Origin of the sequence: Pseudomonas wadenswilerensis, assembly GCF_024749185.1 — a bacterium.
GTDB lineage: Bacteria > Pseudomonadota > Gammaproteobacteria > Pseudomonadales > Pseudomonadaceae > Aquipseudomonas > Aquipseudomonas wadenswilerensis.
Map to the genome: position 1 here is coordinate 5,451,111 of NZ_CP087191.1, position 115,343 is coordinate 5,566,453.

General features: G+C 62.6%; 100 protein-coding genes (2 of these 100 cut by a window edge). 53 read left to right on the forward strand and 47 right to left on the reverse strand.

The genetic code is table 11. From position 1 onward, the window contains the following. Positions 1 to 156: the 5' end (the start) of a phosphoribosyltransferase-like protein gene (locus LOY45_RS25100; protein WP_258578522.1), read on the reverse strand. Its footprint begins 690 nt before the window's first position; 156 of the gene's 846 nt are visible here — the first part of the coding sequence; the start codon lies at positions 154 to 156; its stop codon lies beyond the left edge, outside the window. Positions 157 to 734: 578 nt separating this feature from the next. Here LOY45_RS25100 and LOY45_RS25105 point away from each other — a divergent pair. Next, positions 735 to 1,157, forward strand: a complete 423-nt coding sequence (locus LOY45_RS25105; RefSeq protein ID WP_244211874.1) for a hypothetical protein — start codon at positions 735 to 737, stop codon at positions 1,155 to 1,157. Positions 1,158 to 1,233: 76 nt separating this feature from the next. On the opposite strand, the gene LOY45_RS25110 is transcribed toward LOY45_RS25105, so the two are convergent. From LOY45_RS25110 to tagH, 17 genes are all read right to left on the reverse strand, one after another. Then, complete coding sequence (locus LOY45_RS25110; RefSeq protein ID WP_258578523.1) at positions 1,234 to 1,566, reverse strand: DUF3077 domain-containing protein; 333 nt, start codon at positions 1,564 to 1,566, stop codon at positions 1,234 to 1,236. A gap of 335 nt (positions 1,567 to 1,901) precedes the next feature. Further along, positions 1,902 to 2,894, reverse strand: a complete 993-nt coding sequence (gene rfaD, locus LOY45_RS25115; RefSeq protein ID WP_258578524.1) for an ADP-glyceromanno-heptose 6-epimerase — start codon at positions 2,892 to 2,894, stop codon at positions 1,902 to 1,904. 70 nt (positions 2,895 to 2,964) lie between these two features. Then, positions 2,965 to 3,423 carry a hypothetical protein gene (locus tag LOY45_RS25120; protein ID WP_258578525.1) on the reverse strand — a complete coding sequence of 153 codons (459 nt, stop codon included), beginning with the start codon at positions 3,421 to 3,423 and terminating at the stop codon, positions 2,965 to 2,967. Between the two features lie 16 nt (positions 3,424 to 3,439). Further along, the gene (locus LOY45_RS25125; protein ID WP_258578526.1) at positions 3,440 to 3,895 is read right to left on the reverse strand and encodes a hypothetical protein; all 456 of its coding nucleotides are present in this window, start codon (positions 3,893 to 3,895) and stop codon (positions 3,440 to 3,442) included. After that, positions 3,892 to 4,797 carry an Ssp4 family T6SS effector gene (locus tag LOY45_RS25130; RefSeq protein ID WP_134064791.1) on the reverse strand — a complete coding sequence of 302 codons (906 nt, stop codon included), beginning with the start codon at positions 4,795 to 4,797 and terminating at the stop codon, positions 3,892 to 3,894. Before LOY45_RS25130 ends, LOY45_RS25125 begins: the two co-directional genes overlap by 4 nt. Before the next feature lie 76 nt (positions 4,798 to 4,873). Next, a complete protein-coding gene (gene tagQ, locus LOY45_RS25135; RefSeq protein WP_115084894.1) occupies positions 4,874 to 5,827 on the reverse strand; it encodes a type VI secretion system-associated lipoprotein TagQ in 954 nt (317 codons plus the stop codon). Positions 5,828 to 5,908: 81 nt separating this feature from the next. Beyond that, positions 5,909 to 7,648 carry a formylglycine-generating enzyme family protein gene (locus tag LOY45_RS25140; protein WP_258578527.1) on the reverse strand — a complete coding sequence of 580 codons (1,740 nt, stop codon included), beginning with the start codon at positions 7,646 to 7,648 and terminating at the stop codon, positions 5,909 to 5,911. After that, positions 7,641 to 8,843, reverse strand: coding sequence for an FtsX-like permease family protein (locus tag LOY45_RS25145; RefSeq protein WP_115084892.1), 1,203 nt, complete (start codon positions 8,841 to 8,843; stop codon positions 7,641 to 7,643). Before LOY45_RS25145 ends, LOY45_RS25140 begins: the two co-directional genes overlap by 8 nt. Further along, the gene (locus tag LOY45_RS25150) at positions 8,843 to 9,559 is read right to left on the reverse strand and encodes an ABC transporter ATP-binding protein (protein ID WP_115084891.1); all 717 of its coding nucleotides are present in this window, start codon (positions 9,557 to 9,559) and stop codon (positions 8,843 to 8,845) included. The genes LOY45_RS25145 and LOY45_RS25150 overlap by 1 nt, the downstream gene beginning before the upstream one ends. Further along, complete coding sequence (locus LOY45_RS25155; RefSeq protein ID WP_258578528.1) at positions 9,559 to 12,507, reverse strand: serine/threonine-protein kinase; 2,949 nt, start codon at positions 12,505 to 12,507, stop codon at positions 9,559 to 9,561. The genes LOY45_RS25150 and LOY45_RS25155 overlap by 1 nt, the downstream gene beginning before the upstream one ends. A gap of 11 nt (positions 12,508 to 12,518) precedes the next feature. Next, the gene (locus LOY45_RS25160) at positions 12,519 to 13,238 is read right to left on the reverse strand and encodes a PP2C family protein-serine/threonine phosphatase (RefSeq protein ID WP_115084889.1); all 720 of its coding nucleotides are present in this window, start codon (positions 13,236 to 13,238) and stop codon (positions 12,519 to 12,521) included. Beyond that, positions 13,239 to 13,889, reverse strand: coding sequence for a type VI secretion system-associated protein TagF (gene tagF / locus LOY45_RS25165; protein WP_134064797.1), 651 nt, complete (start codon positions 13,887 to 13,889; stop codon positions 13,239 to 13,241). Further along, positions 13,889 to 17,392: a type VI secretion system membrane subunit TssM gene (tssM, locus tag LOY45_RS25170; protein WP_115084887.1), complete on the reverse strand. Its 3,504-nt coding sequence runs from the start codon at positions 17,390 to 17,392 to the stop codon at positions 13,889 to 13,891. The genes tagF and tssM overlap by 1 nt, the downstream gene beginning before the upstream one ends. Next, positions 17,389 to 18,699 carry a DotU family type VI secretion system protein gene (locus LOY45_RS25175; protein WP_115084886.1) on the reverse strand — a complete coding sequence of 437 codons (1,311 nt, stop codon included), beginning with the start codon at positions 18,697 to 18,699 and terminating at the stop codon, positions 17,389 to 17,391. The genes tssM and LOY45_RS25175 overlap by 4 nt, the downstream gene beginning before the upstream one ends. A 6-nt stretch (positions 18,700 to 18,705) precedes the next feature. Beyond that, entirely contained in the window at positions 18,706 to 20,040 is a 1,335-nt protein-coding gene (gene tssK, locus LOY45_RS25180; RefSeq protein WP_134064803.1) for a type VI secretion system baseplate subunit TssK, read from the reverse strand. A gap of 15 nt (positions 20,041 to 20,055) precedes the next feature. Further along, entirely contained in the window at positions 20,056 to 20,553 is a 498-nt protein-coding gene (gene tssJ / locus LOY45_RS25185; protein WP_258578529.1) for a type VI secretion system lipoprotein TssJ, read from the reverse strand. A 36-nt stretch (positions 20,554 to 20,589) separates the two neighbouring features. Then, entirely contained in the window at positions 20,590 to 21,951 is a 1,362-nt protein-coding gene (gene tagH, locus LOY45_RS25190; RefSeq protein ID WP_115084883.1) for a type VI secretion system-associated FHA domain protein TagH, read from the reverse strand. 391 nt (positions 21,952 to 22,342) lie between these two features. Here tagH and tssA point away from each other — a divergent pair, with 391 nt between their 5' ends. The 13 genes from tssA (at position 22,343) to LOY45_RS25255 (ending at position 40,957) form a co-directional block, all read left to right on the forward strand. Continuing rightward, a complete protein-coding gene (gene tssA / locus LOY45_RS25195) occupies positions 22,343 to 23,392 on the forward strand; it encodes a type VI secretion system protein TssA (protein ID WP_258578530.1) in 1,050 nt (349 codons plus the stop codon). 95 nt (positions 23,393 to 23,487) lie between these two features. Further along, positions 23,488 to 24,003 (forward strand): type VI secretion system contractile sheath small subunit, encoded by a 516-nt coding sequence (gene tssB / locus LOY45_RS25200; RefSeq protein ID WP_115084881.1) that lies wholly within the window; start codon positions 23,488 to 23,490, stop codon positions 24,001 to 24,003. 15 nt (positions 24,004 to 24,018) lie between these two features. After that, entirely contained in the window at positions 24,019 to 25,512 is a 1,494-nt protein-coding gene (tssC, locus tag LOY45_RS25205) for a type VI secretion system contractile sheath large subunit (RefSeq protein WP_115084880.1), read from the forward strand. A gap of 81 nt (positions 25,513 to 25,593) precedes the next feature. Next, the gene (locus LOY45_RS25210) at positions 25,594 to 26,082 is read left to right on the forward strand and encodes an Hcp family type VI secretion system effector (protein ID WP_115084879.1); all 489 of its coding nucleotides are present in this window, start codon (positions 25,594 to 25,596) and stop codon (positions 26,080 to 26,082) included. A 106-nt stretch (positions 26,083 to 26,188) separates the two neighbouring features. Continuing rightward, positions 26,189 to 26,704 carry a type VI secretion system baseplate subunit TssE gene (gene tssE / locus LOY45_RS25215; RefSeq protein ID WP_115084878.1) on the forward strand — a complete coding sequence of 172 codons (516 nt, stop codon included), beginning with the start codon at positions 26,189 to 26,191 and terminating at the stop codon, positions 26,702 to 26,704. After that, positions 26,701 to 28,560, forward strand: a complete 1,860-nt coding sequence (tssF, locus tag LOY45_RS25220) for a type VI secretion system baseplate subunit TssF (RefSeq protein ID WP_233674102.1) — start codon at positions 26,701 to 26,703, stop codon at positions 28,558 to 28,560. The genes tssE and tssF overlap by 4 nt, the downstream gene beginning before the upstream one ends. After that, complete coding sequence (gene tssG / locus LOY45_RS25225) at positions 28,524 to 29,576, forward strand: type VI secretion system baseplate subunit TssG (RefSeq protein ID WP_134064813.1); 1,053 nt, start codon at positions 28,524 to 28,526, stop codon at positions 29,574 to 29,576. Before tssF ends, tssG begins: the two co-directional genes overlap by 37 nt. After that, positions 29,569 to 32,247 carry a type VI secretion system ATPase TssH gene (gene tssH / locus LOY45_RS25230; RefSeq protein WP_258578532.1) on the forward strand — a complete coding sequence of 893 codons (2,679 nt, stop codon included), beginning with the start codon at positions 29,569 to 29,571 and terminating at the stop codon, positions 32,245 to 32,247. Before tssG ends, tssH begins: the two co-directional genes overlap by 8 nt. 23 nt (positions 32,248 to 32,270) lie before the next feature. Continuing rightward, the gene (locus tag LOY45_RS25235; RefSeq protein ID WP_115084874.1) at positions 32,271 to 34,214 is read left to right on the forward strand and encodes a type VI secretion system Vgr family protein; all 1,944 of its coding nucleotides are present in this window, start codon (positions 32,271 to 32,273) and stop codon (positions 34,212 to 34,214) included. Between the two features lie 15 nt (positions 34,215 to 34,229). Beyond that, positions 34,230 to 34,664 carry a DcrB-related protein gene (locus tag LOY45_RS25240; RefSeq protein ID WP_115084873.1) on the forward strand — a complete coding sequence of 145 codons (435 nt, stop codon included), beginning with the start codon at positions 34,230 to 34,232 and terminating at the stop codon, positions 34,662 to 34,664. Between the two features lie 12 nt (positions 34,665 to 34,676). Then, on the forward strand, positions 34,677 to 39,047 hold the full coding sequence (locus tag LOY45_RS25245; RefSeq protein ID WP_258578533.1) for an RHS repeat-associated core domain-containing protein: 4,371 nt from the start codon (positions 34,677 to 34,679) through the stop codon (positions 39,045 to 39,047). 2 nt (positions 39,048 to 39,049) lie between these two features. After that, positions 39,050 to 39,712: a hypothetical protein gene (locus tag LOY45_RS25250; protein WP_258578534.1), complete on the forward strand. Its 663-nt coding sequence runs from the start codon at positions 39,050 to 39,052 to the stop codon at positions 39,710 to 39,712. A gap of 90 nt (positions 39,713 to 39,802) precedes the next feature. Next, on the forward strand, positions 39,803 to 40,957 hold the full coding sequence (locus tag LOY45_RS25255) for a lysozyme inhibitor LprI family protein (RefSeq protein ID WP_258578535.1): 1,155 nt from the start codon (positions 39,803 to 39,805) through the stop codon (positions 40,955 to 40,957). Positions 40,958 to 41,068: 111 nt separating this feature from the next. Here LOY45_RS25255 and LOY45_RS25260 read toward each other — a convergent pair whose 3' ends face one another. Then, positions 41,069 to 41,893, reverse strand: coding sequence for a hypothetical protein (locus tag LOY45_RS25260; RefSeq protein ID WP_115084870.1), 825 nt, complete (start codon positions 41,891 to 41,893; stop codon positions 41,069 to 41,071). 19 nt (positions 41,894 to 41,912) lie between these two features. Continuing rightward, on the reverse strand, positions 41,913 to 43,103 hold the full coding sequence (locus tag LOY45_RS25265) for an MFS transporter (protein WP_258578536.1): 1,191 nt from the start codon (positions 43,101 to 43,103) through the stop codon (positions 41,913 to 41,915). Between the two features lie 97 nt (positions 43,104 to 43,200). On the opposite strand from LOY45_RS25265, the gene LOY45_RS25270 reads away from it, so the two are divergent. Beyond that, entirely contained in the window at positions 43,201 to 44,103 is a 903-nt protein-coding gene (locus tag LOY45_RS25270; RefSeq protein WP_258578537.1) for a LysR family transcriptional regulator, read from the forward strand. Positions 44,104 to 44,217: 114 nt separating this feature from the next. Continuing rightward, the gene (locus LOY45_RS25275; protein ID WP_258578538.1) at positions 44,218 to 45,882 is read left to right on the forward strand and encodes an FMN-binding glutamate synthase family protein; all 1,665 of its coding nucleotides are present in this window, start codon (positions 44,218 to 44,220) and stop codon (positions 45,880 to 45,882) included. Positions 45,883 to 45,912: 30 nt separating this feature from the next. Here LOY45_RS25275 and LOY45_RS25280 read toward each other — a convergent pair whose 3' ends face one another. Then, positions 45,913 to 47,214 (reverse strand): OprD family porin, encoded by a 1,302-nt coding sequence (locus tag LOY45_RS25280; RefSeq protein ID WP_010221262.1) that lies wholly within the window; start codon positions 47,212 to 47,214, stop codon positions 45,913 to 45,915. 228 nt (positions 47,215 to 47,442) lie between these two features. After that, positions 47,443 to 48,132 (reverse strand): DsbA family protein, encoded by a 690-nt coding sequence (locus tag LOY45_RS25285; protein WP_258578540.1) that lies wholly within the window; start codon positions 48,130 to 48,132, stop codon positions 47,443 to 47,445. Between the two features lie 252 nt (positions 48,133 to 48,384). On the opposite strand from LOY45_RS25285, the gene LOY45_RS25290 reads away from it, so the two are divergent. After that, positions 48,385 to 50,487, forward strand: coding sequence for a TonB-dependent receptor (locus LOY45_RS25290; protein ID WP_115084865.1), 2,103 nt, complete (start codon positions 48,385 to 48,387; stop codon positions 50,485 to 50,487). 70 nt (positions 50,488 to 50,557) lie between these two features. On the opposite strand, the gene LOY45_RS25295 is transcribed toward LOY45_RS25290, so the two are convergent. The 4 genes from LOY45_RS25295 to LOY45_RS25310 all read right to left on the reverse strand — a co-directional run bounded on the left by LOY45_RS25295 (position 50,558) and on the right by LOY45_RS25310 (position 56,027). After that, entirely contained in the window at positions 50,558 to 50,758 is a 201-nt protein-coding gene (locus LOY45_RS25295; protein WP_115084864.1) for a hypothetical protein, read from the reverse strand. 183 nt (positions 50,759 to 50,941) lie between these two features. Continuing rightward, positions 50,942 to 52,048 carry an agmatine deiminase gene (gene aguA, locus LOY45_RS25300; RefSeq protein ID WP_115084863.1) on the reverse strand — a complete coding sequence of 369 codons (1,107 nt, stop codon included), beginning with the start codon at positions 52,046 to 52,048 and terminating at the stop codon, positions 50,942 to 50,944. Between the two features lie 20 nt (positions 52,049 to 52,068). Beyond that, the gene (gene aguB / locus LOY45_RS25305) at positions 52,069 to 52,947 is read right to left on the reverse strand and encodes an N-carbamoylputrescine amidase (protein WP_115084862.1); all 879 of its coding nucleotides are present in this window, start codon (positions 52,945 to 52,947) and stop codon (positions 52,069 to 52,071) included. Between the two features lie 170 nt (positions 52,948 to 53,117). Further along, complete coding sequence (locus tag LOY45_RS25310; RefSeq protein ID WP_258578541.1) at positions 53,118 to 56,027, reverse strand: aminotransferase; 2,910 nt, start codon at positions 56,025 to 56,027, stop codon at positions 53,118 to 53,120. A gap of 198 nt (positions 56,028 to 56,225) precedes the next feature. Here LOY45_RS25310 and rfbB point away from each other — a divergent pair, with 198 nt between their 5' ends. The 7 genes from rfbB to LOY45_RS25345 are packed head-to-tail and all read left to right on the forward strand — an operon-like array spanning position 56,226 to position 63,305. Further along, positions 56,226 to 57,308: a dTDP-glucose 4,6-dehydratase gene (gene rfbB, locus LOY45_RS25315; RefSeq protein WP_258578542.1), complete on the forward strand. Its 1,083-nt coding sequence runs from the start codon at positions 56,226 to 56,228 to the stop codon at positions 57,306 to 57,308. Continuing rightward, a complete protein-coding gene (gene rfbA / locus LOY45_RS25320) occupies positions 57,305 to 58,180 on the forward strand; it encodes a glucose-1-phosphate thymidylyltransferase RfbA (protein WP_134064848.1) in 876 nt (291 codons plus the stop codon). Before rfbB ends, rfbA begins: the two co-directional genes overlap by 4 nt. Continuing rightward, a complete protein-coding gene (rfbC, locus tag LOY45_RS25325; protein ID WP_258578543.1) occupies positions 58,177 to 58,722 on the forward strand; it encodes a dTDP-4-dehydrorhamnose 3,5-epimerase in 546 nt (181 codons plus the stop codon). Before rfbA ends, rfbC begins: the two co-directional genes overlap by 4 nt. Then, on the forward strand, positions 58,719 to 59,594 hold the full coding sequence (rfbD, locus tag LOY45_RS25330; RefSeq protein WP_258578544.1) for a dTDP-4-dehydrorhamnose reductase: 876 nt from the start codon (positions 58,719 to 58,721) through the stop codon (positions 59,592 to 59,594). Before rfbC ends, rfbD begins: the two co-directional genes overlap by 4 nt. A 35-nt stretch (positions 59,595 to 59,629) precedes the next feature. Continuing rightward, positions 59,630 to 61,444, forward strand: a complete 1,815-nt coding sequence (locus tag LOY45_RS25335; RefSeq protein ID WP_115084857.1) for a sensor histidine kinase — start codon at positions 59,630 to 59,632, stop codon at positions 61,442 to 61,444. Next, complete coding sequence (locus tag LOY45_RS25340) at positions 61,441 to 62,853, forward strand: sigma-54-dependent transcriptional regulator (RefSeq protein ID WP_258578545.1); 1,413 nt, start codon at positions 61,441 to 61,443, stop codon at positions 62,851 to 62,853. The genes LOY45_RS25335 and LOY45_RS25340 overlap by 4 nt, the downstream gene beginning before the upstream one ends. Continuing rightward, the gene (locus LOY45_RS25345) at positions 62,850 to 63,305 is read left to right on the forward strand and encodes a YiiD C-terminal domain-containing protein (RefSeq protein WP_115084855.1); all 456 of its coding nucleotides are present in this window, start codon (positions 62,850 to 62,852) and stop codon (positions 63,303 to 63,305) included. The genes LOY45_RS25340 and LOY45_RS25345 overlap by 4 nt, the downstream gene beginning before the upstream one ends. Here the strand turns inward: LOY45_RS25345 and cysQ are convergent. Further along, positions 63,294 to 64,121: a 3'(2'),5'-bisphosphate nucleotidase CysQ gene (cysQ, locus tag LOY45_RS25350; RefSeq protein WP_134064856.1), complete on the reverse strand. Its 828-nt coding sequence runs from the start codon at positions 64,119 to 64,121 to the stop codon at positions 63,294 to 63,296. The genes LOY45_RS25345 and cysQ overlap by 12 nt on opposite strands. Beyond that, the gene (gene nudE / locus LOY45_RS25355) at positions 64,118 to 64,684 is read right to left on the reverse strand and encodes an ADP compounds hydrolase NudE (RefSeq protein ID WP_115084853.1); all 567 of its coding nucleotides are present in this window, start codon (positions 64,682 to 64,684) and stop codon (positions 64,118 to 64,120) included. Before nudE ends, cysQ begins: the two co-directional genes overlap by 4 nt. A gap of 79 nt (positions 64,685 to 64,763) precedes the next feature. Between nudE and yrfG the strand changes: the two genes are divergently transcribed. Then, positions 64,764 to 65,426, forward strand: coding sequence for a GMP/IMP nucleotidase (yrfG, locus tag LOY45_RS25360; protein ID WP_115084852.1), 663 nt, complete (start codon positions 64,764 to 64,766; stop codon positions 65,424 to 65,426). On the opposite strand, the gene lysM is transcribed toward yrfG, so the two are convergent. Beyond that, the gene (gene lysM, locus LOY45_RS25365; protein WP_115084851.1) at positions 65,427 to 65,867 is read right to left on the reverse strand and encodes a peptidoglycan-binding protein LysM; all 441 of its coding nucleotides are present in this window, start codon (positions 65,865 to 65,867) and stop codon (positions 65,427 to 65,429) included. A gap of 84 nt (positions 65,868 to 65,951) precedes the next feature. Here lysM and LOY45_RS25370 point away from each other — a divergent pair, with 84 nt between their 5' ends. The 6 genes from LOY45_RS25370 to LOY45_RS25395 all read left to right on the forward strand — a co-directional run bounded on the left by LOY45_RS25370 (position 65,952) and on the right by LOY45_RS25395 (position 72,675). Next, on the forward strand, positions 65,952 to 66,839 hold the full coding sequence (locus tag LOY45_RS25370) for a LysR family transcriptional regulator (protein ID WP_134064858.1): 888 nt from the start codon (positions 65,952 to 65,954) through the stop codon (positions 66,837 to 66,839). Positions 66,840 to 66,934: 95 nt separating this feature from the next. Continuing rightward, positions 66,935 to 67,774: a formate dehydrogenase accessory sulfurtransferase FdhD gene (fdhD, locus tag LOY45_RS25375; protein ID WP_115084849.1), complete on the forward strand. Its 840-nt coding sequence runs from the start codon at positions 66,935 to 66,937 to the stop codon at positions 67,772 to 67,774. After that, positions 67,771 to 70,107, forward strand: coding sequence for an FdhF/YdeP family oxidoreductase (locus LOY45_RS25380; protein ID WP_115084848.1), 2,337 nt, complete (start codon positions 67,771 to 67,773; stop codon positions 70,105 to 70,107). Before fdhD ends, LOY45_RS25380 begins: the two co-directional genes overlap by 4 nt. A 210-nt stretch (positions 70,108 to 70,317) precedes the next feature. Beyond that, complete coding sequence (locus LOY45_RS25385) at positions 70,318 to 70,797, forward strand: glycine zipper domain-containing protein (RefSeq protein ID WP_176470452.1); 480 nt, start codon at positions 70,318 to 70,320, stop codon at positions 70,795 to 70,797. A gap of 287 nt (positions 70,798 to 71,084) precedes the next feature. Beyond that, a complete protein-coding gene (locus LOY45_RS25390; RefSeq protein ID WP_115084847.1) occupies positions 71,085 to 71,897 on the forward strand; it encodes a CheR family methyltransferase in 813 nt (270 codons plus the stop codon). A 121-nt stretch (positions 71,898 to 72,018) separates the two neighbouring features. Then, positions 72,019 to 72,675: a response regulator gene (locus LOY45_RS25395; protein ID WP_026001197.1), complete on the forward strand. Its 657-nt coding sequence runs from the start codon at positions 72,019 to 72,021 to the stop codon at positions 72,673 to 72,675. A 6-nt stretch (positions 72,676 to 72,681) separates the two neighbouring features. On the opposite strand, the gene LOY45_RS25400 is transcribed toward LOY45_RS25395, so the two are convergent. From LOY45_RS25400 to hslO, 3 genes are all read right to left on the reverse strand, one after another. Then, positions 72,682 to 73,110 (reverse strand): acyl-CoA thioesterase, encoded by a 429-nt coding sequence (locus LOY45_RS25400; protein ID WP_115084846.1) that lies wholly within the window; start codon positions 73,108 to 73,110, stop codon positions 72,682 to 72,684. Positions 73,111 to 73,276: 166 nt separating this feature from the next. Then, positions 73,277 to 74,818, reverse strand: coding sequence for a phosphoenolpyruvate carboxykinase (locus tag LOY45_RS25405; protein ID WP_115084845.1), 1,542 nt, complete (start codon positions 74,816 to 74,818; stop codon positions 73,277 to 73,279). Positions 74,819 to 74,997: 179 nt separating this feature from the next. Then, positions 74,998 to 75,900, reverse strand: coding sequence for an Hsp33 family molecular chaperone HslO (hslO, locus tag LOY45_RS25410; protein ID WP_115084844.1), 903 nt, complete (start codon positions 75,898 to 75,900; stop codon positions 74,998 to 75,000). Between the two features lie 105 nt (positions 75,901 to 76,005). On the opposite strand from hslO, the gene LOY45_RS25415 reads away from it, so the two are divergent. Then, positions 76,006 to 76,809 carry a phosphatase PAP2 family protein gene (locus tag LOY45_RS25415; RefSeq protein ID WP_134064862.1) on the forward strand — a complete coding sequence of 268 codons (804 nt, stop codon included), beginning with the start codon at positions 76,006 to 76,008 and terminating at the stop codon, positions 76,807 to 76,809. Here LOY45_RS25415 and LOY45_RS25420 read toward each other — a convergent pair. Further along, positions 76,806 to 77,207 (reverse strand): RNA-binding S4 domain-containing protein, encoded by a 402-nt coding sequence (locus tag LOY45_RS25420; protein ID WP_115084842.1) that lies wholly within the window; start codon positions 77,205 to 77,207, stop codon positions 76,806 to 76,808. The two genes, LOY45_RS25415 and LOY45_RS25420, sit on opposite strands and share 4 nt — an antisense overlap. A 143-nt stretch (positions 77,208 to 77,350) precedes the next feature. Here LOY45_RS25420 and rimB point away from each other — a divergent pair, with 143 nt between their 5' ends. Beyond that, a complete protein-coding gene (gene rimB / locus LOY45_RS25425; protein WP_038998194.1) occupies positions 77,351 to 77,833 on the forward strand; it encodes a retropepsin-like aspartic endopeptidase RimB in 483 nt (160 codons plus the stop codon). Continuing rightward, positions 77,830 to 78,735 (forward strand): 30S ribosomal protein S6--L-glutamate ligase, encoded by a 906-nt coding sequence (gene rimK, locus LOY45_RS25430; RefSeq protein WP_010221234.1) that lies wholly within the window; start codon positions 77,830 to 77,832, stop codon positions 78,733 to 78,735. The genes rimB and rimK overlap by 4 nt, the downstream gene beginning before the upstream one ends. On the opposite strand, the gene LOY45_RS25435 is transcribed toward rimK, so the two are convergent. Beyond that, on the reverse strand, positions 78,732 to 80,045 hold the full coding sequence (locus LOY45_RS25435) for an ATP-binding protein (RefSeq protein WP_115084841.1): 1,314 nt from the start codon (positions 80,043 to 80,045) through the stop codon (positions 78,732 to 78,734). The two genes, rimK and LOY45_RS25435, sit on opposite strands and share 4 nt — an antisense overlap. Positions 80,046 to 80,173: 128 nt before the next feature. After that, positions 80,174 to 80,914 (reverse strand): osmolarity response regulator transcription factor OmpR, encoded by a 741-nt coding sequence (ompR, locus tag LOY45_RS25440; protein WP_115084840.1) that lies wholly within the window; start codon positions 80,912 to 80,914, stop codon positions 80,174 to 80,176. Between the two features lie 241 nt (positions 80,915 to 81,155). Here ompR and LOY45_RS25445 point away from each other — a divergent pair, with 241 nt between their 5' ends. From LOY45_RS25445 to LOY45_RS25460, 4 genes are all read left to right on the forward strand, one after another. Then, entirely contained in the window at positions 81,156 to 83,474 is a 2,319-nt protein-coding gene (locus LOY45_RS25445) for a Tex family protein (protein ID WP_258578547.1), read from the forward strand. Beyond that, a complete protein-coding gene (locus LOY45_RS25450; RefSeq protein ID WP_115084838.1) occupies positions 83,474 to 83,857 on the forward strand; it encodes a PaaI family thioesterase in 384 nt (127 codons plus the stop codon). Before LOY45_RS25445 ends, LOY45_RS25450 begins: the two co-directional genes overlap by 1 nt. A gap of 138 nt (positions 83,858 to 83,995) precedes the next feature. Beyond that, positions 83,996 to 85,597 (forward strand): glutamate--cysteine ligase, encoded by a 1,602-nt coding sequence (gshA, locus tag LOY45_RS25455; protein ID WP_134064866.1) that lies wholly within the window; start codon positions 83,996 to 83,998, stop codon positions 85,595 to 85,597. Between the two features lies 1 nt (position 85,598). Then, on the forward strand, positions 85,599 to 86,225 hold the full coding sequence (locus LOY45_RS25460) for a TetR/AcrR family transcriptional regulator (RefSeq protein WP_115084836.1): 627 nt from the start codon (positions 85,599 to 85,601) through the stop codon (positions 86,223 to 86,225). 101 nt (positions 86,226 to 86,326) lie between these two features. Here LOY45_RS25460 and LOY45_RS25465 read toward each other — a convergent pair whose 3' ends face one another. The 8 genes from LOY45_RS25465 to LOY45_RS25500 form a co-directional block, all read right to left on the reverse strand. Further along, on the reverse strand, positions 86,327 to 86,542 hold the full coding sequence (locus tag LOY45_RS25465) for a TOBE domain-containing protein (protein WP_010221227.1): 216 nt from the start codon (positions 86,540 to 86,542) through the stop codon (positions 86,327 to 86,329). Between the two features lie 19 nt (positions 86,543 to 86,561). After that, a complete protein-coding gene (ssuB, locus tag LOY45_RS25470) occupies positions 86,562 to 87,374 on the reverse strand; it encodes an aliphatic sulfonates ABC transporter ATP-binding protein (RefSeq protein ID WP_258578549.1) in 813 nt (270 codons plus the stop codon). Continuing rightward, positions 87,371 to 88,165, reverse strand: a complete 795-nt coding sequence (gene ssuC / locus LOY45_RS25475; protein ID WP_258578550.1) for an aliphatic sulfonate ABC transporter permease SsuC — start codon at positions 88,163 to 88,165, stop codon at positions 87,371 to 87,373. The genes ssuB and ssuC overlap by 4 nt, the downstream gene beginning before the upstream one ends. A gap of 10 nt (positions 88,166 to 88,175) precedes the next feature. After that, positions 88,176 to 89,324, reverse strand: coding sequence for an FMNH2-dependent alkanesulfonate monooxygenase (gene ssuD, locus LOY45_RS25480; protein ID WP_115084834.1), 1,149 nt, complete (start codon positions 89,322 to 89,324; stop codon positions 88,176 to 88,178). A gap of 58 nt (positions 89,325 to 89,382) precedes the next feature. Then, on the reverse strand, positions 89,383 to 90,348 hold the full coding sequence (locus LOY45_RS25485) for a sulfonate ABC transporter substrate-binding protein (RefSeq protein ID WP_115084833.1): 966 nt from the start codon (positions 90,346 to 90,348) through the stop codon (positions 89,383 to 89,385). Between the two features lie 92 nt (positions 90,349 to 90,440). Then, on the reverse strand, positions 90,441 to 91,034 hold the full coding sequence (ssuE, locus tag LOY45_RS25490; protein ID WP_115084832.1) for an NADPH-dependent FMN reductase: 594 nt from the start codon (positions 91,032 to 91,034) through the stop codon (positions 90,441 to 90,443). A gap of 224 nt (positions 91,035 to 91,258) precedes the next feature. Further along, on the reverse strand, positions 91,259 to 91,897 hold the full coding sequence (locus LOY45_RS25495; protein WP_045201153.1) for a peroxiredoxin: 639 nt from the start codon (positions 91,895 to 91,897) through the stop codon (positions 91,259 to 91,261). 162 nt (positions 91,898 to 92,059) lie between these two features. Continuing rightward, the gene (locus LOY45_RS25500; protein WP_134064872.1) at positions 92,060 to 93,379 is read right to left on the reverse strand and encodes an OprD family porin; all 1,320 of its coding nucleotides are present in this window, start codon (positions 93,377 to 93,379) and stop codon (positions 92,060 to 92,062) included. 348 nt (positions 93,380 to 93,727) lie between these two features. Between LOY45_RS25500 and tauA (LOY45_RS25505) the strand changes: the two genes are divergently transcribed. The 5 genes from tauA (LOY45_RS25505) (at position 93,728) to tauD (ending at position 98,373) form a co-directional block, all read left to right on the forward strand. Beyond that, positions 93,728 to 94,699 carry a taurine ABC transporter substrate-binding protein gene (tauA, locus tag LOY45_RS25505; RefSeq protein WP_134064874.1) on the forward strand — a complete coding sequence of 324 codons (972 nt, stop codon included), beginning with the start codon at positions 93,728 to 93,730 and terminating at the stop codon, positions 94,697 to 94,699. 197 nt (positions 94,700 to 94,896) lie between these two features. Next, complete coding sequence (gene tauA, locus LOY45_RS25510) at positions 94,897 to 95,874, forward strand: taurine ABC transporter substrate-binding protein (protein WP_115084829.1); 978 nt, start codon at positions 94,897 to 94,899, stop codon at positions 95,872 to 95,874. A 15-nt stretch (positions 95,875 to 95,889) separates the two neighbouring features. After that, positions 95,890 to 96,684 (forward strand): taurine ABC transporter ATP-binding subunit, encoded by a 795-nt coding sequence (tauB, locus tag LOY45_RS25515; protein ID WP_233674084.1) that lies wholly within the window; start codon positions 95,890 to 95,892, stop codon positions 96,682 to 96,684. Then, positions 96,681 to 97,520 carry a taurine ABC transporter permease TauC gene (gene tauC, locus LOY45_RS25520; protein WP_115084827.1) on the forward strand — a complete coding sequence of 280 codons (840 nt, stop codon included), beginning with the start codon at positions 96,681 to 96,683 and terminating at the stop codon, positions 97,518 to 97,520. Before tauB ends, tauC begins: the two co-directional genes overlap by 4 nt. A 19-nt stretch (positions 97,521 to 97,539) precedes the next feature. Then, a complete protein-coding gene (gene tauD / locus LOY45_RS25525; RefSeq protein WP_115084826.1) occupies positions 97,540 to 98,373 on the forward strand; it encodes a taurine dioxygenase in 834 nt (277 codons plus the stop codon). A gap of 87 nt (positions 98,374 to 98,460) precedes the next feature. Here the strand turns inward: tauD and betT are convergent, their stop codons facing one another. Continuing rightward, the gene (gene betT, locus LOY45_RS25530; protein ID WP_115084825.1) at positions 98,461 to 100,461 is read right to left on the reverse strand and encodes a choline transporter BetT; all 2,001 of its coding nucleotides are present in this window, start codon (positions 100,459 to 100,461) and stop codon (positions 98,461 to 98,463) included. A gap of 173 nt (positions 100,462 to 100,634) precedes the next feature. Further along, positions 100,635 to 101,567, reverse strand: a complete 933-nt coding sequence (epsC, locus tag LOY45_RS25535; RefSeq protein WP_115084824.1) for a serine O-acetyltransferase EpsC — start codon at positions 101,565 to 101,567, stop codon at positions 100,635 to 100,637. 193 nt (positions 101,568 to 101,760) lie between these two features. Here epsC and LOY45_RS25540 point away from each other — a divergent pair, with 193 nt between their 5' ends. From LOY45_RS25540 to LOY45_RS25585, 10 genes are all read left to right on the forward strand, one after another. Further along, the gene (locus LOY45_RS25540; protein WP_115084823.1) at positions 101,761 to 102,759 is read left to right on the forward strand and encodes a D-cysteine desulfhydrase; all 999 of its coding nucleotides are present in this window, start codon (positions 101,761 to 101,763) and stop codon (positions 102,757 to 102,759) included. A gap of 106 nt (positions 102,760 to 102,865) precedes the next feature. After that, positions 102,866 to 103,666, forward strand: a complete 801-nt coding sequence (tcyJ, locus tag LOY45_RS25545; RefSeq protein WP_115084822.1) for a cystine ABC transporter substrate-binding protein — start codon at positions 102,866 to 102,868, stop codon at positions 103,664 to 103,666. After that, positions 103,666 to 104,331, forward strand: a complete 666-nt coding sequence (tcyL, locus tag LOY45_RS25550) for a cystine ABC transporter permease (RefSeq protein ID WP_115084821.1) — start codon at positions 103,666 to 103,668, stop codon at positions 104,329 to 104,331. Before tcyJ ends, tcyL begins: the two co-directional genes overlap by 1 nt. Before the next feature lie 3 nt (positions 104,332 to 104,334). Beyond that, a complete protein-coding gene (tcyN, locus tag LOY45_RS25555) occupies positions 104,335 to 105,096 on the forward strand; it encodes an L-cystine ABC transporter ATP-binding protein TcyN (protein WP_115084820.1) in 762 nt (253 codons plus the stop codon). A 277-nt stretch (positions 105,097 to 105,373) separates the two neighbouring features. Then, positions 105,374 to 106,615, forward strand: coding sequence for an SfnB family sulfur acquisition oxidoreductase (locus LOY45_RS25560; RefSeq protein WP_258578551.1), 1,242 nt, complete (start codon positions 105,374 to 105,376; stop codon positions 106,613 to 106,615). 22 nt (positions 106,616 to 106,637) lie between these two features. Continuing rightward, positions 106,638 to 107,843 carry an SfnB family sulfur acquisition oxidoreductase gene (locus LOY45_RS25565; RefSeq protein ID WP_258578552.1) on the forward strand — a complete coding sequence of 402 codons (1,206 nt, stop codon included), beginning with the start codon at positions 106,638 to 106,640 and terminating at the stop codon, positions 107,841 to 107,843. Next, positions 107,843 to 109,234: an LLM class flavin-dependent oxidoreductase gene (locus LOY45_RS25570; RefSeq protein ID WP_134064882.1), complete on the forward strand. Its 1,392-nt coding sequence runs from the start codon at positions 107,843 to 107,845 to the stop codon at positions 109,232 to 109,234. Before LOY45_RS25565 ends, LOY45_RS25570 begins: the two co-directional genes overlap by 1 nt. Then, complete coding sequence (locus tag LOY45_RS25575; protein ID WP_115084815.1) at positions 109,227 to 110,030, forward strand: MetQ/NlpA family ABC transporter substrate-binding protein; 804 nt, start codon at positions 109,227 to 109,229, stop codon at positions 110,028 to 110,030. Before LOY45_RS25570 ends, LOY45_RS25575 begins: the two co-directional genes overlap by 8 nt. A gap of 1 nt (position 110,031) precedes the next feature. Next, entirely contained in the window at positions 110,032 to 111,162 is a 1,131-nt protein-coding gene (locus tag LOY45_RS25580) for a methionine ABC transporter ATP-binding protein (RefSeq protein WP_258578553.1), read from the forward strand. Next, positions 111,152 to 111,796 (forward strand): methionine ABC transporter permease, encoded by a 645-nt coding sequence (locus LOY45_RS25585; RefSeq protein WP_036994912.1) that lies wholly within the window; start codon positions 111,152 to 111,154, stop codon positions 111,794 to 111,796. The genes LOY45_RS25580 and LOY45_RS25585 overlap by 11 nt, the downstream gene beginning before the upstream one ends. A gap of 87 nt (positions 111,797 to 111,883) precedes the next feature. On the opposite strand, the gene LOY45_RS25590 is transcribed toward LOY45_RS25585, so the two are convergent. Beyond that, positions 111,884 to 112,339 (reverse strand): REP-associated tyrosine transposase, encoded by a 456-nt coding sequence (locus LOY45_RS25590; RefSeq protein WP_115084813.1) that lies wholly within the window; start codon positions 112,337 to 112,339, stop codon positions 111,884 to 111,886. A 166-nt stretch (positions 112,340 to 112,505) separates the two neighbouring features. Beyond that, on the reverse strand, positions 112,506 to 115,343 hold the 3' portion of the coding sequence (locus tag LOY45_RS25595) for an efflux RND transporter permease subunit (protein WP_258578554.1). Its footprint extends 210 nt past the window's final position; only the last 2,838 of its 3,048 coding nucleotides appear in the window; the start codon falls outside the window, past its right edge — the gene reads right to left on this strand; the stop codon is at positions 112,506 to 112,508.

Here is a 115,343-nt window from a genome sequence, read left to right on the forward strand (position 1 = left end):
GGAGAAGTTGTCAAGGATTTTTATTAGCATCTCGCGGGAATTGGCGCATTTGCATTCCTCGTATAGCACATGGCTGAGCTCAGAAGTTTTATCTCCAATCCAAGGCTGGCGAGCAATGAGATTTAATATGGTATTGAAGTTTTCTTTTGTGTCCATGGGGTCGTGTCTGTTGAGCTTCGAGCCTATAGGCCGAGATTTTGCACGTTTCCATGCCGGCTGCTGGAATATAGACGGGTGGCAGCGTGCTATCAAGGCCAATGACTTCAATGTCTATTTCGCTGCGATATGCAAGCGGAGCACGAACGCGTGCCGTGTAGCCTCTCTCAGCCCTGGGAGCCATTCGCGAATGGCAGCTTCTGGCCGTCTGCTGCCTGTCGCCACGGCAGCTTTTGGCGGATTCCTACCTATTCTCGACGGAGGGGATGATCAACAACGTTCGAATTCGGGAGGTTTACCATTCCGTATGCGGCTCTGAATTACTTGCAGACCGACAACGTGCTGACATCTAAAAAATCCCGAGTTCGATTCCACCGAACTCCATAACTAGCTGATTTGTTTATAGTTACTAGTTGGGGTACGCCGAATTTTCCAGCGAACTCCAGATGCCCGAAAAACCTACTCTCGCCGAAACATACCGTTCGTCTGGTGCCGCACCATACGCAGTAAAAAAGAGGCTCACCGCAAGGTGGGCCTTTTTTGTTTGCACAGCCTACACCGCCTCGGTAGGAGCGGGCTTGCCCCGCGATGAGACCGGTGAATTCGGCCTCCTCAGGTGGCGTCTGAATTGCGACCGCTGCGCGCTCGATCGCGGGCAAGTCCCGCTCCCACACATACCTTGCTGGATAATCCCGTCTATCGTCTCGGCCACCGGGCTTTCGAAAGACGCGCTGCATATCTACTTCGGTATGGTGGTGTTCGTCACCCTTGCAGCCATCAGCAAGCAACCAAGGCCCTATCTGGCCTGGTCTTGTGCATTAGCCCTGGCCTGCGTGGGCGAGATAGTCGACGGGTGGGATGACCTGCATAGCCTGGGCTACTGGCGTTGGCAGGCGAGCCTTCATGATGTGCTGAATACTTTGTTTTGGCCGAGCGTGCTGACACTGCTTGGGTACCTGAGATCTCGGGCAAAGCATGGCCCGAATTTCCCAGAAAAATGATCAACAACGCTCCTGGACGATGGGCTGCCGAGCAGCCCTGAAGCGAGAAGACAAACCTCTCGCATCGTCGACTAGATCAGACAGGCTTTCCCAAGCCTTTGCGCCTCAGCGCTTCACTCTCAAGCCCGTCCAGCACGGCATCCACCAACCCCTTGGCCATTTCAGCCGAATGCAGGGTTGACCAGAGCAGCCCCTTCTTGGGCAGGCCATCGATGTGCTCACATGCCTGCTGAGCGGTGTCATAGATGCCTTGCAGCAAGAGTGAAACGTGAACCAAAGCGTCTTCAGCCTCGATTCCATCACGCACAGCGAATAACGGTGGATGTCCGGCACCACAGGAGCCGAAGGGAGTTGCGGCAGTCTTGCCAAGGAGGGATTCGGGAGGATCCGGAACTATCTTTTTTGTCATTATGAAGCTCCTTTTGCAATGGAGCTGTCACCGTCTGCGACCAAACAAATTGGGTGACAGCTGTACGCAGGTTGGTCGACCGGGGCAAAAGGCAAACCCGGCAGGCACGAATGCCTCCCGCGCACAGCCGCCATAGCACGAATGTGCAGACGAAAATCCGTCAGCATTCGTGGATGGGAGCTTTTGCAATTTGCTGTACGGGCGACCAAACCCGATCGCTGATTTTGCAGCGACCGGGGAAGCCTAACGTTCACCATGCCGAAATGGCAAGGCGGGAAACGCACAAGTCCACAATGAAGTGGCGGTAACTCGCAGGCCATTGCGCCAGCAACAAGCTAATGCGCGCGCTGCAACCACTCGCAATAGCCCGCCACACCCTGCTCCACCGTCAGCGTTGGCTGCTGATAGCCAACGCTGCGCAAGCGCTCAAGGTCGGCGCAGGTGTAGCACTGGTACTTGCCGCGCAGGTGCTCGGGGAATTCGCTGTATTCAAGAATGTCTTCCAGCAGGGCCATCTCCAGCGACAGCGGCGGCTGGTCCTGCTGCTCGCGCAGGTGGTTGATCACTGCCAGTGCCACATCGTTGAAAGGCTGGGCACGACCGCTGCCGACGTTGAACAGGCCACTCAACTGTGGCCGGTCGAGGAAGAACAGGTTGACCTTGACCACATCCTCGACCGCCACGAAATCGCGCAGGTGGCCGCCGCTCGGGTAGTCGCCATAGCTGCCGAACAGGCTGACCTTGCCGTCGGTCTGGTACTGGTTGAAGCAGTGCAAGGCGACCGAGGCCATGGCGCCCTTGTGCTGTTCGTGGGGGCCGTAGACGTTGAAGTAGCGCAGGCCGACGATCTGGCTGCGCGCCTGTGGCAGTTGCCGGCGCACGCGCTGGTCGAAAAGGAATTTCGAGTAGCCGTAAACATTCAATGGCCGCTCGCATTCACGCTGTTCGCGAAAGTCGCGTCCGGCGCCATACACCGCTGCCGACGAGGCATACAGCAGCGGCACCTGCAGGGCCTGGGCGGCGTCGAGCAGGTCGCGGCTGAAGCGGTAGTTGTTGTCCATCATCAAGCGCCCGTCGCCTTCGACGGTGCTGGAGCAAGCGCCCTGGTGCAGCACGGCGCGTACCTTGCCGAACTGGCCGCGAGCGAAACGCTCGAGAAAATCGTTCTTGTCCAGGTAGTCGGCGATTTCGCAGTCAGCCAGGTTGCGAAACTTGTCGCCATCGCTCAAGTCATCGACCGCGATGATCTCGGTTTCGCCGCGCTGGTTGAGGGCCTGAACCAGATTACTACCGATAAAACCGGCGGCGCCGGTGACGATAATGGTCATGCCATGTCCCCCTTTGAGGGTGCAGAGGCCTCAGTTTAGGGAGTGGCGATTGTGCAAATATTAACCAGAGTCAATGGTTTTGCCGATTGCCGGCACGCATGGCCTTGAACAACTTGTTACGCGATTTGCGGATCGTCACCAGACGACTGCGCATTTCTCGCTGGCGTTGACTGTTGAGCACATAAAGCCCTGCCAGCGACAGAACCGTAATAACCAGGAACAGCAGATTGCTGGAGCGCGGCCCATAGCTAACGAACAACGCCAGCAGATTAGCAACCAACAACGCAACAACCACCCAGACACCCCAAGGACGCCCGCGGACAACAAGCATATTGCCTATACAAAGCACCAATGAAGCGATCATCACGAGTACTACGGTGTAGTTGGCCTGCTCTGTCACACTGGCAAAATGCCCATCGACCACGACTACCGCTGTCAACGCGCAGGAGAAGCAGGCCAACAAAAAAGCGCAGATAAAGGTCGGAAAGTAACGGCGAAGAAACCCTGGTACGTCATGGAGATGAACCATTTGGGACTTCCCCCCTTCAACGACGTGCCTTGATTGCACGAGCTTCGCCCCGTTGCTTAACACGCTCCTTTCGCATCGCTACCAGATAGGCACGCATTTCCCTATGCCGTTTGCTGTTCAGAATCAACAACCCGATGAGAGGGAATAGCAGACCGGTGCTGTAGACAAACATATGAGGCCGATATCCGTAGCTGGGCAACACTGTTAACAGGCAAGCCACGAACAAGCCGACAATGACCCAAACCGCCCAAGCGCGACCCCTTACCATCAGAAAATGGCTCAGAAACCCCACCACAGAAAGCGCCAGCAGAACCATGGAGGTTTTGAACACTCGATCTTCAATACCTTTGAAATAGGTATTGGAAGCAAGCGCCACGGTGCAGGAAGCCGAGAAGCACATCATAAAGAAGGCGACGATGAACGCTGGAAAGTACTGTGCCAGAAACACTTTCAAACTCAGCGACTGCGTCATTGCTCAAACTCCTCATACAAACCTACGGCGATCGTTTGCACTCTGCTGCTGCCCACAAACCCAGCACCAGCACCCAAGGAGTCTTTGATCAGGGTTTGGGTTGCATGCTTGAACTCGGTTGGCGTGTAGCGCTTGGTTAACTGACCGGTGCTCTGTTTGAGCCGTAGTTGCTTGGCTGTTAGCGACGGGTGCTTGAGCGAAAGCAGTTCATCGGTAAGTGCTTTACGCTGCTGACGGCTCAGGTTTCTGGAAAGCTCAGACCAACTGCTTCCGGTAGCCGCTTTGCGCACTTGAAGATACTTGAAAGTCGTAAGCCCAGAGGCCCCTACCCCCATCAACGACACAGCATCCAGCGCTGACGACATGTTCTGGTACCACTCGTAAGAGTCCAGCTCGTCGTTATCCGCAGGGTTCACCACTTCGTTGAAAGTTCTGTACCCGCCGAAAATGCACTGGGTGGTACTGGCCGCTGCAGCTGCGGCGCCCATTGTAGTGAGCACCAGGCTGGTGCCGGCAGTGAACGGCACCGCAACCGTGCCGCTAAACACTACGATCCATCCCAGAACTGCCCCGGTACAGGAAAGCGTTGCGTTCAGTGCTTCTTTAACCACTCGCGACTCACGCGGACTGGTCTTGAGCTCTTCGATGAACTGCGCAGGCGCCAGATACTTCTTCGCCTCACGCAAAATCACCCGCTTGGGCAACACACTGCAAATGGGTTGAAACTCACGCAGCGTCACCACGTTGTAGTCCGCATCGATATACACCACGCCGGCACCGACGATGCCTGGATCGGCGTCGATGGCGGCAAAGAGTTTCGGCAGGTTGATGCGGCTTTCGATGCGCTGCCTTGCGAAAAACTGCGATGGATTGCTATCCAGTCGGTTGAGTAACTCACTCATGTACGGTCTTCCTTGAAACGGCGCACAGGTCGCCCGGCCTTGTAGCACAAGGCCAGGCGACGCTGCTGTTCAGGCCTTACACGTTAGGGCAAGGCACCGGTGCCCAGTCACCCATGTCCGGGTTCTTGCACATGCTGTTGACCTGGCTCTGGCCGGCGCTGGCAACCTTCTGGCTTTCAGCCTTCTTGGCATTGGCGTCCTGCAGGGTCTTCTCGGTGGCGACGGCTTCTTTCGGTACCTCTGGCAGCTTTTTCTTCGCCGGTGGCGGAGTCTTGGTCTTGCCGGTGTTGGTCTTCTTGGCGTTGCCGGTGGCCAGCACCGGCGCCTGGGCCTCGGCGACGATCACCACGTCGTTACGCGGTACGCCGACCTGCTTGAGGTCTTGCTCGTAAGCCTGAGTGTAGTTGTTGAGGTTCTCACCCAGACGGCCGTTGACCGCAGTGATCAGGTTGTTCGACTCCTGCAGGCCGGCGATGATTTCCGCCAGGCGCTTGCGGCCTTCGCCATCGCTGATCTTGTTGCTCTTGCGGCCATCCATCAGGTTGGCGAACTCACGCTGGTAGCACGCCTGGGAGGCTTTGGCGTAAGCGGTGCTGCGGTCCATGTCGGCCGCGCTCTTGTTGATGTCGGTGGCGTAAGAGCCGATGCGCTGGTTGTCGTCGCTGATCTGCTTCTGGCGCTCGGTGTAGTAACCGGCCGCACCGCCGACCAGGGCACCACCGGCAGCACCGATGGCAGCGTTACGGCCACGGGTGTCGGAGTTGCCGGTCAGGGCGCCGGTCAGCGCGCCGCCGACGGCACCGATCAGGGCGCCGGTTGCGACCGACTTGGTCATGTCCGAATCGGTGGCGCGCAGGTGCTGGACCGGCTCGTAGCAGCTCGGGTAGTACTCGACCTTGGTCGTCGCACCGACCTTGGACGCCGGCGAGCTGGCGCAGCCAGTCAGCAGGACGGTGCTGAAACCGGCCGCCAGCAGCAGCGCGGCCCGGCCGTTGGAAGCAGTGAAGAAGGGCTTGCGAGTTGAAAGCATGGTCAGGTTCTCTCTCTATTTAAACACGCCCGGGACAACCTCATGTCGCCCCGGTCACTACGATGCTCGCTCGACAGCCGCTCAAGATTGCGGAGCAGCTGATGCGAGCAGTTCTTTCAAGATCGTCGCTGGGTCCGCACGCCGTTGCTGGCGATAGTCCCCGACATGACGGACGAACAAGGTCGCGCGGCTGAGCAGGCTCTTGCCCAGCACCGGCTTGCGATTGAGCTCTTCCTTGACCCGCTGGAACTGCGCCTGAATCACCGCATCGGTATAGCGCGTGCCAGTGGCAAGGTTGTCGATGTAAATCGCCACGGCGCCGTCGAGCGCGCTGCGGCCGTTGTTGATGGCGGCGGCGAACAGCTTGGCGCTGGTCTCGTCACCCGAGGCCTTGGCCTGCTGCTGGGTCTTCTGCAGGTTGGTCAGGCGGATGTTGTAGTTGTTGATGGTCTCGGCCACCAGCGCCGCCGACTGGATCAGGTTGCCGGCAGCTTCTTCGCGCTGTTGGGCGATCAACGAAACGTTGCGCTTGAGCTCTTCGTTGACCAGGCCAAGCTCCGCTTGCAGGCGCGGGTCGATGCTGGCGGCGATGATGCTGTCCAGGCGCTTGGTCGGGTCCTGGGCGTCGTCGATGGCGTCGGTCAGCGAGGCCATGCGGCCCTCTTTCTGCCACTGCTCGAACAGTTCCTCATAACGCGAACGCGGGGCCGACAGGGCGCCAATGGCTACACGGAAACCTGTAGTTTCATTGCTTTGCTCAGTGCCATCGGCGCCGAACAGCGGGTACTCGCGACGCATGCCGGTGAACAGCGTGCCCTCGCCTTCCAGGTAATTGCCGCCCTTGACCACGAAGCCGCCATAAGCACCCTGGCGGCGCCCGGCATGCACCAGCTGGAACGACTCCTGGACCATTTCCGCAGCGTTGCCGACAACGTCGAACAGCCCCAACGGGTTGGGCAGTTTGGTGCCGATCGGGGTCAGGCGCGCGGCCTGGCCGGTGCCGCCGGCAACCTGGTTGAACACCGCCCAATCGGCCAGCGGCCCGTCGCTTTCACTGCCCTCAAGGCGTCGCGGGAACAGCCGGCCTTCCAGCTCCTGGCGACTGACGGCAGAGCCACCACGGGCAGCAAACTCCCATTCCACTTCGGTCGGCAGGCGCACAAAGCCGATACCGCCATCCTCAGCCTTCTTGCCACGGCCACTGACCGGCAGCAGATCGCGGTGGTTCTTCATCAGCCAGGCGCTGTAGACCGCGGAAAAACGCTCAGCCTCAAAACGTGACAGTTTGACCTTGGGCAGGCGCCCGGCCATGCCAGTCGGTGCCTCGCAGGCCGGCGCCGGTTCGCCGCTGGCCAGCGACTGGGCCTGCGCCATCACCTGCGCGTACTGGCGGGCAGTGACTTCGTACTTGCCAATGAAGTACATCATCGGTTTCAGCGGGCTGCCGGCCTCGGTTTTCGGCAGGCTTGGGCTGATGCGTTTTTTCCAGTCAGTGGACAGGTCCTGCAGGCTGAACTGGCCGTTGATGAAGTCGCGGCGATAACCGGAAATAAACGACTGCTTGTAGCCCGCCTCGCCTTCGCTGAACGGATAGCCGAGGTTCACTTCACGGTCATCGAGGCTGCCCTGGGCCAGCACGTAGACGTGGCGGAAGACCATCTCGCCGTCGCACGGCAGCGGCAGGCTGATGTCGTCGGCCAGCGGCTTGGGGTTGTCCAGCTTGTTGCTGGCAGGCTTGGGGTCGTCCTCGGCCTGGGCGCAGGACACCAGGCTCAGGGCGGCGACGATCAGCGCCAGGGCGGGGAAGCGGCGGTCAAACATCTCGAATTCCTTCACAAGCGTCTATTCGTGCCACGCGCCAGCCCCCCAGGGCGGCAGCGGCCGCGCTGGCCAACAGCACAGCGAGCAAGGCAACGAGGTAATGCGACGGGAGCAGATGGCTGGCGTACTCGCCGGGCATCTGCATGAACAACTGGTTGAGGCCGCTTTCGGCCAGGGCATACAGCGTGGCGCCCAGCACCGCGGCGAACACACCGCTGTACAGCGCCTGGAGCACCACAAAAGCCAGCAAGGCTGTCGTGCTGAAACCGAGCAAGCGCATCACCGATAGCTCGCGGCGCTTGCGCTCGACCGCAGCCAGGGCGCCGGCGCAGATAGCCGCGAACGCGCCAGCCACTGCCAGCGCGGCGATGATCCAGAACACCAAGGTCAGGTTGCGGCTCAACGACTGCACCTGGGCAATGGCCGGGGCCTGGGTCGAGACCAGCAACTGGCGGTCGGCAAAGAAGCGGCGCAACGGCTCGACATCGGTGAGGTTGCGCGCATACAGGCGAAAGGCCGGATAGACCCGTTGCGCCTCGCCGGCCTTGGCCTCCCCTTCCCAGGCAAAGGCGGGTACGGCGCGGCCATCGCGGTAGTCTTCGGCAGCTTCCAGCAGCGCCAGAGGCGCGAACAAGGCGTCACGCTCGAAGGCTTCCAGCGGCAATACGGCCAAGACCTTCAAGGTGGTGCGTTGAGCCTGAATCTGCCCGGCCAGCTGGCGGCTGAACGACGCCTCAAGCGAGTCGCCTGCCTGAGCGCCAAGCTTCTCCGCCGCCGTGCGGCTGAGGACGATCTGGTCGATGCCGTTGGGGATTTGCAGCCCCTGCAGAAGCGGGTCGCGGAGCGCCGTCGGGATCATCTCGACATTGACCACCACCTTGCGCGCAGACAGCACCAGATCAGCGGTTGCGGCAATTTGTCGGGTCCGCGGCAAGGCGAATGCCACATCGTGACGCTCAGCCAGTTCGGCAACGAAATCAGCGCTGAAACGACCACCGCCCAACGGGATGATTTCACGCACCGCCGGGTCGCGCTCCAAGCGCTCGGTCAGGCTGCTGACCAGGCCGAACTTCAAACCGAACAACACCAGCAACGGCGCGATCACCGCCACCAGCGCCAGCACGCTGCAAGCGGACAGGCGCGCGTCGTTGCGGTAGTCCCGCCAGGCCAGGGCAGCGATCAGCATCGGGCGCATCAGGGCTGGCCCTCCAGCGTGGCGGTGACACCGCCGTCGGCATCGCGGCGGCAGATCATGCGCAACACCTGCAAGCCGGCATCGCGGGCCAGCGCCTCGTCGTGGGTAGCGATCAGGCAGGCCACCTGCCGCGCTTGCGCCTGACGCAGCAACAGCTGCATCACCCGCTCGGCATTGAGTGGATCAAGGGCCGCGGTCGGCTCATCGGCCAACAACAGGTCGGGGTTATGCGCCAGGGCACGGGCACAACTGACCCGCTGGCGCTGGCCGACCGACAGCGCGTTCGGCTGCTTGTCGAGCTGGTCGTCAATCTCCAGTTGCTCGGCCAGGCGCTGTACGCTGCCGTCATCGCCCAGGCCAAGCACCTGGCGCGGCAGGGCGATATTGCTGCGTACGTCGAGAAAGCCCAGCAAGCCCCCCGCCTGCAGCACATAGCCCAGATGCCGGCGGCGCAGGTGCGCCAGCCGGTCCTGGCGCTGCTCGCGCCACAGTTGCTGAATGTCGTAAGTGTGCGAGTCGGTGCTGAACACGAAGCGCTCGGCCTGATCCGGCTGCAGCACCAAGGCCAGCAGGTCGAGCAAGGTGCTCTTGCCGCAGCCGCTAGGGCCGACCAGGGCCAGCTGCTGACCGGCGCGCAGTTCCAGGCGCTCGATCTCCAGGCTGTAGCGCTGGCTGCCGAGGCCGCGGGTTTTGCGCAGCGCTTGCAGGCTGATCATCACGGCAGCGTCGACAACGGCACACGGTACAAGGCATCACCGGGCTCGGCATTGCCGAAGCGCACCCAGTTGGCCATGTCGTTGTGAAAGGTTTCGTACAGGCGGATCTTCGAATCCAGCTCGTCGATAAAGTCCTCCTGTTCGCCAACGCTGAGCGACAACCACAGGTCCTGGGTCATGCTCAGGGATTTGCTGCGGTACGGCAGGCCCTCCAGGTATTCGCCCAGCACACCGCCTTCGGCGAGGTTGGCGCCCTTGCGCAGGGCCGCCGGGTCGCGGCTCATGTAGGCACTGGCGCTGGCGATTTCCTGGAAGAAATCCTTGGGCGAAGTGCGGGTCTTGCGCGCGGCATCGACGATCAGCTTCAGCGATTGCTGCAGGTCGTTGAGTTGCAGCTTGGTGAGCATCACGCAGACCTGCAGGGTCGGCAGCGCCGGGTTGGTCAGGTCGCGGTCGGAGGTCCAGGCGCTGACCAGTTGCGGGGCCAGGCTGGCGCTCTTGCGGCCGAGAAAGTCCATGTGCATGGCATAGCCAATGGCGGCTGATTTATCCGCAACGCTTGGCGAAGCAGCCAGCAGCGGTGCCGGTTGTGCCGGGTTGCTGCGTACCTGGTGGACCAGGTCGGCGAAGCTCGAGCCGATCTCGCGCACCCGCTCGCCAAACTTGTTCACATCGCCACCGGGCACCGACACATACAGGTCGCCGATCTGCGGGTTGGCATCGGCAGTCAACACCCGGTACTGCTGCTCGGCGTAGGCGTGGTTCTTCTTGCCCGCTTCGGTACGCAGGTGCAGGGCGTAGATCTTGATCTGCTTGCTCAGGGCCGCCTGGCGCACTTCGGCTTCGTTCATCTGGGTGCTGCTGTAGCGGTCGTTCTTGCGCAGGGAGCCGGCGTCGCTGACCAGCAGAATCAGGCGCCCGCCATAACCGGACCAGTCCATGCCGTCGACCGCCTGCATGATCCCGGCAAAGGCGTCTTCGTTGAACGAGTGGCTGGAGACATTGGTGGCCTTGACCTGTTCGGCCAGCTTCAGGAAGCGCTCGGGATCGCGGCCCTGGTCCAGGGTTACCAAGGTCTTGGTCAGGTATTCCAGGGCCGGCGTGCGCGTGGTGTTGTTGCGAAAGCCGACCAGGCCGAAGCTGACGTTATCCAGCTCACCACGGCGCGAGATCTGCCCATGCAGCTCGTGCACCACCTGGCGCACCTGATCGATATAGGGCTGCATCGATACCGACGTATCCACCACCAGCACCACGGCGGTACGGAACGCGTCGCTGGAGGACGCCATACCGGCGGCCTTGGGTTGGCTGCTGCGCGCGCTGCTGCCAGGGTCGATGGAGGCGACATTGAGCAGCTGCAGCGGCTGGCCGTTTTCGTCGAAGCTCTCGCGCGCCTCGAAGATCGGCATCAGGTAGAACTGGTCTTGAGGCACGGCGCTGGCGCTGGGTTCCAGGGCCATCACTTGCGGTACTGCGTCCGGAGTGTTTTGCGCCTTGAGCAGTTCGGCGCGGGCCGCCGAGGTATCGCCGAGCAAGCGTTCCAGCTCATCGGACTGGCGCAGGAACATCACCGGTGCGCGCCCCGAGCGTTCGGTGAACTTGAGTACCAGGCTCTGCTTCCAGTCGCTGACCTGGGAGGCCGGCAACCAGCCGTCGCGGCGGCCATCACTGGCGGTGCCGACCTGAAGCCAGGGGCTGCCGTTGAGGTCCTGACGCTGGTAGACGTAGAGCACGGTAAACGCCGGCAAGGTATCGCTGGGCGTGGCGCCCGGCTGGCTGACGACCTGGGCGCCGGGCTTGCTCAGCACGCGCTGGAACAGGGTTTTCTTGCCGGCCATCAACAGCGGGCGATTGTCGTCATTGCTTGCGCTCGGAGGCGTCTGTGGTGCCGGTTCGCTGGTTTGCACCGGCTGGGAATCAGCGATCTGTTCATCGCCACTCATGACCCAATAGCCAACCCCGCCCAGGCCCAGCGCCGCAGCGATCGCAATGGCAAGCAAGGCCACTGCCGGGCGCTTGCGCGGGGCTGCCGGTGGCGATGCCTTGGCGATGGGTTCTGGTTTCGGCGTTGGAGGCGCCTGTGGCGGCTCCAACGCTACAGGCGTCACCGGGCTGGCAATTGGCAGCGGCTGGATCAACGTGCTTTGAGTATCTTGTGCTGGCAGCCGATCGAGCGCCGCCAGCAAGGTCTCGGCATCGGCAAAGCGCTCGGCCGGGTCCTTGGCCAGCAGGCCACGAAGAATTTCCTGATAGCGGCCGTGCTCGATCGGCAACTCCGGCAACGGCTCGGTCAAATGCGCCAGTGCCGTCGACAGTGCGTCGTTGCCGCTGTATGGCAGCTTGCCAACCAGCATCTCGTAAAACACCACACCCAGGGCATAGAGATCGGCGCGGCCGTCGATGTCCTGGCCACGCGCCTGCTCCGGGCTCATGTAGCTCGGGGTGCCAACAGCGAAACCGGCCTGGGTGAACTGGGTCCGGTCATCCAGCGACTTGGCGATGCCGAAGTCCGACAGCACCGCAGTGCCATCGGCGCGAAAGAGAATGTTGGCCGGTTTCACATCACGGTGCACCAGGCCCTGGGCATGGGCGTAGCCCAGGGCTGAAGCGATCTGGCGGATATACAGCAGGCCCTGCTCCGGTGTCACCCCGGCGGCAATGCGCTCCTTGAGCGTGCCATTGGGCAGGTACTCCATGGCCATGTAGTACAGCTCGCCGACATTGCCGATGTCGTGGATGGTCACCGTGTGCGGGTGCGACAGCCGCGCCAGGGTGCGGCCTTCGCGCAAGAAGCGCTCGCAGAAGGTCGGGTCGGCAGCCAGGGCCGCAGCCATGACCTTCAGGGCCACCTTACGCTCCAGCGAGCGTTGGGTGGCCAGGTAGACGGTAGCCATGGCGCCTTCGCCAATCTCTCCGTCGATGTCGTATCCGGGAATCACTTTGTCCATGTGCTTGGTCTTCAACCGGCCTTGATGACGACGGCGGTAATGTTGTCGGGGGCGCCCCGGGTCAGGCCCAGGTGCACCAGGCTGCGGACCACCTGGTAGGGGTCGCTGTGGCCCAGCACTTCGCGGATTTCATGGTCTTCGGCAGTCTTGTTGAGGCCGTCGCTGCACAACAGGTAGGTATCGCCGGGGAAGATCTGCAGTGACACGGCCTCAAGCTCAAGCTCGGGCTCGACACCAATCGCCCGGGTGACGATATTGGCCCGCGGGTGCACCCGCGCTTCGGCCTCGCTGAGCAGGCCGCTGTCCTGCAGTTCCTGCACGTAACTGTGATCGCGGGAGATGCCCTCCAGGCGCCCGTCGCGCAAGCGGTACAGGCGGCTGTCACCGGCCCACAGGCAGATACCCTGGTCACCACGCACAGCCAAAAGCACCAGGGTGCTACCCATCATCGTCACGCCACGCCGGACGCTTTCTTCGCGCACCGCTGCGTTGACCGCCGACAGCCGCTCGCGCAGCACCTGGGCGTATTCATCCAGGGAATGCGTTGCCGGCAACTGGCGCAAGGTATCGACGATCAGGCAACTGACGTAATCGCCCGCCGCATGCCCGCCCATGCCATCGGCAACCGCCCACAGGCCTTCACTGCCAAGGTCCAGGCAGGCGTCTTCGTTGATGCTGCGCACCATGCCGACATGGCTGTAGCTGGCTGCGGTGTAATGCAAAGCCGTCATCTAGCGCGCCGCCTCACTACCCAAAAGAAAACTGGCGAAATCCTCGCTGCGCGGTAGACCGGCACAACGCAACAATCCCGCCTCGATATGCTCCGAACCCCGCCCCCACCACAGGCTCATGCCGGCGCAGGCACTTTCGGCCAAAGCGGCCTGGCGGGCCTCGGGGGTCACTGCCGCAAAGCGCTGCAAGCCAGCAACCGCCGGGCTCGAAACGGCACTGATGCGGGGTGCGGAAAAGCCCTGGACCGCCGCATCGAACGCCTCGAAACCAGCCTGGGGTTCCAGGGTGGCCAACAGCTGCGCTTCGCCGTGCTCGAACCAGTCATCCGGGCCACTGACCACCGCCGCCAGCGACTCATCCGACGCCAGAACCTGAGCCAGGGTAAGAGGGAAATAGCGCCCTACCCGGTCGATGCTGGGCATCAGCACGCCCACTACAGCCTCTGGCCCGCAGACCCCCGGGGCCAAGGCAAAGCGCCACAAGGGGCTGACCAGATAGGCCGGCAACCAGTGCTCGGCCAACTGCTGCTGGCTGGCCATAAGCCCCGCCGCCAGCCACTGGTCCCAGGGCTGGATGAAGCTCTGCGGCAAGCCGCGGCTGACAAAGTCGCCACGGCTGGCCAGCTTGCCGTAGAAGCCAACGCCACCCATCACAACCGCTCCGGCAGGCTGAAGCCGCTGAGCACGCGGCTCTTGAACGGGTTGAAAGCGCTGTTGGCGCGCAGTTCGTAAGACACGCTGGCACCGTCGACGCGCAGGCGCAGGCTGAAGCGATCCGGGCCGTTGCCGGCCACCAGATCGGATTGATCGAGCAAGCGGAACCAGGCCCACGGCCCTTCCAGGGTCAGGCCGGAACGGCCGTTGGCCGACGGCGGCATGATCGACAGGCGGACCACGCCGATACTGTTGGGGTTCGGCCACTGCATTGCTACCGGTCGGCTCGGGCCGTGGTCATAGCTGATCTGCTGGCCGTCGAGGTCGAGCAAAAACTGGGTGATCGAGGCGTCCATGGCCACCGGCTTGAGCTCGAAGCGCACGGTCGGCTGCATGCCGCCGGAGCGGAAGAACGCATCGCGAATCGCCGCCGAGCGCTGGAAGGTGTGCAGCACACCAGGGCCGATGCCGAGTTTCTGCGCCGCACCCGGCTGCCAGCGCCACGGGTTGGCCGAGGTATCGACGTACGGCTGCAGGTACTTGCGGAAATAGCTGTCCATCACCCCGCCAACGCCGAAAAACTGGCCAAAGTCGTCCAGCGTGGCATCCCGCGAGCTGCCCGGTGCCAACGGGTAACGGCCGCTCAGGGACTGGCGATAAACGTTGACCACTTCACTGACCCAGGCGGCGTTCAGTTGATTGCGCACGCCGCCCATCATGGTGTTGGTGGTCGAGCTGACGACCGACTTGACCAGGCCCTGGACCATCGGCGGCTGGCGTTGTGCGGTGAGGCTGACCCGATTGGCGGCGGCAGTGGCCTGGTTCTTGGCCTCACCGAGCAAGGCGTCACCACTGGCACCGACCATGGCACTGACCTGCACGTACAAGGCGTTCATGTCGGTGAGCAGGCCATCGATGGCCGCAGGCTCGCCCTCGCCCTTGCTGACCAGGCTGGCCAGTTCGGCAAAGTGCGCGGTGACCGGATCCTCGTTGTGTTGCGCCTGACGGATATCTGCCGGTGCATCCTGGCCCAGCAAGTTACCCAGGCGTTGCTTGAGCTGATCGACACCGGCCTCGCTGGCTTTAGCCTGGGCGGCGGCGAGCGGGTCCTGCTGTTGCAGGTTGGTTTCCTTGGCCACGGCGGCCAGCAGTTTTTTCAGCGGCGAAGTCGGCCCGGAAATCACCCGCAATACATCGGCGGCCTGGGCCACGCTGGTGATCGGCACGAAGTCGATATCGGCCAGCAGTGCGTCCCAGTGGCGGATGTAGTCGGCAAAATACAGGCGGCGCACGTCGGCAGCCAGGCTGCTTACATCACCTTCATCGGCCTGCTCGCGGCCCAGCACCCAGCGCTCTTCGGCCAGGGTGTTGCTGTGTTGCAGGCTGGTGGCGAGGAACGCCTTGCGATAACCCTCGACGGTGAACAGCCCGCTCAATGGCTCGCCCAACGGCTTGCCGCTCTTGCGGCTGAACACCAGCGCAGCATCGCGGCCGGCGGCTTCGCTCAGGCGAAAATCGCTGACGCCGTCTGGCAGTTTCTGCCGTTTGACCCGGTCATAGACGCGCTGGGCCACCGGCAACTGCTGCAGCTGGCGACGCAGGTCTTCGATCAGGTTGGCATCCAGGCGCGCATTCGGCGGACGCTTTTCAAACAGCGCCTGCAGGTGCTCACCCAGCGCCGCACGCTGCTCAGGAGAGAGGTCACGGGGCAGGCTCTGCTCCCAGTCGAGGGTTACCCAGGCCTTGATGAAATCAGGGTCATAGTGCTCGCCGTCCGCCAGCATCAGATACGCCTTGAGGCCTTCGTAGAGGAAGTCGGAACCACCGCCACTGTGCAGCTGCTCTTCGATACGGGTAACCAGGCGTGGGGCAAACACGGCAATCAGCAGCTTGCGGTAGACGCTGGCCGACTCGGCTTCGAGCATGTCGCCCTGGTACAGCCCCAGGCCTTCTGCCCAGCTGGGTGGATCATCGGCCAGATGGCGCACGGCATTGAGCAGCGGCAGTACCGCCAGTACATCGCGCTGGGCCGGGCTCAGGGTTTGCAGGACTGGCCCCAGCGGCGCGAGCTTACGCTCGACCTGGGCGATGTAAGCCTGGTTGGCGCGATAGCTCAGCGCCCACACGCTGCCGACCAGCACTACCAAAGCAACGCTGGCCGCGAGTGCAGCACGGGCCAGCCATTTGCGCCGGCGCTCGACCTTCGGGTTGACCCCGACCAGCCCGCGCTCGGCAAAGGCCACGGCGCTGAACAGTTTTTCGATGAAGTAACTGCGGCCGGTGCCGGTCTGGCGCGCCAGGTGCTGACGGTCCAGGCCCATGCTCTGGGCCATGGCGCCGATCAGCCGGTCGATCGGGCTGCCTTCCTGGGTGCCGCTGGTGAAGTACACGCCACGCAACAACGCGCGCTCTTCATAGGCATTGGGCTTGAACACGCCGTCGAGGAAACTCTGCAGGTTCGAGCGCAAGGCAGCGAACTGCTGAACAAAGCCATAGACCAGATCGCGCCGCGCCGGATCGCGCTCTTGCTGCAGGCGCTCGACCAGCCGCTCGTTGAGGCGTTGCTCAAGGCCGGCGAACTCACTCTGGAACTGCGCCAGCGGCCCTTCAGCCGACTTGTCGTCGTCCAGGGCAAAGGTCATGCCCCACACCTGGGCGCGCTCTTCCTTGCTCAGGGTGTCGAAGAACTCCATGAAGCCCGGCACCAGATCGAGCTTGGTCAGCATCAGGTAGATAGGAAAGCGCACGCCCAGCTGGCTATACAGCTCCTGGATGCGCGAGCGGATGGCCGCCGCGTGGGCGGCACGTTCCGCGTCGCTGCCCAGCAGCAGGTCGGACAGGCTGATGGCAATGAAGGCGCCATCGATCGGCCGACGCGAGCGCTGCTTCTTCAGCAGGTCGAGAAAGCCCAGCCAGGCAGCCTTGTCGACCTGGGCGTGGCTGTCCTGGGTGGTGTAGCGGCCTGCGGTGTCGAGCAGCACAGCCTGGTCGGTAAACCACCAGTCGCAGTTGCGGGTGCCGCCAACACCGCGAATTGCCCCGGCGCCAAGCTGCGCCGCCAGAGGGAAATGCAGGCCGGAATTGACCAGCGCCGTGGTCTTGCCCGAGCCCGGCGGACCGATGATCACGTACCACGGCAGCTCGTACAGATTGCGCCGCTCGTCACCACCGAGGCGGGCCTTTTTCAGCAGCGCCAGGGCTTCGTCCATGCGCTGGCGCAAGGTCGCCAGCTCCTCGGCGGTAGCAACGCTGGCAGGGTCCGGGGCGGTTTCCGCGGCCAGGCTGCGCATGACCTCTTCCGCCTGGCGGCGGGCCTGGACAATGCGCCACAGGCGATAGCCGAGCCACAACGCAAACAGCAGGGCAATCAGGGCCCAGCGGCGACCCGCCGGAATCAGCACATCCCACAACGGCCCGACGAACCAGATGATCAGGCTCAGGGCGATCAGACCCAGCACCGGGATGACCCAACGAATGACAAAACCGAAAAACGCCTTCACTCGACCCCCTCCGCCAATACAGTGATTTCAACCCGGCGGTTCTTTGCCCGGCCTTCGGCCGTGTTGTTCGGTGCCAGTGGTTCGGTATCGCTCAGGCCCTGTGCGGTGAAGCGCGCAGGCTGGCCGGTCTTGGCTGCCAGAATCTGCTGGACCTGCTCGGCGCGGGCCTGGGACAGCGCCCAGTTGGACGGGAAGCGCAAGGTCGCAATCGGCCGGTTGTCACTGTGGCCGGTGATCCGCACCTGGCCCTTGACCTGGCCAATGGCATCGGCGATGCGCAGCATCAATGGCTGCAAGCTGTCATTGATGCTGGTGCTGGCCGAGGCGAACAGTTCGTCGCCGCGGATGGTCACCACCGAGCGGTCGACGGCGTCTTCGACACTGACCCGCCCGGCCTTGATATCGCTGGCCAGGAAGCCCGCCAGCCGTGGCCGTTCCACTGGTTTTGGCTGGGTCACCGGGCGATCGATGGCTTGCACCGGGATCTCGCCCAGGGCATGAATGTTCTTGAATACCGGCTCGGCGTCGGCGGCGAGCATGAAGCGCAGGGCAAACAGCAATGCCAGTAACAGCGCCAGGGCAATGGCCAGGCCCACCCAGGGCGGCATGAACTGCGACAGTCGATCACGGGTGACGCTGACCCCGCGCCAGTGCGGCGACAGTTCGCGCTCGAACTCGCCCCGGGCACTGCGAATGGCGGCGGCAGTGCGTTCGCGCAAGGCTTCGAGCTGAGCACGGCCACCGTTCATGACCCGATAGCGGCCTTCAAAGCCCAGGCACATGCACAGGTACAGCAACTCCAGCAGGTACAGACGTTCGCGCGGGCTCTGCAGGCAGTGTTCAAGCAGCTGAAATACCTTCTCGCCACCCCAGGCTTCGTTGTGCACGGTAATCAGCAGGCTCTGCTTGCCCCAGTCGCTGCTGCTGCCCCAAGGCGTACTGAGTACGGCTTCATCGAGAGCGGTGCACAGGGCGTAACGCGCCAGCAGCACTTCGTTACGCGCCACCCCGGCGGCTTCGGCGCGCTCTTCGAACTGACGCAGATAGGCCAGCAACTGCGCACGCAGGCTGGCCGGGGCCGGATGGGCGATGGTGCTACGCAAGCGGGTCAGCAATGCCAACAACGGGCCGGCGGCGCTTTCCAGCGGGTTCAGGCCAAGTGCCTGGCCACCGGGCAACGGCTGTGCCGGCATCGACGGCGGCGCAGCCGGCTCAGGCATATCCGCCTGTGGGCCACGGCCACCGGGGCGCGGCATGAACTGGGTGCGGTCGTTGGCCGGCGGTGCCGACGGGTCGTTAGGCTGCATCGCGGCTTATCCTCGGATGGCCCAGAAGGCCAGGTTCAGCCCCGGGAACTCGCCGGCGACGTAGAAAGCAAAGCCCCCGGCGTTCTGCAGTTGCTGCCAATGCTCGCTGCCGCGATCGAGTTCGTAGTAGGTGGAGCCGGCATGGAACGGGATCTGCCGTGGCGCCACCGGCAACGGCAGCAGGCCGATGCCCGGCAGTTGCAGGTTGACCAGGTCGCGAATGTGTTCGACCGCACCGATCTTGCTTTGCTGGGCAAAGCGCCCGCGCAGGGTCTCGCTCGGCACGTCGGCGCGCACCACGAGGATGAAGCTGGCGTTATCGAGCAGGCTGCGGTCAGCCAGCATGGCCACGTGAATGCCGTAGGCCTTCTCGACGATCGGGATGGGCGTGGCCTTGCTGTCGATCAACATCGACAGGGCTTCGCGCAGCGCCTGCATGACCGGGGCGAAGCTCGCTGCCAGGTCATCATGCTGGTACACCGGGAACTCGCCCGGGCGACGGTTGCTGGCACAGAAGGTGGCGAACTCACCGGCCAGGCTGACCAGCTCGCTGTAAAGCCGCTCCGGGTGCAACGGGCTCAACTGGCTCAGGTGTTCGACCAGCGGTTGGGCGCGGTTGACCAGTTGCAGGAGCATGAAGTCGGCGATTTCCGAAGCGCCGCCGGCACCCGAGGCTACCACCCGCCCGGCCAGCGCTTCGCCGCGTTGATGCAGCAGGCCCAGCAGTTCGCTGCGAAATGCCGACAGGCTCTTGCTCGCCGATACATCCAGCACTGGCGCGATATAGCTGTCATCCAGGACCAGGGCGCGGTCGGCGCGCTTTTCCTTGATACGTACCAGGCCCAGCGCGGCATAGTCGCTCAGGCCCTCTTCGGCAGTAATCAGGCGCAGGGCACGGGAACCGAGAGCGACCGGCGAGCGATTCTCGAACGGCGCGTTGTCGTCGCGCACTTCGGCCACCCGGCTGACATAGCGCGCACCGCCCAGCGTCTCGCCCTCGTCGACCGTATCGCGGGCACCGGCGCGCTTGAGCGGCAAGGCCAGGTACACGAGGCCATCACGCAGGTTGTCATCGATGTTCAGCGGGCTTGGCGCCAAGTCATCCTGGGGAATGTTGAAAGGTGTGCCGTCAGGCAGCAGGCCCCGAGCCGAAACGATGGCCAGTTTCCCCTGGGCCAGCAGGCCCTGGTCGATCAGCAGCTCGGAAAAACCCCAGGCGCCCGCCGACAGTGGCCGGCTGCGGGCATCGATCAGATTTTCGAGATAACGGTCATGCTGTTGAAAGTGCTGGGTTCCGAGGAACATGCCTTCCGACCAGACCACACGATTGTTCCAGGACATGGCTTCTCCGATCGCCTATTGGGCGGTACTGGTTGGGGAGGTATGGGCAGCGCTGCGCACAGCGCGGACATCGAGGCTGATCTGGTAATCCAGCGGCGGCACGGGCAGCAGGCTGCGCCACTGCGCCTGATCGACCTCGCGGTAGCCGACCACCAGGCCGATCTGGCGGGTGGTCGGGCTCAGCGGGCGCTCGATACGCAGTTGCTCACCAGGCTGCACCAGCACTTCGTCCTGATCGATCAGGTCGGCGCCCAGGGTCGCCGGAGCACGTTCGGCCAGGGCGAAATAATCGGCGCGGTTGAAGTTGGCGCTGTTCTTCAGTTCGAAAATGCGCACGCGCACAGGCGCGGCCTGGCCGTTGGCGCCCGGGTTGAGCCCGGCGGCGGCACTGAAATACAAGGTCACGCTGGTAGGCCCTGCCACCTCGGGCTGGACCGGTGCTGCGACTTCATCCTTGCTACAACCACTGAGCAGCAGTGTGGTCACCGCCGCCATCAGCATTGTTCGAATCATCCTGCGTCCTCAATGACGTGGCACTTTCCGTTTGTTTCAGGAGCGTTGCAGACGCGCGCTGTGCTCCTCATAGGCGCGGCTGAACTCGCGCCCGAACAGGTCCTGGAAGTCGTCTTCGGCTTCCCCGGAGATCTTGCTGTACAGCTCGGTGAACTGCTGCCAGTACTGCGCCTGGCGCGAGCTGCCGAACAGTTTCGACAGGCCGGCCGGCTCGCCTAACCGCGACTCCAGCTGTGCCGGCTCGAAGCGTGCGAGCAGGTGCTTGATGGCCGCTTCAACACCCGCCATCACAGCCAACTGATGCGCGCGCAGGTCGTCGAAGCTGTCGCGTACTGCCTGATCCGGCGCCATGAACGCGTGATTGCCGTGCCGCAGCAGCAGCAACAACGCTTCGTCGGCATTCGGAGCGAACTTGAGCGGGTTGTTTTCCGCCGGGCGGATCATGGTCTGCTGCATGCGGAACTCACCCTTGAGGCTGCTGCGCGCACGCAGTACATCGATCAGACCCTCGACCATCAGCCGGTAGCTACGGCCGAGGGCTTCCATTTGTGCCTCTACCTGGGCGCTGTCGATTCGCAACTGCTCAAGACCTGCACCGCGCAGGAATGCCTGGACCAACGCACTTGAGTCGGCAGGCTGCGCAAGGGCTTCGACAACGGGCGCCGGGGCGGGCTGCGCAACGGCTTCGGCAACGGGCGCCGGAGCGGGCATTGCGGTCGCGGCCGGCGCGGCTACAGGAGCGGGCGTGGGAGCTGAAGGTTCGGCGAACAGGTCCCAGTCTTCGGGGATGACCCCGGGGCTCGCCGGCGCTGGCACAACAGGTGGCACTGGCGTTGGTGGGCGAAAGTCATGCTGTTGGGCAGGCACATGATCGGGCTGGGTCACCGGTGCAATGCTTGCCGGTGCAAGAAAATCGAACAGGTCAGGGAGGGTATCGTTGCTCGAGGCCCCCTGGATGAACGCAGGCGCGGCAGGAACTGAAGGAGTAGGGGCGGCGCCAGCCTGATTGGCCATCAGCGCCTCGAAGCTGTTGGAGGCATCGCGACTTAACGGATTGCCATCTTCCATTTTGAAGCTTGAATCGATGCGCGCCTGAATCTCGTACTCGCCAATGCGGATCACTTCGCCATCCATCAGCGGCTCACTGTTACCGCGACGCAAACGAATACCGGCGTGAATTAATTCGACACCATTCGTACTGTTATCAGTGAGGTAGTAGCGACCATCTTTATATTGAATGACACAATGTTGCGAAGAGACCAGACGTTCCGGATCGGGCAATACCCAATCATTACCGGGGCCACGTCCAATGCTGATGGCACCTGATTCGATGAACTTTTCAGGACATTGGCCAGGGGTAATCTTGTGATAACTGGTAATAGTCAGACTCAGCGACATCACGCCTCCTTAGCAACATCCTGAATCGCCTGCGGACCCGCTTCAGGCCTTGCGCAGATAACGCGATTCGCTTCCAATCCCTGAAAAATCAACTGAATGTCCGATGTTCGGTAACTTTAGCCGAACTCTGTCAGTTTCAAACGACATCCACCGGCACCCTGACCAATAGGTCAGAAAACCTGTTTGGCCCAAAACTCAGGTTACGGTGGGCCGATAGCTTACCTTGACAGCCAATTGGAAATAAACCAAAAATGCGCGACTTGCTGAACAAGCGTGATATCACTTTGATATCAACTAAGGACAACTCAGCAAAATATGTGCGCTACGTCACAAAACCAATTAGCGCACATTAGCTACCCCCACCACGGGACGATACGGAGATCGATATCTGGTGAACTCAGCGCATTTGCTCGCTGCCGTTTCGGAGAACTTTCCTTGCGGCGACGACCTTGAATACGACCCGGACTTCCTGCAATTGGAGCGTGATGCCCAAGGCAAGCCCGAACGTGTCATGGGCGATGCCATCCAGCCTGCCGAACCGCCCCAATGGCGGCAGATCGAACAGTCCTGCACCGCCCTGCTGCAACGCAGCAAAGACCTTCGCGTCACTCATTTCCTGTTGCAAAGTGCCCTGGCCTTGCATGGCATTGCCGGCCTTGCCAGCACCCTGCAACTGATCAACGACCTGTTGCGCCAGTATTGGCCGCACGTGCACCCGCAACTCGACGCCGATGACGACAATGACCCGACGGTGCGCATCAACGCCCTCGCCGGTCTGGTCTGCGAGACCAACATCGCCCTGCTGCGCGAAAGCCTTCTGACCCGCTCCCGTGCTTTCGGCCCGGTCAGCCTGCGCGCGGCCCTGCACGCCAGCGGCCTGCAGCACTTTGCCAGCGAGACACTCAATGCCGACGAGCTCGGCGGTGCCCTGCGCGACAGTGATGCCGAGCAACTGCAGGCCACCCGCGAGGCGTTGCAGCAGGCCCGCGAAGCCACCGAGGCAATCGAGCAGTACGTCAACGAGCAGGTCGGGTCGGCCAGCGGGGTTGATCTCAGCGCCCTGAAACAGCCGCTGCGCCAGGCCGCGCAAATCCTCGCCGAACATGCGCCAGCAAGCGAGCAAGCCGCCAACGACACCAGCGAAGTCAGCGAAGTCAGTGAAGTCAGCACCGCAGCCGACAGCCCGGCGTCTCTTGCCAGCGCGGCTCCTGCAGCCCCCGTTGCCCGTGCCTCGGCCGATATCGCCAGCCGCGACGAGGTGCTGCGCAGCCTCGACCGAATTCTAAAGTACTACGCCCGCCACGAGCCCTCGAGCCCGCTGCCGGTGCTGTTGAACCGCGCGAAAAATCTGGTGAATGCCGATTTTGCCGCGATCGTCCGCGACCTGATCCCCGATGGGCTGTCGCAATTCGAAACCCTGCGCGGGCCTGAGACCGACTGAGGCCTGCGGGCCAGACCCTACGCACATATGCAACACCGTTACCGGCAACGATCGATGACGCCAATACCGTCGCACCTGCGACCAGGAGGAACAACGTGGCGAACCCCAGTTCTCAGAAATTCATTGCGCGCAATCGCGCGCCGCGGGTGCAGATCGAGTATGACGTCGAGCTCTACGGCGCCGAAAAGAAGGTCCAGTTGCCTTTCGTCATGGGCGTCATGGCCGACCTCGCGGGCAAGCCTGCCGAGCCGCTGGCGCCGGTGGCCGAACGCAAGTTCCTGGAAGTCGACGTCGACAACTTCGACTCGCGCCTCAAGGCCATGCAACCACGGGTAGCCTTCCATGTACCCAACGAGCTGACCGGCGAAGGCAACCTGAGCCTGGATATCACCTTCGAAAGCATGGACGACTTCAGCCCTGCCGCCGTGGCGCGCAAGGTCGATTCGCTGAACCAGCTGCTCGAAGCGCGGACCCAGCTGGCCAACCTGCTGACCTACATGGACGGCAAGACCGGCGCCGAAGAAATCATCATGAAAGCCATCAAGGATCCGGCCCTGCTCCAGGCCTTGGCCAGTGCGCCAAAGCCCCAGGACCCCGAGCCGAACGCTTAATCAGGACATAGCCTCATGACCGATCCGATGCGTGATACCCAGGCCCAGCCAGCGGCCACCGAGCAAGCCAGCGAGTTCGCCTCGCTGTTGCTGCAAGAATTCAAACCCAAGACCGAGCGCGCTCGCGAAGCCGTCGAAACTGCGGTACGCACCCTGGCCGAACAGGCCCTGGCGCAAACCGACCTGGTGTCCAATGACGCGATCAAGTCGATCGAATCGATCATTGCCGCCATCGACGCCAAGCTCACTGCCCAGGTCAACCAGGTCATCCACCACCCCGAGTTCCAGAAGCTGGAAAGCGCCTGGCGTGGCTTGCACTACCTGGTCAACAACACCGAGAGCGACGAGCAGCTGAAAATCCGCGTGCTCAACATCTCCAAGCCCGACCTGCACAAGACCCTGAAGAAATTCAAGGGCACGGCCTGGGACCAGAGCCCGCTGTTCAAGAAGATGTACGAAGAGGAATACGGCCAGTTCGGCGGCGAGCCATATGGCTGCCTGGTCGGCGATTACTACTTCGACCAGTCGCCACCGGACGTCGAGCTGCTCGGCGAGCTGTCCAAGGTTTGTGCCGCCATGCACTCGCCGTTCATTGCTGCGGCCTCGCCGACCGTGATGGGCATGGGCTCGTGGCAGGAACTGTCGAACCCGCGCGACCTGACCAAGATCTTCACCACCCCGGAGTACGCCGGCTGGCGTTCGCTGCGTGAATCGGAAGACTCGCGCTACATCGGCCTGACCATGCCGCGTTTCCTCGCGCGCCTGCCGTATGGCGCCAAGACCGACCCGGTGGAAGCCTTCGCCTTCGAAGAAGACACCGACGGTGCCGACAGCACCAAGTACACCTGGGCCAACGCCGCCTACGCCATGGCGGTGAACATCAACCGCTCGTTCAAGTACTACGGCTGGTGCTCGCGGATTCGCGGTGTCGAGTCCGGCGGTGAAGTGCAGAACCTGCCCGCGCACACCTTCCCCACCGATGACGGTGGCGTGGACATGAAGTGCCCGACCGAGATCGCCATCTCCGATCGCCGTGAAGCGGAACTGGCGAAGAACGGTTTCATGCCGCTGCTGCACAAGAAGAACACCGACTTCGCTGCTTTCATCGGCGCCCAGTCGCTGCAAAAGCCTGCCGAGTATGACGACCCGGACGCTACCGCCAACGCCAACCTGGCTGCGCGCCTGCCGTACCTGTTCGCCACCTGTCGCTTCGCCCATTACCTGAAGTGCATCGTGCGCGACAAGATCGGCTCGTTCAAAGAGAAGGACGAGATGCAGCGCTGGCTGCAGGACTGGATTCTCAACTACGTCGATGGCGACCCGGCCCACTCCACCGAAACCACCAAGGCCCAACATCCGCTGGCGGCGGCCGAAGTGGTGGTCGAAGAAGTCGAAGGCAACCCGGGTTACTACAACTCGCGTTTCTACCTGCGCCCGCACTACCAGCTCGAAGGGCTGACCGTGTCGCTACGTCTGGTATCGAAGTTGCCATCGGCCAAGGGCGCCTGAGCCCTGGCTCGCTGAAGCGCCCCGCAAATGCGGGGCGTGCACTGAAAAACAATGTGGTAGAAGCCACACTCTGGAGACAACATGGCAGTTGATATTTTCATCAAGATCGGCGACATCAAGGGCGAGTCCATGGACAAGGCCCACAAGGACGAGATCGATGTGCTGAACTGGAGCTGGGGCATGGCCCAGTCCGGCAACATGCACATGGGCGGTGGCGGTGGCGCCGGCAAGGTCAACATCCAGGACCTGTCGCTGACCAAGTACGTCGACAAGTCCAGCCCTAACCTGATGATGCATTGCTCCAGCGGCAAGCACATCGACAAGGTCAAGCTGACCGTGCGCAAGGCCGGTGGCGAAAGCCAGGTTGAATACCTGGTCATCAACCTCGAAGAAGTGCTGATCAGCTCGCTGAGCACCGGCGGCTCGGGCGGCGATGACCGCCTGACCGAAAACGTCACCCTGAACTTCGGCAAGGTCACGGTCGATTACCAGCCGCAGAAAGCTGACGGCACCAAAGACGGCGGCCCGGTCAAGTACGGCTGGAACGTGCGCCAGAACGTCAAGATCTGATGCGTTTCGCCCTCTTCGCGGGGCAAGCCCGCTCCCACCTGGTAGGAGCGGGCTTGCCCCGCGATAAGGCCAACGCAATCTTGAATCCCACCACCGGAGCCGCCCCTTGGTAGCCGAAATCGCTGCACGTGACCGCCTGCAGCCTTCGCTGCTCGATCGTCTGACCGACGACGAGCCCGGCAACCTGCAAGAAGCCAACGACAAACGCGTGCTGTCGCTGAACCAGCTCAAGGCGTCAGTACTGCGCGATCTCACCTGGCTACTCAATACCACCTCACTGCTTGATGCTGGCGCCACGCTCAACACTGCGGCCGGCACCTCGGTGGTCAACTACGGCCTGCCGGCACTGGCCGGTAACAGCGCCTCGAACATTGATATCAGCGCTCTGGAGAGCATCATTTACCAGGCCATCGCCACCTTCGAACCGCGCATCCTGCGCAGCAGCCTGCGGGTTCGCGCCCAGGTCGCACCGGGGGAAATGAACAACAACGCCCTGAGTTTCGAGATCGAAGGCGACCTGTGGGCCCAGCCCGCGGCACTGCCGTTGCTGCTGCGCACAGACCTTGACCTGGAATCCGGGCATGTCCGGGTTGCCCCCGCCGAGCGCCGGAGACGTCCATGAACCCGCGCCTGCTCGAGCTGTACAACCAGGAACTGCAACACATCCGTGAAAGCGCGGCAGAATTCGCCAGGGAATACCCGAAGATCGCCGGGCGTCTGACCCTGTCCGGCATTGACTGCGCCGACCCCTATGTCGAGCGTCTGCTCGAAGGTTTTGCCTACCTGACCGCACGGGTACAACTCAAGCTCGATGCCGAGTACCCGACCTTCACCCACAACCTGCTGGAGATCGCCTACCCGCACTACCTGGCACCGACGCCGTCGATGGCCGTGGTGCAGATGCAGGCCGATCCTGACGAAGGATCGCTCAGTGCTGGTTTCACCCTGCCCCGTGGCAGCGTGCTGCGCGCCACCCTTGGCCGCAATTCGCAGACGCCCTGTGAATTTCGCAGTGCCCACCCGGTCACGCTGTGGCCGCTGCAGGTGGCCCAGGCCGAATACTTCGGCAATCCCGCAGCCAACCTCGGGCGCCTTGCCGCCAGTGAACCGAAAGCCCGCGCCGGGTTGCGCATTACCTTGCGTACCGGCGCCGAGCTGCCGTTCAACGCGCTCGACCTCAGCAGCCTGCCGCTGTACCTCAACGGCGCCGATGAACTGCCGTTTCGCCTTTATGAGCAGTTGCTGGGCAACGCCTGTGCGGTGTTCGCGCGCCAGCCCGGCAGCGACTGGGTCGAGCGCATTCCTGCCTCGGCCCTGCGCCCGTGCGGCTTCGATGACCGCGAGGCAGCCTTGCCGGTGGTCCCGCAGGCGTTCCAGGGTTACCGCCTGCTGCAGGAATACTTCGCTTTGCCGCAGCGTTTCCTGTTCGTCGAGTTCGCCGAGCTGAGTCGCGCGGTAAAACGTTGCGACGGGCAGGAGCTGGAGCTGATCGTGCTGTTCGAGCGCTACGACCAGACGCTGGAAGGCAGCGTCGGCGTCGAGCAGTTCGTGCCCTTCTGTACTCCGGCGATCAATCTGTTCCCGCGCCGTGTCGACCGGATCCACCTGAGCGACCGGGTCAACGAGCACCACGTGATCGCTGACCGCACCCGGCCGACAGATTTCGAGATCCACTCGCTGAGCAGTGTGACCGGTCACGGCACCGGCCCCGACCAGAGTTTCCTGCCGTTCTATGCCGTGCGCGATCCGTCGCGCTATGGCCGTGACCAGGCGTACTACATCGTGCGCCGCGAACCACGCATGCTTTCCAGCGAGCAGCGGCGCAACGGCACCCGCTCGACCTACATGGGCAGCGAGACCTTCATCAGCCTGGTCGATGGTCAGCAGGCGCCCTACCGCCATGACCTGCGCCAACTGGGCGTCAGCGCCCTGTGTACCAACCGCGATCTGCCGCTGTTCATGAACGTTGGCGATGGCCGCAGCGATTTCACGCTGGCCGACAGCGCGCCAGTGGCCGCCATTCGCTGCCTGGCCGGACCAAGCCGGCCGCGTGCCAGCCACGCCCATGACAACAAGGCCTGGCGCCTGATCAGCCAGCTGTCGCTGAACTACCTGTCGCTGACCGAACAGGGCCAGGGCGCAGCCGCTCTGCGCGAGCTGCTGCGCCTGTACGGCGACAGCCATGACGCCGCCCTGCAACTGCAGATCGACGGCCTGCGTGAGGTCAGCAGCAAGGCTTGCACGCGACGGCTGCCAATGCCCGGGCCGATCGTCTTTGGCCGTGGCCTGGAGATCACCCTGGAGTTCGATGAGAACGCCTTCCGCGGCACCGGGGTGTTCCTCCTCGGTGCAGTGTTCGAGCGTTTCCTGGCACGTTACGTGTCGATCAACAGCTTTACCGAGACGGTGCTCCGTACCACCGAACGCGGCGAGATCATGCGATGGAAAGCCAAGCCCGGACGCCGTCCGACCCTGTGAATATCCTCAGCGAGATGCAGGCCGAACCCTGGAACTACGATTTCTTCCAGGCCCTGCGCCGGCTTGAGTGCGAGTCGCCGCAGTTGCCACGCTTCGGCCATTCCCTGCGCCTGGCCGATGAGCCGGTTCGCCTTGGCCAGCAGCTCGATTGCGCTTTTGCGCCGGCAACCCTGGCATCGCTGACGCCTGCCACAGAGCAGGGCCCGGCGCGCCTGGAGCAGTTCTTCTTTGGCCTCGGCGGCCCCAACGGCCCCCTGCCCCTGCACCTGACCGAGTACATGCGCGAGCGCCAGCGCAACAACGCCGACAGCACCAGCAAGCGCTTTCTCGATGTGTTTCATCACCGCCTGCTGAGCCTGTTCTACCGGGCCTGGGCCGAGGCGCGGCCGACGGTCAGCCATGACCGCCCCGATGACGACTACTGGGCCGCGCGCCTGGCCGCCCTGAGCGGCCGCGGCACACCGGCGCTGCGCGACCAGGGCCCGTTGCCGGACACCGCCAAGCTGCACTACAGCGGCCATCTCGCCGCCCAGACCCGCTACCCGGATGGCCTGCGTGGCATTCTCGGGGCGTACTTCGGCGTGCCGGTGAGCATCGAGGAATATGTCGGTCAGTGGCTACAACTGCCGGAGCGCAGCCGCCTGGGTGCGAGCGCCAACCAGTTGGGCATGGATGTGTGCCTGGGCAGCCACGTCTGGGACCGCCAGCACAAGTTTCGCATCTGCCTGGGGCCGCTGAGCCTGGACCAGTACCTGTCACTGTTGCCCGATGGCAGTGCCTTTGGCGAGCTGGTGGCCTGGGTCGCCGAGCATCAGGGGCACGAGCTGGACTGGGACCTGAACCTGATCCTGCAGCAGGAGCAGATACCCGCCCTGCAACTCAACACCGGTCGACGCCTGGGTTTCGATACCTGGCTGGGCCGCCCGCAACACGATGCCAGGGATCTGACACTGGCTCGGTACTACGCCGAGCAGGCGACCGCATCGCAATCCACAAGGAGTCCGGAACATGGGTGAAATCAGCCGCGCCGCGCTGTTCGGCAAACTCAACAGCGTCGCTTACAAGGCCATCGAGGCCGCCACGGTGTTCTGCAAATTGCGGGGCAACCCTTATGTGGAACTGGCCCACTGGTTTCATCAACTGCTGCAACTGCAGGACTCGGACCTGCACCGCATCATCCGTCAGTTCAACCTTGAGCCCGCGCGCCTGGCCCGTGAGCTGACCGATGCCCTGGACCGCTTGCCCCGCGGCTCGACCTCGATCACCGATCTGTCTTCCCACGTCGAAGAAGCCGTCGAGCGTGGCTGGGTGTATGGCAGCCTGATGTTCGGCGAAAGCCAGGTGCGCACCGGCTACCTGGTGCTCGGTATCCTCAAGACCCCGAGCCTGCGCAATGCCTTGCTCGGCCTGTCGTCGGAGTTTGCCAAGATCAAGGTCGAAGCCCTCAGCGAACGTTTTGACGAGTATGTCGGTGATTCGCCGGAAAACGCCCTGAGCGCCAGCGACGGTTTCAATGCCGGCGCCGTGCCGGGTGAAGCCAGCGGTGCCATGGCCCCCAGCGCCCTGGGCAAGCAGGAAGCGCTCAAGCGCTTTACCGTTGACCTCACCGAGCAGGCGCGCAGCGGCAAGCTCGACCCGATCGTCGGCCGTGATGAAGAGATCCGCCAACTGGTGGATATCCTCATGCGTCGCCGGCAGAACAACCCGATCCTCACCGGTGAAGCCGGTGTGGGCAAGACCGCAGTGGTCGAAGGCTTTGCCCTGCGTATCGTCGCCGGCGATGTCCCGCCTTCGCTCAAGGACGTCGAACTGCGCAGCCTGGATGTCGGCCTGCTGCAGGCCGGGGCAAGCATGAAGGGCGAGTTCGAGCAGCGCCTGCGCCAGGTCATCGAGGATGTTCAGGCCTCGCCGAAACCGATCATTCTGTTCATCGATGAAGCCCACACCCTGGTCGGTGCCGGTGGCGCGGCCGGTACCGGTGATGCCGCCAACCTGCTCAAGCCAGCCCTGGCCCGCGGCAGCCTGCGCACCGTGGCCGCCACCACCTGGGCCGAGTACAAGAAGCACATCGAGAAAGACCCGGCCCTGACCCGGCGCTTCCAGGTGGTGCAGGTCGCCGAGCCGAGCGAAGACAATGCGCTGCTGATGATGCGCGGTGTGGCATCGACCATGGAGCAGCACCATCAGGTACAGATCCTCGATGAAGCCCTCGAAGCTTCGGTCAAGCTCTCCCACCGCTACATCCCGGCGCGCCAGTTGCCAGACAAGTCCGTCAGCCTGCTCGACACCGCCTGCGCCCGCGTCGCCATCAGCCTGCACGCGGTGCCGGCTGAAGTGGATGACAGCCGCCGGCGCATCGAGGCACTGGAAACCGAGCTGCAGATCATCGCCCGCGAACAGGCGATCGGTATCGCCATCGGCAACCGCCAGCAACAGTCTGAAACCTTGCTGGCTGCTGAGCGCGAGCGCCTGGCCGAGCTGGAAAGCCGCTGGGCCGAAGAGAAAACCCTGGTCAACGAACTGCTGGCCACCCGTGCGCAACTGCGCGAAAACGTCGGCGTGGTCGACCGCGACACCGGCAGCGAACAGAGCCATGAACTGCGCGAAAAACTCATCGACCTGCAACAACGCCTGAGCGACCTGCAAGGTGAAACTCCGCTGATTCTGCCGACCGTCGACTATCAGGCCGTGGCCTCGGTGGTTGCCGACTGGACCGGCATCCCGGTCGGGCGCATGGCCCGCAACGAGCTGGAAACCGTGCTCAAGCTCGATCAGCACCTGGCCAAGCGCATCATCGGCCAGGACCATGCCCTGCAGATGATCGCCAAGCGCATCCAGACCTCCCGCGCCGGCCTCGACAACCCCAACAAGCCGATTGGCGTGTTCATGCTCGCCGGCACCTCCGGGGTGGGCAAGACCGAAACCGCCCTGGCCCTCGCCGAAGCCATGTATGGCGGTGAGCAGAACGTCATCACCATCAACATGAGCGAGTTCCAGGAAGCCCATACCGTCTCGACCCTCAAGGGCGCCCCGCCCGGCTATGTCGGCTACGGCGAAGGTGGTGTGCTGACCGAGGCGGTGCGGCGCAAGCCCTACAGCGTGGTATTGCTGGATGAGGTGGAGAAGGCCCACCCGGACGTGCACGAGATCTTCTTCCAGGTGTTCGACAAAGGCGTGATGGAAGACGGCGAAGGCCGGGTGATCGACTTCAAGAACACCCTGATCCTGCTCACCACCAACGCCGGTACCGAGCTGATTTCCCAGGTGTGCAAGGACCCGCAGAACATCCCCGAACCGGAAGCGATCGCCACCGCACTGCGCCAACCGCTGCTGGAGATCTTCCCGCCAGCACTGCTCGGGCGTCTGGTGACCATCCCCTATTACCCGCTCAGCGACGAGATGCTCAAGGCCATCACCCGCCTGCAGCTCGAACGCATCCGCAAGCGCGTACAAGGCACCCACAAGGTCGCCTTCGACTACGACGACGAGGTGGTCGACCTGATCGTCTCGCGCTGCAGCGAGACTGAAAGCGGTGGACGGATGATCGACGCGATCCTGACCAACAGCCTGTTGCCGGACATGAGCCGCGAGTTCCTGACGCGCATGCTCGAAGGCAAGGCCCTGGCCGGGGTGCGCATCAGCTGCCACGCCAACGAGCTGCACTACCACTTCAGCGACGCGCCGTGATGGCGCGTTTGACGAGATAAACGATGCTATTCAAGCAATTCACCCGACTGGCGCAGATCAACAGCCCGCTGGGCCCGGATGCCCTGATCCTGGCGGAAATGGGTGGCGGCGAAGAGCTGGGGCGGCTGTTCGACTACGAGTTGCAGCTGACCTCGGACAACTCGTCCATCGACCTCAACCAGTTGCTGGGCAAGCCCATGAGCTTGAGCCTGCAACTGGACCTGGGCCGCTCGCGGTATTTTCACGGCATCGTGTCGCGCTGCAGCCAGAGCATCGACCGCGGCCAGTTCGCCAGTTACCGGGTGACCCTGCGGCCGTGGCTGTGGCTGCTGAGCAAGACCTCCGATTGCCGCATCTTCCAGAACCAGACCATCCCGCAGATTATCAAGCAGGTGTTTCGCGACCTGGGTTTTTCCGACTTCGAAGACAGTCTCAGCCGCCCCTACCGTGAGTGGGAATACTGCGTGCAGTACCGTGAGACCAGCTTCGACTTTGTCAGCCGGTTGATGGAACAGGAAGGTATCTACTACTACTTCCGCCACGAAAAGGACCGTCACGTGCTGGTGCTGGCCGATGCCTATGGCGCCCATCAGGTAGTGCCGGGCTACGAATCGGTGCCGTACTTTCCACCTGATGGCCAGCATCGCGAGCGCGACCACCTCAACGACTGGCATCTGGCCCAGGAGGTGCAATCCGGCTCGCTGGAGCTCAACGACTATGACTTCCAGCGCCCCAGCGCACGCATCGACGTGCGCTCGGAAATGCCGCGTCCGCACACCGCTGGCGATTACCCGCTATACGACTACCCCGGCACCTACGTGCAGAGCGAGGACGGCGAGCATTACGCCCGTACCCGCATCGAGGCCTTGCAAAGCCTGCACGAGCGCATCGAGCTGCGCGGCAACGCCCGGGGCCTGGCAGCGGGCAACCTGTTCAGCATGAGCGGGTTCAGCCGCCAGGACCAGAACCGCGAATACCTGATCGTCGGCGCCCGCTACTACGTCGTCCAGGAGCGCCTGGAAACTGGTGCCGGTGGCGGCAACGCACAGTTCGAAAGCAACCTCAGCTGCATCGATGCGCAGCAGAGCTTCCGCCCCCTGGCCAGCACCCTGCGCCCGCAGGTCAAGGGACCGCAGACCGCCATCGTGGTCGGTCCGGCCGGTGAAGAGATCTGGACCGACCAGTATGGCCGGGTCAAGGTGCACTTCTACTGGGACCGCCATGACCAGTCCAACGAGAACAGCTCGTGCTGGATCCGCGTGTCCCAGGCCTGGGCCGGCAAGAACTGGGGCTCGATGCAGATCCCGCGGATCGGCCAGGAAGTGATCGTCAGCTTTCTTGAAGGTGATCCGGACCGGCCGATCATCACTGGCCGGGTGTACAACGCCGAGCAGACCGTGCCCTACGACCTGCCGGCCAATGCCACTCAGAGCGGGATGAAAAGCCGTTCGAGCAAAGGTGGCACGCCAGCGAACTTCAACGAAATCCGCATGGAGGACAAGAAGGGCGCCGAGCAGCTGTACATCCATGCCGAGCGCAACCAGGACATCGAAGTCGAGAACGACGAGAGCCATTGGGTGGGCCACAACCGCAACAAGGTGGTGGACTTCAGCGAAGTGGCGACCATCGGCGAAGACCGTATTCGCGCGGTCAAGCGCGACGACATCCTGCTGGTGGGCTCGACCAAGACCGACAGCATCAGCCGCAGCTACCTGATCGAGGTCGGCGAGAACCTGCGCCTGGTGTGTGGCAAGAGTGTGCTCGAGCTCAACGCCAGCGGCCAGATCAACCTCACCGGCGTGCAGTTCAACCTCAACGCCGAAGGCAATGCCCAGTTCAACACCGGCGGCACCCTGGACCTGAACATCGGCGGCGCCCCCGGCGCCACTCCGGACGGGCAAGGCGTCAAAGGCACCATCGATGGCGCCGTGGAAGCGATCTTCCCCAAGCCCAAAGCCAGCCAATAAAGAGATTCCTGCGTCATGACTTATCGTCTCAACGAATTCCAGTTTGCCCTGCCCGATGTCGAGGTGCAGGACACCACCATCAATATCCTGCGCTTTGCCAAGCTCGGCACATCTTTGATCGTCAGCCGCAGCCTGCTGGCCGACGGCGAAACCCTGCAAAGCAACTTCGACGGTCAGCTTGAACGTCTGCAACAACAGGTCAAGGACCTGCGTTTTCAACCTGGCCAGGCCGTGCGCCTGGGCGCCGAGCAGTCGGTGGACGGCATCGAGCTGCGCAGCCAGTTCAGCAAGGGCAACGAAAAGGTCTATCAGTACCAGCTCGCCCTGGTGCTACCGGGCACTCGCAAGATGTTCGCCCTGAGCTACGTCAAGGCCCAACCGCTGGGCGATGCCGAGGCGGCGCACTGGGCGGCGATCAAGCAATCATTGAACTTCGACGCCCTGACCTGATGAGCACCCTGCATGTCTGACGCTCTTTGGGCCGCTCGTCAGGGCGACGCGCTGATGCACACCTCGATGATGGCCGACATCGTCAGCGGCGTGCTGGAAGTCGCCGCCAACGTCGCCATCGGCATGCTGGCCACCGCGGCGGTGACCGCGGCGCTGGGCCTTACCGTGGCTACCGGCGGCCTGGGCTGCTTCGTGCTGGGTGCAGTGGTGGGCATTGTGGTCGGCGTGGCCATGAGCAAGACCGGGGCCGACAAGGGCTTAAGCAGTTTATGCGAGGGCATCGGCAACTTTTTGTTCCCGCCCTCGGTGCAGGCCAACATCCTCACCGGCTCGAAGAATACCCACACCAATGGCAAACCGGCCGCACGCGCTGCAGGCGTCATCGTTGCCGCCGCTGCGCCCGCCGGCAGCGACGCGGCTCAGCCGCCGGCCGAGGAGGAGGAAGAAAGCTTCCTCGACATGGCCAAGGGCTTTTTTTCGCAGATGTGGCGGCCTACGGTCGCCAGCCCGGCGCCGAACACCGAGCCTGCCGACGACGACAAGATCCTCTGCAGCAAGCACCCGCCGATGCCGCCGCAGTACCTGGCCGAAGGCTCGAGCAAGGTCACCATCAACGGCCACCCGGCCTGTCGCAGCGGCGATCGCAGCACCTGCGAGGCGGTGATCGTCGACGCCGGGCTGATCTCCGATAACGTGCGCATCGGCGGCGGCTCGATCGTGGTCCGTGAGATTCGCAGCGGCAAGACCCCGGGCATCGGCCTGGCGATTACCGCCTTGATGATGCTGCGCGGGCGCGGCGGCAAGTTCTACAGCAAGTTCGGCTGCATGGCGATTGGCGGCATCAGCAGCGCCGTCACCAGCCAGGTGACCGGCGCGATCACCAGCGCCATCGCCGGCTCCCCCAACCCGGTCCACAGCCCCACAGGCGCCAAGCTGTTGAGCGGCGAAGCCGAACTCGATTTCAGCCTGCCCGGACTGATCCCGCTGGACTGGCAGCGCTACTACAACAGCCGGGATGAACGCCGCGACGGCCTGTTTGGCGCTGGCTGGAGCGTCGACTACGAAGTCTTCGTCGCCATCGAAGCGCACCCTGAAGGCGGCGAGCGCCTGCTGTTCACCGACGAACAGGCACGGGTCGTCGACATGGGCCATATCCCTCGTGGTGATGCCGTGTTCAGCGCCGGCGAAGGCCTCAGCGTGCGGCACGCGCACAATGGCGAGTTGCTGATCGAAAGCGTCGACGGCCTCTATCGCCTGTTCCAGCCAACCCCGGGTAACCCGCAACGCCTGCGCCTGGCGCAACTGGGTGACCGCAACGACAACCGCATCTACCTGGACTACGACACCAGCGGACGATTACTACGCTTGCGTGACACTTTCGATGAGGTCCAGGTGCAGCTGGTTTACAGCGCCCAGTGGCCGGCACGGGTCAGCCATATCGAGCGATGGTACCGCGACGAGTCGAGCGAACTGCTGGTCAGCTATGCCTACGACGGCAACGGCGACCTGGCGGAAGTGCGCGACGCCAGCGGCCAGGTGCAACGACGCTTCGCCTATGACCAGGGCCGGCGCATGGTCGAGCACCAGTTGCCCAGCGGCCTGCGCTGCTTCTACGAATGGACTCGTGCTGCAGACGACTGGCGCGTGACCCGACACTGGACCGACGACGGCGACGAATACCGCTTCGACTACGACCTCGAAGCCGGCATCACCCGGGTCACCGACGGCCTGCAGCGGGTCAGCAGCCGCCACTGGAACCCGCAGTACCAGATCACCCAGTACACCGACGCCCTCGGCCACACCTGGCATTTCGAGTGGAACGACGAACGCCAGCTGCTGGCCGCCACCGACCCGCAGGGCGGGCAATGGCAGTATCTGTACGATGAATCCGGCAACCTCTGCGAAAGCATCGACCCACTGGGCCGCAGCGAGGCGACCCAGTGGCTGGAACACTGGTCGCTGCCCCGGGTACAGACCGACAAGGCCGGCAAGCGCTGGAGCTATCGCTACGACCAGCGCGGCAACTGCAGCAGCGAAACCGACCCGCTGGGCCACACCACCCGCTACCGCCATGACGAACGCGGCCAGGTGGTGGAGATCATCGATGCGGCGGGCAAGCACAAGCACCTGCGCTGGAACGAATTGGGCCTGCTGATTGAGCAGGTCGATTGCTCAGGGTATCCGACCCGCTTCAGCTATGACCGGCGCGGGCATCTGCAGGCTGTCACCGATGCCCTCGGCGAACGTACCGAGTACCAGTACGATGCCCAGGGCCGATTGCTCGGCTCGCAATTGCCCGATGGGCGCAGTGAGCACTATCAGCTTGATCGCAACGGCCAGCTCAACAGCTATACCGACCCCGCCGGGCACTCCACCCACTACCGCTACAACCGTCGCGGCCAGGTGCATCAGCGTATCGACCCGCATGGTCGACTGGTACAGTTCAGTTACGATGCCTATGGTCGCCTGCAAGCGCTGAGCAACGAAAATGGCGAGAGCTACAGGTTCAGCTGGGACCTGCTTGATCGCCTGACTGAACAGCAGGATCTGGACGGCAGCGCCAGCCGCTACCACTACGACCCGCTGGATAACCTCGGTTGCCTGGAGTACCTCCCCGCTCCCCATGGCGGCAGTGCACCGATCATCCATCAGTTACGCCGGGATGCCGTCGGACGCTTGATCAGCAAGCAGACCGACGACGGCGAAACCCTGTACAGCTACGATCCTCTCGATCAACTGACGGCAATCAGTTTTACCGACAAGGCAGGCAACAGCGAACAACTGGCCTTCGCTTACGACGCCCTTGGCCAACTGCTGGAGGAACACAGTGCCAGCGGAGTGCTGCAGCATCACTACGACGAACTCGGCAACCTGATCCAGACCCAGCTGCCCGATGGCCGCTGGCTCAACCGCCTGTACTACGGCAGCGGTCATCTGCACCAGCTCAACCTCGATGGCAAGGTGATCAGCGATTTCGAGCGCGACCGCCTGCACCGCGAAGTGCTGCGCACCCAGGGACGTATCAACACCCGCAGCGAGTACGACCGCAGCGGTCGTTTGCGTTCACGGCTGCGCCGCCCCAACCTCCAGCCGCCGCAACTGCCGGCCACCGTGCAGCAACGCTTCGACTTCGATCCGGCTGACAACCTAATCAGCCGTTTCAACCAGCAGCCCGGCAGCCAGCACCAGCAACTGCTGCATTACGATGCCAGCGGGCGGATCATGGCCAGCCAGGACGCCGGCCAGGGCCAGAGCGAAGCCTTCGCCTACGACGCCGCCGCCAACCTGCTCGACGGATCGCTGACGGGCATGGGCCTGGTGCGCCACAACCGCGTGCTCACCTACCAGGACAAACGCTACCGCTACGACGGCTTCGGCCGCCTGATTGAAAAACGCAGCAGCCGGCGCGGCATCCAGCACTTCAGCTACGATGCCGAACACCGCCTGGTGCAAGTGCGCAGCCAGCACGGCGGTCGCGAGCGGGTACTGAACATGCGCTACGACCCGCTGGGGCGGCGTGTCGAGAAGAGCGAGTACGATGACCGGGGCAACCTGCTCGACCAGACCTGCTTCGCCTGGGACGGACTGCGCCTGCTACAGGAACACCGCCACAGCCAGACCAGCCTGTACCTGTATGTCGAGGACAGCTACGAAGCGCTGGCCCGGGTTGACGGCACTGGTGCGCAGCAGCAAGTTCGCTACTACCACAACGATCTCAACGGCATGCCTGGGCAACTGAGCGAGGACAGCGGCGAAACTGTCTGGCAGGCGCGTTATCAGGTCTGGGGCAATACCCTGCAGGAAGTGCGTGAGGCGCATTTCATCGAGGAGCAGAACCTCAGGTTCCAGGGCCAGTACCTGGACCGCGAAACCGGCCTGCATTACAACCTGTTCCGTTTCTATGACCCGGATATCGGCCGCTTCACCCAGCCGGACCCGATCGGTCTGGCCGGTGGAATCAACCTCTACCAGTACGCGCCAAACCCACTAGGCTGGATCGACCCGTGGGGCTTGCTCAAGGAGGGTGAAACCGCAGGCTACGGTGCCAAGGCACACCGCGGCGACAAGCTCGAAGCCCACGAACTGATGCGCAACAAGTTCCTCGAAGACAAGGGCATTGCCACCGGCAAACGGGTCAAAGGCAACCCTTCGATGGCGCTCTCGCCGAAGAACCACGACGCCGTTCACCTTGAAGAAAACCGCCTGCGGCGACAATTGGGGCTCAAGCCCAACCAGATGCTCAAAAGAGGCAAGCTGGAAATCCGCCTTATGTCCCAAGCCATTCACAACTCGTTGGTCAGCAAAGGCAAAATCACCCAGACTCAACTGCGCATCGCCCGGCGATATGCCGAATCCTTCGCCAAACGTAAGGGGTGTTACTAAACATGGACTCGCAAAAAATCCTCCTTGGCAGCAACGATCAAGGCCTCGGCCAGGTCGGTGGCGGCGCCCGTCTGCCACGCCTGGACCTGTGGCCATTGACGCCCGACACCCAGGAACCGATGACTCCGCTGTGCACGATCACCGAGCGGTTCCTGCCGATCAACTTCATACCGGCCGGCATGGCCTTGACCGTGTTCATCACCGCCCGCCAGCACGGCGGCGCCTTCAACCGCGCCGTACAGCGGCACTACACGGTCAACCAGCAGGATGACCTGGACAAGACCGACAATGGTTATGCCCGCGTCATTCTGCATACCCTCGCCGAGCAGGAGCTGCTGCCAGCCGTTCCGCCCTTGCTGCTGGAGCGCAGCTTCATTCAGTTCGAACCGCTCAGCGCGCAGGAAGAAGACGAAGAGCTGGCCGACGAGGACAGTGGCCTGGAAGTCAGCAAGCCGCTGGGACGCCCTTCGTGGCTGCAGGACCCGATCTACGAACCACAGCGCTATCAGTTCCTCATGCAACTGCTGGACAGCGACATTGCCAAGGCCAGCCCTGCCCATGAAGGCCTGCTGGCGGACGGCATCGGCTACCTGTATGTGAACCGCCAGGCGCGGCGCGGCAAGGAAGGTGACGAGGGAGGATTTTTCTTCATTCAGTTCACGTGAAACCCGAGGCTGGCCATTGCTGCGGCAGATTCCGCAATGGCCCTTGCTGACGTATCATCCGCACCTTGCTCAAATTCACATGGATGTCCGATGAAAGCCGCCGCGCGCCTGCTTCCTGCCACCCTGTTCGCTGCCTGCCTGCACAGCCCCGCAACCGTTGCCGCGGGCTTTGACTGCAGCAAGGCCAGTACCCTGCTGGAAACCGCCATCTGCACCACGCCGTCGCTGTCGGCCAAGGACGACACGCTCAACGAGCGCTACAAGCCGCTCAAGGACCGCAAGATTTTCCGTGAGCTGGAGAACTTCTGGCTGCGCGAGGTGCGCAATCGCTGCGAGACTGCCGCCTGCCTGGAAGTCGCCTACGACCAGCAGATCAAGCTGCTGACGCCAGTACCGGCACTATCCCAGGTTGATCCCAAGAGCCTGCAGCCCCTGCCCCGCGACCAGCGTTATACCCAGGTCGAGGATGAGCCGTGGCAGCGCTTTCCCCTGGCCACCGTCGCCGACATGAGCGAAGACAGTTTTGCCTACCTGGTGGACGTCGCCACCCTCGATGGCGTGCTGAACGTAGTGCTGTTCGTTTCCGAAAAGCAGGATGACGAAGGCAGCAACCCCGGCAATATCTATGACAGCCGCCCGATTGGCACCCTCTACGAATACTCCGATGCTCGCCCTGGCCTGCACCCGTTCGCGCGCAATGTGCGCTTTGATGGCTGGAACAGTATCACCGCCAACGATCAGGGCCGGCGCTATGCCGGGATCATTGACGGGGTGTTCTACTACCGGCAGAAGCTGAGCGGCGAAGCGCAGCAAAGCATGGCCTACAAACTGGGCTCCAAGGCTACGCCGCAACCTTCAACGCAACTGTACGCGGCCGAGTCCAACAGCAAGCGTTTTGCCAAGGCGCAGATCAGTGGCGACCTGAACCACGACAACTCCGGCCTGCTGATCTATTACCCGCACCTTACCGGCGACAGCAACCCCTACGACCGGGTGATGGACAAGGATGCCGGCGGCTGGAGCCTGGTCAACCCGACCTGGAGCCCGACCCGGCCAGTGCTGTACTTCGACAACAACGGTGGGTTCGCCTGTATCTGGCGGGTCGACCTGGTGAGCAAGCGCCTGGAGAAAATCGTCCCCGAACACGAAGCGGTGGCCGCCCGCCCGGTGGACGTCATTGGCCGCGAGGCGATCGTCTACCTGGAAGCCGACCAGCTGATGTTTGCCATCGCCCCGGATCAGTAAGCCGTCAGCTCGCCGCAGCCAGTATACGGGCGCGCCTGCGCCCGATCAGGCGACCACTGCCGAACACGGCCAATGATGGTGCCATGTCCACGGAAATGAACCGCCCGGAGGTTAATGCAGCAGCTCTGCACACTCCTTCATCACCCCGGCTTTCATTCGCAGGTAGCGCTCGAATATCTCCCGCGCCGCCGCCTGATCGACATTGATCTGCATGGCTTCGACAAACTGCTCGACCGCCGCTACCGCATGGGCGAAGTGATTGCTCTCGGTACCACCGGTGTGCACGGTGACCCAGGCCACCGTCGCTCGAGCCCGTTCTGCCGGTATGCCCATATCGCGGACGAACCACTCCTTGAACATCGGGTGGATGAACTCGACCTCGCCATGGGTATAGACCTCATGCACCAAAGTGGTCAGCAGACCTTGCAGCAAGTCACGCTCACGCAGGCGCTGGCGGTCGGTCCAGTCCTTGAAGGACTGGGCAGAAGGCAGGCAGTTGGCCTTGAGCATCCATTGGTCATCACCACAGATCGGCGTCGCCATGTTGTAGAACAGATCGGCATGCAAAGTGTTGCCCAGGGCGCCAAGGTCTTCGTCGGTAATCCGTTGCAGGCTGCCGCAGGCGCGATAGAGTTGGTCGGCAGCCATAGAGCCTGCATCGGAACGGGCCAGCAGGGTCAGGCGGTTGGCCAGCCCGGAGACACTGGCCGCGGAGTTGTTGGTTTTCGACCAACTGGCGAAGAACTTGCGCAGCACCGCAGGTGAATGCCTACGCTCGGTGAGCAGTGAAAAAGCCTTCTCGATTTCCATCAGCTCGTCCTCAACCGCCCAGAACGCTTCGAACAACGCGTGCTTGAGGGTGCTGGCCGGCATGTCATTGAGCACCGGCTCGACGATTGAAAGCAGTTTGCTGTGCAGGGCTATCACGGTGTTCATTTGAGTATTCACGTCCTTGTTATGGATGGGTCAGCGGTTTTTTGAACGTATTTGTGTCAGCGGCATCGGTGCGCTGCCAGCCAAACCAGGCAATCAGCATCACCAGCAGTTGTGCAGCCATGATCAGAGGCACACAGCCTGACCAGCCCCAGCGCTCCCAGAGCAACGCCGGTAACAAGGCGCCGACGCTGCCGCCCAGGTAGTAGAACGTCAGGTAGCAGCCTACGGCGCCGGCCTTGTTGTGCTTCGCGGTGGTGGTGACAAAAGCATTGGCGGCCGCCTGGGCGAGGAATACCCCTGTGGAACTCAACGCCAGTCCCAGCACGATCCACCAGAGGCTGCTGAGCAACGTCAGCAAGGACCCGCACAGCCCTAGCACGCCGGCTACCAGCACCAGGTGTGCAGGCGGTCGGGCGCCGGCCAGCTTGCCGGCAATCGGCGTGACCACCAGGGCCAGGAGAAACACCGCATAAACCGAGCCCAGCGCTGCTGAGCTGAGATTGAATGGCGCGGCCAGCAGATGCAGCCCGACATAGGTGAAGGTGGCAATTTGCGAAAACAACACACAAAAACCAACCAAATAGGCAGCCAGCAACCGCCTATTGCGCAGCATGCTGATACGTTTGTTGGCGATGGTGATCTCGATCAGGCGCGCGCCGCTGGGCAGCAGCCGGTGGATGCTCAGGCCGATCAGCAAGTTCAACGTCGCCAGCAGGATGAAAGCTTCGCGCCAGCCCAGGTATTCAGTCATGACCCCGGTCAGAAAGCGCCCGGCAAAACCGCCGAGAATGGTTCCGGCGACGTACAGGCTGGTGACTTCGGTGACTTTGGCACCCTGCCAGCGCTCGCCGATGTAAGCCACGCTGGTGGCGAAGATCACCGGGATCAGCATGCCTTGGACAAAGCGCCAGAACAGCAGGCTGTTCAAGTCACTGGCCGATGCCAGCATCAAGCCCGGCAGGCTGAGCAACAGCGTTGCGGCGACCAATACGGTCTTCTGGCTCCAGCGCCGGGTCAGCACGCCGACAAAGGGTGCGACCAGGGCCACGGCCAGGGTGGTCGAGGTGATGCTCCAGCTGACGTGCAGGGCGCCCACAGCGAAACTCTGCGCCAGCTCGGCGAGAATGCCCTGGGTAGCGTAAAGCGGCAGAAACGCGGCACATCCGCAGAGGAACATGGCGAAGCGGGCGGCGGACAGGCGCGATTGCATGGGAAAACTCGTTACAGTGACGAGCAGTGTTTATAAGGTGCGGTCATTGGCGCTGGCCAATACCGATTTCGGACCGATTGATACCTCAAGGTGCAACATGCTCGATGTGCGAAAGCTGCGCTATTTCATTGCCGTCGCCGACGACCTGCATTTCGGCCGCGCCGCGCAGCGTCTGCACCTGGCCCAGCCGGCACTGACCCGGCAGATCTCGGCGCTGGAAAGCCAGCTGGGGTTTCGTCTGTTCGAGCGCAGCAGCCGTAGTGTCAGCCTCACCGGCGAAGGCCAGCAGTTTCTGCCCTACGCCCGCGGAGTGCTGGAGCAACTGACTCTTAGCGAGAGCTTTGCCGCCAAGCTGGCTGCCGGGACTGCCGGGCACCTGAGCATCGGTTATGCCAGCTCGGTAGCCTTGAGCGACCGTTTCACCCAGGCTATCCAGCAGTTTTCCCGCGCCTATCCGCAGGTTCGCCTGACCCTGGTCGAAGAAGCCTCCAGTGCGCAATGGCGGAACATCGTCGAAGGCACCCTGGAAATCGGTCTTAGTCGTCTGTTGCCACCGCAGGAGTTCAGTGAGCTGCAGGTCCAGCCGCTGGATCAGGAGCCACTGTTTGTGGCGCTGGCCGAGGGCGACCCGCTAGCGACCCTCGAAACCATCAGCCTGGTCGAGCTGCAAGCGCATCCTGTGGTGCTGTACAGCGACGAGCAGGGCACCGGCCTCAACGATGCCATTGAGCGCTTGTTCCACCATTGCGAGCTGCCCTTGCTGCGCGGGCCGAGGGGACGCCAGATCACGTCGATCATTGCACTGGTGGCCGCCGGTCAAGGCATCGCTCTGGTCCCCGCCTGCGCCCGTGCCTTGAACCAGCGCGGCGTGTGCTACCGCCCCTTGAGCGAAGCTGCGGCCACCATCGGTTTACTCGCTGTCAGCCATCGCCATCGACGCTCACGGGCAGCCGACGCTTTTCTGCAAATACTCGCCCAGGCAACCGAATCCGGCGCATGAGCGTGGCCGCCTGACAAGCACGGCGGGGATAAAAGTGTTTTACCGAAACCACTGGTTTTCTACCGGGGCGCTTTGCCTATCCTAGGAAGGATCTCTCATATCAGCGGAAGATCCATGAAAGCTTCGCTACCCTGCCGCTACGCCTGCCTGTTCGGCTGCCTTGTTTTCACCCTTGCCAGCCTGCCGTTTCTTTCTGCCCATTCCTGGTTATGGCCTTTGACCCTGATCAGCGCGCTGCTCAGCCTGGTCGGCCTCAATGACCTGCGCCAAAGCCACCACGCAGTACGGCGCAACTACCCGATCCTCGGCAACATCCGTTACCTGATCGAAACCATCCGCCCGGAGATTCGTCAGTACCTGCTCGAGGGCGATGACGACAAGCTGCCGTTTTCCCGGGCCCAACGCTCGCTGGTGTACGCGCGGGCCAAGAATGAAAGCGCCGAGAAGGCCTTTGGCACCCTCAACGATGTCTACCGGCCAGGCTTCGAGTTCATCAGCCACTCCATGCTGCCGGTAGAAACACCCGACCCAGCCTCGTTTCGCATCAGCATCGGCGGCCCGCAGTGCCGCCAACCTTACTCGGCATCGATCTTCAATATCTCGGCGATGAGCTTCGGTGCGCTCAGTGCAAATGCCATTGCTGCGCTGAACAAGGGCGCGAAACTTGGCCACTTCGCCCATGACACCGGTGAAGGCAGCATCAGCCCTTACCACCGTGAGCATAGTGGCGACCTGATCTGGGAAATCGGCAGCGGCTATTTTGGCTGCCGCACGCCAGAGGGCCGCTTCGATCCTGAACGTTTCGCCGAACAGGCCCGCGACCCGCAGGTGAAGATGATCGAGATCAAGCTCAGCCAAGGCGCCAAACCCGGTCATGGCGGAATATTGCCAGGGCACAAGGTCAGCGCCGAAATCGCCGCAACCCGTGCTGTGCTGATGGGCGAAGACTGTATTTCACCGGCGGCGCACAGTGCCTTTCGCAGCCCGGTGCAACTGTTGCAGTTCATTGGCCAGTTGCGCGAGCTGTCCGGTGGCAAGCCCGTGGGTTTCAAGTTCTGCCTTGGCCACCCATGGGAGTTCATGGGCATCGCCAAGGCCATGTTGGCCACCGGTATCATCCCGGACTTCATCGTGGTTGATGGCAAGGAAGGCGGTACCGGCGCCGCGCCACGGGAGTTCAGCGACAACATCGGCGTGCCGATGCGCGAAGGCCTGATGTTCGTGCACAACACCCTGGTGGGCCTGAACTTGCGCGACAAGATTCGTATCGGCGCGGGCGGCAAGATTGTCAGTGCTTTCGACATCGCCAGCGTATTGGCCATCGGCGCCGACTGGGTCAACTCGGCCCGTGGCTTCATGTTCGCCATCGGCTGCATCCAGTCGCAGAGCTGCCACACCAACAAATGCCCGACCGGTGTGGCCACTCAGGATCCGCTGCGCCAACGGGCCCTGGTTGTGCCCGATAAAGCTGACAGAGTTTTCAGCTTCCATCGCAACACCCTGCATGCTCTGGCCGAAATGCTTGCCGCTGCTGGCCTTGAGCACCCCAATGAGCTCAAACCAAAGCACCTGGTGCGACGCATCAGCGCCAGCGAGATCCGCCTGTTTTCGCAGCTGCACGTGTTCCTCAAGCCCGGTGAATTGCTCAGCGGCTCGATCGACAGTGAGTTCTATGCACGGATGTGGCGCATGGCCCGTAGCGACAGCTTCGAGCCGCAGAGCAGCGAGGTGCTGGCGATCAAGCCTGCTGTACGCCGAAAAGAAACAACCCCGGCCTAGGCCGGGGTTGCTGGAGTCGCCAAACAGCTATCAGAGAATGCTGATCGGGTACTCGACGAATACGCGGACTTCGTTACCGTCGTCGTTGTAGCCGTTCTGACGAACGCTGTCAGAAGTACGCAGGAACGAGCTACGCAGTTTGACGGACAGGTCCTTGGCAGGGCCTTCCTGAACCACGTACTTGAACTGGTTGAAGATTTCGCGCTCTTTACCTTCGCCGAAGCCGTGGGTGTTGATGTTGTCACCACGCACGTAGGCCACTTTGTAGGTCAGGCCCGGTACGCCGAAGGCGCCGAAGTCCAGGCCGTAGCCCAGCTGCCAGGAACGCTCGTCTTCAGCGTTGAAGTCGGACCAGTAGGAGTTGGCCAGGTAGATGGTCGAACCACCGTCACCCACGCCACCGGCGTTCTGGTAGAAGCCGTACTGATAGCCGGTGTCGCCAGTGCTGCGCTGGTGCGCAATGGTGATCGAGTGCGGGCCGAAGGCGTAGGTGGCCGCCAGGCTCCAGATGGTGTTGGAGTCACCGGTCAGGTCGGCGGCAGCGACGTACTTCTTATCGATGTCCGACTTGTAGCCGTTGAAGTCCAGGGTCAGCGACTGGTCGTCGGCGATAGGGTGAACGTAGTTCACGCCCAGGTAGTGCTTCTTCAGTACATCCTCAACATCGGAGGTGTACAGGGAGGCCGACAGGTTTTCGGTGAACTTGTAGCTGCCGCCGAATACGTTGATCGACTTCAGGCCACCGCTGTCACGGCCTTCAGCACTCTTGCGGGCTTCCTGGGTGAAACGACCGGCGTTCAGTTCCAGGCCCTTGATCTCCTTGGAGGTGATCAGGGTACCGGTGTAGCTTTCTGGCAGCAGGCGACCGTCGTCGTACTGCAGCACTGGCAGTTCCGGCATCTGGTCACCGTACTTCAGTACAGTGTTGGAGATGCGGAATTTAACTGCTGCGCCACCACGGGCCAGATTGTGCGGGGAGTTCTGCTGGTTGGTTGGCGAGTCGCCGTCCGCCGGCTTGAAGAAGTCGATACCGCCACCGCCGTTGCGGCCTTTACCACCGTCCAGACGCACAGCGTACAGACCGAAAGCGTCGACACCGACACCAACGGTGCCCTGGGTGTAGCCGGAGGAGAACTTGCCGATGAAGGCCTGGCCCCACTCGCTTTGGTCTTTGGTGTGGTGCTTCTTGTCACGGTTGATGAAGGCGTTGCGCAGCAGAACGCTGGCTTTGCTGTCTTCTACGAAGCCCTTGGCTTCGGCCTGGTCATTGGCCATAGCCTGAGTCGCTGCCATAAGCCCCAGCGCGATCAGACTGATCCTGGTTTTCAACATTTTATTTTCCTTATTACTTAGTCAAAGACGCTCTGCGACCAAACGCCAAAAACCACGCCCCCTGCGTGGGTTGACGCTCACGGGTCTGAAAATAGAAAGCCCGCCTGCGAGTGTTCGCAGCGGGCCTTTTTTTCTGGACTCTTGGCCGATGGGCCTACAGGCGTTGACCGAATCCTATCCGTGTGCGGATCAGCATGTCAAAAATTCGTGAAAAGTAACTGTTTCCGGTTACGAACCGCAGCCATCAGGGGTGCAAAACGGCAGGTTAGAGACCTTTGCCTCAGCGCTCAGGTAGAACTCCCGGTCCAGCCATTGCACAAAGGCGTCAGGCTTACCGAGGAAGGGGCCGATGTCGATGACCTGCAGCCGCCCTTCGCGCTCCAGCACCAGGGTTGGATATCCCTGCCCACCGACGCTGGCCATGAATGCGCGGCTGGTGCGCATATGGCTTTGTGTGTCCATTTCCTGCAATGCGCTGGCAAAAGCTTGGGCAGGTAGCCCCATCTCTGTGGCGATTGCCTTGAGCACCGCATCATCGGCAATACGTCGACCTTCTACGTAGTGCGCACGCTGCAAGCGCGCCAGCAATTCAAGGCCACGGCCCGCCAGTTGCTCTGCGGCAAGGATCGCCGCGATTGGCGGCTGCGAATCGAACACTGCATCGTGGTCACGCAACAACCCTTCGAAATAGTCCCGGCCAAAAGGCTGCCCCGTGTATTCAGCGATGCGCCGGTCATGGGGCATGACAAAGTCGCGCAGTTGCGCCGACACCTTCTGGCGATTGGCGCCCGCCATCATCCCGCCCCCGTGTATCACCACCGGCAACAAACCGCTGGCAGCGCTGATCAGCGGCTCGGCGCCATAGCACCAGCCGCACAGGGGGTCGAAAACATAGTGAAGGGTGGTTTGCACCGGCATAGCGGTCTCCGCGACAGCAAAAAATGATGCCGTCAGGTTAATGCCCGCGAAGATTGCGAAAAACGTCGTCGTGACGACAGGTTTGTTGCAAAAAACAGCACAAATAACCCTGCCAGACTAAAGGCTTATAGACAGAAATATCTTGAAACAAACAGCTCGTCGACAAACAAAGAAACAATTAACGTTAGTAAATGGCAAGCATTATCATTCGCGCAAAATTTTCCTCTGCCAATGAATGTCCGGATATCCGCCATGCTTGCCCCCTGCCGCCTTTCTCCGCTGACCCTGGGCCTGTCGCTGTTGTTCAGCTCTGGCCTGGTCGCTGCTGCCACCACCACACTGCCCGAGGTCTCGGTCACCGCCGAGACAGATCGCGAACGCGATGATCCGCGGGTACCTGAGGTCAACACTGCAACCCGCACCACTACGCCTGCCCGCTATGTGCCCCAGGCCATCGACTCGGTGAAGACCAGCAACGTCCTGGACTACGGCAGCAATGACCTGGGCAAGGCACTCAGTGGCATCCCCAACGTCAGCAGCGGCGCCGACACGCGCTTTGACAGCGTGCGTATCCGCGGCTTTGATGCCAGCAACGACTTCTACCTCGACGGGATCCGTGACGACAGCCAGTACGTGCGCGACCTGCACAGCATCGAGCGGGTTGAAGTGCTCAAGGGGCCAGCCGCGGTGCTCTATGGCCGCGGCAGCCAGGGCGGGATCGTCAACCGGGTGAGCAAGATGCCGGAAGCCGGCCGGCGTTCCAGCATCGAGGCCCAGGGTGGCAGCGAAGACCTGCGCAGCCTGTATGCCGATCTCAGCGCCGATCCAACCGACAACATCAGCCTGCGCCTGAACATGGGCAATCAGGACAACAACAGCTTCCGCGACGGCATCGATGGCAGCCGCCAGCTGTTCGCGCCGTCCATGAGCTGGCAGCTGACCCCGGAGTTGAACTGGCTGGTGCAGTACGAATACAGCCGTTACAACCGCACCCCGGATCGCGGTATCCCTAGCGTCAATGGCCGCCCGGCCGATGTCGGCCGCGACACCACCTACGGTGATACCCAGCGCGACTTCATCGACGACAAGGCCCAGTCCCTGCGCTCGCGCCTGAACTACCAGCTCAGTGACAACTGGCAGGTACGCCATACCCTGGGCCTGTTCAAGCTCAACAGCGATTTCGACAACACCTACCAGACCAGCTACAACACCACCACCCAACAGGTCACCCGCCAGCGCTGGCAGCAGGACCTGAACACCCGCAACCTGTTCAACAACCTTGAACTGGAAGGCAACTTCGACACTTTCGGCCTGCAGCACACCCTGCTCACCGGCCTTGAGTTCGGCAACCAGCGCCGCGACCCGCTCCTCTACACCGCAGCGACCTCGGGCACAGGCTCTCGCCCGGTACCGAGCCTGGACCTGAACAATCCCAACCGTAACCTGCAACACAACGGCACCATGGTGGTCTCCAGCAATAACCACACCGTGGTCGACAGCCGCGGCCTGTACCTCCAGGACCAACTGCGCCTGAATGATCAGTGGCAAGTGCTGGCCGGGGTCCGTTTCGACCAGTTCGAAGTGGAAACCACCAACAAGATCCGCGGCATCTCCGAAAAGCAGGACAGCAACAGCACCAGCCCGCGCCTGGGCGTGGTCTATTCGCCCTGGAAGGAGCACTCCTTCTATGCGTCCTGGAGCAAGACGTTCTCGCCAGTCGGCGGTGGCTTGATCGGCATCACCCCGGGTGCTGCCGGCAACACTAACGAAACCAGTCCGGAACAGACCCGGCAGAAGGAAATCGGGGTCAAGAGCGACTGGCTAGATGAGCGCCTGAGTACCACCCTGGCGGTCTACGAACTTGAACTCTACAACCGCCGCACCAGCGACCCGAACAACCCGGGCATCACCCTGCTCTCGGGCCTGCAGCGTTCCCGCGGCGTCGAGCTGACCACCACCGGCAACATTGTGGGCAACTGGTACGTACGCGGCGGCATTGGTATCCAGGATGCAACCATCGTCAAGGACAACAACGGCCAGGAAGGCAACCGCGTGAGCAACGTCGCCAAGCGCAACGGCAGCCTGTTCGTGACCTGGAAGCCGGAAATGGGCTGGTACGGCGAAACCGGCCTGACCCTGGTCGGCGAGCGTTATGCCGACAACCAGAACACGGCGGTATTACCAGGTTATGGCCGCTGGGATGCCTTGGCCGGCTTCCGCACCAAGGACTGGGACTTGCGTGCGGCGCTCAACAACATCACCGACAAGACCTACTACAGCTCGGCCACCAGCGCCGCGCAGATCCAGTTCGGTGATCCCCGCAGCCTGATCGTTACCGGCACCTATAGTTTCTAAACGCCAAGCGACTAAAAAGGGCGGCATTGTTCAGACAATGTCGCCCTTTTCATTCCTGCTGCCGAACCTCCTAGCGGCTGCCATCACCCAGCAGCGCTTCCAGCTCTGCTTCGCTAAGCAGGCCTGCCGGATAACGCGCCAGCAACGTGCGTCGCTGGTCGGCCTTCCTGACCCGGTTTGCTCCATTGTGTTTCAACCACTGCGCCACGCGTTGGAGGGACTCGTGATTCACCGCTGATGGGGGCGAAGCCGGCTCACTTGCTGCATTCATTTCGACACGTACTCCCAGGGCCGTGAGCGGCTAACCTACTCAAACTTTGTGACAGAACTAAGCAGCCCTATCTGTTTGAAATACAATGCAAAACAAATACAAGAGGTGTGCCAGAAGGCTATGCCGATCGTCGTCCACGCAAAAAAAAGCCCGTCAATCGACGGGCTCTTTTCCTCCAGCGCTTCAGCCTTTGGCTGGTGCCGGTTGCTGCTGGGTCAGACAATGAATGTTGCCGCCCCCCAGAAGCATCTCACGCCCGGGGATCATGACCACTTCGTGTTCAGGGAACACTCGCGCCAGAATCGCTCTAGCTTCAGCATCTGCCGGGTCGTCGAAGCTTGGCGCGATGATGCCGCCATTGACGATCAGGAAGTTGACGTAGGAGCCGGCCAGGCGCACCGACGGGTTGCGCTCCTGGCTGCCGGCCACCGGATCGACCCCGGCGCACTCTTCTTCAGTGGCGAACAACGGCCCCGGAATCGGCATCTTGTGCACGGTAAAGGCGCGGCCTTTGGCGTCACGGCTGTTCTCCAGCACCTCAAGTGCGGCATGGCAGCGTGCGTAATTGGGGTCTTGCGGATCATCGGTCCAGGCCAGTAACACTTCACCCGGGCGAACGTAACAGCAGAAGTTGTCGACGTGGCCGTCGGTCTCGTCGTTGTACAGGCCATCCGGCAGCCAGATGATGCTGTCAACTGCCAGGTGATCGCCCAGAATGGCTTCGATCTGCTCACGGTTCAGGTGCGGGTTGCGGTTGTGGTTGAGCAGGCATTCCTCGGTGGTGATCAGGGTGCCTTCACCATCGACATGGATCGAGCCGCCTTCCAGCACGAAGCCTTCGGTGTGGTAGCGCTGGCAGCGTTCCATCTCCAGCACCTTGCTGGCCACTTGCTCGTCGCGGTTCCATGGCGAGTACAGACCACCCTCGAAGCCGCCCCAGGCATTGAAGCCCCAGTCGACGCCACGCACTTCACCGCTGTCGTTGATGACGAAGGTCGGGCCGGTATCACGAACCCAGGCGTCGTCGTTGCTGATTTCCACCACACGAATGTTCGGCAGGTCCAGACGGGCGCGGGCGTTATCGTATTGAGCGGCGGAGACGGCAACGGTCACCGGCTCGAAACGGGCGATAGCCTTGGCCAGGGTCACGTGGGCAGCCTGCACCGGCTTGCCACCCAGGCGCCAGTTGTCCGGGCGCTCGGGCCAGACCATCCAGACCTGGGTTTGTGGCGCCCATTCGGCAGGCATGTGGAAGCCGTCGGCGCGCGGGGTACTGGTAAGCGTTTTCATAGATGATCCTTGCTGAACTATCAGGATTGCAGCGCGCCGTCGAGGGTCTTCACCGGGCCGTACAGATTCGGACGACGGTCTCGGAAAGTGCCCCAGGCACTGCGGGTGTGCTCAAGTTTGTCGAGGTCGAAAGTATGCACCAGCACACCCTCCTCGGTCTCGTTCAGCGCCTGGACCTTCTCGCCGAACTGGTTGGCAATGAAAGAGGAGCCGTAGAAGGTGATGTCGTAGCCGTCCTGCTCTTCGCGACCGATGCGGTTGCTGGCGATCAGCGGCATCAGGTTGGCGCCGGCATGACCTTGCTGCACACGCTGCCAGTGGTCGCGCGAGGAAATGGTTTTATCGTGCGGCTCGCTGCCGATGGCCGTCGGGTAGAACAGCACCTCGGCACCGAGCAGGGCCATGCTGCGCGCGCACTCGGGGAACCACTGGTCCCAGCAGATGCCTACGCCGATTTTCGCGTAACGGGTTTGCCAGACCTTGAAGCCGGTGTCGCCCGGGTTGAAGTAGTACTTTTCGTGATAGCCGGGACCGTCCGGGATGTGGGTTTTACGGTACACGCCCAGGTTGCTGCCGTCGGCATCGATGATCGCGATGCTGTTGAATCGCGCGCGCCCGGCCAGTTCGTAGAAGCTGATCGGCAGCACCACCTGCAGCTCTTTGGCGAGCTGCTGGAAATGGGCGATGGCGGCGTTGGATTCAACCGGGGTGGCCAGCTGCAGGTAATCCGGATTGGGCTTCTGGCAGAAGTACGGAGTTTCGAACAGCTCCTGGATCAGGATGATCTGCGCGCCCTTGGCGGCCGCTTCGCGGACCAGCCGCTCGGCAGTTTCCAGGTTGCCCTGGCGGTCCCAGGTGCAGGCCATCTGGGTGGCGGCAACAGTGACAGTGCGGCTCATTTATTCCTCCTCGGCAGGTGGCTGGGCCGACAAGGCCAGGCCATCACGGTGATGATGGAGGCATTTATATCCGACAAATATCGGCTTTAAAAGTAACATTGCGAAAATATTAGCCAGTAAAAAGCCGGTTAATCCGATAACAATCGAATTAACCGGCTTTTGCTCAAGCGTTACAGGTCTTCTGACAGTACCCGGTCGATGCTGTCGACGAAGAAGTCCACGCTTGCCCGGGTGGTGCACATCGGCGGCTTGATCTTGAGGATGTTGAGGTAATCGCCCGTGGGCTGCATGAAGATACCCAGGTCGCGCAGGCGGTTGCACAGGACCGTGGTCTCGGCACTGGCCGGCTCCAGGGTCTGGCGATCCCGCACCAGTTCCAGCCCCAGGTAGAAGCCGGAACCGTGTACGGCACCTGCCAGCGGATGTTTATCGACTAACTGCTGCAGCCGCGACTTGAAGTAGCCGCCGACTTCACGGGCGTTGTCCCACAGCCCTTCTTCTTCCATGACATCGAGCACGGCCATGCCGATGCGGCAGCTGACCGGGCTGCCACCGGCAGAGGAAAAGAAATAGCCCTCGGCTTCCAGCGCCTCGGCAATCTCCCGGCGGGTGATGACCGCGCCCAATGGCTGGCCGTTACCCATGCCCTTGGCCATGGTAATGATGTCCGGCACTACGCCCTGCTCTTCGAACCCCCAGAACCAGGTGCCAAGACGGCCGTAACCAACCTGCACTTCATCGGCGATGCACACGCCGCCCGCTGCACGGACCTTGGCATAGGCTTGCTGCAGGTAACCCGGCGGCAGCGAGATGCCGCCGGCATTGCCGTAAACTGGCTCACAGATGAAGCCGGCCAGTTGCCGTTGCTCGGCGGCCAGTGCGTCGAGCCTGGCATCGACGTCACGCAGGTAATCGGCGGTGCTCTCGGCGCCACGATAGGCGCCGCGATAGGTGTTCGGTGCAATCACCGGGTGTACCCAGTCCGGCCTTGTGCTCAAGGCCTGGGGGTTGTCGGCGATGGAGGTGGAAATCGCATCGGTAGCTACCGACCAGCCGTGATAGGCCTCGAGCACACTCAGCAGGTCGCGCCCACCGCTGTAGGCCCAGGCCAGACGGATCGCCAGGTCGTTGGCCTCGGTGCCGCTGTTGACCAGAAACACCCGGTCCATGCCGCTCGGAGCCAGGGCCAGCAAGCGCTCGGAGAATTCGGCGATGGCTGCATAGTGGAAGCGCGAGTTGGTATTGAGCAATGACCATTGCCGCGCCGACTCGGCAACCATGCGCGGATGCCCGTGACCGAGTACCGCAACGTTGTTGAGCATGTCCAGGTAAGCCCGCCCCTGCATGTCGAACAGGTAGTTACGCCAGCCGCGCTCGATATGCGGCGGTTGCTGGTAGTAGTGCTTCTGCGAGCGGGCGAAACTGGCATCGCGCCGAGCCAGCAAGGCCTGGGCATCGACCAGCGGTTCGGCGTCGCAGGCAATGCCGAGGATGGCCTGCGGCGAGGGGCAGAGTGCCTGCCAGGCCTGTGCCCGTGACGGCTCGACAAAGGCTGGCGGGTAGAGCCCGGCAATCCGGCATAGTTGAGCACTGAAAAGTCCGGCACTGGCACCCAATGCCTGCCCTGGAGTGACCTTCTGACCATCCTCTGGCGCGGCGCCCAACCCGTGCAGCCACAGGCTGCATTCCTTGCCCTCAAGGCAGCCGCTGTCTTCGCCATGCTGATGCCAGGTACCGGCCCAGGGCGCCTGCAACGTCGTGCCGAGCGGTAGCAGCAATTCAACCTGCAAGGCAAAGGTCGCAGGCTCTGCAGGGTTGTCGATGTGCGTCTGCGACAGGCGGTATTGCCCATACAAGGAGCAGGCCGCGCCCGACGCTGTCGCCTGCTCGGCCAGCAACTGCTGGTCAATGCCGGGCTGCTCCCAGTTCCCTGCCTGGTAGTGCTCGCTGAGGACGCCCAGGTCCGCCGTTACAACCTGATGTGCGAGCGTTGGCGGCAACAACGGCACGCAACCTTCCAGCACCAACGCGGGCATCTCATGCCCGGCCACCTGCAGGACCGCCGCCTCCATCAGTTCGAAAGGCACGCTGGTGGCGACGTCGAAGATCTCCCACTCATGGGCCAGATTGTCGCGGCTATAGCTGTTACCCGGGTCGACGCTCAACTGCTGTTCACTGCTCAGTACCAGCACCGCGGCGCGGGCCACCACCAATGGCCACAAGGCTTTGAGTTCGGCTTCGGTCAGCGGGTTGAGCGCATGGTAGGCCTCGATTGCCGGCAGTATCCGCAACGGGTCGCCTTCGGCGTGATGCAGCAATGCCGCGCAGGTCACCGACAGGTCGGCGACGCGCCAGGTGTACATCAGGTCGCCGAAATCGATGACGCCTTGCAACTGCCACTGGCGCTGCTCATCGCGCGCCCAGACGGCGTTATCATCGGTGATGTCCAGATGTACCGCCTGCATCGGCAACTTGTCGACCAACGGTTGCAGACATTCCCTGGCCTGCTCTGCGGCGGCACTTACCCGCGCTTGCTGCGGGCTTTTGGCCAACACCGGCAACAGGTGAGCGATCAATGCCTGGGCGTGCCGTGGGTCCCATTGCAAGGTTCGTTCGAGCCCCGGGTGGGTGAAGTCGGCCAGGGCCAGGTCGACTCGTGCACAAAGACGGCCCAGCTCAGCCACCAGGCGCGGCTCCATGTGCTTGATACGGGTCAGCGACTGACCTTCTATATAGTCGAGCAAGCGCACGCGCAAGCCCTGACCGTTCACGTTCACCGCCAGCAACTGCTCGCCGGTACGTGCTGCCAACACCGCAGGTACCGGCACTCCCTGGTCATGCAAATAGCCCAGGGCAGCATGCTGGGCCTGGAGCTCCGCAATGGCATAGTCGCCATGGCAGACCTTCAGCACATAGCGCCCGCTGGGGGCGTCCAGGCGAAAATTCAGGTCTTGCTGGCTACCCAGCGCTTGCAGTGAGCCGCTTAGCCCATAGTGATCCTGCAACAGGGTCGCTGCTTGCTGCGGGCTGACGTCAGGGCATGGCTGACTGGAACGGTGGATCAGGGTGGTAAGCGGCATGGGCAGGGAACCTCATTTTTTTTGTTGCTTATATCGCCACTGTGCCTGCCGATAAGCAAGCACAGCCAGATAAAAGAAGTAAATTCTGCTGACTTCAGCCGATACCCTTTAAGCACTCGCAATTTCCTTGCTCAGCAGGGAAACTGCCCACACGCTAGGCTTCATCAGTCCCTCCTGCTACGCGAAAGGCCATTCGACATGCGCATTCTCATTACCGGCGGTGCCGGCTTCATCGGCTCGGCCCTGGTCCGTCACCTGATCCGGAACACCGAACATGAAGTGCTCAACCTGGACAAGTTGACATACGCCGGCAATCTGGAATCGCTGGTCAGCATTGCCACGGATACGCGTTACGAGTTCGTCCAGGCCGACATCGCCGACCAGGCTACCGTCGGCGCTGTGCTGCAACGCTTCGAGCCCCAGGTGATCATGCACCTGGCTGCCGAGTCCCATGTCGACCGTTCGATCGATGGCCCGGCACAGTTCATTCACACCAATATTGTCGGCACTTATGCCTTGCTGGAGGCGACCCGCGCCTACTGGTCCGGCTTGCCAACCATTGAACGGGCGGCCTTTCGCTTCCATCACATTTCCACCGATGAGGTATATGGCGACCTGCACGGCGTCGATGACCTGTTCAGCGAAACCACCCCGTACGCACCCAGCTCGCCCTACTCCGCGAGCAAGGCTGCGTCCGACCATCTGGTCCGTGCCTGGCATCGCACCTACGGCCTGCCGGTACTGCTGACCAACTGCTCCAACAATTACGGTCCCTTCCACTTCCCGGAAAAACTGATACCGCTGGTGATTCTCAACGCCCTCGCCGGCAAGCCGCTGCCTGTGTATGGCAACGGCTTGCAGGTGCGTGACTGGCTGTTCGTCGAGGACCATGCCCGCGCGCTTGTCAAAGTCGCGACTGAAGGCAAGGTCGGCGAGACTTACAACATCGGCGGTCACAACGAGCAGAAGAACATCGACGTGGTCCAGGGTATCTGCGCACTGCTCGAAGAACTGGCGCCACAACATCCGGCTGGCGTTGCCCGCTACGCCGACCTGATAACGTTCGTGCAGGATCGTCCTGGCCATGATCAGCGTTATGCGATCGACGCCAGCAAGATCGAGCGTGAGCTGGGCTGGGTTCCCGAAGAGACCTTCGAGACCGGGCTGCGCAAGACGGTGCAGTGGTACCTGGAGAATCTGGAGTGGTGCCAGCACGTTCAAGATGGCAGCTATCAAGGCCAACGCCTGGGCGCCAGTGATTTCAAGGATCTTATTGCATGACCAAAGGTATTGTCCTGGCAGGCGGCTCCGGCACTCGCCTGCACCCCATTACCCTCGGGGTATCCAAACAGCTGCTGCCCATCTACGACAAGCCGATGATCTATTACCCGATCTCGGTGCTGATGCTCGCCGGAATTCGCGACATCCTGTTGATCTCCACACCTCAGGACCTGCCCCAGTATCGCCAGCTGTTCGGCGACGGCAGCCAGTTCGGCATCCGACTTTCCTATGCCGAGCAGCCCTCGCCCGATGGCCTGGCACAAGCCTTCCTGATTGGCGAGGAGTTCATCGGCGATGATTCGGTGTGCCTGATCCTGGGCGACAACATCTTTCACGGCCAGGGTTTCAGCGAACAGTTGCTGCGGGCAATCGACCGCGCCTCGGGGGCCACAGTCTTCGGCTACTGGGTCAAGGATCCGGAACGTTTCGGGGTGGTCGATTTCGATGACCAGGGCCGCGCCTTGTCGATTGAAGAAAAGCCGAGCAACCCCAGGTCCAACTACGCGGTCACCGGCTTGTACTTCTATGACAACGACGTGATCGAAATTGCCAAGGGTGTCAAACCGTCTGCCCGCGGCGAGCTGGAAATCACTGATGTCACCAACGCCTACCTCAAGCGTGGCGACCTGCGCGTGGAGCGTTTTGGCCGCGGCTTCGCCTGGCTCGATACCGGCACCCACGATAGCCTGCTGGAAGCGTCGCAGTATGTGCAGACCATCGAGCACCGGCAGGGCCTGAAAGTGGCTTGCCTGGAGGAGATCGCCTATCAGAAGCAATGGATCAATCGCGACCGCCTGCTCGAGCGTGCCCAGGCGCTTGGCAAGACCGGCTATGGTCGGTACCTCTACTCTCTGGCCGAAGAACAGCCATGAACGTGATTCCTACCCGCTTGCCAGGCGTACTGATCATTGAACCCAAGGTTTTTGGCGATAGCCGTGGTTTTTTCTACGAGAGCTTCAATGCCCGAAGCTTCCAGGAACTGACCGGGACTACCAGCCAGTTCGTGCAAGACAATCATTCCTGCTCGCAGAAGGGCGTGTTACGCGGCCTGCACTATCAACTGGAGAACGTCCAGGGGAAGTTGGTCAGAGTGACCCGCGGTGAAGTGCTGGATGTCGCGGTCGATATCCGCCGAAGCTCGCCTACCTTCGGCCAATGGGTATCTACCCGACTGTCCGCCGACAATCACCGCCAACTCTGGGTCCCCGAAGGCTTCGCTCACGGTTTTGTCGTGCTCAGCGACACCGCCGAGTTCCTCTACAAGACCACCGATTACTACAATCCAGCGGCGGAACGTTGCATCCGCTGGGATGACCCGGACCTGGCGATTGACTGGCAACTGAACGAGGCGCCGCAGTTATCGGCCAAGGATCAGAACGGCAGCCGCCTGAAGGATGCAGAGCTGTTGCCATGACCTCACGTGCGCCGAACATCCTCATCAGCGGCCAGCACGGCCAGGTTTCCCTGGAGCTGCAACAGCGCCTGGGCGATCTGGCCCAGCTGCATGTGCTGGGTCGTGACCAGCTCGACCTCGCCAAGCCGGAAGGCATTCGTGAGCGGGTGCAGTCGCTCAAGCCCGACCTGATCATCAACGCCGCGGCCCATACCGCCGTCGATCAGGCCGAAAGCGAGCCGGAGCTGGCCTTCGCGATCAATGCCCGGGCCCCCGGCGTCTTTGCCGAGGAAGCCGCGAAGCTGGGGATCCCGCTGATCCACTACTCCACCGACTACGTGTTCGACGGCAGCAAGTCCAGCCCCTACACCGAAGACGACGAGCCCAATCCGCTCGGCGTCTACGGGCGCAGCAAGCTGGCCGGCGAGCAGGCGATTACTGCAGTGGGTGGCCAGCATCTGATCCTGCGTACCAGCTGGGTGTATTCGCGCCACGGGCGCAACTTTCTGCTGACCATGCAGCGCCTGCTGCAGGAAAAGCCAGAGTTGCGCATCGTTGCCGACCAGATCGGCGCGCCGACCTGGGCCGGTACCATCGCCCAGAGCACCCGTGCCCTGATCGAACGCTGGCAGGCTGGCCAGGCCGGTGCCTGGGGCACCTATCACCTGACCGCCCAGGGTGAAACCTCCTGGTTCGGCTTTGCCCAGGCCATTGGTGAGCAACTCAAGGCCCGGGGCCTGCCTTGTGCCGAGCTGTTGCCAATCCCCTCCAGCGACTACCCGACCCCGGCCCACCGCCCGCTGAACTCGCGCCTCGATTGCAGCCGCCTGCAACGCCAGTGGCAGGTCAGCCAGCCGCATTGGCAGCAGGCGCTGATCGACTGCCTGAAGTAGCGCATAATGCGCCAGATCATTCTGGCGCAGTTGCGATGAACATAACTCCACCCGTACCCCGCCGCCCTCGCTGGCGCAGCCTGGCCATACTTGCAGTGTGCCTGGCGCCATTGCTGTGGCCACTGCAACACCTCGCCGAGCGCTACTACCAGGACGAGCTGGCCGGGCAGAACCGCCAGACCCTCGATCTCTATGTGGCCAACCTGCTCGGCACCCTGCACCGCTACGAAACCCTGCCGCAGATCCTCGGCGACCTGCCAGCCTTGCGCGCCGTGCTGGCCGACCCGCTGCGCCTGGAAACCCTGACCAACGCCAACCGCTTGCTCAAGGACATCGCCACCCAGACCGGCGCCGAAGTCATGTACCTGATGGACGCCAACGGCAACACCCTGGCCGCCTCCAACTGGGATAAACACGACAGTTTCGTTGGCCGCAACTTCGCCTTCCGTCCCTACTTCAGTGAAGCCATCGCCGGGCGCCTGGGGCGCTTCTTCGGCCAGGGCACCACCTCGGCCAAGCGTGGCTACTTCTTTGCCGCTGCCGTGCGTGACCGCGACCGGGTTATTGGCGCGCTGGTGGTCAAGGTCGACCTCGACCATACCGAAACCCTCTGGGGCAAGACCCCCGAGCAACTGTTGCTGACTGACCACAACGGCGTGGTGATCCTCACTTCGCGCCCCGACTGGCGTTTCCGCGCCACCCGGCCCCTGAGCGACGCCGAACGCGAAGCCATCGTCGCCATCCAGCCCTACCCGACCCAGTCGCCCAAGCCGTTGAACCTTGAGCCCAAAGCCTGGCTGACCCAGACCCAGACCATCGAGGAGACCGGCTGGCAGGTCAGCATTCTGGCCCCGCGTACCCTGATCGACCGCTCGGTGCGTACTGTGGTGGCGATCGGTGGCGCTACCTTGCTGGTAGTGATGCTACTGCTCGGCTTGATCATGCAGCGGCGCCGCCACTACATGGACCGCATCGACTTTGAAGCCCACGGCCGCCAGGAGCTGGAAAAACGCGTGATCGAGCGCACCGCCGACCTTGAAGGCCTCAACAGCCGCCTGAAGAACGAAGTACTGGAACGCGAACAGGCCCAGCAGGAACTGGTGCGCGCCCAGGACGAACTGGTGCAGGCTGGCAAGCTGTCGGTGTTAGGCACCATGTCGGCAAGCATCAGCCACGAGCTCAACCAGCCGCTGGCGGCGATCCGCAGCTATGCCGAGAACGCCGAGATCCTGCTCGATCACCAACGCACCGACGATGCCCGCAGCAACCTCAAGCTGATCAGCGAGCTGACCGGGCGCATGGCGTCGATCATCGCCCACCTGCGCGCCTTCGCCCGCCGCGACCGCCACGCCCCGGAGAGCGTTGCCCTGCAGCCGGCACTGGACGATGCCCTGGCGCTACTGGCCAAGCGCCGGCGGGCGATGGCCGTGGAGCTGGTGCGCGACCTGCCGGAAGCCACTTTGTGGGTCCAGGCCGGTGAAACCCGCCTGCGCCAGGTGCTCGGCAACCTGCTGGCCAACGCCCTCGACGCCCTGACCGAAAAAGCCAACCCACGCAAACTCTGGCTCAGTGCCGAACAGCGTGATGGCAACGTCTACCTGTACATACGCGACAACGGGCCGGGCTTTACCAGCCAGGCCCTGGCCCGCGCCCGCGAGCCGTTCTTCACCACCAAGACGCGCACCCAGGGCCTTGGCCTGGGCCTGGCGATCTGCGATACCTTGATGCGTGCACTGGGCGGCGAGCTGCTGCTGGGCAACCACCCTGAAGGCGGCGCCCTGCTCACCCTGCAGCTGCGCATCGCCAAGCCCGGCGCCACATTACCCACTTCAGAGGACCCATCGGCATGACGACCGAGCCGCTCATCGACAGCCGCACGCAGGTAATCCTGGTCGACGACGACCCGCACCTGCGCCAGGCGCTGAGCCAGACCCTCGACCTCGCCGGCCTGAAAATCCTGCCCCTGAGCGATGCCCAGGGCCTGGCCGGGCGCATCGAGCGAGACTGGCCCGGGGTGGTGGTCAGCGATATCCGCATGCCCGGGATCGACGGTCTTGAGCTGCTGCAGCAGTTGCACGCCCAGGACCCGGAACTGCCGGTGCTGCTGATCACCGGCCATGGTGACGTGCCCCTGGCGGTGCAGGCGATGCGCGCCGGGGCCTATGATTTTCTGGAAAAGCCCTTCGCCAGCGATGCCCTGCTCGACAGTGTGCGCCGTGCCCTGGCCCTGCGTCGCCTGGTGCTGGACAACCGCAGCCTGCGCCTGGCCCTGAGCGATCGCCAGGAGCTGAGCACGCGCCTGGTCGGCCACTCGGCACCGATGCTGCGACTGCGCGAGCAGATCGGCGCATTGGCCGGCACCCGCGCTGACGTGCTGATCCTCGGCGAAACCGGTGCCGGCAAAGAGGTGGTGGCTCGCGCCCTGCACGACCTGTCGAGCCGTCGTGACGGCCCGTTCGTGGCGATCAACGCCGGCGCCCTGGCCGAGTCGGTGGTCGAAAGCGAGCTGTTTGGCCACGAACCCGGTGCATTCACCGGTGCGCAGAAGCGCCGCATCGGCAAGTTCGAATTCGCCAATGGCGGCACACTGTTCCTCGATGAAATCGAAAGCATGAGCCTGGATGTACAGGTCAAGCTGCTGCGCCTGCTGCAGGAGCGGGTGGTCGAGCGCCTGGGCGGCAACCAGCTGATCCCGCTGGATATCCGCATCATCGCCGCGACCAAGGAGGACCTGCGCCAGGCCGCTGACCAGGGGCGCTTTCGCGCCGACCTGTATTACCGCCTGAACGTCGCGCCGTTGCGCATCCCGCCGCTGCGCGAGCGCGGCGAAGACATCCTCGTACTGTTCCAGCACTTCGCCGATGCCGCCAGCGAACGCCATGGCCTGCCGATGCATCCGCTGCAACCGGCGCAACGGGCACTGCTGCTACGCCATGAATGGCCGGGCAACGTACGCGAGCTGCAGAACGCCGCCGAACGCTTCGCCCTCGGCCTGGAACTGGCCCTGGACGGTGATGTACCGCCCACGGCCGACGAGGCCGTGGCAAGCATCGGTAGCGGTAACCTCAGCGAACAGGTCGAGCAGTTCGAACGCTCGCTGATCGCCGCCGAACTGGCGCGCTCGCACAGCTCGTTGCGCAGCCTGGCCGAAGCCCTCGGCATCCCGCGCAAAACCCTGCACGACAAGCTGCGCAAACACGGCCTGAGCTTCGCCGACAGCAACCACAACAGCGATGACCTGGAGGACAACCGTTCATGAGCACGGATAGCCACTACCTCGAATCGTTACTGCACAGCGACATCCCGCTGACCCGGCAGATGGGCCTGCAGGTACTCGACTGGCAGCAGCATTGCCTGCGCCTGCAATTACCGCTGGAGGCCAACGTCAACCACAAGAGCACCATGTTCGGCGGCAGCCTGTACTGCGCTGCAGTGCTGGTCGGTTGGGGCTGGTTGCACCTGAGGTTGCGTGAAGCGGGGATTGATGACGGGCATATCGTCATCCAGGAAGGCCAGATCAGCTATCCGTTACCGGTCACCGGCGCGGCCATCGCCACCTGCGCGGCACCGGAAGAGAAAGTCTGGGAGCGTTTCATTGCCACCTATCAACGCCGTGGCCGAGCGCGTCTGAACCTGCACACCCAGGTCAGTAATGCCGGCAGCAGCGAGGCTGCCGTGCAGTTCAGCGGCCAGTACGTGCTACACCGCTAAGGCTTGCTGCAACAGCTTGTCGCGCCATGGCGCGGCAGCCGGCAAGGCCAGGAAAAACGGGTTGAGCAAGGATTCGCGCGGCGGGTAGACGAAGGCCTGGCCATCAAGGCCGAGCACTTCACCGCCGGCGCCTTCCAGCACGCCCTGGGCTGCAGCGGTATCCCACTGCGAAGTGGGTGCCAGGCGCGGGTAACAATCCGCCGCGCCCTCGGCCAGCAGGCAGAACTTCAGCGAGCTGCCGATGTTGGCCAGTTCCAGCTCACCCACTGCCTGGCTCAGCCCGGCCAGCAAGGCTTCCTGTTGCGGGCTGGAATGTCGGCGGCTGGCGACCACGGTAAAGCGCTCACCTGCAGGAGGCGCAGTGCGCACGCTGATGGCCTTGGCCACCCCACCCGCTTCGGCGAGCCATGCACCAAGGCCTTTGCCGCCGAAATAGCAGCGGCCATTGGTGGGAATCGCCACCACGCCAAACACCACCTGACCCTGCTCGACCAGGGCGATGTTGACGGTAAATTCTTCAGTGCCGGCGATAAATTCCTTGGTGCCATCCAGCGGATCGACCAACCACCAGCGCTGCCAGCCTTGCCGTTCGCTCAAGGGGATATCGCAGTCTTCTTCCGATAGCACCGGGATCTCCGGGGCCAGCGCGCGCAAACCTTCGGCAATCACCTCATGGGCCGCCAGGTCGGCGGCGGTGACCGGCGACTCATCGGCCTTGGCCGTCACCGCCACATCGGCGCGCCAGAACGGCAGGATGGCCTTGCCCGCCTGGCGAGCCAGTTCCACCACCTGCTGCATCAGGGCAATGTTGTTCATAGCGGGAACACCCCACGCTGGCTCAGCAGGTCTCGCACCAGGTACAACGCCGCCAAGGCCCGGCCTTCGGAGAACTGTGGATGCTGGGCCAGGGCCGAAAGCTCGCGCAGGTTGATCTTGTCCACGCGCATCGGCTCCGGTTCGTCGCCTTCCAGGCGCTCCTCGTAGAGGTCGCTGGCCAGTACCACCTGGATCTTCTGGCTCATGTAGCCTGGCGACAGCGACAGCTCGGTCAGGTGCTCCAGCTGACGGGCGCCGAAACCTGCTTCTTCCTTGAGTTCCCGGTCAGCCGCCGCCAGCACGTCTTCACCCGGCTCGATCAGGCCCTTGGGCAGCGACAGTTCATACTCGTCGGTGCCGCCGCAGTATTCTTCAACCAGCACCGCATGCTCGGCATCGAGCATCGCCACGATCATCACCGCGCCATAACCGTTGCCGCGCCCGACCAGGCGTTCGTAGGTGCGCTCGGCGCCGTTGGCAAAGCGCAATTGCACGGCTTCGACGCGGAACAAGCGGCTGCTGGCGACGATCTCGCGAGAGAGGACGGTGGGTTTCTGGCGCATGGGGCGGCTCCTTGGCGTGAACGGGTTACTATACCGTGGCTTGCCCGGCCGCTGCCTCCTGACTGCTCGAGAATTTCATATGCCCGTTTTAGCCTGGTCCACCATCGATACCGTCCTGCTGGACATGGACGGCACCCTGCTCGACCTGCACTTCGACAACCATTTCTGGCTCGAGCAACTGCCACAGCGCTACGCCGATCTGCACGGCATCAGCCGGGCCATGGCCGAGCTCGAGTTGCAGCCGCTGTTCGAGCAGCACGCAGGTTCGCTGAACTGGTACTGCCTGGACTTCTGGAGCCGCGAGCTGAACCTTTCGGTGCGCGAGCTGAAGCTGGAAACCGCCCACCTGATTGCCTTGCGCCCGGATGCCGACACTTTCCTGCAAGCGATCAAACAGGCCGGCAAGCGGGTGATCCTGATCACCAACGCCCATCGCGACTCGCTGTCGTTGAAGCTGGAACGGGTGGAGCTGGCGCCGTATTTCGAGCGCCTGATCAGCTCCCACGACTACGGCTACCCCAAGGAGAACCCGCAGTTCTGGAGCGCCCTGCAGGCCGATATCGGCTTCAGCCCGCAACGCAGCCTGTTTATCGACGACACCCTGTCGATCCTGCGCAGCGCCCGCGACTTCGGCGTGACGCACCTGCTTGCGGTGCGCCAGCCGGACAGCCGCAAAGGGCCACGGGATACCGAAGAATTCGCCGCGGTAGAGGACTACCGGGCGTTGCTCGAAGGGTTGTGATTACTCGGGGATGCGCAGGGTCTGGCCCGGGTAGATCTTGTCCGGGTGGCTGAGCAGCGGCTTGTTGGCTTCGAAAATCTTGTTGTACTGGTTGGCATTGCCGTACACGGCCAGCGAAATGGCGCTGAGGGTGTCGCCCTTCTTCACCACGACAAAACGGGCCGCAGCAACAACCGGACCGGTGACAGTGATCTGATCATCCACCGACGCAACACCGGCAATGTTGCCGACCGCCAGGAGGATCTTCTCTTTCTCTTCCTGGCTGCTGACTTCGCCAGTCAGGATCACCTTGTCGCCTTCGACTGTGGCCTGAACGTTCGGATTACCCAGGCCGACCTTCGCCACGTGCTCCTTCAACTGCTCGCTGGCATTGGCATTACCCGGGGTCAACAGGTCGATAAGTTTCTCGCCTGCTTCTTTGACGAAACTGAAAATGCTCATACCGCTCTCCTTGGTGATGAATCTCGGAGCCTGGAGTCTAGGACAGGTTAGAATGCTTCGCCTGCTTTGCGCCGTGGAGCGACGATGGACATCAAACAACTCAAATTCCTCATCGCCCTGGATGAAACCCGCCACTTCGGCCAGGCCGCCGCCCGCTGCCACGTCACCCAGCCGACCCTGTCGATGCGCCTGCGCAACCTGGAGCAGGAGCTGGACCTGGCCTTGGTCAACCGTGGCCAGCGCTTCGAGGGTTTTACCGCCCAGGGCGAACGGGTACTGGCCTGGGCCCGCTCAGTGATCGCCGCCTACGACGGCCTGAATGCCGAAGCGGCCGCCTGCCGTGGTCATCTGGTCGGCACCTTGCGCCTGGGCGTGGTGCCACTGTCGAGCTTCGATCCGCTGCCGCTGCTGCGGCGCATGCACCAGCAGCACCCGGAACTGCGCTTCGAACTCAGCGCCCTGAGCTCCGAGCAGATCCTCGAACAGCTGACCAGCAACCAGCTGGACCTGGGCGTGTCGTACCTCGATCGTCTCGACCATGAACGCTTCCAGTCGCTGCCGCTGGGCGAGACGCGCATGGGGCTTTTATATGATCCAGATCATTTTCGCTTCGAGGCCCAGCCCCTAAGCTGGCAACAGCTGACCGAACTGCCGCTGGGGCTGCTCACCGCCGGCATGCATTTTCGCCAGTCGATTGACCACAATTTCCACAGCCGCGGCCTGACACCACAGTTGTTGCTGCAGACCGATGCCGTCCATCAGTTGGCCCAGGCCGTCAGCGGCGGGCTATGCTGCGCCATCATGCCGTTGGCGGCAGGCCTGGAAGTGCTCACCGAACGGCTGCGCCTGCAACCGATCGAACAGGCCTGCACCCTGGCGCCACTGGGCCTGATCATGCGCCGCACGGCGCCACGCTCGGCCCTGGCCGAGGTGTGCCTGGCGGAATATCAAGCGCTGCAAGGCGAGGCTTGATCGACGCCGTCTATCAAAGCATCAGCATTAGCGATTAGACGATACCCGAGCGCAAGCCTAGGCTTAAAGCTGAACAGCCGCCGGTACCTCTGCTGATGAGCACTAAACCCCCGGCCTGTGCGGCGTCCACCCCGCTTGTGACTGCGCCCGCGGCCAGCAACACCTACGACTACTGCCACCTTACCGACGACAGCCAGGCGCACACCGCACTGGCCGAAGAAGTCGCCCTGGCGATCGCCTATAACGGCATCAGCCAGGCGGTGATGCTGGTCAGCCCCACTGACCTGGAAGACTTTATCGTCGGTTTCAGCATCGGCAGCGGCATCATTGCCTCGGCCAACGAGATCTACGACGTCAAGTTCACCAGCAAGGGTTCGGCCGTGCATGCCGACGTCGAGATCGCCAACCGCGCCTTCTGGAACCTCAAGACCCAGCGCCGGCAACTGGCCGGTACCAGCGGCTGTGGCCTGTGCGGTGTAGAAGCGGTGGAGCAGGCACTGCCCGACCTTGCCGTGCTGCCCGGCGCGCCGCTGCCGCCAGCGCGCTGGCTTGAAGGCCTGCGCCAGCGCATGGATGCTTTCCAGCCCCTGGGCCAGCATTGCGGCGCGGTGCATGCGGCGCTGTTCATGAACAATCAGGGCGAGATCCTGCTGGGCCGTGAAGATATCGGCCGGCACAACGCCCTCGACAAGTTGATCGGTGCCCTGGTGCGCCAGCACATCAGCCTCGACGGTGGCTTGGCTATCGTTACCAGCCGCTGCAGCCTGGAACTGATCCAGAAGGTTTTGCGCGCCGGCATCCAGACCCTGGTCAGCCTGTCCTCACCCACCGGCCTGGCCCTGCAGTGGGCGCGGCGGCACAACCTCAATCTTATTCACCTGCCCAAACACAGCGCGCCACGGGTGTTCAGCCCCGTGCGGGAGAACAGAACGTGAGCCTGCATCACCAAGCCGATCAGAAGCCCGTGCCTCGCTACAAACCCTACAGCGGTGCCGCTGGCGGCTGGGGCGCGCTGCGCAGCGTGGCCCAGGCCTGGATCGGCAGCGACAACGCCCTGAAGAACATCCGCGCACTGCTCAAGACCAACCAGAACGGCGGTTTCGACTGTCCGGGCTGCGCCTGGGGCGACTCGCCGGAAAGCGGCATGGTCAAGTTCTGCGAGAACGGCGCCAAGGCGGTGAACTGGGAGGCGACCAAGCGCCGGGTGGATGCCGCGTTCTTCACCCGCCACAGCGTCACATCGTTGCTGGCCCAGAGCGACTACTGGCTCGAATACCAGGGCCGGCTGACCGAGCCGATGGTCTACGACGCCAATACCGACCGCTACAAACCGATCGACTGGGACGGTGCCTTCGCCCTCATCGCCGAGCACCTGCACCAGCTCGAAAGCCCGGACCAGGCCGAGTTCTACACCTCCGGCCGGGCCAGCAATGAAGCGGCGTACCTGTACCAGCTGTTCGTGCGTGCCTATGGCACCAACAACTTTCCGGACTGCTCGAACATGTGCCACGAGGCCAGTGGCGTGGCCCTTGGGCAGAGTGTCGGGGTTGGCAAGGGCACGGTAACTTTCGACGACTTCGAGCATGCCGACGCGATCTTCGTCTGGGGCCAGAACCCCGGCACCAACCATCCGCGCATGCTCGAGCCGCTGCGTGAAGCGGTCAAGCGCGGCGCCCAGGTGGTATGCGTCAACCCGCTCAAGGAGCGCGGCCTGGAACGTTTCCAGCATCCGCAGCACCCGCTGGAGATGCTCACCAACGGCGACCGCCCGACCAACACCGCCTACTTCCGCCCGGCCCTGGGTGGCGACATGGCGGTACTGCGCGGAATGGCCAAGTTCCTCTTGCAGTGGGAGCGTGAAGCCCAGGCCAGCAATGCCCCGGCGATCTTCGATCATGACTTCCTCAACCAGCATACCCAGGACGTACTGGCTTACCTGGCAGCCGTCGATGCCACCTCATGGGAGCAGATCACCGCGCAATCAGGCCTGACCCTGGCCGAGATCGAGCACGCCGCACGCATGTACTGCAAGGCGAAAAAGGTCATCATGTGCTGGGCCATGGGTATCACCCAGCATCGCCATTCGGTCGCGACCATCCAGGAAATCGCCAACCTGATGCTGCTGCGCGGCAACCTCGGCGTCCCCGGCGCCGGCCTGTGCCCGGTGCGTGGCCACAGCAACGTGCAGGGCGACCGCACCATGGGCATCAACGAGCGGCCACCGGTGGCCCTGCTCGACGCCCTGGAGCGCCGCTTCGGCTTCAAGGTGCCACGGCACAATGGCCACAACACGGTCGAGGCGATCCGTGCCATGGCCGACGGCCAGGCCAAGGTGTTCATCGCCCTGGGTGGTAATTTCGCCCAGGCCACGCCGGACACCGAACGCACCGCCCAGGCCCTGCGCAACTGCGAGCTGACCGTGCAGATCAGTACCAAGCTCAACCGCAGCCACCTGCTGCATGGCAAGCAGGCGCTGATTCTGCCGTGCCTGGGGCGCACCGATATCGACCTGCAGGGCGAAGGCCCGCAAGCAGTGACGGTGGAAGATTCGTTCAGCATGGTCCACGCCTCCAATGGCCAGCTGCAACCGCTGTCACGGCAAATGCGCTCGGAGCCTGCGGTAATCGCCGGGATTGCCAATGCCACCCTCGGCGCCAAGCCGGTGGACTGGAACTGGCTGATCGCCGACTACGCGCGGATCCGCGACCTGATCGACCAGACCATCCCCGGCTTTGACAAATTCAACCAGCGTCTGGAGCATCCAGGCGGCTTCTACCTGGGCAATAGCGCCGGCCAACGTCAATGGAAAACCGCCAGCGGCCGGGCCAACTTCAAGGCCAATGCCCTGCCGGACGACCTGCTGCACGAGCGCGTGCGCGCCAGCGGCCAGGTGCCGGACCTGATCATGCAGTCGATGCGCTCCCACGATCAGTACAACACCACCATCTACGGCCTGGATGATCGCTACCGTGGGGTCAAGGGCCAGCGCAACGTGCTGTTCGCCAATGAAGCCGACATCCTCCGCCTGGGTTTCCACCCCGGTGACAAGGCCGATATCGTCTCGTTGTGGAGTGATGGCCGCGAACGGCGGGTCAAGGGCTTCACCCTGCTGGCCTTTGATATCCCGGCCGGCCAGGCGGCCGCCTACTACCCGGAAGTGAACCCGCTGGTGCCACTGGAAAGCGTTGGCGACGGCAGCCACACGCCAACCTCGAAGTTCGTTGCGATCCAGCTGCAGCCTGCTAGCGACAACGCCCGGATCCTCTGACAGAATCGGCGGCAGACAGGCACAAAAAAGGCCCTGACATCACTGTCGGGGCCTCGTTCCAAGTAAACTCAGACAAGCGAAAAACGATAAAGTTTCACAGTGAAAACAGTAACTTAGAAAATTGTGTACAACTCGTGTTACTCGTCGGATTTCGTTTGCCAGCCCCCCTCTCCAGCCTCAGGATCGCCTCGTCATCCCTATGAGGCTTTCTTGATGAAGTACTCCTCGATTCTGTTGTTGTCTCTCGGCCTGCTCAGCGGCGTTGCCTCGGCAGGTGGCACCACCGAAGCCGGTATTGGCGGCGCATTGGGTGGGGTACTCGGCTCAGTGGTCGGTCAATCCATCGGCGGCAGCACTGGCGGTGCAATCGGTGCCGGCCTGGGCGGCGCGGCCGGCAGTGCGGTTGGTGCCGACAAGCGCCAGCGTGGTGAAGCCGCAATCGGTGGTGCCCTGGGCGCAGCCGGCGGTAACGTGGTCGGCCGCAGCATGGGCGGTACCACTGGCAGCTACATCGGTGCGGCCGCAGGTGGTGGCGCCGGTGGCGCACTGGGTAACTACATGGGCAACAAGGCCGATGAAGACGACCGCGATGACCGCCGCTACCGCCGCGGCTACGATGACCGTCGTTATTACGACCGTGGCCACCACTACGGCCACCGCAAGCACAAAAAGCACTGGCGTCACCGCTAAGCCCTTTCGGGCTTAAGCCAAACTCCTAGACCCTGCCCTCACGGGCAGGGATCGCTACAATACCCCGCGCGTTACCGATCAAGCCCTGCAGGCCAATCCTCCAGCCACTCCAGGCAGGTTCTACATTCCCTCCTCCTTGCTACTCACCCGCGACCTAGGGGCAACCCCGATTCTGGCGAATATAGCCAGTAGCTATCATCGGCCGTTCCCAATCAGCCAATGGACGCAGGGAATGCGCATCTATCACGCAAAGACGGCCCGATTGCCCATTGCACGAGGGGAGTGAGATGCCTGCCAGCAGCCGCCCTCCGTTGCTGAGCGAAGCCCAGTTCCTGCGCTTTCGCACCCTGGTCAGCCAGCGCACTGGCGTGTTCCTCGCCGCCGACCGCCGGGCCGCCGTGGCTGCGCGCCTGGGAAAGCGCCTGCGGCATCTGCAACTGAGCGCCTTCGAGCAGTACCTGCAGTTGATCGAACAGCCTGATCAGCAGCAGGAACAGCAGCGGGTGCTAGACCTGTTGATCGCCCGCGACAGCTACTTCTTCCGCGAACATCGCCATTTCGAATTCCTCGCCCAGTGGCTGCGCGACATACCGCGGCCGCTAAGGCTCTGGAGCGCGGCCTGCGCCTCTGGCGAAGAAGCCTACAGCTTGGCCATGGTGGCCAGCGAACACGCCGCAAACGATGACTGGAGCGTTCTGGCCAGCGACGTCAGCCCCAACCTGCTACAGCAGGCAGCCGAAGGCATCTACGAGGTTACCCAGGCCCGTTATTTTCCTGAAGGCTGGTTGCAACGTTACTGCCTGTGTGGCGTCGGCGAGATGGCCGGGCGCATGCGCATGGCTGCGTCCTTGCGGGAGCGCTTGACGTTTCGCCAGATCAACCTGATCCAGCCTCTGGCTGGCGACCTGGGGCTGTTCGATGTGATTTTTCTGCGCAATCTGCTGGCCTATTTCAGTCAGGATGAGAAGCAGCGCGTGGTTCATCGCCTGCTGGCCTGCCTGCGCCCGGGCGGCCTGCTGCTGATCGGGCATAGCGAGAGCATCCACGGGCTTGACCTGCCCTTGCGGCCGATCCTGCCCTCGGTGTTCGAACGCCTATGATGGCCTGCGCTGCCGGGACCTGCGGCAGGCCCCCGATACTGATCGCGCCACCACGCGGCAGCGCTCATCCGGACCGAGCAAACCTGCCGCCCCTCTTCTTTTGCGAAACAGGCTCGAACCCATGCTTTGCCGAATACTACTTGCCGATGACTCGCCGCTCTTTCGAGCGGGCCTGCGAGCGCTGCTCGAACAAAAAAAACAATACGCCGTAGTCGGTGACGCAGGCGATGGCATGACCGCTGTCGCCCTGGCCGAGAAACTCAAGCCCGACATCATCCTGCTGGACATGACCGCCGACACCCTCGACAGCGAGCAGATTCTGCGCGAGCTGTTCCTGCGCGTGCCGTCCAGCCACGTGCTGATGCTTTCGTCGCGCTCGGAGCTGGACTTCGTCATGCGCTGCCTGCAATTGGGTGCCCATGGTTTCCTGCTCAAGAGCGCCACCGTACTGGAGCTGGAGCAGGCCTTGCAGGCCCTGAAGAACGGCGGCCAGTACCTGTCCTCAGCGGTGCTGCCGATGGTCATTGGCCAGGCGGTGAAACACAGCCGCAAGCGCCCCAGCGGCAGCACCACGATGCAGCTCACCGCACGCCAGCTGGAAATCCTGCGGCTGATCGCCCGCGGTGAATCGACCCGCTCGATTGCCGACGGCCTCGGCCTGAGCGTGAAGACCATCGAGGCGCATCGCTCGCAAATCATGCACCGCCTGCAGATTCACGACGTACCGGGCCTGGTGCTGTTCGCCGTACGCGAAGGGATCATCCGCCTCAACGATTGAGTGGCCTCAGCCTTGCAAGCGCTCCAGCGCCGCCAGCAGCGTGGCCGGTAACTGCGCCGGCCGGCCTGAGCTGCGCTCGACGAACACCTGTACCACTTTGCCGGCCGCGCAGGGTTGCCCGTCCTCGACCCGAAACAACGCCAACTGGTACTCCACCGAACTGCCTGCCAGGCGCGCCACCCGCAGGCCGACCTCAAGGGTGTCGGGGAAGGCCGGCAAGGCGAAGAAGTCCGCCGCCGAGCTGACCACGAAGCCGGCGACCTCGCCTTCCTGCAGGTCCAGCCCGGCCTGTTGCAGCAGGTACGCCTGGATCGCCGTGTCGAAGTAGGCGTAAACCGTGGCACCGGCGATATGGCCATTGAGGTCGCTGTCCTGCCAGCGGCTGAGGATCGGGTGCAGGTGGGGATAGGCTTGGCGCTGAGGGAGTTCGGACATGGTGGGCCTGAGTATTGGATGGCTCATAACTGTAGGAGCGGGCTTGCCCCGCGATCAAGCACCAATTGATCATCATTCGGGCAAGCCCCCTCCCACAAGAGATTCGTTGGACCGGAAAGCAAAAAACCGCCCATGAGGGCGGTTTTTTGTTTACGCGGGCTTCAGCTTACAGCTGTGGGCCAGCAGCCTTGATGGCGTCGGAAACTTCGAACTTCTTGAAGTTTTCGATGAACAGGCCAGCCAGGGCTTTTGCAGCTTCATCGTAAGCAGCCTTGTCAGCCCAGGTGTTGCGTGGGTTGAGCAGGTTGGTTTCAACGCCCGGCACGGCCAGCGGCACGTCGACGTTGATGATGTCCAGGTGTTCGGTTTCGGTGCCGATCAGGGCGCCGCTCTGGATCGCTGCGATCACCGCGCGGGTGGTCGGAATGTTGAAGCGCTTGCCAACGCCGTAGCCACCGCCGGTCCAGCCGGTGTTGACCAGGTAGACCTTGGAGCCGAAGCCGCGGATACGCTTGATCAGCAGTTCAGCGTACTCGCCAGCCGGACGCGGGAAGAACGGTGCGCCGAAGCAGGTGGAGAAGGTCGACTTGATGCCGCTGCCCGAACCCATTTCGGTCGAGCCCACCAGTGCGGTGTAGCCGGACAGGAAGTGATAGGCCGCTTGTTCTTCGTTGAGGATCGACACTGGCGGCAGCACGCCGGTCAGGTCGCAGGTCAGGAAGATGACCGCGTTAGGCTCGCCACCGAGGTTTTTCTCGGAACGCTTGGCAACGTGCTCCAGCGGGTAGGCGGCGCGGCTGTTCTGAGTCAGGCTGACATCGGCGTAGTCGGCGTGCTTGGCGTCGTCGATGACGACGTTCTCCAGTACCGCGCCGTGCTTGATGGCTTTCCAGATGACCGGCTCGTTCTTCTCGGACAGGTCGATGCACTTGGCGTAGCAGCCGCCTTCGATGTTGAAGACAACGCCTTCGCCCCAACCGTGCTCGTCGTCGCCGATCAGGTAACGGCTTTCGTCAGCCGACAGGGTGGTCTTGCCGGTACCCGACAGACCGAAGAACAGGGTCACGTCGCCCTCTTCGCCGATGTTGGCGGCGCAGTGCATTGGCAGCACGTCGGCAGCCGGCAGCAGGAAGTTCTGCACCGAGAACATGGCTTTCTTCATTTCACCGGCGTAACGCATACCGGCGATCAGCACTTTCTTCTGGGCGAAGTTGAGGATCACGCAACCATCGGAGTTGGTGCCGTCACGCTCAGGCACGCACTCGAAGTTGGCAACGTTGAGTACTTGCCACTCATCACGGCCAGCAGGGTTGTACTGCTGCGGGTTGATGAACAGGCAACGGCCGAACAGGTTCTGCCAGGCGGTCTGGGTGGTCATCTTGACCGGCAGGTAGTGATCGGCGGCTGCACCTACGTGAACGTAGGAAACGAAGTGTTCCTGGGCGTTGTTGAACGCCTCGACGCGGTCCCACAGGGCATCGAACTTGTCGGCCGGGAACTTGCGGTTGATCGGGCCCCAGGCGATGGCGTCCTGAGTGGACGGCTCTTCGACGATGAAACGATCCACTGGCGAACGACCGGTGCGGTGACCGGTTTTCACGACCAGCGCGCCAGTGTCGGCCAGCTCGCCTTCACCGCGGTTCAGCGCTTCTTTGACCAGCTCATCGACGCTCAGGTCGGTGTAGACGGTGTTGTTGGCTTGCGTCATGAGATTCCCCATCCGGCCTGCGGCCGAGTGCTCCAAACGTTTTGTAGTAGATCTTTCCAAACTACTACAGCGAAAAAAGTGGCCGGATTATGCCAGAAACGCCCAAAAAAAGTAGGGCCCTCCTGTCAGAACGGCGTGTTTCCGGCGTTAGACAGGAGATTTACCTGTGATGAAACGTTTTAGTGACGAGTATCTGACGGCGTGTCTACACCGCCACCGGCGAACAATTGCTCGATATCGGCGGCATCGAATTGATAGCGCTGATTGCAGAACTGGCAATCGACTTCGATCTTGCCGCCATGTTCGTTAATCAGCTCCAGCGCGTCATGTTTGCCAAGGCTGACCAATGCATTACCGGAGCGCTCACGCGAGCAGCTGCAGCGGAAATGCAGCGGCTGGACATCGAACAGGCGCACGGCATCCTCGTGATACAGGCGATGCAGCACGGTTTCGTTGTCCAGACCCAGCAGTTCCTCGGCTTTCACCGTATTGGCCAGCGCTTTCACATGGTTCCAGCTTTCCTCACGCTCCTCGATGTCCTTCTGGCGGTCGGCAGGCAGCTGCTGCACCAGCAGGCCACGGGCTCGAATCCCGTCGGCGGCCAGCGAGATGCAGGTGTTGATCTGCTGGGACATGACGAAATAGTTGGTGAAACACTCCGACAGGTCTTTGCCGTCCAGCTCCACCGTGCCCTGGTAGCGCTGACCGTTGACCGGAATGATGGTCAGGACCAGATGCCCGCCAGGCATCAGGTCGGCAAGGGTTGCATCATCCTCGATCTGCTCGGCCGCATAGCGTGCCAGGCCGCGAATTTCGTGCTCGCTGGTGCACTCGATGGCCAGCAGGGGCACCGGCCCGCTCGACTGTGCCTGAAGGATCAGCAGACCATCGAACTTCAGCGTACCCACCAGCAGCGCGGCAGCCGCCATCAGCTCGCCGAGCAGTTGGGCGACAGGCTGCGGGTAAGGATGCTTGGCCAGCACTTCGGCGTAGCTGCGCTCCAGCCCGACCATTTCACCGCGCACATCGCGGTCGTCGAAGATGAAGCGTTGTGTGTAGTCGGTATCTGGCAAATCGGACATGGGTTCTGGCTTTCTGAATGATGACAAAATAATTTCAAGGGCCTATAAAGCCCGACCTAGAGCACCAGAATGGTGCACTCGTGGTTCGCAGCAAAGAGGTAGTTTATGGACAATTCTTCACTGTTCCAAGCAAGGTGGGCTTGGGGTCCTTTGATTCTCTGCACGGTTTTGCCCGTTGCCCTACTGTGTTTCTGGTTATGGCCCTTTGGCCAGATCCTCTGCCTGACTTTCGACGAATGGCTGTTTCACCTGCTCAATCGGCCACTTGCCGACAATAGCACCTGGCGTTACATCTGGACCGTTGGCAGCCTGCGTCCGTTCGATATCGTCGTCGGCCTGATCCTGCTCAGCCTGCTGGTCCGCGGCGACTGGGTGTTCAAGGCGGGCCAGGTGCGCCAGGCCTTCTTTGGTTTCTTCGCCACCCTGGTCTTGCTGCTGGTGATCCGCGCGTTGTTCTCGAAATGGATGAACGCCATGGGCTGGCAGCACAACAGCCCGTCGATGGTGTTCAGCGACGCCATCCACCTGAGCGACTTCTACCCGCATCTGGAAGCCAGATGGGAGCTCAAGGACCGCTCCAGCCAGAGCTTCCCCGGTGACCATGCCTCGGTGCTGCTGATCTGGGCGATGTTCATGAGCCTGTTCAGCCGCAAGCTGCTGCAGCAAATACTGGTCTGGGCCCTGGCGCTGCTGTTCATGTTGCCACGCCTGGTAGCCGGCGCGCACTGGGGCCAGGACGACTACATCGGCGGCGTGCTGATGGCAGTGCTGGCCCTGGGCTGGAGCTGCTATACCCCATTTGCCGCCAAAGCCAGCGCCACCCTGATGCGCCTGAGCGCGCCATTGTTCGAGTGGCTGGTGCGGCTGCCGCTGCTCGGGCGCCTGCACGTGATCAACCCGCGCGCTTAACCTGCGCTGTCATGCAACTGATGCAGCTGGCGCCGCTGTTTCTTGGTGGGCCGGCCATCAGTGCTGACACCCAGAGCGCCGGCCTTGCGCAGGGCAGCGGCTTGTTCGCGGCGAGCAATGCTCTGCTCGGTCTCTTCATACAGCGCCTGAGCTTCCGGCGCGCCACGACGCACCACCGACAACGCCTTGACCACTACCGTACGCTCGTCAAAGCCGGTGCGCAGCACGAACTCATCGCCCATCCGCGGCTCTTTGCCCGGCTTGCACCGTTCGCCCCGGCAATGCACCTTGCCGCTTTCAATGGCCGCCTTGGCCAGCGCCCGGGTCTTGTAGAAACGCGCTGCCCATAGCCATTTGTCCAGGCGGACCTTGTCATCCTCTTCCTGCTTTTGTGCCATGACATTTCCCCACTTATTTTCGTAAAGGGAACTGTACTACCGTATCTGGCGGATGCAAAAAACACGCGGCGTGCTTACAGTTCACCGACCTGTCGCTCACATCCGTTTTGGTGCCTGACGACTTATTACGCTGGTTGAGCATTTTGAAGACATTTGACCATTTGACCGTGATCGGCCTGCGCGAGTGGGTGGCCCTGCCGGACCTCGGCCTGGCCGGCCTGCGGGCCAAGATCGACACCGGCGCCAGCACCTCGAGCCTGCACGCCACCGAAGTCGAACCCTTCGAGCGCGATGGCGAGCAGTGGGTGCGTTTCAACGCCCACCTGGGCTCGGTGGTACAACTGCGCCACCGGCGCTGCGAAGCGCCGCTGGTGACGATGAAGACCATCAAGAGCTCCAACGGCCAGGCCCAGACCCGCTACGTGATCCGCACGCCGTTGGCGCTGGGTGACCGGGTGTGGGAAGTGGAATTCACCCTGGCTTGCCGCAAGGCCATGCGCTATCGCCTGTTGCTCGGTTCCAAAGCCCTGATCCATGGCCAGTTGGTGGTCAATCCGGGGCTCAAGTACGTTCAGGACAAGCCGGCATTCCCGGCCACTATCACTCCCTCCACAGGTGTTGCATGAAGATCGCCGTGCTGTCGCGAAACCCGCGTCTGTATTCCACTCGTCGCCTGGTCGAAGCCGGTACCGAACGAGGCCATGAGGTGGTTGTGATAGACACCCTGCGCGCCTATATGAACATCGCCAGCCACAAGCCGCAGATTCACTACCGCGGCAAGCCGCTGGAAAACTTCGACGCGGTGATCCCACGGATCGGCGCTTCGGTGACCTTCTACGGCTGCGCAGTGCTGCGCCAGTTCGAAATGATGGGGGTGTTCCCGCTCAACGAATCGGTGGCCATTGCCCGCTCGCGGGACAAGCTGCGTTCGCTGCAGCTATTGTCGCGTCGGGGGATCGGACTGCCGGTCACTGGCTTTGCCCACTCGCCGGACGATATCCCCGACCTGATCCAGATGGTCAACGGCGCCCCGCTGGTGATCAAGGTACTCGAAGGCACCCAGGGCATCGGCGTCGTGCTGTGCGAAACCACCAAGGCCGCCGAGTCGGTGATCGAAGCCTTCATGGGGCTGAAGCAGAACATCATGGTCCAGGAATACATCAAGGAAGCCGGAGGCGCCGACATCCGCTGCTTCGTGGTCGGTGACAAGGTCATCGCCTCGATGAAGCGCCAGGCCAAGCCTGGTGAGTTTCGCTCCAACCTGCACCGCGGCGGCAGCGCCAGCCTGATCAAGATCACCCCGGAAGAGCGCATGACCGCCATCCGCGCGGCCAAGGTCATGGGCCTGAGCGTGGCCGGGGTGGATATCCTGCGTTCCAATCACGGTCCGCTGGTGATGGAGGTGAACTCCTCACCAGGCCTGGAAGGCATTGAAGTCACCACCGGCAAGAACGTTGCCGGGATGATCATCGAACACCTGGAGAAGAATGGCGGGCCGAACCTGACCCGCACCAAAGGCAAAGGCTAGACCGCGTCGCGGGGCAGCATCAGCCCTAACGGCAACCGCACCCGCGCCTCCAGGCCGCCGCCTGAACGGTTGCGCAACTGCACGTTGCCGCCGTGCTGGGCGGCGATCCGCTTGACGATCGCCAGGCCCAGCCCGGTGCCCTTGCCGCTGCGGGCACGGTCACCGCGAATGAACGGGTTGAAGATACCCTCCAGCTCGCCCGGGTCGATCCCGGCACCACGGTCCAGCACGCTCAGCACCACGTAAGGCGCACCACTCTCACCCGATACATAGGCCGCCACTTCCACACCCTTGCCGGCGTGATACAAGGCGTTGCCGATCAGGTTGTTGAGCAGGCGCTTTAGCGACACCCGGCGCAGCGGGAACGGCGGGATCGGCTCCAGGCACAGGCGTACCTGTTCTTCCGGCTGGTTGAACGGCGCCACCACTTCACGCACCAGCTCACTGAAATCGACCTCTTCGACCGGCTCGTCGCGGCCATCGCGAATGAACGCCAGGAACTGGTCGAGAATTGCGTCCATGTCTTCGATATCGCGGACCATGTCGTCGGTCAGGTCGCTTTCGTTGGCCAGCAACGACAACGACAGACGCAAGCGCGTCAGCGGTGTGCGCAGGTCATGGGAAACCCCGGCCAGCATCAACTCGCGCTCGCGGCCGGCCTGTTCGACATCCTCGGCCATCTGGTTGAACGCGCGGTATACCTCGGTCATTTCGCTCGGCGTGTCGCTGATCGGCAGCCGTACGCTGCGCCCCTGGCCCAGCTGCCGGGCAGCGAACACCAGGCGCTTGAGCGGCTGGTTGAGCTGGCGCACGAAGATCCACGCCGACGCGGTGGACAACAAGCCGATGGCCAGGAACCAGCCCAACACGCTCCAGATCTTCTGCCCACGCAGCGGGTGCGGATACAGCGGCACCTTCAGCCAGCCATCGCCCAGGCTCGGAGCCCGTACCCACAAGGCCGGTGGTGCATGCACGCGCAGGCGAACTTCGGTATCGGCGCCCAGCTCGGCCTGCATCTGGCGCTGGTAGATCTCGCTGTACGGCCAGTGCTGTTCACCCTCGGGAACGCCGGAGCCAACCACGCGAATCAGCCCCGCCGCCTCGGCGATCTTGTCGCGGTCAGACTCGTCGGCAGCCCAGTAGGCGCGCAGGGTCAAGGCCACGCCGTGGCTGTACTGCCGATCAACCAGCACGTCCTCGTTCATCAGCAGGTACACCAGGGTCAGGGCCTTGGAGAACAGCACGACGATCAGCACCAGCCAGAGGGTGCGGGCGAAGAAGCTTTGCGGGAACCACAGGGGCGTTTTCATCGACAACGGCTACACACTATGCGGGAACGAGCGGGGCTCGCAGGCTTTGCAAAGCGCTGCACAGGCAAAAACAGGGCAACCCCGAAGGTCTGCCCTGCTGGCGGTGAGCTACTCCTGCAAACGAAACATCACTTGGTGGCATTACCATCCGGCACAAACACATAACCAACGCCCCAGACGGTCTGGATATAACGCGGCTTGGACGGGTCGGGTTCGATCATCCGCCGCAGGCGCGAGATCTGCACGTCGATGGAGCGCTCAAGGGCGTCCCACTCGCGACCACGGGCCAGGTTCATCAGCTTGTCGCGGGTCAGCGGCTCGCGGGCGTGCATCACCAGCGCCTTGAGTACGGCGAACTCACCGGTGGTGAGCATGTGCACTTCTTCACCGCGCTTGAGTTCGCGGGTGGCCAGCGACAGCTCGTAGTCGCCGAAGGTAACGGTTTCGTCCTCGCTGCCCGGTGCGCCCGGTACCGCCGGTGCCTGACGGCGCAGCACGGCCTTGACCCGGGCCATCAGCTCGTCGGGGTTGAAAGGCTTGGCCAGGTAGTCGTCGGCACCCAGCTCCAGGCCCTTGATGCGGCTCAGCTCGTCGCCCTTGGCGGTGAGCATGATGATCGGGATCTGGTTGTTCGCGGCGCGCAGGCGGCGGCAGGCAGTCAGGCCGTCTTCGCCAGGCAGCATCAGGTCGAGCACCACCAGGTTGAAAACTTCGCGGGCCAGCAGGCGGTCCATCTGTTCGGTATTGGGTACTGCACGGGCGCGATAACCCTTGCTGGTGAAGAAACGTTCCAGCAGGCTGCTCAGGCCCGGGTCATCGTCGACGATGAGAATTTTGTCGCCTTCGGCGGTTTGTGCAGTGCTGCTCATGGGTAGCTCCTCTAATCTCGGCACGCATTATGGCTTAGCCATCAATGGCCGTGCCGTGTGCATTGTTAGCAGATTTTTCCCCGGGTGCCAGTATTGCCGGGCCGACAACTGGCCTGCTGCTATCACCGCAAGCCGGACGCGCTGGGTATAATGCGCCGCTTTCAGCCAGCGCCGCATTGACCACAAGCGCTCTACAGCGCCCGCCCGCGGCCTTTGTATTCACAATTTGTCAGGTGGTTTTATGGACAGCATCAACAGCCGCATCGCCGAGGAACTCGGTGTCCGCCCACAACAGGTCGAAGCGGCCGTGGCTCTACTTGATGAAGGTTCGACCGTACCTTTTATCGCCCGTTACCGGAAAGAAGTCACCGGTAGCCTGGATGACACCCAGCTGCGCCACCTGGAAGAGCGCCTGCGCTACCTGCGCGAGCTGGACGACCGGCGTGTCAGCATCCTTGCCAGCATCGAAGAGCAAGGCAAGCTGACCCCGGAGCTGGCCCGCGAAATCAAACTGGCCGATACCAAGACCCGCCTCGAAGACCTGTACCTGCCGTACAAGCAAAAGCGCCGCACCAAGGGTCAGATCGCCCTGGAAGCCGGCCTGGGCGAGTTGGCCGATGGCCTGCTGAACGACCCGCAACTGAGCCCTGAAACCGAAGCCGCGCGTTTTGTCGACGCCGAAAAAGGCGTGGCCGATGTCAAAGCCGCCCTCGAAGGCGCCAAGTACATCCTCATGGAGCGCTTCGCCGAAGACGCCAGCCTGCTCGACAAGCTGCGCAGCTTCCTCAAGCAGGAAGCGGTGCTCAGTGCTCGCCTGGTGGCCGGCAAGGAAGAGGAAGGGGCGAAGTTTCGCGATTACTTCGAGCACGACGAAGTGCTCAAGAGCGTGCCGTCGCACCGCGCCCTGGCGATTTTCCGGGGCCGTAACGAAGGCGTGCTGGCTGCTTCGCTGAAAGTCGGCGAAGAGCTGCCGGGCACCCTGCACCCCTGCGAAATGATGATCGCCGAGCGTTTCGGCCTGCAAAACCAGAACCGTCCTGCCGACAAGTGGCTGGCCGAAGTGGTGCGCTGGACCTGGAAGGTCAAGCTCTACAGCCACCTTGAAACCGACCTGTTCGGCGAGCTGCGCGACAACGCCGAAGGCGAGGCGATCAACGTCTTCGCCCACAACCTGCACGACCTGCTGCTGGCCGCCCCGGCCGGCCCGCGTGCCACCCTGGGCCTGGACCCGGGCCTGCGTACCGGTTGCAAGGTCGCCGTGGTCGATGCCACCGGCAAGCTGCTGGACACCGCCACCGTCTACCCGCACGTGCCGAAAAACCAGTGGGACCAGACCATCGCCGTGCTCGCCGCGCTGTGCGCCAAGCACTCGGTGGAACTGATCGCCATCGGTAACGGTACCGCCAGCCGCGAAACCGACAAGCTCGCCGCCGAACTGATCAAAAAATACCCGGCGTTGAAGATGACCAAGATCATGGTCTCCGAAGCCGGCGCTTCGGTGTATTCGGCCTCGGAACTGGCGGCCAGGGAGTTCCCGGACCTCGACGTATCGATCCGCGGCGCCGTGTCCATTGCCCGGCGCCTGCAGGACCCGCTGGCCGAACTGGTGAAAATCGACCCGAAATCCATTGGTGTCGGCCAGTACCAGCATGACGTTTCGCAGCTGAAACTGGCCCGTGGCCTGGATGCGGTGGTCGAGGACTGCGTGAACGCCGTCGGCGTTGACGTCAACACCGCCTCGGTCGCCCTGCTCGCCCGTATCTCCGGCCTCAACAGCACCCTGGCGCAGAACATCGTCGCTCACCGCGATGCCAACGGCGCCTTCAAGACCCGCGCAGCGCTGAAGAAAGTCAGCCGCCTGGGCGAGAAAACGTTCGAACAGGCCGCAGGCTTCCTGCGCGTAATGAACGGCGACAACCCGCTGGACGCCTCCGCAGTGCACCCGGAAGCCTACCCGCTGGTACAGCGCATTGCCGCTGAAACCGACCGCGACATCCGTTCGCTGATTGGCGACAGCGGTTTCCTCAAGCGTCTGGAGCCGAAGAAATTCACCGATGAAACCTTCGGCCTGCCGACCGTCACCGACATCCTCCAGGAGCTGGACAAACCCGGCCGCGACCCACGCCCCGAGTTCAAGACCGCCGAGTTCCAGGAAGGCGTCGAAGACCTCAAGGACCTGCAGCTGGGGATGATCCTCGAAGGTGTGGTGACCAACGTCACCAACTTCGGTGCCTTCGTCGACATCGGCGTGCACCAGGATGGCCTGGTGCACATCTCGGCCCTGTCGGAGAAGTTCATCAAGGACCCGCGTGAAGCGGTCAAGGCCGGCGACGTGGTCAAGGTCAAGGTCATGGAAATCGACATCCCGCGCAAACGCGTCGGCCTGTCGATGCGCATGAGCGACACCCCGGGCGAGAAGATCGACGGCGCCCGTGGCAGCCGCCCAGGCTCCGCCCCGCGCCAGCAAAGCGCTCCAGCCCGTGCCAAGGAAACCCCGGCACCGGCCAACAACGCCATGGCCTCGCTGTTCGCCAACGCCAAGCAGCTGAAGAAGAAGTGATGACGGCTCCCGACGACGTCGTCTTCAGCGCCTTCAGCCAGTTGCTCGGCTGCCGTCTGCAACGCCTGGAAAACGGTGTTGCAGAGGTGGTCATGGCCCTGGAGCCGCACCTGCGCAACCGGGGCGGCAAGCTGCATGGCGGGGCGATCTTCAGCCTGGTCGACACCACCATGGGCCTGGCCTGTTCCAGTTCCCATGGTTTCGACCAGCAGAGCGTGACCCTGGAATGCAAGATCAACTACCTGCGCGCGGTCAGCGAAGGTGAAGTGCTGTGCGTTGCCCGGGTGCTGCATGCCGGGCGGCGCACGCTGGTGGTCGACGCCGATGTACTTCAGGGCGACAAACTGGTGGCAAAAGCGCAGGGGACATTCGTCGTCCTCTAGCCGCAAATGGCCAAACTGCGGTACTTTCGGCAGAGCGCAGGCGCTGCCGAAAGCCGGCCACAACCAGGCGACAACGCCAGTTCCTCTGTCCACCCTTGTAGACCGTCATCTCCACCCCCATATTGGGGCGACTGACGCGTGAAGGAATCCATCTTGAGCGAACTTCTCAACCGCCGCCTGAGCCTGCTCGGCCAAGGCGACAACCTCTCCCTGCTCAAGCAGTGCCTGCACGGCATCGAGCGTGAATGCCTGCGTGTGACCGAGGAAGGTCGTCTGGCCCAGACTCCGCACCCCGAAGCCCTCGGCGCGGCGCTGACCCACGAGCAGATCACCACGGACTATTCGGAGTCGCTGCTGGAGTTCATCACCCCAGCCCTGGCCGACCCGGCGCAGACCCTCGAAAGCCTGGAAAACATCCACCGCTTCGCCTACACCAAGCTTGGCAACGAGTTCCTCTGGAGCCCGTCGATGCCTTGCCCGCTGCCGGCCGAGGAAGACATTCCGATCGCCTGGTATGGCACCTCCAACATCGGTCAGCTCAAGTACGTCTACCGCAAGGGCCTGGCCCTGCGTTACGGCCGCACCATGCAGTGCATCGCCGGGATTCACTACAATTTCTCGCTGCCAGAAAAACTCTGGCCGCTGCTGCGCGCTGCCGAACACGGCACGGAAGATAATCGCGACTATCAGTCGTCGGCCTACATCGCCCTGATCCGCAACTTCCGCCGCTACAGCTGGCTGCTGATGTACCTGTTCGGCGCCTCGCCGGCCCTGGATGCGGGCTTTTTGCGTGGCCGCCCGCACCAGCTCGAACAGTTCGACGCCGACACCCTGTACCTGCCCTACGCCACCAGCCTGCGCATGAGCGACCTGGGTTACCAGAGCAACGCCCAGTCCGGCCTGACGCCCTGCTACAACAACCTCGCCAGCTACACCGACAGCCTGCGCAAAGCGGTAGCCACGCCTTACGCGCCCTATGTCGAGATCGGTACGCACAAGGATGGCGAGTGGGTTCAGTTGAACACCAACATCCTGCAGATCGAAAACGAGTACTACTCCAATATCCGCCCCAAGCGCGTCACCTACAGCGGCGAGCGGCCGATCCAGGCGCTGATGGCCCGTGGCATCCAGTACGTCGAAGTGCGCTGCCTGGACATCAATCCGTTCCTGCCAACCGGTATCGACTTGCCCGAAGCGCGTTTCCTCGACGCCTTCCTGTTGTTCTGCGCCCTGGAAGAAAGCCCGCTGCTGGGCAACCTGGAGTGCGGCAACTGCACCGGCAACTTCCTTAGCGTGGTCAAGGAAGGTCGCCGTCCGGGCCTGGAGTTGCAGCGTGACGGTCAGCCGGTCGAGCTCAAGCAGTGGGCCGCTGAACTGCTCGAACGCATTGCGCCCCTGGCCGAACTGCTCGACCGCAGCCACGGCAGCGACGAACACGCCAAGGCCCTGCACGCGCAGAAAGCCAAGGTCAGCGACCCTTCCCTGACGCCATCGGCGCAGGTGCTGGCGAGCATGACCGAGCACAAGGAAAGCTTCAGCCGCTTCGCCTTGCGGCAAAGCCAGGCCCATGCAGAGTTCTTCCGCGCCCAGGCCCTGCCGATCGAGCAGCAGCAACGCTTCGAAACGGCAGCGCACGAGTCCCTGGAAGCCCAGGCAAAGCTCGAGCGCGAAGAGGACAAGGCCGACTTCGACCTGTTCGTCAGCGCTTACCAGGCGAGCATCCTGGCGATCAGCAACTGACATGACCCGCACTGCTACCCCGCGCAAACCCCGGGCCCGCAGCCAGGCGAGGATCGATTCGATCCTCGAGGCAGCGCGCACGCTGCTGGCCAGCGAAGGGGTGGCCAGCCTGTCGATCTACAGCGTGGCCGAGCGCGCGCAGATTCCGCCGTCGTCGGTGTATCACTTCTTCGCCAGTGTCCCGGCCCTGCTTGAAGCGCTCACCGCCGACGTGCACAGCGCCTTTCGCGCCTGCCTTGAAGCGCCCATTGATGCAGCGGCGTTGAACACCTGGCACGACCTGTCGCGCCTGGTTGAGCAACGCATGCTGGTGATCTACAACGAAGATGCCGCGGCGCGCCAGCTGATCCTGGCCCAGCATGGTCTGAGCGAAGTGACCCAGGCTGACCGCCAGCACGACATCGAGCTGGGCGACCTGATGCATACCTTGTTCGCCGAGCATTTCCAGTTGCCGGTGTTGCCGCAGGACGTGGATGTGTTTGCGCTGGCCATGGAGCTGGGCGATCGGGTGTATGCCCGCTCGGTGCAGTTGCACGGGCAGATCACGCCGCGCATGGCCGAGGAAGGGATGCGGGTGTTTGATGCGTATCTGGGGCTGTATTTGCCGCCGTTTCTGCCTAAACGCTGATGGCCTCATCGCTGGCAAGCCAGCTCCCACAGGGACTGTATACACCGAACCTTGTGGGAGCTGGCTTGCCAGCGATGCAAGGCAAAGCCTTGCCCTGGTAGTCAGAGCTTGGCAATCGACACTTCAGTCGACTTCACAAAGGCAATCACCTCACTGCCAATGGTCAGCTCCAGCTCGCGCACCGAGCGGGTGGTGATCACCGAAGTGACGATACCCGAGGCCGTTTGCACATCGATTTCCGACAACACCGGGCCTTCGAGGATTTCCTTGACGGTGCCTTTGAACTGGTTGCGTACGTTGATCGCTTTGATAGTCATCTGCTTGGTTCCTTACAGGTCAGAGAGCCCAACGCAATTGCGTCGGCAAAGGTGCGATAGGTTCCGGCTCGGGCGGTGTGCCCGGAATCGACAGAACCCGGTTGAGTACTTCGGTTTCCAGTGCGGCCAGGCGGTGTGACCCGCGCACCCGCGGGCGAGGCAGGTCGACCGTCAGGTCCAGGCCCACTTCGCCGTCTTCGATGAGGATCACCCGGTCGGCAACCGCCACCGCTTCACTGACGTCGTGGGTAACCAGCAACACGGTGAAGCCGTGCTGGCGCCACAGCCGTTCGATCAACTGCTGCATTTCGATACGAGTCAGCGCATCCAGCGCGCCCAATGGCTCGTCGAGCAGCAACAGGCGTGGCTGGTGGATCAGGGCGCGGGCCAGGGCCACACGCTGCTTCTGGCCGCCCGACAACGCCGCCGGCCATTCATGGGCGCGCTCGGCCAGGCCGACCGCCTCCAGCGCTTCAAGGGCTCGCGGCCGCCAGTTGCCCGACAGGCCCAGGCCAACGTTGTCGATGACCTTCTTCCACGGCAGCAAGCGCGCTTCCTGGAACATCAGGCGGGTGTCTTCCTGGGCTTCGCGCAGCGGCGCGGAACCGGCCAACAGCTCGCCGCCACTGGGCTGGTCGAGCCCGGCGAGCAAGCGCAGCAAGGTGCTCTTGCCGCAGCCGCTGCGCCCGACAATGGCGACGAACTGCCCGGCCGGAATATGCAGGTCGATGTCACGCAGCACCTGGCGCTGGCCGAAGGTCTTCTGCAGGTTCTGCGCCGCCAGCGGAATCCCGCGCAGCAGTCGTGGTGGCGTTTCCTTGAGGATGGTCATGCGCCCTCTCCCCTGCTCGGTTGGTAGGCCGGATGCCAGCGCAGCCAGACCCGCTCAAGACCGCGTGCGGCCAGATCGGCAAGCTTGCCGAGCACGGCATAGAGGACGATGGCCAGTACCACCACATCGGTCTGCAGGAACTCGCGGGCATTCATTGCCAGATAGCCGATACCGGCATTGGCCGAGATGGTTTCGGCAACGATCAAGGTCAGCCACATGAAGCCCAGGGCAAAGCGCACGCCAACCAGGATCGACGGCAAGGCGCCCGGCAGGATCACCTGGCGGAACAGCTCGAAGCCGGACAAGCCATAGCTGCGGGCCATTTCCACCAGGGCCGGATCGACGTTGCGAATGCCGTGGTAGGTATTCAGGTAAATCGGGAACAGGGTGCCCAGGGCCACCAGGAAAATCTTCGCCGACTCATCGATGCCGAACCACAGGATCACCAGCGGAATCAGCGCCAGGTGCGGCACGTTACGGATCATCTGCACCGAACTGTCGAGCAGGCGCTCGCCCCATTTCGACAGGCCGGTGATAAAGCCCAGCGCCAGGCCGATGGCGCCACCAATCAGAAAGCCGACGGCTGCCCGCCAGCCACTGATTGCCAGGTGGGTCCAGATCTCGCCGCTGCGCACCAGCTCGACGCCGGCGCTCAATACTGCATTTGGTGCCGGCAAAATCCGCGTCGACAGCCAGCCGACGCTGACTGCCAGTTGCCAGACCGCCAACAACAGTAACGGCAGCGCCCAGGGCGCCAGGCGTTGCTGCCAGGGAGTGGATGAACGACTCATGGCCCGGCCCTCAGCGCTGCGCCGAGGATTTGGGCAGGATGTCGTTGGCGACCATCTCGCCGAACGGGCTCACGTAGCCACCGCTTTGCGGCAGTTGCGGGCGCTCCACGTCCAGGTGCGGGAACAGCAGCTCGGCCACCCGGTACGACTCTTCCAGGTGTGGATAACCGGAGAAGATAAAGGTGTCGATACCCAGCGCCGCGTATTCCTTGACCCGTTCGGCCACGGTCGGGCCATCGCCGACCAGGGCCGTACCGGCACCGCCGCGCACCAGGCCGACACCGGCCCAGAGGTTGGGGCTGACTTCCAGGTTGTCGCGGTTGCCGCCGTGCAGCGCGGCCATGCGTTGCTGGCCGACCGAATCGAAGCGCGCCAGCGAGGCCTGGGCGCGGGCAATGGTGTCGTCGTCCAGGTGCGAGATCAGGCGCTCGGCGGCCTGCCAGGCTTCGGCGTTGGTCTCACGCACGATCACGTGCAGGCGGATGCCGAAACGTACGCTACGGCCTTGCTTGGCGGCCTTGGCACGCACCTGCTCGATCTTCTCGGCAACCGCGGCGGGTGGCTCGCCCCAGGTCAGGTACAGCTCGACCTGTTCGGCCGCCAGGTCCTGGGCCGCTTCCGAAGAGCCACCAAAGTACAGCGGCGGACGCGGCTGCTGGATCGGCGGATAGAGCAGCTTGGCGCCTTTGACCTGGATGTGCTGGCCGTCGTAGTCGACGGTTTCGCCTTCCAGCACCCGGCGCCAGATGCGGGTGAACTCCACCGAGGCCTGGTAGCGCTCTTCGTGGCTGAGGAACAGGCCGTCACCGGACAGCTCCTCCGGATCGCCACCGGTGACCAGGTTGAACAAGGCACGACCACCGGAAAGACGATCCAGGGTCGCCGCCTGACGCGCTGCCACGGTCGGCGAGATGATCCCCGGACGCAGGGCTACCAGGAACTTCAGGCGCTGGGTCACCGGAATCAGCGAAGCGGCGACCAGCCAGGAGTCCTCGCAGGAACGCCCGGTGGGGATCAGCACACCGCCAAAGCCGAGGCGGTCAGCCGCCTGGGCAATCTGCTGCAGGTAGCCGTGATCGACGGCGCGCGCGCCTTCGGCGGTGCCAAGGTAATGGCCGTCGCCATGGGTTGGAAGAAACCAGAATACGTTGAGGCTCATTGGAGTTGTCTCCTAGGGGTGGCGCAGACCGGGGCGGCGCCCCGGCGCGGGCAAATCGTCAAGGGGCGCTGGCGACCTTGGCCGGCGGTGTCCAGATCACGTCCTTGATGCTCAACGGCTTGGGAATCAGCTTGAGCGTCTTGAAGGTGTCGGCGATCTTCTGCTGGGCAGCGATCACTTCCGGGGTGAGGAAGGCGGCGCCGTAGCCCTGGCGCTTGACCGAGGTCTGGGTGATGTCGGCGGGCAAGCCGAGCAGCGGCGCGACCTGGTCGGTGACTTCCTGCGGGTTGGCCTTGGACCACTCGCCCACTGCGCGCACTTCATCGACCAAGGCGCTGATCACTTCAGGGTGCTTCTGCGCGTAGGGCTTGGTCGCCAGGTAGAACTGATGGTTGTCGACGATGCCCTCGCCGTCACGCAGGGTGCGTGCCTGCAACTGCTGCTCGGCAGCGGCCTGGTACGGGTCCCAGATCACCCAGGCATCGACGCTGCCACGCTCGAAGGCGGCGCGGGCATCGGCGGGCGGCAGGAATACCGGCTGGATGTCGCTGTACTTGAGGCCGGCGTCTTCCAGGGCGCGGACCAGCAGGTAGTGAACGTTGGAGCCTTTGTTCAGCGCGACCTTCTTGCCCTTGAGCTCCTTGACCGACTGGATTGGCGAGCCCTTGGGCACCAGGATGGCTTCGCTGTGCGGCGCTGGCGGTTCGTAGGCGACATACAGCAGGTCGGCGCCAGCGGCCTGGGCGAACACCGGCGGCGTCTCGCCGGTCACCCCGAAGTCGATCGAGCCGACGTTCAGGCCTTCGAGCAGTTGCGGGCCACCGGGGAATTCAGTCCATTGCACCTGCACGCCCTGAGCGGCAAGGCGCTTCTCCAGCGTGCCCTTGGCCTTGAGCAGCACCAGGGTGCCGTACTTCTGGTAACCGATACGCAGGCTTTCGGCCTGGGCTTGAGTAATGGCGCCGAAGGACACAGCCGCAGCAAACAGAGCGACCAGACCACGACGCAAAATGACAGTGCGCATAGCGCTCTCCTTTGCTGTTGGGGTTCAGGCTGCACCTGCTTGCCCGTTGGCGGGCGAGTAAGGTGGGAACTACAGGTAGCGGGTGATACGCCTCAGATGCTCCAGCGAGCACTGAGCAGACGTTCATTCAACACGCCCGGCGCAACCGGTTTGGGTCGACGCGCCAGGGCGCTGTGAAACAGTTCCAGGGATTCGAGCAGACGCTGCTCCAGGGCCGGCGCCAGTTGCGCGGCGGCACTGCCTTCGCCGTAGGCGATCTGGCTGTCGTCGGCGAAGATCCCTTGCAGGGTTTCCTGGGCCTTGAGTGCCGACAGCACCGGCTTGAGCGCGTAGTCCACGGCGAGCATATGGGCGATGCTGCCGCCGGTAGCGATCGGCAGCACCACCTTGTGGCTCAGGGCGCGTTCGGGCAGCAGGTCGAGCAGGGTTTTCAGCGCACCGGCGAACGAGGCCTTGTACACCGGGGTAGCAACCACCAGGCCATCGGCCTGTTCTACCAATTGCAGGAAGTGCTGCACCTTGGGGCTGTCGAAACGTGCATGGAGCAGGTCTTCGGCCGGAAAATCCCGCACCTGGAAAGTCACCACTTCCACGCCCTGGCCTTGCAGCCACTGGCGGCTGCGCTCAAGCAGGACACCGGAGCGGGAACGCAGACTGGGACTACCACCGAGAGAAACAACCAGCATTGGAACGCATCCTTGATCGTGTTCTAGAGGGCCGCGAGTTGGAGTTCTCGCTGGAGTGAAGTGACCTTAACAGCTTGATACATATATCGATAAATCATATTTTTTCATTTGTTTATTCCTTTAAGAGCTATGAGAGCATCGCGGGGCAAGCCCGCTCCTACAGGTATTGGGGGGAATAAAAAAAGGGCCGTAAAACGGCCCGAGTTCCCTGCTATGGCTAAAGATCAACGATTGGGTTGCGGGGTCAGGCGCAGGTACGGCTTGACCGCCCGGTAACCCTTGGGAAAGCGGCGCTTGATTTCGTCTTCGTCCTTGAGCGATGGCACGATCACAACTTCGTCACCATCCTGCCAGTTGGCCGGGGTGGCGACCTTGTGGTTGTCGGTCAACTGCAGCGAATCGATCACCCGCAAGATCTCGTGGAAGTTGCGCCCGGTGCTGGCCGGATAAGTGATGGTCAGGCGGATCTTCTTGTTCGGATCGATAACGAACAAGGAACGCACCGTCAGGGTATCGCTGGCATTGGGATGAATCAGGTCGTAGAGATCGGAGACTTTGCGATCGGCATCGGCCAGGATCGGGAAGTTGACGACAGTGTTCTGGGTTTCGTTGATGTCTTCGATCCAGCGGTGGTGCGAATCCACCGGGTCCACCGACAGGGCGATGGCCTTGACCCCGCGCTCGGCGAACTGCTCTTTGAGCTTGGCAGTGAAACCCAGCTCGGTGGTGCACACCGGGGTGAAGTCGGCCGGGTGAGAGAACAGCACGCCCCAGCTGTCGCCCAGCCATTCGTGGAAGCGGATCTTGCCGGCGCTGGAATCCTGTTCGAAGTCGGGGGCGATATCGCCGAGTCTGAGGCTCATGGTGCGGCTCCTTGGCTGGGTTCGTTATGGCTTCACTGTGCCTGCTTACTCGTAAAATTAAAAAGAATAAATATCGATTTATTTAGATCAAAAAGGGATATCAAAAAACAGGCAAAAGAAAGCCCGCCCGGCACAAATGCGGGACGGGCTCTGATTGCCGACTTACAGGATCGACAGGGTGTAGCTGAGGATCAGACGGTTTTCGTCCTGGTCACGCTGGTTGACTGCGTCGGAACGCAGCGAAGCGTTCTTCCAGGCCAGGCCCAGGCCTTTGAAGGTACCTTCAGGTACAACATAGCCGAGGGAGAAGTCGCGCTCCCATTCGGAACGGTCGCTGCCCGGAGCATTGATATTGGTACCTTTGAGGTAGACCACGGAGGTGGTCAGGCCCGGCAGGCCAACCGCAGCGAAGTCATAGGCATACTGCGCAAGCCAGGTGCGCTCGCCGGCACGCTGGAACTTGCCGATCTGACGGTCGGTGATCAGGTAGGCCGAAGCACCGTCACCCTGGTTCAGGAACGGGAAGTCACTGGTGCCGTTGACACGCTGGTAACCAGCGCTCAGCGCATGACCTTGCAGGCTATAGGTGAACATCGCACTCCAGGTGCGGTTGTCCACTTCGCCGTTGTTCTGGTATCCGGAAGCTTTATAGCCAGCCAGGCGGCCTTCAGTGCTGGCGTTCTTGCCATCGGAATCGCTGTAGAAATAACGCAGGTCGGACTTCAGGCTACCGACCGGCAGCGCCCAGTTATGGGTCAGGCCGAGGAAGTGCTGTTTGTAGAAGTCGTCCAGGTTGCCGTAGTAGTACTGGGCAAGCAGGTCCTTGGTGACCTTGTAGTCGCCACCGGCGTAGTAGAAGGCGTTGCTGCGCTGACCAGTACGGCTGTTGGCACCTGCAATCGACAGCGAGTCGTTATTGGTGGAGTTACGACCTTTGGCGTGCTCCAGCTTACCGCCGATCAAGGTCAGGTTCTCGATTTCGTTCGAAGTGACCTGACCACCTTCAAAGGTTTGCGGCAGCAGTCGACCGTCGTTGTAGGTCACGACCGGCAGCTTCGGCATCAGCGTACCGAGGCGTGCTTCAGTCTTGGAGAACTTGACCTTGCCGGTCAGGCCCAGGCTGCCGAAATCGTCGACAGCACGGCCGTTGCTTTCACTCGGGAATACAGTACCGCCAGTGCTGCCGTTGGTTTTGTTGTAGGCAGTGCCACGACCGGAGTCGAGCTTGATGCCCAGCAGGCCGATGGCATCGACACCAAAGCCGACGGTACCTTCGGTGTAACCGGAGGTGAAGTTGAAAATGAAGCCTTGGCCCCACTCTTCAGTCTTGGATGGGTCAGCGGTGCCGCTACGGTTGTCGGTGTTGATGTAGAAGTTGCGGGCAGTGATGCTTGCCTTGCTGTCTTCAACGAAACCGGCAGCACCCGCCTGCTGGGCCAGAACCCCAACGGCCACGGCAAGTGCCAAGGTGGACTTGTACATGTTTTGCTCCTCTACGTTCTAATTCTTGTGTGTCGCTTACGGCAGGATCTTTGTGTCCCGCTCGACGTCGATTGGCGATTAGCACCAAAGGGTGACCGTCTAGTCAATCGTAACTATTCATTTCACTACTTTGGTCTAATGCGCCAGCGGTGGGGGTGAAGGATAATGACAATCCTATAAATCCAAAAAGACTTATTTCGTAATTTTTCAGATTATTACGGAATATGATCCGAATTTTTCTCCGCTGCCGTTATCGGCACATAAGCTAATTCCTAAAGGGTATTTTGAAGCGGTTTTTTAGATCGCTTAGCTTTGACGAACCTTCCCCTTTCGACAAGGCAGCCCCTCATGGCCAGACCATCATTGCGTTTCCTTTATGCCCTGGCCTTGACCAGCATCACTTTTGTCGCCCAGGCCGATGAACTGACGGTGGGCTACCAAACCGGCATCGACCCGAGCAAAGTGCCCCAGGCCGACGGCGCCTATGAACAGGCCATCGGTGAAAAGATCGCCTGGCGCCGTTTCAACAGCGGCCCGGAAGTGGTCACCGCGATTGCCTCTGGCGATGTACAGATTGGCAATCTGGGCTCCAGCCCGTTAGCCGCTGCCGCTTCGCGCAAGCTGCCGATCGTGGCGTTTATCGTCTCGGCGCAGATCAACGCCGCCGAAGCACTGGTGGTGCGCAACGGCAGCGGCATCAACAGCCCGCAGGACCTGGTCGGCAAGACCATCGCCACGCCGTTCGTGTCCACCTCGCACTACAGCCTGCTTGGTGCGCTCAAGCACTGGAACCTCGACACCCGTCAGGTCAAGGTGGTCAATCTGCAACCAGCGGAAATCGCCGCAGCGTGGAAACGTGGCGACATCGACGGTGCCTTTGTCTGGTCGCCGGCATTGGGCGAAATCCGCAAGACCGGCAAAACGCTCACCGACGCCGCCGAGGTTGGCGGCTGGGGTGCACCGACGTTCGAAGTGTGGGTAGCGCGCAAGGATTTTGCCGAGAAGCATCCTGAGGTGGTGAGCAAGTTCGCCAAGGTCACCCTTGATGCATTTGCCGACTACGCTGCCAACAAGGCGCAGTGGACGAGCGACTCGGTACCGGTGCAGAAGATCGCCAAATTGACCGGCGCCAATCCGGCAGATGTTCCGCAGTTGCTGGCCGGGGCGGCGTTCCCCGATGCCCAGGCGCAGCCGCAGTTGCTGCAGAGCCAGACGCCCAAGGCGATTGGCGAGACCGCGCGGTTCCTCAAGGAACAGGGCAAGGTCGAAGCGGTACTGGCGGACTACGCGCCGTACGTGAGCGCCAAGTTTATTCAGTGAGATCGTATCGCGGGGCAAGCCCGCTCCCACAAGGACCTGCAGGAGTGGGCTTGCCCCGCGATGAAACCACCTCATTTGCAGAGCCTTAAATCAATTGGCTCCTAAGCTAATGCAAAAAAGTTATTTATTTTAACTTTCTTAGATCATCTAGTCTTATTCCACACCAACACAACCGCCCGCCTGACAAGGAGTTCACCATGACCCTGCATGCTCCCCTGCGCCTGTTCGCCGCCCTGACCCTGGCCGGCACCAGCTGGTTTGCCCAGGCGGCCGACCTGACGGTGGCCTACCAGACCACCGTGGACCCGGCGAAAGTCGCCCAGGTCGACGGTACCTACGAGAAAACCAGCAAAGCCGACATCGACTGGCGCAAATTCGACAGCGGCGCCGACGTGATCACCGCCGTGGCCTCCGGCGATGTGCAGATCGGCTACCTCGGTTCCAGCCCGCTGGCCGCGGCCGCGACCCGCAAGCTGCCGGTGGAAACCTTCCTGATCGCCACCCAGATTGGCGCTGCCGAAGCCCTGGTCGCCCGCGATGGCGCCGGCATCAACTCGCCGCAGGACCTGATTGGCAAAAAGATCGCCGTACCGTTCGTCTCCACCGGTCACTACAGCCTGCTGGCTGCGCTCAAGCAATGGAACATCGACCCGGCCAAGGTACAGATCCTCAACCTCGCACCACCGGCAATCATCGCCGCCTGGAAGCGCGGTGACATCGACGCCACCTACGTCTGGGACCCGGCCCTGGGCGTGGCCAAGGAAAACGGCAAGGTACTGATCACCTCCGGTGAGCTGGCCGACAAAGGCGCACCGACCTTCGACGCCTGGATCGTGCGCAAGGACTTCGCGGCCAAGCACCCGGAGATCGTCAAGGCCTTCGCCAAAGTCACCCTGGATGCCTACGCCGACTACCGCAAAGACCCGCAAGCATGGCTGGCGAACAAGAGCAACGTCGACAAGCTGGTGAAGCTCTCCGGCGCCAAGGCGGCTGATATCCCTGGCCTGCTGCAAGGCAACGTGTTCCCGCTGGCCGCCGACCAGGTTGCAGCGCTGGGCGCACCGACCACCCAGGCAATCACCGACACCGCTACCTTCCTCAAGGAGCAAGGCAAGGTCGAAGCGGTGCTGCCGGACTATGCGCCTTACGTCAGCGCCAAATTCATTGCCAACTGAGACTCGGAGCAGACCATGGCCCTGTTACAACTGGAGCGCATCAGCGCACAGTACCCCGGCGCGGCCGAGCCGGTGCTGGCCGACATCAACCTGAGCCTGGGCCCGCAGCAATTGCTGGTGGCCCTCGGCCCTTCGGGCAGCGGCAAGACCTCGCTGCTCAATCTGATTGCCGGTTTCGTGGCGCCCAGCAGCGGCCGTATCACCCTCGACGGCGTCCCGGTGCAAGGCCCCGGCGCCGAGCGCGGCGTGGTGTTCCAGGATGATGCGCTGCTGCCCTGGCAGGATGTGCTGGCCAACGTTGCCTTCGGCCTGGAACTGGCCGGGGTACCGCGCGCCAAGCGGGAAACCAAGGCCCGCGAGATGCTCGCCCTGGTCGACCTGGCGGACTTTGCCAGCCGGCGAATCTGGCAGCTGTCCGGTGGCCAGAAGCAGCGCGTGGGCCTGGCCCGGGCGCTGGCTGCCGACCCGCGTGTGCTGCTGATGGACGAGCCGTTTGGCGCACTGGATGCCTTTACCCGTGAACAGATGCAGGAGTTGCTGCTGCAAGTCTGGCAGCGCACCGCCAAACCAGTGTTCCTGATTACCCACGACATTGAAGAGGCGGTGTTCCTCGCCACCGAACTGGTTTTGCTGGCGCCGAATCCCGGGCAGATCGTCGAACGCCTGCAACTGGATTTCGGCCAGCGCTACAGCGCCGGCGAGCCGGCCCGCTCGATCAAGTCCGACCCGCGCTTTATCGAAACCCGCGAGCACGTGCTGGCCCGGGTGTTCTCCCAACGCAGTGCCGCGACGCGGCAGGAGTCTGCATGAGCAGCCTGGATGTCCCGGTAGCGGCCAAACGCGCCGCCAGCCAAACCACGCCGAGCAAACCCCGGCGCAGTCTGAGCACCCGCTGGATCAGCGCCCTGACCCTGGCCACGCTGTTGCTGGTGTGGTGGGCGGTTACCGCCGCCGAATGGATCGAGCCGTTGTTTTTGCCCTCACCCGAAGCGGTGCTGAGCAAGGCCTGGTTGCTACTGACCCAGGGCTACATGGAATCCACCCTGTGGCAGCATCTGGGCGCCAGCCTGCAACGTATTGGCCTGGCCCTCGCTGCGGCGATCGTCACGGCGATTCCGATCGGTATTGCCATCGGCCATAACCGTATCGCCCGCGGCATTCTCGACCCGCTGATCGAGTTCTACCGGCCGATTCCGCCCCTGGCCTACCTGCCGCTGATCGTGATCTGGTGCGGCATCGGCGAGCTGTCGAAAGTGCTGCTGATTTATCTTGCGATCTTCGCCCCGATCGCCATTGCCACCGCCACTGGCGTGCGTACCGTCGACCCCACCAAGCTGCGCGCGGCGCAGTCGTTGGGGGCCACGCGCTGGCAGCTGATTCGCCATGTGATCCTGCCCAGCGCCCTGCCCGACATTCTCACCGGCGTACGCATCGGCCTGGGTGTCGGCTGGTCGACCCTGGTGGCGGCCGAGCTGATCGCCGCCACCAGCGGCCTGGGTTTCATGGTCCAGTCGGCGGCGCAGTTCCTGGTAACCGATGTGGTGGTGCTGGGCATCCTGGTGATCGCGCTGATTGCCTTCGCCCTGGAGATGGGCCTGCGCGCCCTGCAGCGCAAGCTGGTGCCCTGGCACGGCCAGAGCCATTGACAACGGATAGAGAACAACCATGAGCCTGACCATTACCCCGCTGAGCCCTGCCCTCGGCGCCCAGATCAGCGGCATCGACCTCAGCCGCGAAATCAGCCAAGAACAACGCGACGCCATCGAACAGGCACTGCTCAAGCATCAGGTGCTGTTCTTTCGCGACCAGCCGATCAACCCGCAGCAGCAGGCCGAATTTGCCGCGCGCTTTGGCGACCTGCATATCCATCCGATCTACCCGAATGTGCCGGAAACCCCACAGGTGCTGGTGCTCGATACCGCCGTCACCGACGTGCGCGACAACGCCATCTGGCACACCGACGTGACCTTCCTGCCGACCCCGGCGCTGGGTGCCGTGCTCAGTGCCAAGCAACTGCCGGCCTACGGCGGCGATACCTTGTGGGCCAGTGGCATCGCTGCCTACGAGGCGCTGTCGGCACCGCTGCAGCAGCTGCTTGCTGGCCTTACCGCGACCCATGACTTCACCAAGTCGTTTCCGCTGGAGCGCTTCGGTACCACCCCTGAAGACCTGGCGCGCTGGGAAGCGGCACGGCGCAACAACCCGCCGTTGTCGCACCCGGTGATCCGTACTCACCCGGTGAGCGGGCGCAAGGCGCTGTTCGTCAACGACGGTTTCACCACCCGCATCAACGAACTGAGCGAGGCTGAAAGCGAGGCAATTCTCAAGCTGCTGTTCGCTCACGCGACCCGTCCGGAGTTCACCATTCGCTGGCGCTGGCAGGAAAACGACGTGGCGTTCTGGGATAACCGCGTGACCCAGCATTACGCGGTGGATGATTACCGGCCGGTGCGGCGGGTGATGCACCGGGCGACGATTCTGGGGGACGCGCCGTTTTAAAGATCCATCGCGGCGCTACCATCGCTGGCAAGCCAGCTCCCACAAAACCCTGTGGGAGCTGGCTTGCCAGCGATGGGGCCAGAAAAATCAACGCACCAGGTGCAAGAACTGCATATGCCGCTCGTACTGATCGAGAATGTCGTTGATGATCTGCTCCTTGCTGTAGCCAACCAGGTCGTAATCCTGGCTGCCTTCGCTCAGGTGCACTTCGGCACGGTAGTAGCGGCGGTTCTTCAGTTCCTGGGTACCCAGGCCCCCCAAGGCAAATGATGGGGTGAAGTAACCGCGCATCTGCACCTGGTAAATGAACGGCTGCTCTTCACCATGGCCAATCTTCAAACTGACGTTGTCGTGGCTCGGGTCTTCCTGGGTGATGACATGCAGACCCTTCTCGCCAAACACTTGGGTCACCTCGGCAATCGCCGGGCGCACCACGTCATCCATGAAGCGATACACCTCATCGCGTGACGGGAAGTGCACGGCCTGGCTCAAACGCTGACGCCAGCCACCACGGCCACGCCGCGAGTTGGCGAACGGTGCCAGCGAATGCAGCTGGGCGATCTGCCGTTGCGATTCCAGGTAGAACGCCTTGTGCAGGCCCCACATCATCAACAGCAGGATCACCGAGAACGGCAGCGAGGTGAGCACCACCGCCGACTTCAGCGAATCGATGCTGCCGGCGAACAACAACCCGCTGGTCACCAGCGCGGTCATCGCGCCCCAGAACACCCGCAGCCAGTTCGGACCGTCTTCGTCGGCGTTGCCGCCACGTGCAGAGAGGGTCGAGAGCACCACGGTGCCGGAGTCGGCGGAGGTCACGAAGAACACGAAGCTGATGAACACCGTGACGGCAATCACCGCCTTGCTCCACGGGTAGGTTTCCAGCAACAGATAGAGGGTCATCGACGGGTTGTCGAGGGCCGATTGGCCCAGCGCGGTCATGCCGTGTTCGAGCACCTGGAACAGCGCGCTGTTACCAAAGATCGACATCCACGCCAGGGTGAAACCCAGGGGAATCAGCAGTACGCCAAAGACAAACTCGCGGATGGTCCGGCCGCGGGAAATCCGCGCAATGAACAGGCCGACAAACGGCGCCCAGGCAATCCACCAGGCCCAGTAGAACACGGTCCAGCCGCCCAGCCACTCATTGGCCTGGTTGTAGGCGTAGACGTCAAAACTCTTGCGTGGCAAGGCGCCGAGATAGTCACCGAGGTTCTGGATCAGGGTATTGAACAGGTGCTGGGTGGGCCCGGCGAACAGCACGAACAGCAGCAGCGCGCAGGCCAGGAACATGTTGATGTCGGACATCACCCGCACGCCCTTCTCGACCCCGGCTACTGCCACGGCGACCGCCGCACCCATCATCAGGGTGATGAGGATCACCTGCACCCACTGGGTATGCGGGACGCCGAACAGGTAGTCCAGGCCAGAGTTGAGGTGCAGCACGCCAAAGCCCATGTCGGCGCCCAGACCGAACACCGTGGCGATGATGCCGAAGCCGTCCACGGCGTAACCGATCGGGCCGTTGATGCGCTTGCCGATCAGCGGATACAGCGCCGAACGCAAGGCCAGCGGCAGGTTGTGCCGGTAGGCGAAATACGCCAGGGCCATGCCGACAAAGGCGAACACGCCCCAGCCATGCAGGCCCCAGTGCAGGAACAGCAGCTGCATCGCCTGGCGCCCAGCCTCGACCGTGCCGGCCTCGCCTTGCGGCGGCTGGAGCATGTGGGTCAGGGGTTCGGAGACACAGAAGAAGAACAGGGTAATGCTGATGCCTGCTGCGAACAGCATGCCGGCCCAGGACAGGTAGCTGAACTCGGGCTCGTCGTGGTCGGCACCGAGCTTGATCTTGCCGTAGCCAGACAAGGCGGTGACCACCACGAAGACCAGATACAGCGTCATCGCCAGCATGTAGTACCAGCCAACGGTGTTGGCCGCCCAGTTCTGCGCCGCCAGCAGCCACTCGCCAGCGGCTTGCGGATTGCTGATGACCACCAGGCCGAATATCAGGATAAAGCTCGCCGCGAAGTAGAAAACCGGCGGATTCATGCGGATCTTGCCGCTGGAGTCGGGGCTGGGTGCACTCATTGGGCGTGCACCTCGCCGAGGGGGGAGAAGCTTGGATTGAACGGGTTCAGCAAAGGGTTTCCTCCTGTTGAACACCGGCAGCGGACCACCGTTTTAACTTGAACAAGCGTTCAAGTTAAACATGGATGGGGGTCGCGATGCGACCCGTTGCCGCAAGCCAAGCTTTGGGTCGCCTACTTCTGGGTACCGTCATCATGCTGCAGATTGGCCTGGGTCAGGTTGCTGCCCGGGGCCACGCTGCGGGTCAGCCAGACGTTGCCGCCGATGGTCGAACCCTTGCCGATGGTGATTCGTCCCAGAATAGTCGCGCCGGCATAAATCACCACGTCGTCCTCGACAATCGGGTGACGCGGATGGCCCTTCTGCAACTGCCCGTCTTCGTCCGCCGGGAAGCGTTTGGCGCCCAGGGTAACGGCCTGGTAGATGCGTACCCGCTCGCCGATGATCGCCGTTTCGCCGATCACCACGCCGGTGCCGTGGTCGATGAAGAAGCTCGGGCCGATTTGCGCGCCGGGATGGATATCGATGCCGGTGACCGAGTGGGCCAGCTCCGAACTGATCCGTGCCAGCAATGGCAGGCCGGCCCGGTACAGATGGTGGGCCAGGCGGTGGTGGATGACGGCGAGAATACCCGGGTAGCACAGCAGCACCTCATCGACGCTGCGCGCCGCCGGGTCACCGTGGAAAGCGGCCAGCACATCGGTATCGAGGATGCTGCGCAGGCCCGGCAAGGCCGCGGCAAAGTCCTGGATCAGGCGCAAGGCCTTGGCATCGATCTCGGACGATGTGTTTTTACCTTGGCGAGCGACATAACGCAGTTCAAGGCGGGCCTGGGCAAGCAATGCGGTCAGGGCCGCGTCGAGGGTATGGCCGACATAAAAGTCTTCGCTCTCTTCACGCAGGTCGACCGGACCCAGGCGCATAGGGAACAAGGCACCACACAACTGCTCGAGAATATGCCGCACCGCTTCGCGCGAAGGCAGCTCACGGCCGCCTTGCTCGCCGCTGCTGCGACCATTGCTGCTGCGCCACTGATCGCGGGCGGCACGCAGCTGGCCGACGATGGTTTGCAGCTGCCAATGCCCTGATTGCGCGTTCTCGCTCACGGTTACCTCTCCTGCTGCAGCGGCGGTCGGTGGGTTGAAGTTCCGCCACAATTGACGATCACTTTACGGCAAATTCCTACAGGGGAAAAAATAACCCTTTATTCCAGAACGCGATAAAGGCGGCATAAGCCAGGTAGTTGCCCGCACGCCGCAGGCTGCTTATAGTCAAATTTTACCTAGCCGACGTGACCCCATGATCGACCGACAGCTTGCCCGCTTCAATCGTCTGGACTTGCTTGGCGCCCCCACCGCGCTGGAAAAACTCCATCGCCTCTCGGCCTGGGCTGGCCGCGACATCTACGTTAAACGCGACGATTGCACGCCGCTGGCGATGGGCGGCAACAAGCTGCGCAAGCTCGAATACCTGGCCGCCGACGCCCTGAGCAAAGGTGCCGACACCCTGGTCACCGCCGGGGCGATCCAGTCCAACCATGTGCGCCAGACCGCAGCCCTGGCCGCTCAATTGGGCCTGACGTGTGTAGCTCTGCTGGAAAACCCGATCGGTACCGATTCGCTCAACTACCGGCAGAACGGCAACCGACTGTTGCTGGAGTTGTTCGACGCCAAGGTCGAACTGGTCGACAACCTCGATAATGCCGATGAACAACTGCAAGCCCTGGCGGTGCGCCTGCACGCCAGCGGGCGCAAACCCTACATCGTGCCGATTGGCGGCTCCAACGCGCTGGGTGCCTTGGGTTATGTACGCGCAGGCCTTGAGCTGGCACAGCAGATCGAACATTGCGGCGAGCAGTTCGCCGGGGTAGTACTGGCTTCTGGTAGCGCCGGCACCCACAGCGGCCTGGCCATCGCCCTGGCGCACAAACTGCCGAAACTGCCGGTGATCGGCGTGACCGTATCGCGCAGCGATGAAGACCAGCGGCCGAAAGTCCAGGGCCTGGCCGAACGCACCGCCGAGCTGTTGGGCGTGCGTTTGCCAGAAACCTTCAAGATCGAACTGTGGGACGAGTACTTCGCCCCACGCTATGGCGAACCGAACGCTGGCACCCTTGCCGCCATTCGCTTATTGGCCAGCCAGGAAGGATTGCTGCTCGACCCGGTGTATACCGGCAAGGCCATGGCCGGGCTGCTCGACGGCATTGCCCGCCAGCGCTTCGACGACGGCCCGCTGATTTTTCTGCATACCGGTGGGGCACCGGCATTATTCGCCTACCCTGAGGTCTGGAACGGCTAATCAACTTATTTGAAAATGATATAAGAGCATGAATTTATATTATTTTTCAGACTAAAAGCGTCACCCTATAGTCAGCGCCACACTCACAACAACATTGGGGCTAACCATGAAGATTTCCGCTTTCGGTAAACAGGCAGTAGCCGCCGGCCTTGGCCTGCTGCTCGGGGCCAGCCTGCTCGGCCAGGCTGTGGCTGGCGAGCAACTGCAGCAGATCAAGGACAAGGGCGTGATCAACATCGGCCTTGAAGGCACCTATCCACCGTTCAGCTTCGTCGATGCCGACGGTAAGCTGGCCGGCTTTGAGGTGGAACTCTCCGAGGCCCTGGCCAAGGAGCTGGGGGTCAAGGTCAAGCTGCAACCGACCAAGTGGGACGGCATCCTCGCGGCCCTGGAGTCCAAGCGCCTGGATGCGGTGGTCAACCAGGTAACCATCTCCGAAGAACGCAAGAAGAAGTACGACTTCTCCGAGCCCTACACTGTTTCCGGGATTCAGGCGCTTGTGCTGACGAAAAAGGCCGCCGACCTGAACATCAAGTCCGCTGCCGACCTGGGCGGCAAGAAAGTCGGCGTGGGCCTGGGCACCAACTACGAACAGTGGGTCAAAGCCAATGTGCCGACCGCTGACGTGCGCACATACGAAGACGATCCAACCAAGTTCCAGGACCTGCGTGTCGGCCGTATCGACGCTATCCTGATCGACCGTCTGGCCGCACTGGAATACGCCAAGAAAGCCAAGGACACCACCGCCGCCGGTGACGCGTTCTCCCGCCAGGAAGCCGGTATTGCCCTGCGCAAAGGCGAGCCGGAACTGCTGGCCGCCGTGAACAAGGCCATCGACAAGCTGCGCGCCGACGGCACGCTGAAAAAGCTTTCGGAAAAGTACTTCAACGCTGACGTCACTCAATAATGGAAGAAGCTTTCCAACTCGCAATAGAGTCCGCGCCCTTCCTGCTCAGGGGCGCGTACTTCACGGTAGTCCTCAGCCTCGGCGGGATGTTCTTTGGCCTGCTGCTGGGCTTCAGCCTGGCGTTGATGCGCCTGTCGTCGCTCAAGCTGCTGAGCTGGACCGCGCGGGTCTACGTCTCGTTCTTTCGCGGCACGCCGCTGCTGGTGCAGCTGTTCATGATCTACTACGGCCTGCCGCAGCTAGGCATCGAGCTCGATCCGCTGCCGGCGGCGCTGATCGGCTTCTCGCTGAACATGGCCGCCTATGCCTGTGAAATCCTTCGCGCCGCAATCAGCTCCATCGACCGCGGCCAGTGGGAGGCGGCCGCCAGCATCGGCATGACCCGTGGCCAGGCCATGCGCCGGGCGATCCTGCCGCAAGCGGCGCGCACCGCCTTGCCGCCACTGGGCAACAGCTTTATCTCGCTGGTCAAGGACACCGCCCTGGCCGCCACCATCCAGGTGCCGGAGCTGTTCCGCCAGGCGCAGCTGATTACTGCGCGCACTTTCGAAATCTTCACCATGTACCTTGCCGCCGCACTGATCTACTGGGTGCTGGCCAGCGTTCTCGCACACCTGCAGAACCGCCTGGAAGCGCGAGTCAACCGGCACGACCAGGAGTCCTGAGGCATGATCGAGGTACAACGACTGAGCAAGCAGTTCAACGGCCAGACCGTGCTCGATGACATCAGCCTCAAGGTCGAGGCCGGCGAGGTGATCGCCATCATCGGCCCCAGCGGTTCCGGCAAAACCACCTTCCTGCGTTGCCTGAACCTGCTGGAAACCCCCAGCAGCGGGCGCATCAAGGTCGGCAATGTGGAGATTGACGCCAACCGTCCGCTCAGCCAGCAAAGCGGGCTGATCCGTCGGCTGCGCCAGGAGGTCGGGTTCGTCTTCCAGAACTTCAACCTGTTCCCCCATCGCACTGCGCTGGAGAACGTCATCGAAGGCCCTCTGGTGGTCAAGAAGACGCCTCGCGAGCAGGCCGTGGCCCTGGGCATGAAGCTGTTGGCCAAGGTCGGCCTGGCCGGCAAAGAGGCCTCCTACCCGCGCAAGCTGTCCGGTGGTCAGCAGCAGCGGGTAGCGATTGCCCGGGCACTGGCCATGGAGCCGGAGGTGATCCTCTTTGACGAGCCGACTTCGGCGCTCGACCCCGAACTGGTCGGCGAAGTGCTGGCGACCATCCGCAGCCTGGCCGAAGAAAAGCGCACCATGATCATCGTCACCCACGAGATGAGTTTTGCCCGCGATGTAGCTAACCGGGTGATCTTCTTCGACAAGGGCGTGATCGTCGAACAGGGCGAAGCCAAGGCGCTGTTTGCCCAGCCGAAAGAAGAACGTACCCGCCAGTTCCTCGGCAAATTCCTCGGCACGCAGAACACCGGTTACTGAGTTTTTCCCTCCCCTGTCCCGCCTTTCTGATAGCGCCTGCCCTGCCCCGGCAGGCGTTCCTCCAGCGACCGCCAAGTACTTCTATATTTATTCCTAAAAGTTAGTTTATTTAATTTTTATACGCTATTAGGGTATATGAACCGGACCACCGGACCAGCGCAATTTTGTCGCCGCACCCCGCGTCGACGTTTTCAATTCGTGAGGTAGGTATGGTCAGGAACACAATCACCCCAGTGCGTAACGCCAGGGCATTGAGTGCAGCCAAGGAGCGGTACTGATGTCCAATCTGGCAGAAACCACAATCCACAGCGACCTGGACAGCGCCCCGCTGTTGTTGCCGGCCAAGGTGCTGAGCAATGACGAGCAAGCCCTGCAGGCGGCCCATGAGCTGGCCGAGGCAGCTCGCGGCCAGGCGGCCAGGCGCGACCAGCAACGCAAGCTGCCCTGGGCAGAAATCGAACAATTCACCCGCAGCGGCCTGGGTAGCATCAGTATCCCGCGGGCGTTTGGCGGCGCGCAGGTGTCGTTTGTCACCATTGCCGAGGTGTTTCGCATCATCAGCGCCGCCGACCCGGCGCTGGGGCAGATCCCGCAAAACCAGTTCGGTATCCTGCAACTGCTCAAAGGCACCGCCACTGAGCGGCAGAAAGAGCTGCTGTTCAAATCAGTGCTCGACGGCTGGCGCATCGGCAATGCCGGGCCGGAACGCGGCACCAAGCACACCCTGGACCTCAAGGCGCGGATCACCCGCGAGGGCGATCATTATGTGCTCAGCGGCCAGAAGTTCTATTCCACCGGCGCCCTGTTTGCCCACTGGGTGGCGGTCAAGGCGCTGAACGACGACGGCCGCCAGGTCATGGCCTTCGTCCGCCGTGGCACCCCGGGCTTGCGCATCGTCGACGACTGGTCCGGTTTCGGCCAACGTACCACCGCCAGCGGCACCGTGTTGCTGGACAAGGTGCAGGTCGACGCCGAACTGGTGATCGATACCTGGAAGCAGGGCGAAGTAGCGAACACCCAGGGCGCCGCATCGCAGCTGATCCAGGCTGCCATTGATGCAGGCATCGCCGAAGCGGCGATTGCCGACACCATCGCTTTTGTCCGCGAAAAAGCCCGGCCGTGGATCGACGCCAAGGTCGATCGCGCCAGTGACGATCTCTACGTGATCGCCGACGTCGGCCGCCTGCAGCTTGAACTGCATGCTGCCCAGGCACTGCTGGGCAAGGCTGCGCGGGTACTCGACGAAGTCAACGCCGCACCGGTCGACGCCGCCGCTGCCGCCCGCGCCTCGATCGCCGTGGCCGAAGCCAAGGTGCTGACCACCGAGATCTCCCTGCAAGCCAGCGAGAAGCTCTTCGAGCTCTCCGGCAGCCGCGCCACCCTGGCCGAGTTCAATCTCGACCGGCACTGGCGCAATGCCCGCGTGCACACCCTGCACGACCCGGTGCGCTGGAAATACCACGCCGTCGGCGCCTATCACCTCAACGGTACCTTGCCTGCCCGGCACTCCTGGATTTGACCAGACCACTGGAGCCCTGTTTATGAGCCTATTGCCACCACCGCACGCTAACGTCGCGGTCATCCACACTGACGCCCAGGCATTGCAAATCGCCGAGGAAATCGCCGTCCAACTGCATCGCGACAGCGCCTTGCGCGACCGCGAACGACGCCTGCCGCACCCTGAACTCGAGCTGTTCTCCCGCTCCGGCCTGTGGGGCATCAGCGTGCCCAAGGCCTATGGCGGCGCTGGCGTATCGAACGTCACCCTGGCCAGGGTCATCGCCCGCATCGCCCAGGCCGACGCCTCGCTGGGGCAAATTCCACAGAACCACTTCTATGCATTGGAAGTGCTGCGGGTGAACGGCACTCCGGAGCAACAGCAGCGCCTGTACGCCGAAGTACTGGCCGGCAAGCGCTTCGGCAATGCCCTGGCCGAGCTCGGCACCAAGACTGCCCACGACCGTACCACTGCCCTGACCCGCGATGGCGACGCTTATCGCATCAATGGCCGCAAGTTCTACGCCACGGGTGCGATCTACGCTCAGCGCATCCCCACGTCGGTCGTCGATGAAGAGGGCATTCAGCGCCTGGCTTTCGTGCCGGCTGACAGCGCTGGATTGAAGGTAATTGACGACTGGAGCGGCTTCGGCCAACGCACCACCGGCAGCGGTTCAGTGGTGTTCGACAACGTGCAGGTCGCCGCCGAGGACGTGCTGCCGTTCCAGAGTGCCTTCGAGCGCCCGACCACGGTCGGCCCGCTGGCGCAGATCCTCCATGCTGCCATTGACACCGGCATCGCCCGCGCCGCCTATGAAGATGCCCTGCACTTCGTGCGCACCCGCAGCCGGCCATGGGTCGACTCCGGTGTCGACCAGGCCAGCGAAGACCCGCTGACCCTGAAGTCCTTCGGCCACCTGGCGATCCGCTTGCACGCTACCGAAGCCCTGCTCGAACGCGCCGGCGAGCACCTCGACCGTGCCCAGGCCGAGCCGAATGCCGAAACCGTCGCCGCCGCCTCCATCGCCGTGGCCGAAGCGCGGGCGATCAGTACCGAGATTTCCCTCGCCGCCGGCACCACGCTGTTTGAGCTGGCCGGCAGCCAGGCAACCCTGGCCGAGCATGGCCTTGATCGACACTGGCGCAACGCCCGGGTGCATACCCTGCACGACCCGGTGCGCTGGAAGTACCACGCCATCGGCAACTACTACCTGAACGATGAAAATCCACCGTTGCGGGGCACCATCTGATGGCCAAGAAGAAGATCCTGCTCAACGCCTTCAACATGAACTGCGTCGGCCATATCAACCACGGCCTGTGGACCCATCCGCGGGACAACTCGAGCCAGTACAAGACCCTCGAATACTGGACCGAGCTGGCCCAGCTACTGGAGCGCGGGCTGTTCGACGGGTTGTTCATTGCCGATATCGTCGGCGTCTACGATGTCTACCAACAGTCCGTCGATGTACCGCTGAAGGAGTCGATCCAGCTTCCGGTCAATGACCCGCTGCTGCTGGTTTCAGCCATGGCCGCCGTCACCCGCAACCTCGGCTTCGGCCTGACCGCCAACCTGACCTACGAGCCGCCTTACCTGTTCGCCCGGCGCCTTTCCACCCTCGACCACCTGAGCCGTGGCCGGGTGGGCTGGAACATCGTCACCGGCTACCTCGACAGCGCAGCCAAGGCCATGGGCCTGGATCAGCAGCCCGAGCACGACCGCCGCTATGACCAGGCCGACGAGTACCTGCAGGTGCTGTACAAGCTCTGGGAAGGCAGCTGGGAAGACGGCGCGGTGGTCAACGACCGCCAGCAGCGGGTCTACGCCCGGCCGGACAAAGTGCACAAGGTCAACCATAAGGGCGAGTTCTACCGGGTCGAGGGTTATCACCTGTGCGAGCCATCGCCACAGCGCACCCCGGTATTGTTCCAGGCCGGCAGCTCCGAGCGCGGCCTGAGCTTTGCCGGCAGCCACGCCGAGTGCGTGTTCATCAGCGGCCAGAACAAGGCCGCCACCCGCGCCCAGGTCGACAAGGTGCGCGCTGCCGCCGTGGCAGCGGGGCGTGACCCGCAGGCGATCAAGGTGTTCATGGGCCTGACGGTGATCGTCGCCCGCACTGAAGAGCAGGCCAAGGCCAAGCACGCCGAGTACCTGCGCTATGCCAGCGCCGAGGCCGGTGTTGCGCACTTTGCCAGCTCCACCGGCATCGATTTCTCCGAGTACGAACTGGACGAGCCGATCCAGTACGTGAAAAGCAACGCCATCCAGTCCGCCACCAAGAACCTGCAGAACAACGACTGGACCCGGCGCAAGCTGCTCGAGCAACACGCCCTTGGCGGACGCTACATCACCCTGATCGGCTCGCCGACCCAGGTCGCCGACGAGCTGGAAAGCTGGATCGCCGAAACCGGCCTGGACGGCTTCAACCTGGCCCGCACGGTTACCCCGGAAAGCTATGTCGATTTCATCGACCTGGTGATCCCCGAGCTGCAACGCCGCGGCTCGTACAAGACCGCCTACGAACAGGGCAGCCTGCGCGAGAAACTCTTCGCCAGCGACCAGCCTCACCTGCCGGCAGACCATCCTGGCGCCAGCTATCGCCACACCCCTACGACCCCGACGGGAGCGCTACAGCATGCTTAAGACCTTTATTGCCCGCCCGGTCGCAGCCCTGGCCCTGACCTTTAGCCTGTTCGGCACCGCCCAGGCCGCCGACGCCTTGAAAGTCGGCACCACCGCAGCCTTTTCCATCCCCCTCGAAGCGGCCGTCAGCGAAGCGAAGAAACAGGGCCTGGACGTCGAGCTGATCGAGTTCAGCGACTGGATCGCGCCCAACGTCAGCCTGGCGGCCGGTGACATCGACGTGAACTACTTCCAGCACATCCCGTTTCTGGAAAACGCCAAGGCCGCCGGCGGTTTCGACCTGGTGCCCTTCGCCCCGGGGATCATCAACAACGTCGGCCTGTACTCGAAAAAATTCAAAAGCTTCGCTGAGTTGCCCGAGGGCGCCAGCGTCGCCATCGCCAACGACCCGATCAACAGCGGCCGCGGTTTGCAGCTGCTGGCCAAGGCCGGTTTGATCACCCTCAAGCCCGGTGTCGGCTACAAGGCCACCGAAGAAGACATCGTCGCCAACCCGAAAAAACTGAAGATCCTCCAGGTCGAAGCGGTGCAACTGGTGCGCGCCTACGATGACGCCGACCTGGTCCAGGGCTACCCGGCCTACATTCGCCTGGCCAAGACCTTCGACGCCACCTCGGCGCTGCTGTTCGACGGCCTGGACCACAAGGAATACGTGATCCAGTTCGTCATCCGCCCGCAGAGCAAGGACGACCCGCGCCTGGCCAGATTCATCGACATCTACCAGCACTCGCCGGTGGTGCGGGCCGCCCTCGACCAGGCCCACGGCAAGCTCTACCAAGCTGGCTGGGAGAGCTGAGATGAGCGCCGTCAGCGCCCGCGTGGCGCAGGAGCAGCAGCGGCCTTTCGCGCCCCTGCAACAGGCCCGGCAACGGGCCTTGCACCCGGAGCTGGGCAACGCCCATGTACGTTTCATCGGCCTGGGCAAGACCTACCCGGGCCAGCAAGCCCCGGCGCTGGACGGCATCGACCTGAACATCCAGCACGGTGAGATCTTCGGCATCATCGGCCGCAGCGGTGCCGGCAAGTCGTCGCTGATCCGTACCATCAACCGCCTGGAGCAACCGAGCCATGGCCGGGTGCTGATCGACCAGGTGGACATTGGCGAGTACGACGAAGACCGCCTGGTGCGCCTGCGCCGGCGCATCGGCATGATCTTCCAGCACTTCAACCTGATGTCGGCCAAGACCGTGTGGCAGAACGTCGAGTTGCCGCTCAAGGTTGCCGGCGTGCCCAAGGCCCAGCGCCAGCGCAAGGTCGCCGAGTTGCTGGAACTGGTCGGGCTGCAGGAAAAGCACCACGTGTACCCGGCTCAGTTGTCCGGCGGGCAGAAACAGCGCGTCGGCATTGCCCGGGCGCTGGTACATGACCCGGAAATTCTGCTGTGTGACGAAGCCACTTCGGCACTAGACCCGGAGACTACCGAGTCGATCCTCGGCCTGCTGCGCGACATCAACCAGCGCCTGGGCCTGACCATCGTGCTGATCACCCATGAGATGGCGGTGATTCGCGATATCTGCCATCGAGTGGTGGTGCTCGAGCGTGGGCGAATCGTCGAGCAGGGTGCCGTCTGGCAAGTGTTTGGCGACCCGCAGCATGAGGTCAGCAAGACCCTGCTTGCACCGTTGCAAGCCGCCCTGCCGGCTGCGTTGCAGGCACGCTTGCAAGCACAGGCGCCCAGCCCGGAAGCGGCGCTGGTGCTCAACCTGCGGGTCAGCGGCAAGGACAAGCAGGCGCCGGAGCTGTCTTCTTTGTTCACCTTGCTCGGCGGCCAGATCAGCCTGCTGCAAGGCGGCATTGAACCGATCCAGGGCCGCGTCCTGGGGCAACTCGTGGTGTCGGTGGCCCACTCGCCGCACAGCCACGAGCAGGTGATTGAGCGCGCCCGGCAATGGGCTGCACAGGTGGAGGTACTGGGTTATGTGGTTTGATCGCTTGCTTCAGGGTGTACTCGACACGCTGCTGATGGTTGGCGTCTCGTCGCTGATTGCCCTGCTCGCCGGTGTACCGCTGGCGGTGATCCTGGTCACCAGCGGCAAGGGCGGGATCTTCGAAGCGCCCACCCTGAACCGGGTGCTCGGCGCCTTCGTCAACCTGTTCCGTTCGATTCCGTTCCTGATCCTGATGGTGGCGCTGATCCCCTTCACCCGTTTGATCGTCGGCACCACCTATGGTGTCTGGGCAGCGGTAGTGCCGCTGACCATTGCCGCCACGCCGTTCTTTGCGCGCATCGCCGAAGTCAGCCTGCGCGAGGTCGACCATGGCCTGATCGAAGCGGCCCAGGCCATGGGTTGCCGGCGCTGGCACATCGTCTGGCATGTGCTGCTGCCAGAAGCCCTGCCGGGTATTGTCGGCGGCTTTACCATCACTTTGGTGACCATGATCAACTCCTCGGCCATGGCTGGCGCCATTGGTGCCGGGGGCCTGGGCGACATTGCCTACCGCTATGGCTACCAGCGCTTCGACAGCCAGATCATGCTGACGGTGATCGTCATGCTGGTGGTGTTGGTGGCGTTGATCCAGCTGGGCGGGGATCGGTTGGCGAAGGGTTTGAACAAGCGCTGAATTCATCGCTGGCAAGCCAGCTCCCACAGGGGCCAGTGCATGCAGAACCTGTGGGAGCTGGCTTGCCAGCGATGGCCGTTACACGGGTCAAAGCCATTCGGCATCCCAATGAGGATAGTCACCAATGTGGTGTACCAAGCCCGCTCGTAATGGATTGGCAACGATATAACGGGCAACCGCGCGAACATCCTCCTCACGACGTAACGCCCGGTCATAAAACCCTTGCTGCCATAGCCGCCCATGGCGATTGCAGGCCTTGTTCACCGCACACGTAGATCGAGATTTGAGTCGGCGCATCAGGGTTTTCAGCGTCACCTGATGCAACTCGATCAGCCAGTGAAAGTGATCAGGCATCACCACCCACGCCAATGATCTGGCCGACTGCTCTTCCTCGGCCTGACGAAACTGGGCAATGATCAATCTGGCCAGCCAGATATCTTCGAAGATGGGCGTGCGGTTCTCGATCACACTGGTCAACAGATACAACCTGCCGGGTTCAGACACGCGCCCCCGGCGTAGTCGATGAGAGGATGGACGTTCCATGTCGCGCTCCCTGAAGATGAACCTTCAAGGTAGCTGCACAAGAAAGGCAAAGTGGGGTGTCAATCAGACCGGATGTTTCTGATGCACCGCATCGCTGGCAAGCCAGCTCCCACAGGGTCTGCACGCACCGGACCCTGTGGGAGCTGGCTTGTCAGCGATGGCGTAGTCAATGGTGCTGCGGCTCGCGGATCTTGTACCAGGCCACATACAGCGCCGGCAAAAACAGCAGGGTCAGCAAGGTCGCCACGATAATCCCGCCAATCATGGCGTAGGCCATCGGCCCCCAGAACACTTCCCGGGCAATCGGGATCATGCCCAGGCTCGCCGCTGCCGCCGTCAGCAGGATCGGCCGGCGCCTGTGGTTGGTCGCTTCCAGTACCGCGTCCCAGGGTGAATAGCCCTGGGCTTCGTACTCGTCGATCTGGGTCACCAGGATCACCGAGTTGCGGATGATGATGCCAATCAGCGCGAGGATCCCCAGGATCGCCACAAAGCCCATCGGCGTGCCCGTCGGCACCAGCGCCAGGACTACACCGATCAAGCCCAGCGGCGCCACGCTGGCGACCAGGAACAGCTTCTGCACGCTGTGCAGCTGGAGCATCAGGAACGTGCCCATCAAAAAGAACATTAATGGCAGCACTTTAGCGATTGGGCCTTGGGCCTTGCCGCTGGCCTCCACCGTACCACCGGTTTCCACCTGGTAGCCCACCGGCAACTTGCTGGCGAAGTCGTCGATCTGCGGTTTGAGTTCACGCACCAGGTCGGTTGGCTGGATATCGCCGCGCACCGCCGCCTTGATGGTAATGGTTGGCTTGCGGTCGCGGCGCCAGACCAGGGGTTGCTCCATCTCGTAACGTACGGTGGCAAAAGCCAGCAGCGGGATCGAGGTGCCATTGGGGGTGACGATCTGCAGGTTTTGCAAGGTCTGCGGCGAGCCACGTTCGCTGTCCTCGGCACGGGCCACGACATTGATCAGGTAGATATTGTCATTCACCTCGGTCACCGGCATGCCGCTGACGATGCTGTTCATCACATTGGCCACGTCCTCGGACGACAAGCCCAACTGGCGCGCCTTGTCCTGGGCGATCTCGATCCGCAACACCTTGCCTGGCTCGTTCCAGTCATAAATCATCTGGCCGATGTTATCGTTGCTGTCCAGCAAGGTTGCCAGCGCGATGGCATGCTGGCGCACCTGATCGATGTCCTTGCCGCTGATCCGATACTGGATTGGCAAGCCCACCGGTGGGCCCATTTCCAGTGACTGAACGTTGCTGCCGATGCCGACGAAGTCCTCGCGCAAGCGCTGCTGCAAGCGCTTGATCAGTACCTCGCGCGCCTCGAAGCTTTTGCTGACGATCACCAGCTGGGCGTAGTAAGGGTTCTGTAGCTGCTGGTCCAGCGGCAGGTAGAAGCGGATCGCACCCTGGCCAATATAGGTACTCCAGCGCACGATATCCGGATCACCCTTGAGCGTCGCCTCCAAGCGGTCCACGGCCTTGCGGGTTTCCTCGATTGAAGCATTCTGCGGCAGGTTCAGATCGACCAGGATTTCCGGGCGATCCGAAGAGGGGAAGAACTGGTTCTGGACAAAGCGCATGCAGAACAACGCCAGCACGAACAACAACACCGTACCGATGATGGTCACCCAGCGATGGCGCACGCACCACAGCAGGCTGTGCTCGAAAGCCTTGCCGACGCGGCCGGGCTCCGCATCATGGGCTTTGACTTTGGTGCTGAGGATATGCACCCCCAGCACTGGCGCGAACATCACGGCCACCACCCAGGACACCAGCAAAGCCGCGGCAATCACTGCGAACAAGGTATAGGTGTATTCCCCCGCCGAACTGGCATTGAGGCCAATGGGTACGAAGCCCGCCACGGTTACCAGAGTACCGGTGAGCATCGGGAATGCCGTCGAGGTGTAGGCGAATGTTGCCGCCTGCTCCTTGCTCTCGCCCTTTTCAAGGCGCGTGACCATCACCTCCACGGTGATCATCGCATCGTCCACCAGCAAGCCCAGGGCAATGATCAAAGCACCCAGGGAAATCCGCTGCATGGTGATACCGCTGTATTCCATGAAGATGAACACCATGGCCAGCACCAGCGGGATCGAGCAGGCCACCACCAGCCCGGCGCGCACGCCGAGGCTGACGAAACTCACCACCAGCACGATGATCACCGCCTCGAACAGCGCGCTGGTGAACCCCCCCACTGCCTCTTCGACCACCACGGCCTGGTCGGACACGGTATGCACGCCAACACCGACCGGTAGTTCGGTAATCACCCGGTCCATCATTTTGTGCAGGTCGGCCCCGAAGGCCTGGATGTTGCCACCGGCCTTCATGCCGATGGCCAGGCCGATGGCGGTCTGACCGTTATAGCGAAACATCGGCGCGGGTGGGTCGACATAACCACGCTGAATCTCGGCAATGTCGGCCAGACGGAAAAAGCGGTCGTTGATGCGCAGGTTGACCGCTTGCAGGTCTTTTTCCGAGGCGAACTGGCCACTGGTGCGCACCGAAACCCGCTCAGGCCCGGCTTCGATAACCCCGGCTGGGGTTACCGCATTCTGGCTCTGCAGGGCTTGCAGCACCTGGCGCTGGTCGATACCGAACGACGCCAGTTTGCGTGTGGAGAAATTCAGGTACAGCACCTCGTCCTGGGTGCCGATCATTTCCACCTTGCCCAGGTTGGGCACTTCGCGGATCTCGGCGCGCACCTGTTCGACGTAGTCGCGCAACTGGCGCATGGTCAGGCCGTCGGCGGTAAAGGCGTAGATCGAACCGTACACATCACCGAATTCGTCGTTGAACCCCGGGCCCTGGATACCCTGGGGAAACTGGCCGCGTATGTCCTGGATCTTCTTGCGCACCTGATACCAGATCTCGGGGATGCTCTCGGCCGGAGTGGTATCGAGCAGGTTGACGTAGACCGTCGACTCACCCGGGCGGGTGTAGCTTTTCACATAGTCGAGCGAATCCAGCTCTTCGAGCTTCTTTTCAAT

Coding starts and splice junctions, on each gene's coding strand:
- LOY45_RS25110 (WP_258578523.1), bottom strand. CDS start 1,566: ATGACAAAAAAGATAGTTCCGGATCCTCCCGAATCCCTCCTTGGCAAG.
- rfaD (WP_258578524.1), bottom strand. CDS start 2,894: ATGACCATTATCGTCACCGGCGCCGCCGGTTTTATCGGTAGTAATCTG.
- LOY45_RS25120 (WP_258578525.1), bottom strand. CDS start 3,423: ATGGTTCATCTCCATGACGTACCAGGGTTTCTTCGCCGTTACTTTCCG.
- LOY45_RS25125 (WP_258578526.1), bottom strand. CDS start 3,895: ATGACGCAGTCGCTGAGTTTGAAAGTGTTTCTGGCACAGTACTTTCCA.
- LOY45_RS25130 (WP_134064791.1), bottom strand. CDS start 4,797: ATGAGTGAGTTACTCAACCGACTGGATAGCAATCCATCGCAGTTTTTC.
- tagQ (WP_115084894.1), bottom strand. CDS start 5,827: ATGCTTTCAACTCGCAAGCCCTTCTTCACTGCTTCCAACGGCCGGGCC.
- LOY45_RS25140 (WP_258578527.1), bottom strand. CDS start 7,648: ATGTTTGACCGCCGCTTCCCCGCCCTGGCGCTGATCGTCGCCGCCCTG.
- LOY45_RS25145 (WP_115084892.1), bottom strand. CDS start 8,843: ATGCGCCCGATGCTGATCGCTGCCCTGGCCTGGCGGGACTACCGCAAC.
- LOY45_RS25150 (WP_115084891.1), bottom strand. CDS start 9,559: ATGATCAGCCTGCAAGCGCTGCGCAAAACCCGCGGCCTCGGCAGCCAG.
- LOY45_RS25155 (WP_258578528.1), bottom strand. CDS start 12,507: ATGGACAAAGTGATTCCCGGATACGACATCGACGGAGAGATTGGCGAA.
- LOY45_RS25160 (WP_115084889.1), bottom strand. CDS start 13,238: ATGACGGCTTTGCATTACACCGCAGCCAGCTACAGCCATGTCGGCATG.
- tagF (WP_134064797.1), bottom strand. CDS start 13,889: ATGGGTGGCGTTGGCTTCTACGGCAAGCTGGCCAGCCGTGGCGACTTT.
- LOY45_RS25175 (WP_115084886.1), bottom strand. CDS start 18,699: ATGCAGCCTAACGACCCGTCGGCACCGCCGGCCAACGACCGCACCCAG.
- tssK (WP_134064803.1), bottom strand. CDS start 20,040: ATGTCCTGGAACAATCGTGTGGTCTGGTCGGAAGGCATGTTCCTCGGA.
- tssJ (WP_258578529.1), bottom strand. CDS start 20,553: ATGATTCGAACAATGCTGATGGCGGCGGTGACCACACTGCTGCTCAGT.
- tagH (WP_115084883.1), bottom strand. CDS start 21,951: ATGTCGCTGAGTCTGACTATTACCAGTTATCACAAGATTACCCCTGGC.
- tssC (WP_115084880.1), top strand. CDS start 24,019: ATGACCGATCCGATGCGTGATACCCAGGCCCAGCCAGCGGCCACCGAG.
- LOY45_RS25210 (WP_115084879.1), top strand. CDS start 25,594: ATGGCAGTTGATATTTTCATCAAGATCGGCGACATCAAGGGCGAGTCC.
- tssF (WP_233674102.1), top strand. CDS start 26,701: ATGAACCCGCGCCTGCTCGAGCTGTACAACCAGGAACTGCAACACATC.
- tssG (WP_134064813.1), top strand. CDS start 28,524: ATGGAAAGCCAAGCCCGGACGCCGTCCGACCCTGTGAATATCCTCAGC.
- tssH (WP_258578532.1), top strand. CDS start 29,569: ATGGGTGAAATCAGCCGCGCCGCGCTGTTCGGCAAACTCAACAGCGTC.
- LOY45_RS25235 (WP_115084874.1), top strand. CDS start 32,271: ATGCTATTCAAGCAATTCACCCGACTGGCGCAGATCAACAGCCCGCTG.
- LOY45_RS25240 (WP_115084873.1), top strand. CDS start 34,230: ATGACTTATCGTCTCAACGAATTCCAGTTTGCCCTGCCCGATGTCGAG.
- LOY45_RS25245 (WP_258578533.1), top strand. CDS start 34,677: ATGTCTGACGCTCTTTGGGCCGCTCGTCAGGGCGACGCGCTGATGCAC.
- LOY45_RS25250 (WP_258578534.1), top strand. CDS start 39,050: ATGGACTCGCAAAAAATCCTCCTTGGCAGCAACGATCAAGGCCTCGGC.
- LOY45_RS25255 (WP_258578535.1), top strand. CDS start 39,803: ATGAAAGCCGCCGCGCGCCTGCTTCCTGCCACCCTGTTCGCTGCCTGC.
- LOY45_RS25260 (WP_115084870.1), bottom strand. CDS start 41,893: ATGAACACCGTGATAGCCCTGCACAGCAAACTGCTTTCAATCGTCGAG.
- LOY45_RS25265 (WP_258578536.1), bottom strand. CDS start 43,103: ATGCAATCGCGCCTGTCCGCCGCCCGCTTCGCCATGTTCCTCTGCGGA.
- LOY45_RS25270 (WP_258578537.1), top strand. CDS start 43,201: ATGCTCGATGTGCGAAAGCTGCGCTATTTCATTGCCGTCGCCGACGAC.
- LOY45_RS25275 (WP_258578538.1), top strand. CDS start 44,218: ATGAAAGCTTCGCTACCCTGCCGCTACGCCTGCCTGTTCGGCTGCCTT.
- LOY45_RS25280 (WP_010221262.1), bottom strand. CDS start 47,214: ATGTTGAAAACCAGGATCAGTCTGATCGCGCTGGGGCTTATGGCAGCG.
- LOY45_RS25285 (WP_258578540.1), bottom strand. CDS start 48,132: ATGCCGGTGCAAACCACCCTTCACTATGTTTTCGACCCCCTGTGCGGC.
- LOY45_RS25290 (WP_115084865.1), top strand. CDS start 48,385: ATGCTTGCCCCCTGCCGCCTTTCTCCGCTGACCCTGGGCCTGTCGCTG.
- LOY45_RS25295 (WP_115084864.1), bottom strand. CDS start 50,758: ATGAATGCAGCAAGTGAGCCGGCTTCGCCCCCATCAGCGGTGAATCAC.
- aguA (WP_115084863.1), bottom strand. CDS start 52,048: ATGAAAACGCTTACCAGTACCCCGCGCGCCGACGGCTTCCACATGCCT.
- aguB (WP_115084862.1), bottom strand. CDS start 52,947: ATGAGCCGCACTGTCACTGTTGCCGCCACCCAGATGGCCTGCACCTGG.
- LOY45_RS25310 (WP_258578541.1), bottom strand. CDS start 56,027: ATGCCGCTTACCACCCTGATCCACCGTTCCAGTCAGCCATGCCCTGAC.
- rfbB (WP_258578542.1), top strand. CDS start 56,226: ATGCGCATTCTCATTACCGGCGGTGCCGGCTTCATCGGCTCGGCCCTG.
- rfbA (WP_134064848.1), top strand. CDS start 57,305: ATGACCAAAGGTATTGTCCTGGCAGGCGGCTCCGGCACTCGCCTGCAC.
- rfbC (WP_258578543.1), top strand. CDS start 58,177: ATGAACGTGATTCCTACCCGCTTGCCAGGCGTACTGATCATTGAACCC.
- rfbD (WP_258578544.1), top strand. CDS start 58,719: ATGACCTCACGTGCGCCGAACATCCTCATCAGCGGCCAGCACGGCCAG.
- LOY45_RS25335 (WP_115084857.1), top strand. CDS start 59,630: ATGAACATAACTCCACCCGTACCCCGCCGCCCTCGCTGGCGCAGCCTG.
- LOY45_RS25340 (WP_258578545.1), top strand. CDS start 61,441: ATGACGACCGAGCCGCTCATCGACAGCCGCACGCAGGTAATCCTGGTC.
- LOY45_RS25345 (WP_115084855.1), top strand. CDS start 62,850: ATGAGCACGGATAGCCACTACCTCGAATCGTTACTGCACAGCGACATC.
- cysQ (WP_134064856.1), bottom strand. CDS start 64,121: ATGAACAACATTGCCCTGATGCAGCAGGTGGTGGAACTGGCTCGCCAG.
- nudE (WP_115084853.1), bottom strand. CDS start 64,684: ATGCGCCAGAAACCCACCGTCCTCTCTCGCGAGATCGTCGCCAGCAGC.
- yrfG (WP_115084852.1), top strand. CDS start 64,764: ATGCCCGTTTTAGCCTGGTCCACCATCGATACCGTCCTGCTGGACATG.
- lysM (WP_115084851.1), bottom strand. CDS start 65,867: ATGAGCATTTTCAGTTTCGTCAAAGAAGCAGGCGAGAAACTTATCGAC.
- LOY45_RS25370 (WP_134064858.1), top strand. CDS start 65,952: ATGGACATCAAACAACTCAAATTCCTCATCGCCCTGGATGAAACCCGC.
- fdhD (WP_115084849.1), top strand. CDS start 66,935: ATGAGCACTAAACCCCCGGCCTGTGCGGCGTCCACCCCGCTTGTGACT.
- LOY45_RS25390 (WP_115084847.1), top strand. CDS start 71,085: ATGCCTGCCAGCAGCCGCCCTCCGTTGCTGAGCGAAGCCCAGTTCCTG.
- LOY45_RS25395 (WP_026001197.1), top strand. CDS start 72,019: ATGCTTTGCCGAATACTACTTGCCGATGACTCGCCGCTCTTTCGAGCG.
- LOY45_RS25400 (WP_115084846.1), bottom strand. CDS start 73,110: ATGTCCGAACTCCCTCAGCGCCAAGCCTATCCCCACCTGCACCCGATC.
- LOY45_RS25405 (WP_115084845.1), bottom strand. CDS start 74,818: ATGACGCAAGCCAACAACACCGTCTACACCGACCTGAGCGTCGATGAG.
- hslO (WP_115084844.1), bottom strand. CDS start 75,900: ATGTCCGATTTGCCAGATACCGACTACACACAACGCTTCATCTTCGAC.
- LOY45_RS25415 (WP_134064862.1), top strand. CDS start 76,006: ATGGACAATTCTTCACTGTTCCAAGCAAGGTGGGCTTGGGGTCCTTTG.
- LOY45_RS25420 (WP_115084842.1), bottom strand. CDS start 77,207: ATGGCACAAAAGCAGGAAGAGGATGACAAGGTCCGCCTGGACAAATGG.
- rimK (WP_010221234.1), top strand. CDS start 77,830: ATGAAGATCGCCGTGCTGTCGCGAAACCCGCGTCTGTATTCCACTCGT.
- LOY45_RS25435 (WP_115084841.1), bottom strand. CDS start 80,045: ATGAAAACGCCCCTGTGGTTCCCGCAAAGCTTCTTCGCCCGCACCCTC.
- ompR (WP_115084840.1), bottom strand. CDS start 80,914: ATGAGCAGCACTGCACAAACCGCCGAAGGCGACAAAATTCTCATCGTC.
- LOY45_RS25445 (WP_258578547.1), top strand. CDS start 81,156: ATGGACAGCATCAACAGCCGCATCGCCGAGGAACTCGGTGTCCGCCCA.
- LOY45_RS25450 (WP_115084838.1), top strand. CDS start 83,474: ATGACGGCTCCCGACGACGTCGTCTTCAGCGCCTTCAGCCAGTTGCTC.
- LOY45_RS25460 (WP_115084836.1), top strand. CDS start 85,599: ATGACCCGCACTGCTACCCCGCGCAAACCCCGGGCCCGCAGCCAGGCG.
- LOY45_RS25465 (WP_010221227.1), bottom strand. CDS start 86,542: ATGACTATCAAAGCGATCAACGTACGCAACCAGTTCAAAGGCACCGTC.
- ssuB (WP_258578549.1), bottom strand. CDS start 87,374: ATGACCATCCTCAAGGAAACGCCACCACGACTGCTGCGCGGGATTCCG.
- ssuC (WP_258578550.1), bottom strand. CDS start 88,165: ATGAGTCGTTCATCCACTCCCTGGCAGCAACGCCTGGCGCCCTGGGCG.
- ssuD (WP_115084834.1), bottom strand. CDS start 89,324: ATGAGCCTCAACGTATTCTGGTTTCTTCCAACCCATGGCGACGGCCAT.
- LOY45_RS25485 (WP_115084833.1), bottom strand. CDS start 90,348: ATGCGCACTGTCATTTTGCGTCGTGGTCTGGTCGCTCTGTTTGCTGCG.
- ssuE (WP_115084832.1), bottom strand. CDS start 91,034: ATGCTGGTTGTTTCTCTCGGTGGTAGTCCCAGTCTGCGTTCCCGCTCC.
- LOY45_RS25495 (WP_045201153.1), bottom strand. CDS start 91,897: ATGAGCCTCAGACTCGGCGATATCGCCCCCGACTTCGAACAGGATTCC.
- LOY45_RS25500 (WP_134064872.1), bottom strand. CDS start 93,379: ATGTACAAGTCCACCTTGGCACTTGCCGTGGCCGTTGGGGTTCTGGCC.
- tauA (WP_134064874.1), top strand. CDS start 93,728: ATGGCCAGACCATCATTGCGTTTCCTTTATGCCCTGGCCTTGACCAGC.
- tauA (WP_115084829.1), top strand. CDS start 94,897: ATGACCCTGCATGCTCCCCTGCGCCTGTTCGCCGCCCTGACCCTGGCC.
- tauB (WP_233674084.1), top strand. CDS start 95,890: ATGGCCCTGTTACAACTGGAGCGCATCAGCGCACAGTACCCCGGCGCG.
- tauC (WP_115084827.1), top strand. CDS start 96,681: ATGAGCAGCCTGGATGTCCCGGTAGCGGCCAAACGCGCCGCCAGCCAA.
- tauD (WP_115084826.1), top strand. CDS start 97,540: ATGAGCCTGACCATTACCCCGCTGAGCCCTGCCCTCGGCGCCCAGATC.
- betT (WP_115084825.1), bottom strand. CDS start 100,461: ATGAGTGCACCCAGCCCCGACTCCAGCGGCAAGATCCGCATGAATCCG.
- LOY45_RS25540 (WP_115084823.1), top strand. CDS start 101,761: ATGATCGACCGACAGCTTGCCCGCTTCAATCGTCTGGACTTGCTTGGC.
- tcyJ (WP_115084822.1), top strand. CDS start 102,866: ATGAAGATTTCCGCTTTCGGTAAACAGGCAGTAGCCGCCGGCCTTGGC.
- tcyL (WP_115084821.1), top strand. CDS start 103,666: ATGGAAGAAGCTTTCCAACTCGCAATAGAGTCCGCGCCCTTCCTGCTC.
- tcyN (WP_115084820.1), top strand. CDS start 104,335: ATGATCGAGGTACAACGACTGAGCAAGCAGTTCAACGGCCAGACCGTG.
- LOY45_RS25560 (WP_258578551.1), top strand. CDS start 105,374: ATGTCCAATCTGGCAGAAACCACAATCCACAGCGACCTGGACAGCGCC.
- LOY45_RS25565 (WP_258578552.1), top strand. CDS start 106,638: ATGAGCCTATTGCCACCACCGCACGCTAACGTCGCGGTCATCCACACT.
- LOY45_RS25570 (WP_134064882.1), top strand. CDS start 107,843: ATGGCCAAGAAGAAGATCCTGCTCAACGCCTTCAACATGAACTGCGTC.
- LOY45_RS25575 (WP_115084815.1), top strand. CDS start 109,227: ATGCTTAAGACCTTTATTGCCCGCCCGGTCGCAGCCCTGGCCCTGACC.
- LOY45_RS25580 (WP_258578553.1), top strand. CDS start 110,032: ATGAGCGCCGTCAGCGCCCGCGTGGCGCAGGAGCAGCAGCGGCCTTTC.
- LOY45_RS25585 (WP_036994912.1), top strand. CDS start 111,152: ATGTGGTTTGATCGCTTGCTTCAGGGTGTACTCGACACGCTGCTGATG.
- LOY45_RS25590 (WP_115084813.1), bottom strand. CDS start 112,339: ATGGAACGTCCATCCTCTCATCGACTACGCCGGGGGCGCGTGTCTGAA.